A 114,052-nucleotide genomic window follows, 5' to 3' on the forward strand; every position below is an offset into this window, starting at 1 on the left:
CGCGCGGGCATCCGCGCCAGCGCCTGTTCGTAGGTCGGGTGCAGCCGGTCGGCGGCGTCCACGTCCATGCCCAGTTCGCGCACGCGGCCGTCGAACAGGCTGTAGACCCAGCCGTGCACGGTCAGCGGCTGGTTGCGCGCCCAGGCGTCCTGGACCACGGTGGTCTGGCAGACGTTGAACACCTGCTCGATCACGTTCAGTTCGCACAGGCGGGCGTGGCGCAGCGACTCTGTGTCCTCCTCGGCCAGGCGGACGGCATGCTTGGTGGCCACGTCGGCGACGTGGCGCAGCCAGTTGTCGGCCAGGCCGACCCGGGCGCCGGTCATCGCCGCGTGCACGCCGCCGCAGCCGTAGTGGCCGACCAGCAGGATGTGCTCGACCTTGAGGATGTCGACCGCGAACTGGATCACCGACAGGCAATTGAGGTCGCCATGCGACATGACGTTGGCGATGTTGCGATGGACGAACACCTCGCCCGGGTCCAGCCCCAGGATCTGGTTGGCGGGCACGCGCGAATCGGAGCAGCCGATCCACAGGTAGCGCGGCGACTGCTGCTGCGACAGGCGTTTGAAGAAGCCGGGATCCTCGTGCTTGATCCGTTCGGCCCATTCACGGTTGTTGCGCAGCAGGTTTTCGAGTTCGCTATCACTCACGGGCGGTTTCCGGTTCTGGCGGGGGAGGGTGGAGCGCTCGGCGGTCCACCGCGTAGTTTGCGCCCATCGCCGGCGATCGTCAGCAGCCGGCCGTGCGCCGGATGGCGGGGAAGCGGGGTTTCAGCCGGTGGCGATGCAGACATTCCGCGCCTCGGTGAAAAACCGCATCGCCTCCATGCCGCCTTCGCGGCCCAACCCGGACCGGCCCATGCCGCCGAACGGGGTGCGCAGATCACGCATCAGCCAGGTGTTGATCCAGACGATGCCGGCACGCAGCCGCGCGGCCATGCGGTGGGCGCGGTCGAGGTCGCGGGTCCAGATCATCGCGGCCAGCCCATAATCGCCCGCGTTGGCCAGCGCCAGCGCCTGCGCGTCGTCATCGAACGCCTGGAGGGTCGCCACCGGCCCGAAGATTTCCTCGCGGTTGCTGGCGCTGTCCGGTCCCAGCCCTTCTATCAGGACGGGTTCCACGAACCAGCCGCCGCGCGCTGACGCCTCGCCTCCCAGCAGGAAGCGGCCGCCTTCGATGCGGGCGCGGGCGATGCAGGCGGTGACCTTGTCGTGATGCGCCTGCGACACCAGCGGGCCGAGATCGGTGGCCTCGTCGGCGGGATCGCCAACCCGCAGCGCGGCGGCGCGGGCGCTGAAGGCCTCGCGGAACTCGTCGTAAATGGCACGCTCCACCAGCAGGCGCGAGCCGCACAGGCAGATCTGCCCGGAGTTCTGGAACGCCGAACGCACCAGCGTGTCCAACTGGTTGCGCCAATCGCTGTCGGCGAACACCAGGGTCGGGTTCTTTCCACCCAGTTCCAGCGAGATCTTCTTCAACTGCGGGCCGGCCAGGGCGGCGATGCGCTGGCCGACTCCGGTGCTGCCGGTGAAGGACACCGCCTTGATCCGTGGATGCAGCACCAGCGGCTCTCCGACCCGCGGACCGGTGCCGTGCACGATGTTCAGCACGCCGGCCGGAAAGCCGATCTCCGCGGCCAGTTCGCCCAGCATCGTCGCGGTCAGCGGCGTGACCTCCGAGGGCTTGGCGACCACGGTGTTGCCGGCGGCCAGCGCGGGCGCGATCTTCCAGGTGAACAGGTACAGCGGCAGGTTCCAGGGCGAGATCGTGGCGACCACTCCGAGGGGCTGGCGCAGGGTGTAGTTCAGGCCCGCCTCGCCGTGGTGCGCCTCGCTGCCGATCTGGGTGGCTGCGTGGGCGAAGAAACGCAGGTTGGCGATCGCGCGGGGAATCTCGATCTGGCGCGCCAGCCGGATCGGCTTGCCGCCGTCGCGGGACTCGGCCTGGGCGAACGCTTCCAGGCGGGACTCGAGTGCCGATGCCAGGCGTTCCAGCCAGGCCGCGCGTTCGGAACCGCGCAGCGACGACCACGCAGGCCAGGCGCGGGTCGCCGCCTGCACGGCCGCCTCCACGTCGGCCTCGTCGCCATCGGCGAGGCGTGCGTATTCGCGGGTGTCGGCGGGCGCATGCACCGCGCGCCAGCCGCCGTTGCGGGCCGCCTGCGGCTGGCCGTCGATCCAGTGGGTCAGCGATAGCATGGCGCAAGCTTAACCCGGCCCGTGTCGACGGCCTGCTGCATTGCGGTCGGCGCGGGAACCGCCGCCGGAGTCCTCAGATGGATTGCATGCGTCCGCCGTCCACCGCCAGGCTGACGCCGCTGATGTAACCGGCGGCGGGCGAGGCCAGGAAGGCGATGGCCGCGGCGACTTCGGCCGGATCGGCGAAGCGGCCGGCCGGCACCGTGGCCAGCATGCCGGCGGCCACGACGGCTTCGTCCTTGCCGCTGGCGGCGCTGCGATCATCCAGGATCTGCTGCAGCCGGCGGGTGCGGGTATAGCCCGGCAGCACGTTGTTGACGGTGATGCCGTCGGCGCCGAGTTCGCGCGACAGGGTCTTGGCCCAGGACGCCACCGCGCCGCGGATGGTGTTGGACACGCCCAGGTTGGGAATGGGCTCCTTCACCGAGGTGGATACCACGTTCACGATGCGGCCCCAGCCGGCATCCCGCATGCCCGGGACCACCAGGCCGGCCAGCAACTGGTTGGCCAGCAGATGGCGCTGGAACGCGCCGAGATAGGCACTCGCGTCGGCATCGATGGCGCGTCCGCCCGGCGGACCGCCGGTGTTGTTGACCAGGATGTGCACGGGGGATCGGGCCACCAGCGCCTCGGCGCCCGCGCGTAGCCCGGCAGGATCGGCCAGATCCGCGGCCAGCCAATCATGCGATTGGCCCGAGGCGACCGTCGGCAGGTCCGCTGCGACGTCCGCCAGCACCTCGGCCCGTCGCGCCAGCAGGGTGACGCTGGCACCGAGCAGCGCCAACTCATGTGCCGTCGCGCGGCCGATGCCTTCTGAGGCGCCGCAGACCAGCGCGTGACGACCGGACAGGTTCAGATCCATCAACGTTCCTCGATATGCCGAACCCGCAGTCTACCGATTGCCATCCTGTAGGAGCGACGTCAGTCGCGACCGCCGTGCAAGGACGAGCGGAGGCCGATCGGTTGGCGGTTCTTCCGGTCGCGACTGACGCCGCTCCTACAGGGAAGAGGGCGGCAGTGTGTTCAGTCGGCGCGGCGAGCCAGGCGGTCCAGCATCCGCGTGGCGATTTCGTGCGCGTTCGGGTCGTCCTGTTCGCGCAGGCCGGCGGCGGCACCGCGGACATTGGCTTCGGGATGGTTCTGGCTCAGTTTGAACTTCAGTTCGACCCGTTCGACCCGGAAGCGGAAACCGACGATGCCGCGCAACTGGCTGGCATGATCCTGGCGCTCGGGTTCGAACCGCCAGTCCTTGCCCACCCGCGCCTCGTTGGCCTGGCTCAGACGATCCACGATGCCGGCGAGCGCGGCAGTGTCCTCGGTGGGTTCCAGCGTGCCGTACAGGTGCGCGATCGCGTAGTTCCAGGTCGGCACGCGCGCGGCGGTTTCCTTGTCCGGATACCAGCCGGGCGAAAGATAGGCGTGCGGGCCGTGCACGATCAGCAGGGCAGGGCCGGCGTGCCGCGCCTGCGGGTTGGGCCGCGCCCAATGGCCCTCGATGAGGATGCGTTCGCCGTCGCGCGCGTACAGCACGGGCAGATGGCTGGCGAACGGCGCGCCATCGGCGTCGGTGGTGATCAGGGTGACGAAGGCGTCGCGCGCGATCAGCCGGTCCAGTTCACCCAGATCGGTCTCGGCGAAGGCGCGCGGGGTGTACATGCGCGCCCGATCAGGCCCGGCCGCCGAGCTGTTGCACCATCTGCGCGGGCAGCGCGTCGTCGCTGTCGGCACGCGGCGGGCTGACTTCATCCAGCGAGAAACCACGCTGCAGCGCGTCTTCCTCGTCCAGTCCGTCGTAGGCGACGAACTCGGCGTCGAACAGCGCCGCGCGGGCGCTGTCCTCGCTGTCGTAGGTCAGGGTGTTGCCATCGCTGTCCAGCACCTGCGCGGTGCCGGCCTCCAGCACCCGCAGGCGGGCCCAGATCAGGGTCCGGCCGAGCGAGGCGACGTACCAGGCGTCATGGATCGTATCGTTCATTTGAGCACCAGCGAGAACACCGTCAGCAACCCCGACGACACCAGGGCAACGAAGATCACCAGCAGCGAAATGCGCGCCGGCGCGGCCAGGCCGCTGAGCGAACGGTCGCGCAGCGGCAGGTAGCCGCGCGCCAGCAGCCAGCGCAGCGCGATCGGCTTGAGGAAAGCGCCTTCGCCCCACTGGCCGCCGAGCGCGGCATGCCGATCCCGGATATGCACCAGCGTGAGCGGCCAGAAGATCACGAACGCGCAGAAGCCGGCGATGGCGACGCCGACAAAACACAGGGCAAAGAACAGCAGCATCGTTGCAATCCGCTCCGGCTCAGAACTCGGCGCTGCCGGGCGCGCGCGGATAGGGAATGGCGTCGCGGATGTTGGTCAGGCCGCAGACGTAGACCACCAGCCGCTCGAAACCCAGGCCGAAGCCGGCGTGCGGCACCGTGCCATAGCGGCGGAAGTCGCGGTACCAGCCGTAATGGGCCGGATCCAGGCCGAACTGCGCCATGCGCGCGTCCAGCACGTCCAGGCGCTCCTCGCGCTGGCTGCCGCCGATGATCTCGCCGATGCCCGGGGCCAGCACGTCCATGGCCGCGACGGTCTTGCCGTCGTCGTTCAGGCGCATGTAGAAGGCCTTGATGTGTTCGGGGTAGTTCATCACCACCACCGGGCGGCCGACGTGCTGCTCGGTCAGCCAGCGCTCGTGCTCGGTCTGCAGGTCCAGGCCCCATTCGACCGGGAAGTCGAACTTCTTGCCGGATTTCTGCAGCAGGCCGATCGCATCGGTGTAGTCGATGCGCTCGAACGGCGCGTTGATGAAGGTTTCCAGGCGGGTGATGGCGTCCGGCTGCACGCGCTCGGCGATGAACGCCATGTCGTCGCCGCGTTCGTCCAGCACCGCGCGGAACAGGTACTTGAGGAAGTCCTCGGCCAGGTCGGCGTCGGCGGCCAGATCGGCGAAGGCGATCTCCGGCTCGATCATCCAGAACTCGGCCAGGTGGCGGGTGGTGTTGCTGTTCTCGGCGCGGAAGGTCGGCCCGAAGGTGTAGACCTTGCTCAGCGACAGGCAGTAGGCCTCGACATTGAGCTGGCCGGACACGGTCAGGAAGGTTTCCTTGCCGAAGAAGTCGCGCGAGAAATCCACCGCGCCCTTGCCGTCGCGCGGCAGGTTGGCCATGTCCAGGGTGGACACGCGGAACATCTGGCCGGCGCCCTCGGCGTCGGAGGTGGTGATGATCGGCGTGCTGATCCAGTAGAAGCCGCGCTCGTGGAAGAAGCGGTGCACGGCCTGGGCCAGGCAGTTGCGGATGCGGGTGACCGCGCCGAACAGGTTGGTCCGCGGACGCAGGTGGGCGACCTCGCGCAGGAACTCCAGCGAATGGGCCTTGGGCTGGATCGGATAGGTTTCCGGGTCCTCGACCCAGCCGACCACCTCGATCCGGCTGGCCTGGATCTCGAAGCTCTGGCCCTGGCCCTGCGAGGGCACCAGGGTGCCGGTGGCGACCACCGCGCAGCCGGCGGTCAGGCGCTTGATCTCGGATTCGTAGTTGTCCAGGTCGCTGGGCGCCACCACCTGGATGGCGGCGAAGCAGGAGCCGTCGCTGACATTCACGAAGGACAGGCCCGCCTTGGAATCGCGCCGCGTGCGCACCCAGCCGCGTACCGTGACCTCGCCGCCGGCCGGGATCTTGCCCGCCAGCGCATGTTCGACGCTCACCACCGTCATGACTTGAATCCTTCCGTAACAGGACTATTTATGGAACGGTGGAGTTTACCGGAGCGACGGGCCCAGCGGCTCGTCCACGGCCTATAATCGACGTCCCGCCTGGAGGAATGCATGGCCATCACCCTGACCCCCGTCGCCCTGGAGCGCGTGCAGCGTTTCGTCGAGCAGACGCCGGGCGCGCTGGGCCTGCGTTTCGGCGTTGCCCGCACCGGCTGCTCCGGTTGGGGCCATGTCGCCGATCTGGCCCGCGAGGAGCGCGAGGGCGACACCGTGTTCGAGTTCGAGGGCGTGCGCATCTACGTTGACGCGCAGAGCCTGGCGCTGGTGGACGGCACCGAGATCGACTTCGCCAAGCAGGGCTTGGGTGAAACCTTCCTGTTCCGCAATCCCAACGCCACCGCCGAGTGTGGCTGCGGCGAAAGCTTCACCACCCAGGCCGACGCCGCCTGACCGACGCCGCTTGATCCGGGTTCCCGCCGCGGCACTGCCGGTGGAGCGGGGCAAACGTTAAGCTTGCCGGCTTTCGCACAGGGAGCCGTCGATGTTCCGTTCACTGATGCTGGCCGCGCTGGCGGCCGTCACCGTGGCCGCGCCGCTGCGCGCGCAACCCGCGACCGACAAGCACGCGGCGCTGGAGGCGCTGTTCGCCGCCGAGTGGGAACGCGGCCTGCGCGAAAGCCCCGAGAACGCCAGCTACAACGGCGACAACCGCTACAACGACCGCTGGAGCGACCGCAGCCTGGACGCCATCGCCCGCATCGAGGCCAACGATCGGGCCGCGCTGGAAAAACTGCACGCCATCGGCCGCGAGGGCCTGTCGCCGGCTGACCAGCTCAACTACGACACTTTCGAATGGAACCTGCAGCAGGCGGTCTCCCGCCAGCGCTTCAAGGAATACCTGCAACCGATCGGCCACCAGGGCGGGGTGCAACTGGCCGACGGCATGGCCGAGGTGGTGCCGTTCGCCAGCACGCAGGACTATCGCAACTGGATCACGCGCCTGGCCGGCCTGGACACCCTGATCGACCAGACCCTGGCGCTGATGCAGCAGGGCGTGGCCGAAGGCTACATGCCGCCCAAGGTGCTGATGCAACGCGTGCCGGCGCAGATCGCCGCGCAGATCGTCGACGACCCGTCGAAGAGCCCGTTCTACCGCCCGTTCCTGAAGTTCGCCGACAGCGTGCCCGAGGCCGATCGCGCCGGCCTGCAGCGCGAAGCCCGGCAGGTCATCAGCGCCGAGGTGGTGCCGGCCTACCGCAAGCTGCAGGCGTATTTCAACCAGACCTACCTGCCGGCCAGCCGCGCCAGCATCGCCGCCACCGACCTGCCGGACGGGCAGGACTTCTATGCCGCCATGGCGGCGTATTACACGACCACGCCGCTGACGCCGCGGCAGATCCACGACGTGGGCCTGAAGGAGGTCGCGCGCATCCGTGCCGAGATGGAGAAAATCAAGGCGCAGGTCGGCTTCAAGGGGGATCTGCACGCCTTCTTCGACCACCTGCGCAGCGACCCGAAATACTTCTACAAGACTCCGGCCGAACTGCTGGAGGCCTACCAGGCGCTGTCCAAGCGGATCGACCCGGAACTGGTGAAGGCGTTCCATACCATTCCCCGGTTGCCCTACGGCGTGCGGCCCATCCCGGACAACGCCGCGCCCGACACGACCACCGCCTACTACCAGCCCGGCGCCGCCGACGGCAGCCGCGCCGGCTATTACTACGTCAACCTGTACAAGCCCGAGACCCGGCCGAAGTGGGAAATGATGGCGCTGTCGCTGCACGAGGCGGTGCCCGGCCACCATTTCCAGATGGCGCGCGGCATCGAACTGCCGGACCTGCCGATGTTCCGCAAGACCGCCTACTTCGTCGCCTACGGCGAGGGCTGGGGCCTGTACGCCGAGCGGCTGGGCTACGACATGGGCCTGTACGACGACCCTTACGACCGCTTCGGCCAGTTGACCTACGACATGTGGCGCGCGGTGCGGCTGGTGGTGGACACCGGCATGCACTCGATGGGCTGGAGCCGTGAGAAGGCCATCGCCTATTTCAAGGACAACGCCGCCAAGACCGACCAGGACATCGTCAACGAGATCGACCGCTACATCGCCTGGCCGGGCCAGGCGCTGGCCTACAAGATCGGCCAGTTGAAGATCTCCGAGCTGCGCGAGCGCTCGGCCAGGGCACTGGGCCCGAAGTTCGACCTGCGCGACTTCAACGACGAGGTCCTCAACACCGGCTCGGTACCGCTGGAGGCGCTGGAGAAGCGCATCGACGCGTGGATCCAGGAGCAGAAGGGCGCTGAAGCCGGCAATGGCCCGAGGGAGCGCACCGGGAATGCCGGCCGCTGAAGCCCCGTCGTCCCGGCGAATGCTGAAACCCATTTCCGCGGCCACGCAACGCCACGAAGAATAGGAAAAAATAAGCAAAATCAAATATTAACTGGATATTTTTAGAGTGATTTCACGGAAACCCGATATCCATCGCGGATGCCGCGTTCCTACGCCGAGGGCTTCCCGTTATCGCCGCCTGCCTCTCCATTTGCCTGCAAGTCATTGACCTGCCATAATTTCCAGCTCCCTGACGCCCATGCGGGCAACGGGGTCCTTGCTCCACCGCGCCCATCCGGGCGACGGGGGGCTGTCCCGCCCGGCGCCGCGAGGCCGCCGGGCCCACATCCGAAAGGTAAAAACGATGCGTCACTATGAAGTCGTATTCCTGGTCCACCCGGACCAGAGCGAGCAGGTGCCGGCGATGATCGAGCGCTACAAGGGCTTGATCGAGAACGGCAACGGCAAGATCCACCGTCTGGAAGACTGGGGCCGCCGCCAGCTGGCCTACCCGATCCAGAACCTGGTGAAGGCCCACTACGTCCTGCTCAACATCGAGGCCGACCAGGCCGTGCTGAACGAGCTGGTGGAAACCTTCCGCTTCAACGACGCGATCCTGCGTCACCTGGTGATCAAGCGCGATGGCGCCGACACCGAGCAGTCCCTGATCATGAAGAACAAGGACGAGAAGGGTGAGAAGTCGGAGCGTGGCGAGCGTCGCCGTCGCGATGACGACGAAGGCGAGAGCAACGAAGCCGCCGCCGAATCCTCCGACAACGCTGAAGCCGCTTAAGGAGCACTCCCATGTCCAAGTTCTTCCGTCGCCGCAAGTTCTGCAAGTTCACGGCCGAAGGCGTGAAAGAGATCGACTACAAGGATCTCAACACTCTGCGCCAGTACCTGACCGAGACCGGCAAGATCGTCCCGAGCCGCGTCACCGGCACCAAGTCCCGCTACCAGCGCCAGCTGGCCACGGCGGTCAAGCGCGCGCGTTTCCTGGCGCTGATCCCGTACACGGACAACCACGACGTGTAAGCGTCGATGGCCGGGCGCCCAGGCGCCCGGCGGTGGAGCCTCCCCGCAAGGGAGGTTCCTTTCTTCACTGTCATTCGGACAGCCCACGCTGCGGGCAAACCCCGCTAACGAATACGGAGCAATACGATGGAACTGATTCTTCTGCAGAAAGTCACCAACCTCGGCGTCCTCGGCGACAAGGTCAACGTGAAGCCCGGCTACGGCCGCAACTACCTGGTCCCGCAGGGCAAGGCCGTGCCGGCGACCGCCGCCAACCTGGCCGAGTTCGAAGCCAAGCGCGCCGAGTACGAAGCCAAGGCCAAGTCCGTGCACGATGAGGCCGAAGGCCGCCGCGCCAAGCTGGAAGGCGCCAGCGTGACCATCAAGGCCAACGCTTCGACCGAAGGCAAGCTGTTCGGTTCGGTCGGCCCGCGCGACATCGCCGACGCGTTCACCGCCGCCGGCCTGCCGCTGGAAAAGAGCGAAGTGGTGATGGGCGAAGGCCCGATCCGCAACATCGGCGAGTTCGAAGTCATCGCCAAGCTGCATGCCGACGTCGAAACCCCCATCAAGGTGGTCGTCGAAGCCGAAGCCTGATAACCCGGGCCATGCGGTACCGGAACGGGCGCCTCGCGGCGCCCGTTTCCATTTGTATTCCGACGTGTTGTCTCCACACACGTCTCGTCGAACGGGGCGCGCGGGCATCACGTTGCCGTCCGTCGGCGCACTGCTTCCTTCACCGGCCGGGTCTCAGCTGCTGAGATTCCCACCGGTTATCCACATGGTTATCTGCAACCACCCTGCGGTGGAGCGACTACCATGACCAGTCCCGTTCCGTTCGTCCCGCACCGGTCACAGGAGTCCGTCACCCCCATGTCCGCCCGCCAAGGTTTCCGCAACGACCCGCAGGATGCGCGTATCGAACAGTTGCGGGTGCCGCCGCACTCCATCGAGGCGGAACAGGCGGTGCTGGGCGGCCTGATGCTGGCGCCGGAAGCCTATGACCGGATCAACGACAAGCTCACCGACAACGATTTCTACCGGCGCGATCACCAGCTGATCTACCGCGCCATCAGCGAACTGGCCGAACGCAATCGTCCCTACGATGCGGTGACCCTGGGCGAATGGTTCGAATCGCAGGGACACCTGGAGCAGGTCGCCGGCGGCGCCTACCTGGTGGAACTGGCCAGCTCCACGCCATCCGCCGCCAACATCGTGGCCTATGCGGAAATCGTCCGCGACAAGGCGGTGATGCGCCAGCTCATCGACGTCGGCACCGGCATCGTCAACGACGCCTTCCTGCCCGAGGGCCGCGAGAGCGCCGAATTGCTGGCCGTGGCCGAGCAGAAGGTGTTCGCCATCGCCGAGGCCGGCGCGCGCGGACGCACCGATTTCGTCGGCATGAATTCGGCGTTGAAGGACGCCTTCGAGGTCCTGCAGCACCGCTTCGAGAACGGCGGCAACGTCACCGGCCTGCCGACCGGCTACACCGACTTCGATCAGATGACCGCCGGCCTGCAGCCGACCGACCTGATCATCCTGGCCGCGCGTCCGGCCATGGGCAAGACCACCTTCGCCCTGAACATCGCCGAGTTCGCCGCCATCAAGTCGAAGAAGGCGGTGGCGGTGTTCTCGATGGAAATGTCCGCGGCCCAGCTGGCGCTGCGCCTGATTTCCTCCAACGGCCGTATCAACGCGACCCGCCTGCGCACCGGCCAACTGGAAGACGAGGACTGGAGCCGCGTCACCAGCGCGATCCGGATGCTCAAGGAAACCAAGATCTTCATCGACGACACGCCCGGCCTGTCGCCGGAGGTGCTGCGCTCCAAATCGCGCCGGCTCAAGCGCGAGCACGACCTGGGCCTGGTGGTCATCGACTACCTGCAGCTGATGTCCGTGCCCGGCAACAGCGAGAACCGCGCGACCGAGATTTCCGAGATTTCGCGCTCGCTCAAGGGCCTGGCCAAGGAACTGAACGTGCCGGTGATCGCGCTGTCCCAGCTCAACCGCTCGCTGGAAACGCGTACCGACAAGCGCCCGGTGATGGCCGACCTGCGCGAATCCGGCGCCATCGAGCAGGACGCGGACATGATCGTGTTCATCTACCGCGACGACTACTACAACAAGGAAAACTCGCCGGACAAGGGCCTGGCCGAAATCATCATCGGCAAGCAGCGTAGCGGCCCGACCGGCTCGTGCAAGCTGAAGTTCTTCGGCGAGTACACCCGCTTCGACAACCTGTCCCACGATTCGATCGGCAGCTTCGAATAAGCGCCACGATGCCGCTCGCCCTGGTCTGGTTCCGCAACGATCTGCGCCTGGACGACAACCCGGCGCTGCGGATGGCGCTGGAGGAGGGCTACGCGCCGGTGCCGGTGTACATCCATGCACCGGACGAAGAGGGCGGTTGGCTCCCCGGCGCGGCGTCGGATGCGTGGCGGCATCGTTCGCTGCGCGCACTGGACACCGACCTGCGCACACGTGGCTCCGCGCTGCATCTGCGCACCGGTCCGTCCGACGCGGCGTTGCAGGCGCTGTTACGCGACAGCGGCGCGCGCGCGGTGTTCTGGAACCGCAAATACGAACCGGCGACCCAGCCGCGCGACGCCGCGCTGAAGAAGCGACTGCGCGGGCAGGGATTGCGGGTGGAAAGCGCCAACGGCAGCCTGCTGTTCGAGCCCTGGGATCTGGCGACCGGGCAGGGCACGCCGTACCGGGTGTTCACGCCGTTTTGGCGCAATGCGCGGGCGCGCTGGGAGGCGCTCGCTCCGCGCTGGCGGGATCGATGGCGCGCACCGGCGCGGTTGCCGGCGCACGACGTGGCGGCCGGTGTGCCGCTGGAAGCGCTGGGACTGGCCCCGGCCATCGGCTGGGATCGGGGATTCTGGGATCAGTGGCAGCCCGGCGAAGCCGGCGCGGCGGAAGCGCTGGAAGTGTTCATCGAGGGCGCCTTGCGCGGCTACCGCGAGGACCGCGATCGGCCGGACCGGGTGGGAACCTCGCGATTGTCGCCGCATCTGCACTTCGGCGAGATCGCGCCGTGGCGCATCGCCGCCGCGCTGGAGCAGGCGCGCACGGCGGCCAACGCCGCCGACGTCGAAGCCTATCTGCGCGAACTGGGCTGGCGAGAGTTCGCCTGGCACCTGCTGCATCACTTCCCGCACACCGCCGAACGCAATCTCAATCCGCGCTTCGATGGATTCGATTGGGCCACCCCCGGGGCCGGCGTTCTGGCGGCCTGGCAGCGCGGACGCACCGGCGTGCCCATCGTCGATGCCGGCATGCGCGAGTTGTGGGCCACCGGCTACCTGCACAACCGGGTACGGATGATCGTCGCCAGCTTCCTGACCAAGCACCTGCGCCTGCACTGGTTGCATGGCGCGCGCTGGTTCTGGGACACGCTGGTCGATGCCGACCTGGCCAACAACACCCTGGGCTGGCAATGGACCGCTGGCACCGGTGCCGACGCGGCGCCGTATTTCCGCGTGTTCAATCCGGTCGCCCAGGCGCGCCGGTTCGACCCGCACGGGGATTACATCGCCCGCTGGGTGCCGGAACTGCGCGGACTGCCGCCGCCGGCCCGCTTCGCACCGTGGGAATCGCCGGCGCTCGCCGCGCGGCTGGCACCGGACTATCCCGCCGCGCCGCTGGTGGATCTGGCCGAAGGCCGCGAAGCCGCGCTGGCCGCGTACCGGGCCAGCGGCGGCTAGCCGCGTTGACGCCTTTCGCCGCCGCGTGCTTCACTCGAACGCAGCGAAGGGAGGGCAGCATGGCGACCAAGAAAGGGCCGGGCAAGCCGCGCCGCGAGGCGATGTCGCGGGTGGATACCGCCTGGCTGCGGATGTGCCGGCCGACCAATCCGATGATGATCACCGGCGTGTTGATGTTCGACGAGCCGATGACGCTGGAGCGGCTCAAGCAGGTGATCCGCAAGCGCTTCCTCGCCTATCCGCGCTTCCTCCAGAAGGCGGTCGACACCGCCGCCGGCGCGGCCTGGGTGGAAGACGCGAATTTCGACATCGACTGGCACGTGCGCCTGTCCGCGCTGCCCGGTCGCAGCGATCCGCAGTCGGAAAAGCGCGCGCTGGAACGCTTCGTCAGCCAGATGGCGTCCACGCCCCTGGACAAGACCAAACCGCTCTGGCAGTTCCACCTGGTCGAGCGTTATCGCGGCGGCTCCGCGCTGGTGGCGCGCATCCACCACAGCTATGCCGACGGCATCGCGCTGGTGCAGGTGCTGCTGTCGCTGACCGACACCACCCGCAAACCGGATCGCGGCAGCGAACTGCGCGCCGCCTGGCTCAAGCAGGATGGCGTGGAAGTGGTGCGCCGGGTCGGCGCGATTGATCGCTACGTCAAGCTCGGCGGCAAGATGTTCGGCAAGGGCATGGAGATGTACCGGGATCCGACCCTGGCGACGATGCTGGCGAAGGAGGGCGGCGAAATCGGCCGCGAGCTGCTGGCGGCACTGGCGCTGTCCGACGATCCGCCCACGCTGCTGCGCGGGCCGTTGGGCGTGAGCAAGCGGGTGGCGTGGGCCGAGCCGCTGGATCTGGAGGAGGTCAAGGCGGTGGGGCGCGCCTGCGACTGCACCGTCAATGACGTGCTGATGGCCACCGCGGCCGGTGCGCTGCGCAGTTACCTGCTCGAACGCGGCGAGAACGTCGATGGCGTGACCCTGCGCGCGACCGTGCCGGTCAACCTGCGGCCGCTGGAACACGCGCGCAAGCTGGGCAACCATTTCGGCCTGGTGTTCCTGGATCTGCCGGTCGGCGAGGCCAATCCGATCCGCCGGGTGGAGCGGGTCGCCAATTGCATGAACAGCTTGAAAAACTCTCGCCAAGCCATTGTTGCATTTGGACTTCTTGCGGCACTCGGAATGGCGCCGGCGGCTTTGCAGGGCGTCGCGCTGGAGCTCTTCAGCCGCAAGGCCACCGCGGTGGCCACCAACGTGCCCGGGCCGCAGCAACCGCTCTACATGGGCGGCAGCCGGGTGCGCGACATGATGTTCTGGGTGCCGCAGACCGGTTCCATCGGCATCGGCGTATCCATCCTCAGCTACAACGGCCGCGTGCACTTCGGCCTGATCGCCGACGCGAAGCTGGTCCCGGATCCCGACGCGGTGATCCGCCGTTTCGGGCCGGAGTTCGAGAAGCTGCTGTACCTGGCGCTGATGGGGAACTGGGATTACACCCTCGACGCCGGCGCGGCCGAGTCGATGCTGGAGCAAACCGCGCCAGCAAGCTGAACAGGAAGGTGCATGCTTTTCCGGATCTTCACGGCGCTTTAGCTATCAGACAGAACGGACTCGGTATTTTTCGCCGACGCTGAATGATTTGGCGGGATGCGTTCCCACACGACGAGGAGATGTCCATGAACAAGTACACCGTCAAGACCACGCTGATCGCGCTTGGCGCCGCGGTGGTGTTGAGTTCCTGCGCCAGCTATACCGGCCAGACCAACGATCCCAATGATCCCAACCGCACCCGCACCGGTGCGCTGATCGGTGCCGGCATCGGCGCGGCGGTCGGCCTGCTGAGCGGCAAGGATGCGACCGATCGTCGCCAGCGCGCGCTGATTGGCGCGGGCGTCGGTGGCCTGGCCGGTGGTTCCATCGGTGCCTACCAGGATCGCCAGGAAGCCGAACTGCGCCGCCAGACCGCGGGCACCGGCATCGGCGTCAGCCGCGATGGCGACGTGATCAAGCTCAACCTGCCGGACGGCGTGACCTTCGATTTCGGCAAGGCGGACCTGAAGCCGCAGTTCTACCCGGCGCTCAACAACGTTGCCCGCACCCTGTCCGAGTACAACCAGACCATCGTGGAAGTGACCGGGCATACCGACAGCATCGGCAGCGATGCGGTCAACCAGCGGCTGTCCGAACAGCGCGCCGCGTCGGTCGGCAACTACCTGATCGGCCAGGGCGTGATGCGCGAGCGCTTCGAGATCGTCGGCATGGGCAAGCGCTATCCGATTGCCAGCAACGACACCGATTCCGGCCGCGCGCTCAACCGCCGCGTCGAAATCCGGGTGCTGCCAGTGCGTTCCTGAGCATCGCGGCATTCGCGGAATGAAAAAGGAAAGGGCCGCGCAAGCGGCCCTTTCTGTTTGCGTCTTCCGCCGCGATTGCACACGCTCGCGGGAAGATCAGAATCCGCGCCGCCGGCATTCGCCATCCAGTCGCCTGGCATCGACGTTGCGGCTGTAGTTCGCCGCCTCGCTGGCCGGCATGCCTTCGATCAGTGCCTGGTACATGCCGAGCCGCTTGATCCGCCGGCCAAGCGGGCCATTGACCTTGTTCTCCTCGGCGACCATGCCCGCGTAGAGGATGGTGAACAGCTGATCCACCAACAAGGCGTCCTCGCCATAGGCGGCGGACAGGCCGGTGATCCACGCCAGCACGGCGGGACTGGCCTGCGCGCTGGTGCGGTCGTATACGCGCACGAAATCCTCGTACAGGCGGTAGGCGCCGTGGCGCGCCGCCAACGCCTGCAATTCGCCGAAATACCAGGCATCGCGCGGGGCGAAGCGCGATGCGCCCGGTGGCGTCAGGTAGACGCACCAGTCGTCGAACTGGCCGCGATCGAATTCGATCAGCGCGCCATCGGAGAGGGTCTTGAAGTGCCGGCGCATGCCGCTCAGGCGAAGCGGTCGGCCAGCGCGTCGGTGGCCTGCACCAGCGCGTCGACGATGGCCGGATCCGCGGCGCTATGGCCCGCCAGCACCACCCGCAGATCGGCTTCCGGCCACGCCTGCGCCAGATCGTGGGCGCTCTTCATCGGGCAGATGATGTCGTAGCGGCCGTGCACGATGGTGGCGGGGATGTAGCGGATGCGGTCGACGCCGCGCAGCAACTGGTCCGGTTCCAGGAACACGTTGTGGCGGAAATAGTGGGCCTCGGCGCGGGCGACGCTGACCGCCACCTTCGGATCCTCGAAGTTGCCGGCTTCGGCGGGATCGTGGAGCAGGGTGGTGCTGCCGCCCTCCCAGTCGCTCCACGCGCGCGCGGCCTCCAGCCGGACCGCTGGATCCGGGCCGTCCAGGCGCCGCCAGTAGGCTTCGACCATCTCGTCGCGCTCGGGCTCGGGGATGTAGGCCAGGTAGCGTTCCCAGCGTTCCGGGAAGATCCAGCGTGCGCCGCCGTCGAGTTCGTTGAACCAGCGCAGTTCGCCCGGCCGGCCAAGGAAGATGCCGCGCAGCACCAGGCCGAGCACGCGATCCGGATGCGCCTGCGCATAGGCCAGCGACAGCGTGGAGCCCCACGAACCGCCGAACACGACCCAGCGATCGATGCCGAAGTGCTCGCGGATCCGCTCGATGTCGGCGACCAGGTGCCAGGTGGTGTTGTCGCGCAGTTCCGCCGGCGGCGTGGAACGGCCGGCGCCGCGCTGGTCGAACAGCACGATGCGATAGCGCGCCGGATCGAAGAAGCGCCGATGGTAGGCGGACAGGCCGGCGCCGGGACCGCCGTGCAGGAACAGCACCGGCAGGCCGTCCGGATTGCCGCATTCCTCGATGTACAGCGTATGCAGCTCGTCCACGGCCAGCCGCTGGGTGCGGTAGGGCTCGATCTCGGGGTACAGCTCGCGCACGTGCGGGATCCTTTTACGTTTGCGCGAAGGATAGCGCAGGCGCGTCTCCGGCCATGGGCATGAGCTGAATTTAATCGCCTGTCAACCCGTTTCGCGCACGGTCCGGGGTTGCCACAATCGGCATCCCACCCGGACGCCCGGGTCTTTTTCGACGGAAGCAATGCAAGACAAGAATCCGAAGCTGGCCCTGCAGATCGCCCGGACCATCGCCACCGAGATCGGCGCCCAGACCTCGCAGGCACAGGCCGCCATCGCGCTGCTCGACGAAGGCGCCACCGTCCCCTTCATCGCGCGCTACCGCAAGGAAGTCACCGGCGGGCTGGACGACACCCAACTGCGCAATCTGGAAACGCGCCTGACCTACCTGCGCGAGCTGGAGGATCGCCGCGCCGCGGTGCTGGCGAGCATCGAGGAGCAGGGCAAGCTGACCGACGAACTGCGCGCCGACATCGAAGCGGCCGACAGCAAGGCGCGGCTGGAGGATCTGTACCTGCCGCACAAGCCTAAGCGCCGCACCCGCGCCCAGATCGCGCGCGAGGCCGGGTTGGAGCCGCTGGCCGACGGCCTGTTGGCCGATCCCTCGCAGGTGCCGGAAGCCGTCGCCGCCGCCTACGTGGATGCGGAGAAGGGCGTGGCCGACGTCAAGGCGGCGCTGGAAGGCGCCCGCGCGATCCTGATGGAGCGCTGGGGCGAGAACGCCGCACTGGTCGGCGAACTGCGCGACTGGATGCACGAAGTCGGGGTGATCCGCGCGCGCGTGGCCGATGGCAAGGAAAACGAGGGCGCCAAGTACCGCGACTATTTCGACCACGCCGAATCGCTGGCGAAGATTCCCTCGCACCGGCTGCTGGCGCTGTTCCGCGCGCGCCGCGAGGAAATCCTGCTGCTGGATCTGGATCCCGGCAACGAAGCCGAAGCGGGTCACCTGCTGGCCGAGGGGCGGGTGGCCAAGCATGCCGGCGTCGCCGCGCAGGGCCGCCCGGCCGACAAGTGGCTGCTGGACGCGTGCCGGCTGACCTGGCGCGCCAAGCTGCACATGCACTTGCTGCTGGATCTGTTCAACCAGGCCCGCGAGAAGGCCGAGGCCGAAGCCATCGCGGTGTTCGGTGACAACCTGAAGGATCTGCTGCTGGCCGCGCCGGCCGGTCCCAAGGCCGTGCTGGGCCTGGACCCGGGCCTGCGCACCGGCGTGAAGGCGGCGGTGGTGGATCGCACCGGCAAGCTGGTCGATACCGCCACGATCTATCCGCATGAGCCCAAGCGCCAATGGGATCAGTCGCTGCACGTGCTGCGCGCGCTGTGCATCAAGCACCAGGTGGAACTGATCTCGATCGGTAACGGCACCGCCAGCCGCGAGACCGACAAGCTGGCCGGCGATCTGATCAAGCTGGCCCCGGAACTGAAGATGCAGAAGATCGTGGTCAGCGAGGCCGGCGCGTCGGTGTATTCGGCTTCCGAGTTCGCCGCCCGCGAATTCCCCGGACTGGACGTGAGCCTGCGCGGCGCGGTGTCGATCGCCCGTCGCCTGCAGGATCCGCTGGCCGAACTGGTGAAGATCGAGCCCAAGGCGATCGGCGTGGGCCAGTACCAGCACGACGTCGATCAGTTCCGGCTGGCACGCGCGCTGGACGCCAAGGTCGAGGACTGCGTGAACGCGGTCGGCGTGGACGTGAACACCGCCTCGGCGGCGCTGCTGACCCGCGTATCGGGCCTGTCCTCCAGCGTGGCCGACAACATCGTGGTCTATCGCGACGCCAATGGCGCGTTCAAGTCGCGCAAGGAACTGCTGAAGGTGCCACGCCTGGGCGAGAAGACCTTCGAGCAGTGCGCCGGCTTCCTGCGCATCGCCGACGGCGACCAGCCGCTCGACGCGTCCTCGGTGCATCCGGAAGCCTATCCGGTGGTCGAGCGCATCCTGGCCAAATGCGGCCGGGAGGTGAAGCAGATCATCGGAGACGCCGGCTTCCTGCGCGGCGTGCGCGCCGAGGAGTACACCGACGAGAAGTTCGGCGTGCCGACCGTGCGCGACATCCTCAAGGAACTGGAGAAGCCCGGTCGCGATCCGCGTCCCGAGTTCAAGGCCGCGCGCTTCGCCGACGGCGTGGAGGACATCAAGGACCTCAAGCCGGGCATGATCCTGGAAGGGGTGATCAGCAACGTGGCCGCGTTCGGCGCCTTCGTCGACATCGGCGTGCACCAGGACGGCCTGATCCATATCTCCGCGCTGGCCGATCGCTACGTCAAGGATCCGCGCGAAGTGGTCAAGGCCGGCGACATCGTCAAGGTGCGGGTGCTGGAAGTGGACATCCCGCGCAAGCGCATCGCGTTGACCCGGCGCCTGGACGACACGCCGCCGCCTGTGCGCGAGGAGCGTGGTGCGCAAGGTGCGCGTGGGAACAATGGAGGCGGAAACGGTCTGCGCAACGGCCGCGATGGTGGCGGGCGCGGGCAGGGCGGTGCGTCGCGTCCGTCGGCGCCTCCGGCCGACAACGCGCTGGCCGCGGCTTTTGCGCGGGCGCGCGGGAAGGATTGATGCCTCGTGCTTGATGGAAGTGCCGAAGGCGGGTGAGGGCGAACCGGCAGGGTGGCATCGCGCGAAGAGGGCCCCCCATCCGGCGCTTCGCGCCACCTTCCCCCGCAAGCGGGGGAAGGGCAGGTTGCGGATATAACTGATGCTATCCGCTTGCGTCCGCGGTCAAATGGTCTTGCGACCCAGCATTGGATGCTCCCTTCCCCCGCTTGCGAGGGAAGGGCATGTTGCGGATATGTAACTGACGCTATCCGCTTGCATCCGCGGTCAAATGGTCTTGCGACCCAGCATTGGATGCTCCCTTCCCCCGCTTGCGGGGGAAGGTGCCGAAGGCGGATGGGGGCAAACCGGCAGGGTGGCATCGTGCGAAGAGCGCCCCATCCGGCGCTTCGCGCCACCTTCCCCCGCAAGGGTGGGAAGGGCATGTTGCGGATGTAACTGACGCTATCCGCTTGCATCCGCGGTCAGATGGTCTTCCGACCCAGCATTGGATGCTCCCTTCCCCCGCTTGCGGGGGAAGGTGCCGAAGGCGGATGGGGGCAAACCGGCAGAGCGGCATCGTGCGAAAGGCGTCCTCATCCGACGCTTCGCGCCACCTGCTCCCGCAAGCGGGAGCAGGGCGGTGCCATTCAAGGCCAGCGCATCTCGCCCTTGCTGACCTTGGCGCTCAGTTCCAGCGAGGAAACGCCGCCCAGTTGCGGGTAGCGTGTCTTCATCGCCGCGATCAGCGCGGCGGAATCCTTCGCCTTGGCCGTTTCCTCGTCGTAGGCGCGGATGTAGTCGGCGGTGAAGCGCACCGCGTCCAGGCCCTGCGGCGCGTTTGGTTCGAAGTGGCCCGGGATCACCGTCTCCGGCTTCAGCGCGGCAATCCGATCCAGCATGGCCAGCCAGTCGGCATGCGATTGCGGCGTCTGGGTATCGGCCATCCACACATGTTCACCGGCGATCACCGGGATGCCGCCAACCACCGCGCGGATCGAGGGAATCCAGACGACGCTGCGATCCGGCGTGGGCCCGTCCAGACCGATGATTTGCAGTTCCCGCCCTTCCAGGTCCAGGCGGTCGCCGGCCAGCGGCTCGGGCACGACGATCTGTTTCGGCGCGCCGGCGCCGAGAATCGGACCCCAGTGCGCCAGCTTGCCCGCGCTGGTTTCGCGGATGTGGGCGATGGTCTGCGGCGTGGCCAGGATCTTCGCGTCCGGGAAAGCGGCTTTCAATGTCTCCAGACCGAAGTAGAAATCCGGATCGCCATGGCTGATGTAGATCGTGGTCAGCCGCTTGCCGGATGCCTTGATCCGTTCGACCAGTTTCGCCGCGTCGGCGGTGGAGAACTGCGCGTCGATGAGCACGGCGTCTTCGCGGCCGGTGACCAGCACGGAGGACACCGCGAAGATGCCATCCGGGCCGGGGTTGTAGACCTCCAGCTTCAGCGGTTCTGCGACCGGTTCGGTCGCTTTGGGCGCTTCGACCACGGGCGTGTCGGCGCTCGATGGTGCCTGGCCACCGCAGGCGGCCAGCGACACGGTGAGCGCCAACGCGCCCGCGGATTTCAGGACAAGGGGTTTCATGGACATCGTCTCCTGCTCGATGGACGCGTTCAATGGACGCGGGTGAGGGTGGATTCGCCGCTGAAGAAACTGCCGTCGGGACGGGTGATGTGGGTGTACACCCGTTCCCGCGCGAAGTCTTCCAGGTGCACGACCGTGGTCCGGTCCGCTTCCTGCCAGCGCACCAGGTACAGGCCTTCGCGGATCCGCCGGTGATCGAAACGGATGGTTTCCACCTGGCCCCGCGAGGGTGGCTGCAGCTTGGTGAAGGTCATGCTGTGGTCGGAGGTGAAGTCGATGTCGAAGGCGTTGCCGCTGCCGAAATCGACGCGATAGACATGGCCGGTCGCGGGAAAAACATCTGTATCGGCCACGCTGCTTCCGGCATGCGCCGGCAGGTTCTGGCAACCGCTCAGGGCGCCTGACAGCGCCAGCGCGAACAGGAAGATGCTTCGCATGGGAATGCTCCGGTTAGTCGGCGGAATCAGTAGGCCGCGGTGATGATCCGGCGCGGGTGGCGCGCCTGTTCGAGTTCGGCGACGAAAGCCTCGGCATAGTCGGCGTAGCTGATGGCGCTCTTGCCGTCGGCATCGGCCAGCAGCGCGCCGACCTGGGTGCGGAATTGCCCGCGCGCCTCGCCCGGGCCGATTTCCGCGGCCGGCGAGAAGAACGTCCAGGCCAGATCGTCGGCGGCCTGGTAACGCTTGAGCGCGTCCCGGTGGGCCAGTGCGACCGGCTTGTAGGCGGCGGGGAAATCCGGCACGTCGACCAACTGCACGCCGGGCGCCACTTCCAGGCTGCCGGCACCGCCGACCACCACCACGCGCGGGATGCCGGCCTCGCGGGCGGCGGCGATCAGGGCATCGCTGACGTCGGCGAGGCTGGATTCGGCGCCGGGTTGCGGACCGTAGGCGCTGGCCAGCACGTCATGGCCACGCACGGCGGCGACCAGGGCGTCGGCATCGTCCAGCGGGGCGATGACGATGCGGGCGCCGTCCAGTTCCGGCGGCAGATCGGTGTCGCGGCGGACGATGGCGGTGACGTCATGGCCGCGGGCGATGGCCTGGGCCGCGATCTGGCGGCCGATTTTGCCGGTGGCGGCGGCGAGGGCGATTTTCATGGTGGACTCCGATGAGGTGGGAAAGTGGAGTCACTGTAGTGGGCTGAAAGCGGACGAAAAACCGCGTATAAGGCACTTGTTTGTTGCATGAATCGAGCAAGTCATGGACCGGATGACCGCAATGGGGGTGTTCGTCGAGGTCGCCGAGCGCGGCAGCCTGACCGCCGCCGCCGAGGCGCTGGACATGTCACGGGCGATGGTCACCCGCTATCTGGCCGAACTGGAGGACTGGCTGGGCGTGCGCCTGTTCCATCGCACCACCCGCCGGATCAGCCTGACCACGCCGGGCGAGCAGGCGCTGGAGCGCTGCCGCAAGCTGCTGGAACTGGGGGCCGACCTGCAGGCGGCGGTCGCCAGCGACACCGACGCGCCGTTGCATGGGCAACTGCGGCTGACCTGCAGCACTTCGTTCGGACAGAGCCAATTGGCCGCGGCGGTGGTCGACTACGTCGGCCGGCATCCGGGCGTGCGCATCGACATGCTGCTGCTGGATCGCACGGTCAACCTGATCGAGGAGCGGGTGGATCTGGCCATCCGCATCAGCCACGAACTGGATCCGAACCTGATTGCCCGCCGGTTGACCACCTGCCGTTCGCTGCTGTGCGCCTCGCCGGATTACCTGGCCCGGCGTGGCGCGCCGGTGCGCGCGGAGGAATTGGCCGCGCACGACTGCCTGACCCATCACTTCGTCGGCAAGAGCCTCTGGCACCTGCGCCGCGATGGCCGCGAGGTGGCGGTCGCGGTCGGCGGCGGCATCAGCGCCAACGAGGCCAGCGTGCTGCTGCAGGCGGTGCGCAACGGCGGCGGCATCGCCATGCTGCCGACCTACCAGGCGGCCGGCTACCTGGCGCGCGGCGAACTGGTCGCGGTGCTGCCGGACTACGACATTCCGCCGATGGGCATCTTCGGTGTCTACGCCACCCGCCGGCTGATGCCGCCGCTGGTGCGCTCGTTCCTGGACTTCCTGGCCGGGCGCTTCGGCGAGGAACCGGAGTGGGATCGGGATCTGTTCCCGGCGGGGCCCGGCTGAGGGAAGGCGGCGGGTCCAATTCAGGTTTTCACCATTGGCTTTCACCTGATTAGGTGAAAAGATTCTCGTGTGAGCCTGACCCTGACCCATCGCCAAGCCGCCGTCCTGGAAGCCGTGCGCCAGCACCTGGCCGAGACCGGCAGCGCGCCGACCCTGCAGGAAATCGGCGCCGCGGTCGGCATCGGCCATGTCAGCGCGGTGTTCAAGCACCTCGATGCGCTGGAGAAGAAGGGCTACCTGAGCCGCGATCCCAGCCGGCCGCGCGGCATCCGCCTGATCGAACCGCGACCGGATCGCGACGACGTGATCAGCCTGCCGCTGGTGGGGCGGGTCGCGGCCGGACAACCGATCCTCAACGATGGCGAGACCGAGGCATTCCTGCACGTGGACGCGGCGCTGTTCCGCATGCGTCCGGATTACCTGTTGCGCGTGCAGGGCGACTCGATGCGCGACGACGGCATCCTCGATGGCGATCTGGTCGGCGTGCGCATCACGCCCGACGCGCATCACGGACAGACGGTGGTGGCCCGGCTCGGCGACGCCGGCATCACCATCAAGCGGCTGCACCACACCGCCACCGAACTGCGGCTGCTGCCGCGCAGCGCCGGCCATGCACCGATCGATCCGGATCCCGACGAGGATTTCGCCATCGAGGGGCTGTACTGCGGTTTGATCCGGCGCGACTGATGGGCAGCGTCGTCGCCCTGGAATCCCTGCTGGCCGCGCAGACCCTGTGGCACGCGGGACGCAGCGCCGTCGCTCCGGCCGACAGCGAGAGCACCGGCCATGCCGCGCTGGATCGCCTGCTGCCGCAGGGCGGCTGGCCGCGCGGCGCGCTCACCGAACTGCTGCTGCCAGCCGATGGCGTGGGCGAGATCGAACTGCTGATGCCCACGCTGGCGCGGCTGACCCGCGCGGGGAACGAGGTGGTGCTGATCGCGCCGCCGTATCTGGCCTACGCGCCGGCCTGGCAGGCGGGCGGCGTGGAACTGGCGCACCTGCATCTGGTCGAGGCCGCGCCGCGCGATGCCTTGTGGGCCTTCGAGCAGTGCCTGCGCAGCGGTGCCTGCGCCGCGGTGCTCGGCTGGCCGGCGACCGCCGATGGACGCGCCTTGCGGCGCTTGCAGGTGGCGGCCGACAGTGGCGATTGCCTGGGTTTCGCGCTGCGGGATCGCCGGCATGCGCTCAACGCCTCGCCGGCATCGCTGCGGCTGGAATACGCGCGCGAAAGAGGCGGCGCGGCCGGCGCCTGGCACGTGCGCAAATGCCGCGGCGGGCATCCACCCGCGCAGGCGTTCGCCTGGACCGGTTCGTGAGTCGCGCATGCTCTGGGCCTGCATCTTGCTGCCGCAGCTGGCGCTGGACGCCGTCCTTCGCCGTTGCCCCGATCCCGACGCGCCACTGGCGCTGGTGACCGGACCGGCGCAACTGCGCACGCTGCATGCCGTCAACGCCGCGGCCGCGCAGGCGGGCCTGCGGGCGGGCATGCGGCTGACCGCCGCGTACGCGCTGCTGCCGGATCTGGCGCTGGCCGAGTACGAGCCGCAGGCCGAAGCGCGCTGGCATCGCTTCCTGGCCGCATGGGCCTATCGCCACAGCTCGCTGGTGAGCGCGCAATGGCCTGGCTGCCTGGTGCTGGAAGTGCGCGCCAGTTTCCGCCTGCTGGGCCCGTGGCCACGGTTCGAGGCACGCCTGCGCGAGGAACTGCACGCGCTCGGCTTCAGCCATCGCATCGCGCTGGCGCCGACGCCACGCGCGGCGCGCGTGTTCGCCGGCCTGCGCGACGGCCTGGCGATGATGCAGGCGCCGGGCATGAACGAGGTGCTGGATCGCGTGCCGATCCGGCGCGCCGTGCTGCCCGACGATGCCGGCGAGCGCCTGCACCGCATGGGCATCCGCGATCTGCGCACCCTGCGCGGCCTGCCGCGCGACAGCCTGCGCCGGCGCTTCGGCCTGGAAGTGCTGGAACATCTGGATCGCCTGTATGGCGAGGCCGACGATCCGCTGGTCCATTACGCGCCGCCGGATTATTTCGACGCGCGGGTGGAACTGGGCTACGAAGTGGAAAGCCACACCGCGCTGCTGTTCCCGCTGCGTCGCCTGATCGGCGATCTGTGCACTTACCTGTCGATCCGCGACGGCGGCGTGCAGCGGTTCCTGCTGCGGCTGGAACACGAGGAAAGCCACACCGACGTGGAGGTGGGGCTGCTGTCGGCCGAGCGCGAGCCGGCGATGCTGTTCGAACTGACCCGCAACCGGCTCGAACGGGTGTCGATTCCCGCGCCGGTGGTGGCGGTGCGCCTGCTGGCGCGCGAGTTGCCGCCGTTCGTGCCGGCCGTCCGGGACCTGTTCGACCTGCGCGCGCAGCAGACGCTGCCCTGGCCGCAATTGCGTGAACGCCTGCGCGCGCGGCTGGGTGATGACGCGGTCCACCAGGTGACGCCCACCGGCGATCCGCGTCCGGAGCGGGCATGGCGGCGACTGCGTGGCGGCGATCATGTGGACATCGCGCCGGCGCCCGCGCGTCCGCCGCGCCCGGCCTGGCTGTTGCCGCAGCCGATACCGCTGCGGGATCCGCGTCCGCGCATCCTGTCCGGACCGGAGCGGCTGGAAAGTGGCTGGTGGGATGGTGAAGACGCCCGGCGCGACTACTACGTGCTGGAAACCTCGCAGGGTCAACGCGCCTGGGCGTTCGCGCCGCCGGGCGAGCGGGAACACTGGATGCTGCACGGGTGGTTCGCATGAGCCGCGAACAGGAACGCGATACCGACTCGCCCGGCGGCCGCCCGCCGCGCGCCTGGGAAGTCGCGCAGCGGCTGGGACTGGCGGCGGCCAACGACGACACCGTCGTCGCCGACGATCTGCCGGCCTATGCCGAACTGCACTGCCTGTCGGATTTCTCCTTCCTGCGCGGCGCGGCCAGCGCGGAGGAATTGTTCGCACGGGCCAAGCTCTGCGGCTACGAGGCGCTGGCGATCACCGACGAATGCTCGCTGGCCGGCATCGTGCGCGCGCTGGAAGCCTCGCGTGCGACGCAACTGGACCTGGTGGTGGGCAGCGAGTTCCAACTACTGGACGGCCTGCGGCTGGTGCTGCTGGTGGAAAACCATCGCGGCTACACGCAGCTGTGCCGGCTGATCACCGTAGGCCGGCGCGCCACCACCAAGGGACGCTACCGGCTTACCCGCCAGGACGTGGAAACGGTGCTGGCCGAAGGGGCGTGCGGCCTGTTCGCGCTGTGGCTGCCGGCGCGCGCGCCGGAACCGGAACAGGGAAAGTGGCTGCAACGGGTATTCGGCGAGCGCGCCTTCCTGGCGGTGGAACTGCACCGCGACGAGGACGACGATGCCCGCCTGCAACAGCTGCTGGCATTGGCGGTGGAGCAGGGCATGACGCCGGTGGCCGCCGGCGACGTGCACATGGACGTGCGCCGCCGGCGCGTCCTGCAGGACACCATGACCGCGATCCGCCAGGGCCTGCCGCTGGGCGAATGCGGCGAGCATCTGTTCCGCAACGGCGAACGCCATCTGCGCACGCGGCGCGCGCTGGGCAACATCTATCCGGCGGCCTTGCTAGAGGCGGCGGTTCAACTGGCGCGGCGCTGCACCTTCCATCTGGACCAACTGGAATACCGCTATCCCGTTGAACTGGTGCCGAAAGGCCACACGCCGACCACCTGGCTGCGTGAACTGACCGAACGCGGCATGCATGAGCGCTGGCCAGGCGGCGTGCCCGACAAGGTCAGGCGGCAGATCGAGGGCGAACTGGCGCTCATCGAAAAGAAGAAATACGAAGCGTTCTTCCTGACCGTCGAGGACATTGTCCGTTTCGCCAAATCGCAGGACATCCTCTGCCAGGGACGCGGCTCCTCGGCCAATTCGGCGGTCTGCTTCGCGCTGGGCATCACCGTGGTCAATCCCGACGAGACCCGCCTGCTGATGGCGCGATTCCTGTCGGATAACCGCGACGAGCCGCCGGACATCGACGTGGACTTCGAGCACGCGCGGCGCGAGGAGGTGCTCCAGTACGTCTACAACAAGTATGGTCGCGAGCGCGCGGCCATCGCCGCCACGGTGATCCGCTATCGCGGCAAAAGCGCGGTGCGCGATGTCGCCAAGGTGTTCGGCCTGCCGCCGGATCAGATTGCATTGCTGGCCGACTGCTACGGCTGGGGAAACGGCGAAACGCCGATGGAGCAGCGCCTGCGCGAGGCCGGTTTCGACCCGGACAATCCGCTGATCGCGCGGGTGCTGGCGGTGACCGCGATGCTGCGCGGGCATCCGCGCCATCTTTCCCAGCACGTCGGCGGATTCGTGATCAGCGACGCGCCGCTGTCCACGGTGGTGCCGGTGGAGAACGCGGCCATGGACGACCGCACCATCATCCAGTGGGACAAGGACGATCTGGAAACCATGAAGCTGCTCAAGGTCGACTGCCTGGCGCTGGGCATGCTGACCTGCATCCAGAAGGCGGTGAAGCTGATCGAGGAACATCGTGGTTGCGTCATTGACTTGGCCCGGATACCTGGCGATGACGCCGGAACCTACGACCTCATCCAGGCCGCAGACACGGTTGGCGTTTTCCAGATCGAATCGCGCGCGCAGATGAGCATGCTGCCGCGGTTGAAGCCGAAGTGGTTCTACGATCTGGTGATCGAAGTCGCCATCGTTCGCCCGGGTCCGATTCAGGGTGGCATGGTGCATCCCTACCTGCGGCGACGGCAGGGTAAAGACCCGGTGGTCTATCCCTCCGAAGGCATCAAGGAAATTCTCAAAGATACCTTGGGCATTCCGTTGTTCCAGGAACAGGTGATGGAACTGGTGATCCACGCCGGTTACACGGAAGCCGAAGCCGACGGGCTGCGCCGTTCGATGGCGGCGTGGGGACGCGGCGGCGACATGGAGCCGCATCGGGCACGCATCCGCGAGCTGATGGAGGGCAAGAACTACTCCTCCGAATTCATCGACCAGATCTTCGAACAGATCAAGGGCTTCGGTTCCTACGGCTTCCCGCAGAGCCACGCGGCCTCGTTCGCCAAGCTGGTCTACATCAGCAGCTGGCTGAAGCGGCACGAGCCGGCCGCCTTCACCTGCGCGCTGCTCAACGCGCAACCGATGGGCTTCTATTCGCCCAGCCAGATCGTGCAGGACGCGCGGCGCGGGCGGGGCGGGCGCCTGCCGGTCGAGGTGCGGCCGGTCGACGTGCTGCACAGCGACTGGGACTGCACGCTGGAAGGCGGGCGTTTCCGCATGGGCGACGAGGATGACGCCGGCCAGCCGGCGATCCGGCTGGGCATGCGCCAGATCAGCGGATTGTCGGAGGCGATGGCGAATGCGATCGTCGCCGCCCGCACGCGCCAGCCGTTCCGCGACGTGCGCGATCTGTGCCTGCGCGCGCGGCTGGATGAAAAGGCCCGGCATGCGCTGGCCGAAGCCGGCGCGCTGGAAGCGCTGGCCGGAAACCGCCACGCCGCGCGCTGGGCGGTGGCCGGCATCGAGCGCCAGCGGCCGCTGCTGCCCGGCAGCCCGGACGAGGACGCCATCGCGCTGCCGGCGCCGCGCACCGGCGAGGACGTGCTGTCGGATTACCGCGCGCTGGGACTGACCCTGCGCACGCATCCGCTGGCGCTGCTGCGTCCACGGTTGCAGGGCGAGCGGGTACTGGATTCGCGCCAGTTGCAGGACATGCCGCACGGGCGTGGCGTGCATGCCGCCGGCATCGTCACCCAGCGGCAGCGGCCGGGCACCGCCAGCGGGGTCATCTTCGTGACCCTGGAAGACGAGCACGGTGTGGTCAACGTGGTGGTCTGGCCGCACCTGGCTGCGCGCCAGCGCAAGGCCCTGCTGGGCGCGCGCCTGCTGTCGGTGCGCGGACGCTGGGAGCACGTGGACGGCGTGCAGCACCTCATCGCCGCCCAGTTGCGCGACATGAGCGACTGGCTGGGCGACCTGGTCACCCCCTCGCGGGACTTCCACTGAGATGGATCTGTTTGCCTGCCCCATGCAGCAATTGGTCGACGATGCCCAGGGCGGCATCCGCTACTGGCCGGATTTCATCGACGAGGCACGGGCGTGGCGGTGGTTCCAGGCCCTGCAGGCGGGTGCCAACTGGACCCACCTGCAACGGCCCATGTACGAGAAGGTGGTGGACGTACCACGCCTGCTCGCCAGCTATGATCTCAACGCCTTGCCCGAGGACCTGCCGCTGGCCGAGATGCTGGCGCGGGTGCAGGCCGTGGTGCCCGCGCCCTACAGCCGGGTGGGCATGAACCTCTACCGCGACGGTCACGACAGCGTCGCCATGCACAGCGACAAGCTGCACATCCTGCGCGAAGGCCATCCGATCACCCTGGTCTCGCTGGGCGCGCCGCGCCGCATGCTGATCAAGCGCAAGGGCGAGGGGCACAAGGCCATCGCCATCGATCTGTTGCCGGGTAGCCTGCTCAGCATGAGCCACGCCTCCCAGCTCACCCACGAACACGGCATTCCCAAGACCCGCCGCCCGCAGGCGCCGCGCATCAGCGCGGTGTTCCGGGTCCGGCCCTAGTCCCTGCGGCGCCTTTCACCAGGGCCGGCATTGCCGGACAATCCGCCGGCATGAGCCGCCGACACGCCCGGATGCCATCCCGAAACTGGAAGCGGACCGCCGTGTACGGCGTGGCGCTGGCGCTGGCGGCGATCGGCCTGCAATGGCTGGATTACCAGCGGCTGGCGCGCACCCATTGGGATGACTTCTACATTGGCCTGATCGCGCTGGCCTTCCTCGCGCTGGGGGTGTTCGTCGGCGCCCGCCTGTTCGCTGGCCGCCATCGCCCGCCGGCCTTCGACGGCAACCCGCGGGCGCAGGACAGCCTGGGCATCAGCGATCGCGAACGGGCGGTGCTGCTGGAACTTGCGGCGGGACGCTCCAACAAGGAAATCGCCCGCGAGCTGCACATCGCGCCCAGCACGGTGAAGACCCACGTGGCCCGGCTGTACGAAAAGCTGGGTGCGCGCCGGCGTACCGAGGCGGTGCGGCGCGCGCGCGAACTGGGGCTGGTTCCCTGAACAGGTGGATCGCATGCCATCCTTGGGCGGAAACGGGCCGAATCACCCGTTTGGCCGATTGCCGCACGCCGGGCCGGGCCGCCCAATGACGCCGCCATTCCCGACCCGAGAGGTGTCCCATGCTGCGCAGAATCCTGTCCTATGGCCTGCTCGCCGGCCTGATTGCCGGCGGCGTCCTGTCCCTCATCGTGCTGACCGTGCAGGACGCCATTCCGTCCGGCTACAGCATGGCGATCGGCTACCTGACCATGCTGGTGGCGCTGAGCCTGGTGTTCCTGGCCATCAAGCGCCACCGGGATCGCGAACTGGGCGGGGTGATCCGGTTCTGGCCGGCGTTCGGCCTGGGCCTGGGCGTGAGCTTCATCGCCAGCCTGATCTACATGCTGTCCTGGGAGGCGGCGCTGGCGATCAGCGGCCTGGACTTCGCCGACACCTATGCCAGGGCGATGATCGAGGCGCAGAAGGCCAAGGGCGCCAGTCCCGAAGCACTGGCCAGACTGGCCGCCGACATGGAGACGTTCAAGGCGCAGTACGCCAATCCGCTGTTCCGGCTGCCGATGACGTTCATTGAAATTTTCCCGGTCGGCGTGCTGGTCTCGCTGATTTCGGCCGCCATCCTGCGCAACCCGCGCGTCCTGCCGGCGCGGCGGGGATGAGGCTCAGGCCTTGCGCAGGTAGCGCACCAGCAGTGCGGTGACCTCGTCGATGTAGGCGTCCGCGCGATCGCCGGACACCATTTCCGGCCGCAGCACCACCGCCGCGTGGGTCAGTGCTTCCACCGTGGACACGGCGATGAAGGTCGCCGTGTCCAGATCCTGCACCCGCAGCTCCTCGCGGTGGCTTTCCAGGTACAGGCGGATGAGCGCGTAGACCTCACGATCGATGGCCTCGATGTTCTCCAGCAGTCCCACCCGCGGGGTCTGTTCGACCAGCACCCGGTGCAGGCGGGGATTGATGCGATGCGCGTCGATCATCACCCGCACCAGTTCGCGGGTGGCCAGATCCAATGGCTCCTGCGCCACCCGGGCCAATGCGTCGCGGATGCGCTGCATCATCTCCTGCATGTGCTGGCCGATCACGCCTGCGACCAGCGCTTCCTTGCTCGGGTAGTACTGGTACAGCGAACCGATGCTCACGCCGGCCGCCTGGGCGATGCGATTGGTGCTGGCGCGGTCGTAGCCTTCCTTGACCAGAATGCGAGCGGTGGCTTCCAGCAGCGCGTCCACGGTGGCGCGGGAACGTTCCTGGCTGGCGGTTTTGCGTGGTTTCGTGGCGGGTTTGCGGGCCATGGCGGTCGACGGAAAAGCGAGTAGACAAGGCGAGCGATGACTCACATTCTATGCATGCTTTCATCAGGCGCACAAACCATGCTGACGTTTGATCCACAGGAACGCGTGGTCGGTTTCGACGATACCCGCCGCGCGTCCGATATCCCGCTGGCCAGGCTGAGCGAGGCGACATCCGAATGGATGGTGGCGTTGATCGATATCGTTGATGAGCCGTCGGTGGACGCGCGGTTCTGGGAACGCCATCCCGGGGGCGACAAGATCCTCTACGTGCTGGAAGGCGGAATCGCGGTGACGCTGGCCCCGGAAGGCGGGGAAGAAACCACGGCCAGGGTGATCGCGCCCGACGCCTGCGTCATACCGAAAGACAACTGGCACCGCCTGCAGGTGCTGTCGCCGGGCCGGATGCTGTGCGTGACGCCGCGGGTGGGGACAGAGGATCGCAGGTACGAGTGAGGCGTCCTCCCGCGCTCAATCCGCTCCCGCCGCTTTCTCCAGGAATTCCGCCGAAGGCACGAAGAACAGCGCGCCGGTCACCGCGGTGCTGAAATCCAGCAGGCGATCGTAGTTGCCGGGCGGGTTGCCGATGAACATGTTCTCCAGCATCTTCTCGATGCGCGAGGGAGAGCAGGCGTAGCCGATGAAGTAAGTGCCAAATTCGCCCTTGGCGGCGTCGCCGAAGGACATGTTGTCGCGCAGGATTTCCAGTTCGCGGCCATCCTCGACCAGCGAGGTCAGCGCGTTGTGGGCGTAGCTGGGCTTGGTCGCGTCGTCCAGTTCGATGTTCGACTGCTTGCTGCGGCCGACGATTTTTTCCTGCTCGGCTTCGGGCACCGCGTTCCAGCTGCGCAGGTCATGCAGGTACTTCTGCACGATGACGTAGCTGCCGCCGGCGAAGACGGGATCCTCGGCGCCGACCAGGGTGGCATCCAGCGCCGCCTGGCCGACCGGATTCTCGGTGCCATCGACGAAGCCGATCAGATCCCGGTTGTCGAAATAGGTGAAGCCGTGGACCTCGTCCGCGCCGGTCACCGCGTCGCCCAGCCGCCGCATGATGTGGGTGGCCAGTTCGAAGCACAGATCCTGGCGGGCGGCGCGGATGTGGAACAGCAGGTCGCCGGGCGTGGCGACGGCGTGGTGCCGGCCGTTGATCTCGCGGAACGGATGCAGTTCGCGCGGACGCGGCGCGCCGAACAGTCCGTCCCAGGCGTCCGAGCCGATTCCCAGCACGCACGACAGCGCCGCGTCGGGCACGCGGGAGCCGATGGCGCGTACCAGCCCGCCAAGATCGGCGCACAGGGCGCGGCAGGCCTGCGCCGGCGCGTCTCCGCGCGCCAGGGTGACGACCAGGAAAATCGCGGCGCGCGTCAGCGGCGCGGTGACGGGCTGGGCCAGGATGGGTTGCACGACATCTCCTGCGGAAAGAGAAGGAACAGGCTCACGGCGAGGCCACGAGGCGTTCGGGAAAGGTGTAGAGATTGCAGCCGTCGCCGCGCGCGAAACCGATCAGGCACACGTTGGCCCCGCGTGCCAGTTCGATCGCCAGCGCCGTGGGCGCGGACACGGCGGCAATGAAGCCGATGCCGGCGCGGGCGGCCTTGGTCACCATCTCGTAGCTGGCGCGGCTGGAGATCACCAACATGCCGGTCGCCGGATCATCGCCGGCGCGCGTCATCGCGCCGATCAGCTTGTCCAGTGCATTGTGCCGGCCGACATCCTCGCGCACCCGCAGGATGTCGCCTCCGGCGCCGGCCCAGGCGGCGGCGTGGGTGGAGCCGGTGGCGGCGTTCATGGGCTGGTGCGCGTCGAGCGCCGCCAGTGCCCGCCGCAACGCCTCGACGGTGAAGCTGGGCGTGTGCGTGATCGGGGCGGCGGGACGCAGCACATCCTCCAACTGGCGCGTTCCGCACAGGCCGCAGCCGCCACGGCCGGGCAGCCAGCGTGAATCGCCTTCGTCCAGGGTCGCGGCGGGCGCGCCGTCGGCGACGGTCATTGCCAGCTCGATGCCTTCCAGCTGCCAGTGCGTGCGGACGCCCAGCAGTTGTCCGGGCGCGGTAATCAGGCCCTCGCTCAGCGAGAACCCCAGCGCGAAATCGTCCAGATCGCAGGGCGACGCCATCATCACCGCGAACGGCCGGCCGTTGTAGCGCATGGCCACCGGCATTTCCTCGGCAAGCCGATCCAGCACCGCCTCGGTGGCATCGCCCTGGCGACGCAGGACATGCCGATCCACCCACCCGGAGGTGGCGGAAGGCGGGGCGTCACCGCGTTCGGGCATGGCGTTTCATTTCCGCTGGCTGGCAATTTCCATTTCGTTCGCCGGCCACCGGAGGGAACAACCGGCCGCGGACGAACCGTCGCAGCGTAGCTCATCCGTTTCATCGCGGCGAGGTGGAGCGGGACGGCGTAAAGTGCTTAACTGGCCGCGACGGTTCGCATATGGAGGTATCGGGTCATGAGCGCGCAGAAACCTCCCCGCTACAAGCCCTACCACCAGCCGGCGGGCGGCTGGGGCGCGGCCGCCGCGACCGCCAAGGTGCTGCTGGAACAGAGCGTGGTCAGCAAGGGCTCGCGCGCGCTGCTGGCGATGAACCAGCCCGGCGGCTTCAAGTGCCCGAGTTGCGCGTTTCCGGACGCCGACTGCACCAAGAAGCTGGAGTTCTGCGAGAACGGCGTGAAGGCGCTGGCCTTCGAGGCGACCCAGGCGCGGGTGACCCGCGAGTTCTTCGCCCGGCACAGCGTGTCCGAATTGATGGAACAGTCGGACTACTGGCTGGAGATGCAGGGCCGGCTGACCGAGCCCATGCGCTACGACGCCGCCACGGATCACTACGTACCCTGCGACTGGGACACCGCCTTCGAGATCATCGGGCGCCATCTGCGGGGGCTGAAGAGCCCGCACGAAGCCGAGTTCTACACGTCAGGGCGCACGCCGAACGAGGCGGCGTTCCTGTACGCGATCTTCGTCCGCCAGTTCGGCACCAACAATTTTCCCGACTGTTCCAACATGTGCCACGAGCCGACCAGCCGCGGCTTGCCGCCGGCCATCGGGGTGGGCAAGGGCACGGTGGTGCTGGAGGATTTCGAGCACGCCGAGGCGATCTTCGTAATCGGCCAGAACACCGGCACCAACTCGCCGCGGATGATGACCCACCTGGTCGAGGCGCGGAAACGCGGCATTCCCATCGTCGCGGTCAACCCGATGCCCGAGCGCGCCCTGATCCGGTTCACCGAACCGCAGGACGTGGTGCAGATGGCGACGTTCGGATCGACGGAGATCTCCAGCGAGTTCGTGCATGTCCGCATCGGCGGCGACCTGGCGCTGCTCAAGGGCATGATGAAGGTGCTGTTCGAACGCGAGGCGGCGGGCGAGCCGGTGCTGGATCACGAGTTCCTGCGCGAGCACACGACGGGCCTGGAAGCGGTCCGCGAGGAAATCCTGTCCCTGGACTGGGCGGACATCGTGCGGGTGTCCGGCGTGGCGGAGGAACAGATTCGCCGTTGCGCGGAAATCTACATCCGCTCCAGCGCCACCATCATCTGCTACGGCATGGGACTCACCCAGCACCAGCAAGGCTCGCGGCTGGTCCAGCAGGTCGCCAACCTGCTGTTCCTGCGCGGCAATTTCGGCCGGCGCGGCGCGGGGATTTCGCCGATTCGCGGCCACTCCAACGTGCAGGGCGATCGCACCGTCGGCATCGACGAAAAGCCATCGGCGGCGTATCTGGACCGGGTGGGCGAGGTGTTCGGTTTCGAACCGCCGCGCGCGCACGGCCACCACACCGTCGAGTCCATCGCCGCGATGATGGATGGCACCGCCAAGGTGTTCATCGGCCTGGGCGGCAACTTCGTGCGTGCCGTGCCCGACACCGAACAGGCGTATGCGGCCATGCGCAAGCTCGACCTCACCGTGGGCATCACCACCAAGTTGAACCGCGGTCATCTGGTGCACGGCAGGGAGGCGCTGATCCTGCCGGTGGTCGCGCGCTCGGAACGCATCCAGACCGCCGCCGGCGAGCAGTTCGTCACCATCGAGGACTCGATGTCCAACGTCACCGCCTCGCGCGGGGTGCTGGAACCGGCCAGTCCGCAATTGTTGCCGGAGGTGGAGATCGTCTGCCGGATGGCGATGGCGACGCTGCCGGACAGCCGGATTCCCTGGGCCGACTATGCGGTGGATTACGATCTCGTCCGCGCGCGCATCGCCGATGTCTATCCGGCGTTGTATGCCGGCTTCGTCGAGCGCATCCGCGCCCCGAAGGGCTTCCATCTGGATGTCGCGCCACGCCGGCGGGTCTGGCTCACGCCCAATGGCAAGGCCAACTTCCTGCCGCTGCCGGGCCTGGAAGTGAATGACCCGGTCGCGGATCCGTCGATGCTGCGATTGGCCACCGTGCGTTCGCACGACCAGTTCAACACCACCATTTACAGCTACAACGATCGCTACCGCGGCGTGTACAACGATCGCATGGTCCTGTTCATGAACGATGAGGACCGCCGCGAGCGCGGGCTGCGGCCGGAACAGCAGGTCGCGCTGGAAACCTTCAGCACCGATGGCCGGCAGCGCCGCGTCGAGGGGCTGACGGTGCTCGACTATCCGATGCCGCGCGGCTCGGTGGCCGGCTACTACCCGGAACTGAATCCGTTGCTGCCGCTGGATTATCACGACCGCATCAGCGGCACGCCGGCGGCCAAGTCGATACCGGTGCGGGTGATCGCGATGGATGCGCCGGCGGCGGCGCAAGCGGAGGCCGGCGCGTGAGCAATCCCTACGAGATCCTGGGCGTCCCGGCGAGCGCTTCGGCCGACGAGATCAAGAAGGCCTACCGGCGGCTGGCGCGCAAGCTGCACCCGGACCTCAATCCCGGCGACAAGGCGGCCGAGGAGCGCTTCAAGGACGTCGCCGTCGCCTACCGCCTGCTCGGGGACGCGGAGCAGCGCAAGCGCTACGACGCCGGCGAGATCGACGAAACCGGCGCCGAGCGGCCGCAGCATCGCTACTATCGCGACTATGCAGGCGCCGATCACGGCCATGCCTACGGCAACGACACCGACCATGCCGCCTACGCGGATTTCACCGAAGGCGATGACCCGTTCGCCGAACTGCTCCGGCGCAGCGCGCAGGCGCGCGCGCACCGGCGCGGACAGGACATGCACTACCGCCTGCCGATCAGCCTGGCCGACGCCATCAACGGCACCCGGACCCGGCTGACGCTGCCCACCGGCGATACCCTGGACGTCACCGTGCCTGCCGGGATCGTACCGGGGCAGACTTTGCGGTTGCGCGGCAAGGGTGCGCCCGGCGGCGAGCAGGGCCGGCCGGGCGACGCGCTGATCGAACTGGACGTGATGCCGGATCCCCGCTTCAGCCAGGACGGCGAGGATCTTGGCCTGGAAGTGCCCATCTCGTTGCGCGAAGCGGTGCTGGGCGGACCGATCCGCGTGCCCACGCCGACCGGACACGTCGATCTGACCGTGCCGCCGGGTTCCGACGGCAGCAGCCGGCTGCGGGTGAAGGGCCACGGCATGCCGCGCCGGGGCGGCGGGCGTGGCGACGAGTACGTCCGCCTGCGCATCGTGCTGCCCAAGGGCGGCGATCCCGAACTGAAGGACTTCGTCTCCGGATGGCACGCAGGGCAGGGCCATCATCCCCGCGAGGAACCGTCGGCATGAACATCGATCTGGAAGAATTCCTGAGCCAATCCGGCATCCGCCGCGAAACGCTGACCGTGTGGATCGAGAAGGCCTGGATCACGCCCGCGCGAACCGCCAGCCGCGTCGAACTGACCGAAATCGACGTCGCCCGCGCCTATCTGGTACGCGACCTTTCCGACGATCTGGGCGTGAACGAGGAAGGCATCGACGTAGCCCTGCATCTCATCGACCAGATCCATGGACTGCGCCGATTGCTCGCGCAACTGCGCGGGGAGATCAAGGGCGAGTAGGGTGGATGTGAGTATCTGCGCGGATCGACCGTCATGCAGACATGGGTATCGCGGCTTCGCGCTCGCATCCCCCATCACTATTTCCGCTCATTCGACTTGCCTCGGCCCTGCCTCCCCCTTCGAAGAAGGGGGACCGAGGGGGATTGGCTCTTCGCGGCAGAACCAATACCGATGAACCGCATGCCCGATCCCCATGGCCCGGTGCGAACCCATCTACGAACCACAGGAACATCATGTCCACTCGCGAAGAACTCCTGGCACACCTCTGGGCCGAGGTAATCAACATCCAGCTCAGGCCGGATGGTTTGGCCCAGGTGATCGCCCATGCCAAACAGCGCCCGGATGAGCCGCTGGCCGACAGCGGACCGGCCCTCGAGCGCCTGCTTGCTCTCGGAGCCGATCCCCGGGACATCTGCCTGCTGATGCGGAACACGGCCTACGAGGCGGTGTTCTCGACGCTCTACGCCATCGGCGACCCCGGCGTCGACGGCAACGACGTCTTCATGCTGCACGAGGATCTGCTGTCGGCCGATCCCAGTGGCATGGAGGGAAGGCCTGGCTCCACGTCCTGGCCTGCCTGACCGGCAAGGGAAGGCGTGGTTCATCTATGAACAGGCCACTTATCGGCGCTCCCGCGCTCAGGTAGGCTCAGCCGCTCACCCGCGGATGGCGATGAAATGACGCAGCCGAACCTGGAACGAACTTCTTCCCGTGTGTGGCCGGCGCTTGCACGAAACACGGCATGGGCCCTGGCGTGGTTGATGGTCTCACTCGCGGCCTTCGAGTTCCTCTCCATCGCCTACCAGAAGTACACCCAACTGAATGCCGGCAGCTATGGCATGTTCTGGACCCGGCGCGAGTGGCTGTGGACGCATATCGGTGGTGGCGCGCTGACGGTACTGCTCGGTGCGCTGCAGTTCGTGCCGCGGATTCGTCGGACCTGGCCGCGGCTGCATCGCTGGATCGGCCGGACTTTCCTGCTGGGCATGTTGATCGCCTGCGTGGGCGCGGTGGGCCTGATCCTCACCAGCCCGGCGCCGGACGCAATCCGCACCGCATTCGGCGCCACCGCGCTGGCCTGGCTGGCCACCGCCTTCATGGGCTATCGCGCCATCCGTCGCGGACAGGTGGACGTGCACCGGCGATGGATGATCGGCTGCTACCTGGTCACGCTGGCGCCCATCACCTTCCGTGCATTGATCCGGATTCCCGGCATGATGGAACTCGCCTCGCCGATGGTGATGATTCCGACGTTGCTGTGGTTGAGCTGGGCCGCGCCGCTGTTGATATACGGGGTGGGATTACTGGCGGCCAGGGCGGTCCGCGGTACGGCAGTCCGGCGCATTCCCGGTCTGGAATCGGCGTAGAAGCCGCTTGCCGTCCGCCCTGGCAAGGGATGTTCCTGCCCCGGTTGCCAACGGCGAAACACGGATGTCGGAGCCATCCTGGCTCATCGTCACGACGCGGCATATGCCACGGCCCGCAGGTATCCTGGAAGTAAAATCAAAGGCGATACTCCAGCCATCGGCGTCTCGTCTTGCTCCCCGCTTGGCACCAATGGCCTTCGGTAGCAGTGTGCCGCGGCGCTGCTTCAGGAGCTCATTCCGGCTGTCTGCCCGTTCGATTGATTCGAAATCGAGATGTTGCTTGATGTGTTCCGGCGCAGCGTCCGTATATCCGTTCTCGCGCACGAATTTTTCCGCCAAGGCGACGGCGGCCTGCTTCGATATCGCCTGCGCCCAGGCAGACGGAAGCGGCATTGCCAGGAGCAGCAGGGAAAGGGCGAGCGGAATTCCATTCATGGCTGCAGTTCGATTGATGGACCCGGCAACTTTCGAGCGTCGTCGGTCATGAGCGATACCCGTCGAGCATGATTCCGGGGGAGCTTATACCTCCTGGGAGACCTTCCTGCACAAAATTGATCGCCGGACGCGACGCCGGCCGGGCTACGCGGAAGCAGGAACGGGCGGGAATCGCTTGTTCGCTCTCGTCACCAATGAAGTCGCCCTGACAACGCTTCGGCCACATCCGGCGTGATCTGGTGGCCTTCACCACGCGAACATGCACGGGCGTTCACAGTCCCGCTCCAATCGGGCAAACGGGATCTGGCCATGAACAATAAACCTTCCGCTTTCACCCGCCTGGCCAAGCAGGCGTCCACATTCACCGGTCGGCCGGCGTGTTTCGGGCTGGCATTGGCGGTAGTCATCGCCTGGGCAATCAGCGGCCCCTTGTTCGGCTTCAGCGATACCTGGCAACTGGTGATCAACACCGGCACCACCATCATCACCTTCCTGATGGTGTTCCTGATCCAGAACACCCAGAACCGCGACACCCAGGCGATGCAGATCAAGCTGGATGAACTCATCCACGTGACCTCGCGCGCGAACAACGAGCTACTGGATCTGGAAGAACTGGAAGAATCCGAACTGGAACGCCTGCGCGAGCACTACGAAGCGATGGCGCAGAAGGCGAAGGACGCGCGCCAGCGTCGGGGACACGGCCAGGCGCGGGCCGATCACTAGCCGCTCCTGGACGGAAAAGAAAAAGCCCGCCGAAGCGGGCCTTTTCCTGTGAATGGTGGAGGTGGGCGGAATTGAACCGCCGTCCGAAGGCACTCCATCCCCGGTACTACATGCTTATCCCGCCGTTAAGTCTCGTCCTGTGGCAGCACGGTGGGCAAAGCGCACCCCAGGACCAGCCTGTTAGAGGTTGACCGGGAGCTGACAGGCAGCGGCCCCCGGCGATTCCGTGATAATGACCCTACGCTGCGAGCACGGACACAAGCAGTTTCGGGGCTTACGCCTTAAGCGGCGAGAGCGTAGTTGTCGTCGTTGGCAACTAGAGTTTTGCCGCTGGATTAACGAGGAAAGCTGCCCCCTCGGCATGCACCAGGTAACTTCGCAACCCCCGTCGAAGCCAGTGCACCCCCGGGAGCCAGAATGTTTCCTGACCGCGACAGTGTAGGGGCGGGGACGGGGGCTTACAAGGTCGCGGGGCCGGAGCGGTCAACCGGCGGTTAGCGGGGTGAGGGGCGTCGTGCCACCTCTGTAGAAGCGACGTGAGTCGCGACCGGGATTCCGGGCCGACATGTCCTGACCGGGGCGCGATCCGTTCATGAGGTTTGTGGCTGGGGGTTCTGTTCGCACGGTCGCGACTTACGTCGCTCCTACGGCAGGAAAAGGGTAATCAGGCGTCGCGGTTGTGCTGGCGCATCACCCGCGATTTTTCGCGGGCCCAGTCGCGTTCCTTGCTGGCGGCGCGCTTGTCGTGGGTCTGCTTGCCCTTGGCCAGGGCGATTTCGGCCTTGACCTTGTTGCCCTTCCAGTAGAGCGAAGTGGGCACCAGGGTGTAGCCGTCGCGCTCGACCTTGCCGATCAGGCGGTCGATTTCACGCCGGTGCAGCAGCATCTTGCGGGTGCGGCGGTCGTCGGCGACCACGTGGGTGGACGCCTGGATCAGCGGGGTGATCTGCGAACCGAACAGGAAAATCTCGCCATGGCGGATCGTCGCGTAGGCCTCGGTGATGTTGGCCCGGCCGGCGCGGATGGCCTTGAGCTCCCAGCCCTGCAACGCCAGTCCCGCCTCGAGGCGTTCCTCCAGGTGGTACTCGTGGCGGGCGCGCTTGTTCAACGCGATGGTGCCAGTTGCTTTATTCTTGTCCGGTTTCTTGCCCATCCGTTTATTGTCGCCGAAGGCGGAACCACAAGCGAGTCAAATGCAAACCATCCGCCGCAGCGCCCTGGTCGAACACGCCGCCAGCCGCATGTTCGACCTGGTCAACGATATCCCCGCCTATCCCCGCCGCTTCGACTGGTGCCGCGGCGCCGAAATCATCGAGACCGGCGAGCAGCGGCTGGTGGCACGGCTGGACCTGGGGCTGGGTTCGCTGAGCACCTGGTTCACCACCGAGAACACACTGGACCGTCCGCACCGCATCGACATGAAGCTGGTCGACGGGCCGTTCCGCAAGCTGCACGGGCAGTGGGAATTCCACGCGCTGGACGAAAGCGCCTGCAAGGTCAGCCTGACCCTGGAATTCGAACCGTCCAGCCGCCTGCTGCTGCCGGCGTTGACCCTGGGTTTCCAGGGACTGGCCGACCGCATGGTGGACGACTTCGTGCGCGTGGCCGACCGCGGCGAGTGAGATGAAGGTCGAGGTCATTCGCGCCTGGCCGCGCCGTTTCGACACGGTGACGGTGGAATTGCCGGACGGCGCGCTGCTGGCCGACGCGGTGCGGCTGGCCGGATTCGCCGGCGACCCGGACATCACCGGCTATGCCATCCACGGCGTGGTGGCGCGGGCCGAGACGGCCCTGCACGAGGGGGATCGGGTGGAACTGCTGAGGCCCCTGACGGTGGACCCCAAGGAAGCGCGGCGACGCCGCGCCCGCAAGGACTAGCGCCGAAACGGCTCAGCGGCCGCCGCGGCCGCCCTTCTTCTTGTCCTTGGCCAGGTTGGGACCGAACTTGCGCACGTCCGAAGCCAGCTGCAGGTCGTTTTCGGGGAAATATTCGCCTTCCCAGCTGGCCAGCGTGTCGCCCTGGAAGTGCAGGGTCAGCGTCTTGACCTCGGTGGTGCCGCGGCGGTTGGTGCGCTCGCTGGCCGCGTAGTCCCAGCGCTGGGAGTGGAAGGGATCGGCGATGGACGGGCTGCCGATCAGCGCCTGCACCTGCTGCTTGCTCTGGCCCACCTGCAATTGATCCACCGCGGCCTTGTCCAGCAGGTTGCCCTGGTAGATCGGCTGCTTGTAGAGGATGCCGCAGCCGGCAGTCAGGGAGGCGAGGGCGGCGACCAGCAGGAGTTTGCGCATGGGACGGCTACAGGTGGAAAACATGCCGATGATACACTTCCGGCGACCGCCGCAACCCAGCTTCAGGCAGCCGGCGCTAAACCGGTTATGAACGGAGACGCCGATATGGAATCCCAAGAACTTCGCAAGGTTGGCCTCAAGGTCACCCACCCGCGGATGCGCATCCTGGAACTGCTGGAGCAGAAAACCTCGCAGCATCACCTGAGCGCCGAAGACATCTATCGCCAGTTGCTGGAACACGGCGACGAGATTGGCCTGGCCACGGTGTACCGCGTGCTGACCCAGTTCGAGGCCGCCGGCCTGGTGCTGAAGCACAACTTCGAGGGCGGCCAGGCCGTCTACGAACTGGACCGAGGTGGCCACCACGACCACATGGTGGACGTGGACACCGGCAAGATCATCGAATTCGAAAGCCCGGAAATCGAGAAGCTGCAGCGCGAAATCGCGGCCAAGCACGGCTACCTGCTGGAAGAACACTCGCTGGTCCTGTACGTGCGCAAGAAGCGCTGAACCCCGCAACGCCCTCAAGCCTCGGTAGGAGCGGCCTCCCGGCCGCGAGCCCTTCCCACCTTTCACGGGTTTCCCGACCGAAACCGGGAAACCCGAAAAAGGCGCGCGATCGGACGCCTCAGCCCGCGACGTCGGCCAGCAACCGCTTGGCCGCGGCGTGGGCTTCCTTGCTGACCTCGACGCCGCCCAGCATGCGCGCCAGCTCTTCCTCGCGCTGGCGGGCGGTCAGTACTTCGACCGCGCTCTGGGTCATGCCGTCGACCGGGGCCTTGCTGACCCGGTAGTGGGCGTGGCCCTGCGCGGCGACCTGCGGCAGGTGGGTCACGCACAGCACCTGCCGCTGGGCGCCGAGCGCGCGCAGTTTCTTGCCGACGATGTCGGCGACCGCGCCGCCGATACCGGAGTCCACTTCGTCGAACACCATGGTCGGCACCGCGTCCACGCCTAGCGCGGCGACCTCGATCGCCAGCGAGATGCGCGAGAGTTCGCCGCCGGAAGCGACCTTGCGCAGCGGGCGGGGCGGTTGACCGGCATTGGCGGCGACCAGGAACTCGACCCGCTCGGCACCGGCCGGGTCGGGACGGTCGCCTTCGTTGGGTTCCAACGCGATTTCGAAGCGGCCGCCGCCCATGCCGAGTTCGGCAATCAGCGCGGTGGTGGTCTTGCCGAGTTCGCGGGCGGCGCGCTGGCGGCTGCGGGTGAGCCGGGCGGCGGCCGATTTCCAGCTTTCGCGGGCGGCCTCGATGTCCTTGTTGAGGCTGAGCAGGCGTTCGCCGGCGCCGCGCAGGCTGTCCAGTTCGGTGGCGATGGCGTCGCGCACGCGCGCCAGTTCGTCCGGCGTGGTGCGGTGCTTGCGGGCCAGATCGTGGATGCGGCCGAGTCGGCGCTCCAGTTCCTCGAACTGTTCCGGATCCGCGTCGAGATCGTCGCGGACCTGGCCGAGCAGGCCGAGCGCCTCGTCAATCTGGATGTGCGCGCTTTCCAGCATGCCGTCGATTTCGGCCAGGCGCGGCTCGTGCTGCACCAGTCGCGCCAGTTCGCCGCGGGTCTGTTGCAATTGCCGGGACAGGGACGGCGATTCGTCGTCGCCCAGCCGCGCCAGCGCCGCCTCGCAGGCCTGGATGAGGCCGGCGGCGTGGGCCTGGCGGCGATGTCCGGCGAGCAGGTTTTCGATGCTGGCCGGGGCCAGGTCCTCGCGCGCCAGTTCGCCGAGTTGGTGCTCCAGGTAGTTGATGCGGTCGGACACGTCGCCCTGGCGGGACAGATGCTCGCGTTCCCGCAGCAGTTCGGACCAGCGGTCGGCGGCGGCCGCCACCGCCTGCCGTTCGGTCGCGTTGCGGGCATGGCCGTCCAGCAGGTCGCGCTGGCTGGCCTTGTCCATCAACGCCTGGTGTTCGTGCTGGCCGTGGATTTCCACCAGCCGCCCGGCCAGGTCGGACAACTGCCCGAGGGTCACGCTGCGGCCGTTGATCCAGGCGCGCGAACCGCCGTCGGCGCGGATCACCCGGCGCAACTGGCAGGCCAGTCCGTCGTCCAGTTCCTGTTCGCGCAGCCAGGCCAGCGCCGGCGCATTGGCCTCGATGGCGAATTCGGCCGACAGTTCGGCGCGTTCGGCGCCGTGGCGGACCACGCCGCTGTCGGCGCGCAGGCCGGACAGGAAACCCAGGGCATCCACCAGCAGCGACTTGCCGGCGCCGGTTTCTCCGGAAATGACGGTCATGCCGGGGCCGAATTCCAGTTCGGTGGCGCGGACGACGGCGAAATCCTTGATCGCGAGGTGTCTGAGCATGTTCGTATTGTAAGGGCCAGCCATGACACGCATGGCACGCGGCGCCAGCATCGGGGCGCGCCGTCGCAGGAGCCGCGACGGACTACGCGGGCAGCTTCAATACCATCGCCGCCAGCGCCAGCCAGGCCGGCAGCAGGCTGGCGAGGCCGATGCGGTTCCAGCGGCGCAGCAGCGGCTGGCAATCCTCCCAGCGGGCATTGGCGCGCGCGGCCAGCACCTGCAGGCGGTGCTGCAGCGGCGCCAGTGCGGCGAACACCAGTCCGGACAGCACGAACAGGCCGATGCCCAGGCCGAGCCAGCCGGTGCGCAGCAGTGGCCAACCGCCCAGCCAGGCGGCCAGGCCGCCGCTGGTGATGATCACCAGCACCGCCGGCACGGTGAACACCCGATCGCTGCGGATGACCCCGGCCATCGCCTCGGCTAGGTGCGGCGGGGAACGGTGACGGGCGGCGTGGCGCACCCAGAACACGCCGGTGGTGACGTTGCCCAGGAACAGCACCACGGCGACGATGTGCAGCAACTTGAACAGCAGATAGGCCATGGCGGCGGGATCGGTGCGTGCGGGAAGGCCATTGACGCGCACCGGCCGGCCGTCGCCAAGGGGCCGGAAGTCACTTCAATGCTTGCGGTCGCCGGGCGATGCGGCTATCTATTCGCCGATGATGTCCGCATCCGCCGACGCTCCGCTGGATCCCCGTGCCCGCCAATTGCTGCGGGCGCTGATCTCCCGTTACATCCGCGACGGCGAGCCGGTCGGTTCGCAGACCCTGGCGCGTTCGGCCGGGCTGGACGTGAGCCCGGCCACCATCCGCAACATCCTGGCCGAGCTGGAGGAAGTGGGCCTGCTGAGCTCGCCGCATACCTCGGCCGGACGGATTCCCACCGCCCAAGGCTACCGTGTGTTCGTGGACAGCCTGGTCCAGGTGAAGTCGCTGGGCGAGGGCGAGATCACCCGCCTGCGCGCCGAACTGCCCGCCGGGGCGGGCACCCAGGCGCTGCTGGGCAATGCCTCGGAACTGCTGTCGGCGATGACCCATTTCGTCGGGGTGGTGAGCGCGCCCCGACGCGAGCAGTTCGCCTTCCGCTACATCGACTTCGTGCCGTTGGACGGGCGCCGGGTGATGGCAATCCTGGTGTTTGCCGACAACGACGTGCAGAACCGGGTCATCGAGCCACGCCGGGTCTACGACCGTTCGGAGCTGGAGCGGATCGCCAACTACCTGAACACCCATTTCGCCGGCCGTCCGCTGGCCGACATCCGCGCGACCCTGTTGCGCGAGCTGCGCGACGCCCGTAGCGAGATGGAAGGGCTGCTGGCGCAGGCGGTGGATCTGGCCGAGCAGGCGCTGGCGCCGCCCGGCGACGACGTGGTGCTGGCCGGCCAGACCCGGCTGATGAGCGTGCAGGACCTGTCGGACCTGGAACGCCTGCGCGACCTGTTCGAGACCTTCGCCCGCAAGCGCGAGATCCTGCAGTTGCTGGAGCGCACCCTGCGCGCGCCGGGGGTGCGGATCTTCATCGGCGAGGACACCGGCCTGGCCCGCCACGACAGCGTTTCGGTGGTCACCGCCCCGTACATGGCCGGTGGGCAGGTGCTGGGGGTGCTGGGGGTGATCGGCCCGACCCGGATGGCCTACGACCGGGTGATCCCGGTGGTCCAGGCGGCGGCCGATGCGCTGGGGGCAGCCTTGAATCCCGACAGCCCGTCCCAATAAGTGGCCTGTCATGCGGCAGGAACCGCCGCGACGGGACCCGAGATGAGCCAAAACGAACACGATTCCGAACTGGGCCAGACGCCCGAACCCCAAGAAGCCGACAACCCCCTGATCGCCGAGTTGGAAACCCTCCGCAACGAAGTGGACCAACTGCGGGCCGCCTCGCTGCTGGAGCGGGCCGACCTGGAGAACCAGCGCAAGCGGGTGGCGCGCGACATCGAGATGGCGCGCAAGTTCGCCAACGAACGCCTGCTGGGCGACCTGCTGCCGGTCTTCGACAGCCTGGACGCCGGGCTGGCCGCGGCCGGCGGCGAGGCCAATCCGCTGCGCGAGGGGCTGGAGCTGACCTACCGGCAGTTGTTGAAGGTCGCCGGCGACAACGGCCTGACCGTGCTCGACCCGGTCGGCGCGCCGTTCAATCCCGAACACCACCAGGCCATCAGCCAGGCCGACGCTCCCGGTGCCGCACCCGGCAGCGTGGTGCAGGTGTTCCAGAAGGGCTACCTGCTCAACGACCGCCTGCTGCGCCCCGCGCTGGTGGTGGTGGCCAGGCAGGACTGAATGCCCGGGTCGCCGGCGCTTGAACCGCGCCGGCCGGACCCCACATCCAGACCATCCCCGGCGCAGCGCCGGACCAAGACAGACACTTTTTAGGGAGCGAACCCGACAATGGGCAAGATCATCGGCATCGACCTGGGCACGACCAATTCGTGCGTGGCGATCATGGAAGGCGGCAAGGCACGCGTCATCGAGAATTCCGAAGGCGACCGCACCACCCCCTCCATCGTCGCCTACACCAAGGACGGCGAAGTCCTGGTGGGCGCCTCGGCCAAGCGCCAGGCCGTCACCAACCCCAAGAACACCTTCTTCGCGGTGAAGCGCCTGATCGGCCGCAAGTTCACCGACGCCGAAGTGCAGAAGGACATCGGCCTGGTGCCGTACTCCATCGTCCAGCACGACAACGGCGACGCCTGGGTGGCGACCGCCGACGGCAAGAAGCTGTCCGCGCAGGAAATCTCCGCGCGCATCCTGGAGAAGATGAAGAAGACCGCCGAAGCCTTCCTGGGCGAGACGGTCACCGAGGCGGTCATCACCGTGCCGGCCTACTTCAACGACAGCCAGCGCCAGGCGACCAAGGACGCCGGCAAGATCGCCGGCCTGGACGTCAAGCGCATCATCAACGAGCCGACCGCGGCGGCGCTGGCCTATGGCCTGGACAAGGCCGACGGCACCGATCGCAAGATCGCCGTGTACGATCTGGGCGGCGGCACCTTCGACGTGTCGATCATCGAGATTGCCAACGTCGACGGCGAGAAGCAGTTCGAGGTGCTGGCCACCAACGGCGACACCTTCCTGGGCGGCGAAGACTTCGACAAGCGCGTCATCGACTACCTGGTGGAAGAGTTCCAGAAGGACCAGGGCATCGACCTGCGCAAGGATCCGCTGGCCCTGCAGCGCCTGAAGGACGCCGCAGAGCGCGCCAAGATCGAGCTGTCCAGCTCGCAGCAGACCGAAGTCAACCTGCCGTACATCACCGCCGACGCGTCCGGTCCCAAGCACCTGAACATCAAGCTGACCCGCGCCAAGCTGGAAGCGCTGGTGGAAGACCTGATCAAGAAGAGCATCGAGCCGTGCCGCATCGCGCTGAACGACGCCGGCCTGCGCGCCAGCGAGATCAGCGAGGTGATCCTGGTCGGCGGCCAGACCCGCATGCCGAAGGTGCAGCAGGCGGTGGCCGAGTTCTTCGGCAAGGAACCGCGCAAGGACGTCAATCCCGACGAGGCCGTGGCGCTGGGCGCCGCGATCCAGGGCGGCGTGCTGGCCGGCGACGTCAAGGACGTGCTGCTGCTGGACGTGACCCCGCTGAGCCTGGGCATCGAGACCCTGGGCGGCGTGTTCACCAAGATCATCGAAAAGAACACCACCATCCCGACCAAGGCCTCGCAGACCTTCTCCACGGCCGAGGACAACCAGTCCGCGGTGACCGTGCACGTGCTGCAGGGCGAGCGTGAACAGGCCCGCTTCAACAAGTCGCTGGCCCGCTTCGATCTGGCCGGCATCGATCCCTCGCCGCGCGGCTTGCCGCAGATCGAGGTGTCGTTCGACATCGACGCCAACGGCATCCTGCACGTCTCGGCCAAGGACAAGAAGACCAACAAGGAACAGAAGGTCGAGATCAAGGCCGGTTCGGGCCTGTCCGAGGAAGAGATCCAGCGCATGGTCGCCGATGCCGAAGCGCATCGCGACGAGGACAAGAAGTTCCACGAACTGGTGCAGGCGCGCAACCACGCCGACGGCCTGCTGCACGCCACCCGCACCGCCATCACCGAGCATGGCAGCAAGGTGCCGGGCGACGTGATCGGCCGGGTCGAGGGCGCCATCGCCGAGCTGGAAACGGCGATGAAGAGCGATGACAAGGCGCAGATCGAGGCCAAGTCCAAGGCGCTGGAGGAGGCCGGCCAGTCGCTGTACGCGGCCGCCGCTTCCGGCCAGCAGCCGGGCGCCGACGCCGGCGCCGCCCCGGGCGCGCAGCCCGCCGGCGACGACGTGGTCGACGCCGAGTTCACCGAAGTCAAGGACGACAAGAAGTAACGGGAATGGTGAATGGGGAATCGGGAATCGGAAAAGCGGCTCCAGCCGCGCTTCCGTGATACCCGGTTCCCCGTTCTCATATCCGATGGCGAGATCTCCTGCATGACGATTCCCGATTCCCCATTCCCGATTCACGCCCAATGAAACGCGATTACTACGAAGTCCTGGGCGTGGCCCGCACCGCCAGCGATGACGAGCTGAAGAAGGCTTATCGCCGCTGCGCGATGAAGTTCCATCCGGATCGCAATCCCGGCGACAAGGCCGCCGAGGCGTCGTTCAAGGAATGCAAGGAGGCTTACGAGGTGTTGTCGGACGGCGCCAAGCGCCGCGCCTACGATGCCCACGGCCATGCGGCCTTCGAGCACGGCATGGGCGGTGGTGGTGCCGGCGGGCCGGACATGGGCGACATCTTCGGCGACATCTTCGGCAACATCTTTGGCGGCGGTGGCGCGCGCGCCGCCCGTCGCGGCGCCGACATCGGCTACGTGATGGAGCTGGATCTCGAGGAGGCCGTGGCCGGCATCGAGAAGCGCATCGAGATTCCCACCCTGGTGGCCTGCGAACCCTGCCATGGCTCGGGTTCGGAGGATGGCCAGGTCGAAACCTGCGCCACCTGCGGCGGCCGCGGCAACGTGCGCATGCAGCGCGGCATCTTCGCCATGCAGCAGACCTGTCCGGCCTGCGGCGGCCGTGGCCAGACCATCAAGAATCCCTGCAAGACCTGCCATGGCGCCGGTCGCGTGGAGGAAGAGAAGGTCCTGTCGGTCAAGATTCCGGCCGGCGTGGACAACGGCGATCGCATCCGCCTGACCGGCGAGGGCGAGGCGGGACCGCCGGGCACCCCGCCGGGTGATCTGTACGTGGAAGTGCGCGTGCGCGAGCACGATATTTTCCAGCGCGACGGCGACGATCTGCATTGCGAGGTGCCGATCCGGATTTCGCAGGCGGCGCTGGGCGATACCGTGCGCGTGCCCACGCTCAACGGCGAGGCGGAGATCCGCATTCCCGCCGAAACCCAGACCGGCAAGCTGTTCCGCCTGCGCGGCAAGGGCGTCAAGTCGGTGCGCAGCCGCAGCGAAGGCGATCTGTATTGCCGCGTGGTGGTGGAAACCCCGGTCAACCTGACCAGCGAACAGCGCGAGTTGCTGGAAAAGTTCGAGGCGACCTTCGTCGGCGACGAGGCGCGCAAGCACTCGCCGAAGTCGGCGACCTTCCTGGATGGCGTGAAAGGTTTCTGGGATCGCATGACGTCCTGATCCACGCCGACGCTCTGACCTAGAATGAGGGCTCCCCCAAGGAGCCCTTTTTCGTGTCCCCACCCCTGATCGGCATCGTCGGCAGCGCCGGCGCCTACGGGCGCTGGCTGCGCCGCTTCTTCGAGACCCGGATGGGGCTGGCGGTGATCGGACACGACCCGGCGGATCCCGCTTCGCTGCCGGAAGCCGAACTGGCGCAGCGAGCCGATGTGCTGATTTTCTCCGCGCCGATCCGGCATACCGCCGCGATCATCGGGCGCTACGTGGAGCTGGCCGCCGGCACGGAAGCCGGCAAGCTGTGGCTGGATGTCACTTCGATCAAGGCCGCGCCAATCGCCGCGATGCTGCGATCGCGCGCCGAGGTGGCGGGCTTGCATCCGATGACCGCGCCGCCCAAGGCGCCAACCCTGAAGGGCAGGGTGACGGTGGTGTGCGAAGCGCGGCTGGAGGGCTGGCGTCCCTGGCTGGACGCGCTGCTGCGCGCGCTGGAAGGCGAGTACGTCCACGCCGAACCCGAACAGCATGATCGGATCATGGCGCTGGTGCAGGCGATGGTGCATGCCAGCCACCTGGCCCAGGCCGGCGTGCTGCGCGGACAGGCCCCGGCGGTTGGCGCGCTGGCCGAACTGCTGCCGTTCCGTTCGGCCTCCTTCGAGATGGACGCGGCGATCCTGTCGCGCATCCTGTCGCTGAATCCGGCGATCTACGAGGACATCCAGTTCGGCAATCCGCACGCGCATGAAATCCTCACCGCGCTGCACGCGCAGATTGGCCGGATGGCGGCGCTGGTGGGCGAGGGGAGCGACGCCGCGCGCGCGGCGTTCCGCGAGGAATTCCTGGACGGCAACCGGGAAGCGCTGGGCGCGCGGGCGCTGGCCGACGGCAACTACAGCTACGAGCGCTTGGGCTACCTGCTGGCCGACCTGGCCGGCGCGCAGTCGATGAGCGTGCATCTGCCGGAGGATCGTCCCGGTTCGCTGCGGGCGCTGCTGCACGTGTTCGAACGGCACGGCGTGAGCCTGTCGTCGATCCACTCCTCGCGCACCCCGGAGGGCGAGGTGCATTTCCGTATCGGCTTCGATGCGGACGTGGACGCGGACGGCCTGCGCCGCGCGGCGGCGGAAATCGACGCCAGCGGCATCGGCCGGGTGCTGGCCGCCGGCCGCTGACGCGGTACGGCGGCGTATTGGCGCAGTGCGAAACGGCACGCGCCGATATCCCCGTTACACTGCGCCGATGAACAGCCATTTCACCCTGTCCCGCCGCGCGCAGGCGCTGACCAGTTCGGCGATCCGCGAAATCCTCAAGGTCACCGAACGTCCGGAAGTCATTTCCTTCGCGGGCGGATTGCCATCGCCGGCCACGTTTCCGATCGCGCGCATGCGGGAGGCCACCGACAAGGTGTTCACCGAGGCGCCGCAGGCTGCGTTGCAGTACGGGCCTACCGAGGGCTTCACCCCGTTGCGCGAATGGATCGCCGCGCGCCACAGCCGCGACGGCGTGACCGTCCGGCCCGGCCAGGTGCTGGTCACCACCGGTTCGCAGCAGGGCCTGGATCTGCTGGGCAAGGTGCTGATCGACGAGGGCAGCAAGGTGCTGGTGGAAACCCCCAGCTACCTCGGCGCGCTGCAGGCGTTCTCGCTGTTCCAGCCGGCGTTCTCGCCGATGCGCAGCGACGACGAGGGCATCGTGGTGGATGCGCTGGACGAGGCGCAACTGCGCGGCGGCCGCTTCATGTACTGCCTGCCGAATTTCCAGAATCCGACCGGCCGGCGTCTGCCGCTGGAACGCCGCCGCGCGCTGATTGCCCGCGCCCGCGCCGCCGGCGTGCTGGTGGTCGAGGATGATCCTTATGGCGAACTGAGTTACCACGGCGAGCAGTTGCCCAGCCTGCTGTCGATGGATCCGGGCAACGTGGTCTACATGGGGTCGTTCTCCAAGGTGCTGGCGCCCGGCCTGCGGCTGGGTTACCTGATCGCGCCCGAGCCGCTGCACGCCAAGCTGGTGCAGGCCAAGCAGGCGGCGGATCTGCATACCCCGTCGTTCTCGCAGCGGATCGTGTTCGAGGCGGTGCAGGGCGGGTTCCTGGATCGCCACATTCCCGAGATCCGCAAGCTCTACGGCGATCAGTGCGAACTGATGCTGTCCGCGTTGCAGCGCCATTTCCCCGCCGAGGCGAAATGGAACCGCCCGGCCGGCGGCATGTTCATCTGGGTCACGCTGCCGGAAGGCGTCGATGCCGGCGCGCTGCTCGCACGGGCGATTGAACACAACGTCGCGTTCGTGCCGGGCGCGCCGTTCTTCGCGGTGGATCCGCAATCCCATACCCTGCGCCTGTCGTTCGTGACCGTGTCGGCCGAGAAGATCGAACAGGGCATGGCGCGGCTGGGTGCGCTGGTGCGAGAGGAGATCGCTGCCGCGGTGGCGTGAAGGCAAACCTCCGCCAATCTTGTAGGAGCGACGTGAGTCGCGACCGATATCGGTCCCGCGACGCTCGGTCGCGATAGCCGGGATTCCGATCGTCCGGTCGCGACTCACGTCGCTCCTACAGGGGAATGCAGGGAAGTGAACCCAGCATCTTCGCCGAAGAGGCCCGCTCGGCTACCATGCCGGGCATGGAAACCACGCCCACCCGCATTCTCATCCACGGCGCCTCCGGGCGCATGGGCCAGGCCCTGTTGCGCCTGGCCGCCGAACAGCCGCAGCGGTTGCAGGTGGTCGCGGCGGTGATGCGCAAATCGCCCGCGCAGCGGGTGGTGGAAGGCGTGCCGTATTTCGCCACCAGTGAGCTGGGCGGCGTGCCGGCGTTCGACGTGGCCATCGATTTCAGCCTGCCCGAGGGTTTCGCCCCGGTGCTGGCGCTGTGCGTGCAGCGCGGCGCGGCGCTGGTGTCCGGCACCACCGGTCTGGACGAGGCGCAGCGGCAAGCGCTGGCGCAGGCGGCCGGCCGGATCCCGCTGGTGTGGGCCTCCAACTTCAGCCTGGGCGTGGCGGTGCTGACCGAACTGGTCGAACGCGCCGCCGCCGCGCTGGGCGGTTGGGATTGCGACGTGGTCGAGTCCCACCACGTCCACAAGAAGGACGCGCCCTCGGGCACCGCGCTCACGCTGGGCGAGGCGGCCGGTTCGGCAGGCGCGCCGGTGCATTACGCCAGCCTGCGTGCCGGCGACATCGTCGGCGAGCATCTGGTGCAGTTCACCGGCCTGGGTGAACGCATCGAACTGGTCCACCGTGCCACCAACCGAGACATCTTCGCGCGCGGCGCCCTGCATGTGGCCGGGCGCCTGGCCGGCCGCGCAGCCGGTCAATATCGCGTCCGCGATCTGCTCGACTGAGCCTTTGCCCGCATGAGCGAGCCATCCGCCTGCGGGGACGGGCGTGGCGCGCGTGGAAACGAAACCGGGAAGCGGAGTCGCTTTCGCATCGCCGACCGTGCGCTCCGCCGCTCGCGGGTGCGATGAACCATGCGCGCTGCTTGCGTCCACGGACGCGGGCGGACGCTGCGATGCGAAGCCGGGACCACCTCGCTGCGGCGGCCGAGGGAATTGCGCCGGAAGGCATCGCTTCTATGCCGAAAGTCATTTGACGGACCATTCAGCCACCGGCAAGAATCCGGCACGCACCCGCCACATCGCAATTCCGCTTCGTCCCGCTTCATTCCGTTCCGTTCCAGCTCCGCGCTGCGGGGCTCATCGCTGGAGAGCAAGCCTTGCGCAGACGTGACTTCCTGGCCTACAGCGGCCTCAGCCTCGGCGGCCTGATGCTGCCGGCCTACTTCGGCAAGGCCATCGCCGCCGAGGAATTGCAGACCTCCCTCGATGTCGGCCTGAAGAAGCGCCTGGCCGACACCGCCATGACCGCGGCCAAGGAGGCGGGCGCCAGCTACTGCGACGTGCGCATCGGACGCTACCTGCGCCAGTTCGTGATCACCCGCGAGGACAAGGTGCAGAACGTGGTCAACACCGAGTCCACCGGTGTCGGCATCCGCGTGATCGCCAACGGCGCCTGGGGTTTCGCCGCCACCCACGAGCTGACCGCGCAGGGCGTGGCGAAGGCCGCGCAGCAGGCCGCCGCGATCGCCAAGGCCAACAGCAAGGTGCAGGGCAAGCCGGTGCAACTGGCGGCCACGCCGGGCGTGGGCGAGGTGGCGTGGAAGACGCCTATCCGCAAGAACGCGATGGCGGTGCCGATCAAGGACAAGGCGGATCTGCTGCTGGGCGTCAACGCCGCCGCGATCAACGCCGGCGCGGATTTCGTCAACTCGATGCTGTTCCTGGTCAACGAACAGAAGTACTTCGCCAGCACCGATGGTTCCTACATCGACCAGGACATCCACCGCATCTGGGTGCCGATGACCGTCACCGCCATCGACAAGGCCAGCGGCAAGTTCCGCACCCGCGACGGTCTGTCCGCGCCGATGGGCATGGGCTTCGAATACCTGGACGGCGACGCCTCCGGCAAGGTGACCTCGCCAAACGGCGTGGTCAACTACGGCCTGTCCTACGACATGAAGGAAGACGCCATCGCCGCGGCCAGGCAGGCGCGCGCCAAGCTCAAGGCGCCTTCGGTGAAGCCCGGCAAGTACGATCTGGTGCTGGATCCCTCGCATACCTGGCTGACCATCCACGAATCGGTCGGCCACCCGCTGGAGCTGGACCGCGTGCTGGGCTACGAGGCCAACTACGCCGGCACCAGCTTCGCCACCCTGGACAAGCGCGAGGCGGCGTTCCAGTACGGCAGCGACAAGGTCACCCTGTTCGCCGACAAGGTCCAGCCCGGCAGCCTGGGCGCGGTGGGCTACGACGACGAAGGCGTGAAGACCAAGCGCTGGAACCTGATCACCGACGGCAAGCTGGTCGACTACCAGACCATCCGCGATCAGGCGCACATCCTCGGCAAGACCGAATCGGACGGCTGCTGCTATGCCGACTCCTGGTCGAGCGTGCAGTTCCAGCGCATGGCCAACGTCTCGCTGCAGCCGGGCAAGCAGAAGCTGAGCGTGGCGGACATGATCAAGGATGTCGAGAACGGCATCTACATCATCGGCGACGGTTCGTTCTCCATCGACCAGCAGCGCTACAACGCGCAGTTCGGCGGCCAACTGTTCTACGAAATCAAGAACGGCAAGATCACCCAGCAGATCGAGGACGTGGCCTACCAGATCCGCACGCCTGAGTTCTGGAACGCCTGCGCGGCGGTGTGCGACGAAAGCGATTACCGCCTGGGCGGTTCGTTCTTCGACGGCAAGGGCCAGCCCGGGCAGGTGTCGGCGGTCTCGCACGGTTCCTCCACCGCGCGTTTCAACGGCATCAACGTGATCAATACCGCCCGCAGCCTGGGTTGAGGCGTGGAGCTGGGCTTGCCCGGCTCCGCCGAACCCCGAGGTCCCCGACAGCGAAAGGCAGCGGAGCGCGCTCCGCTCTACGAGAGAATCCCAGAACATGAGCATCCTTACCGAAGCGCAGGCCAAGGCCATCCTGGACAAGGTCATCGCGCTATCCAAGGCCGACGAGTGCACGGCAAGCCTGAGCGGGAGCATCAGCGGCAACATCCGCTTCGCGCTCAACGACGTGTCCACCAGCGGCATCGTCAGCAACGCCGATCTGGCGGTGCAGGTGGCGTTCGGCAAGCGCGTGGGCGTGGCGACCATCAACGAGTTCGACGATGCCGCGCTGGAACGCGTGGTCCGCCGCGCCGAGGACCTGGCCCGGCTGGCGCCGGAGAATCCCGAGTTCATGCCGGCCATCGACAAGCAGGCCTACCAGGCCAGTCCCACCTTCAGTGAATCCACCGCCGCCATCACCCCGGAGTTCCGTGCCGAGGTGGCCAAGGCATCCATCGATCCCTGCAAGGCGGAGAAACTGATTGCCGCCGGCTTCCTGGAGGACGGCCAGAGCTTCGTCGCCTTCGCCAACAGCAAGGGCAACTTCGGCTACCAGCGCGCCACCAGCTTCGACTACACCTGCACCGTGCGCACCGAGGACGGACGCGGGTCCGGCTGGGTCGGCCGCAACCTGAAGGACGCCAATGCGTTCAAGGCCGACAGCGACATCCGCACCGCCATGCGCAAGGCCAGCGAATCGGCCGATGCCAAGGCGCTGGAGCCGGGCAAGTACACCGTGATCCTGGAACCGGCCGCGGCCGCGGGCCTGATCTCCTTCATGATGAATTTCTTCGACGCGCGCCAGGCCGACGAGGGCCGCAGCTTCCTGTCCAAGAAGGGCGGCGGCAACAAGCTGGGCGAGCAGGTCTACGACCCGCGGGTGAACCTGACCGCCGATCCCTGGCATCCGGACGCGCCGGTGCTGCCGTGGGATGGCGAGAACCTGCCGCGCGAGAAGATGGCGATCGTCGAGAACGGCAAGATCGCCAACCTGGACTATTCGCGCTTCTGGGCGCAGAAGCAGGGCAAGCGCGCGGTCGGCTCGCCCGGCAACCTGCTGATGGCCGGCGGCGACAAGTCCACGGCCGAACTGGTGAAGAGCACCCAGAAGGGCATCCTGGTCACCCGCACCTGGTACATCCGCCTGGTCGACCCGCAGACCGTGCTGCTGACCGGACTGACCCGCGACGGCACCTTCTACATCGAGAACGGCGAGATCAAGTACCCGGTGAAGAATTTCCGCTTCAACGAGTCGCCGGTGATCATGCTCAACAACATCGAGGAACTCGGCAAACCGGTGCGCGTGGCCGGTGACGAATCCTCGTTCGTGATGATGATCCCGCCGATGAAGCTGCGCGACTTCACCTTCACCTCGCTGTCCGACGCGGTTTGAACCGTTCGCGTCCTCTCCCGGTGGCGGGAGGGGGCCGCGCGGGCGGGGAGGCGTCTTCCCGCGACAGGCCGGCGTCCGCAATTCCGTATCGTTCCGAGATGCCCGTGCCGTTGATGGATTCCGCCTTGTCCCCGCCGCGCCTTCCGCTTGTGCGTGAAGGCACGGCGGCATGGGCGACGGGGGCGCGGGCATGACCCGCGCCGAGTTCCTGCGCTTGATGGCCGGCGGCCTCGCCGGTGCACTGCTCGGCGCTTCGCCCCGCGCGGCACGGGCGGCACCCGTCTACGATTTCTGGTTCACCCGCCTGCGCTATGACTCCGGCGACTGGGACGTGGATCAGCGCATGCCGGCCAACCTGATCACGTCGCTGATCGACTACACCCAGTTGCGGGTGGATCCGAAGGAACACGTGCTGGCGCTGTCCGATCCGCGGGTGCTGTCGGCACCGTTCTGCTACCTGGCCGGGCACAAGCTGGTCGAATTCAATCCCGCCGAGCGGCGCAACTTCGAGCGCTACGTGCGCAACGGCGGCTTTGTATTCGTGGACGACTGCAACCATGACATCGATGGCCTGTTCGCCAAGTCGTTCGAGGCGCAGATGGCCTCGATCTTCGGGGCCAAGGCGATGAAGAAGCTGCCGAACCAACATCCCCTGTACCGCAGCTTCTTCACCTTCGATGGTCCCCCGGCCACCGGCTTCGAACTCAATGGCTGGGGCGATGATCTGGTCCACGAGTACCTGCAGGGCATCGAAATCAATGGCCGCCTGGGCGTGCTCTACAGCAACAAGGACTATGGTTGCGAATGGGACTACGACTGGCGCAACAAGCGGTTCCTGGCCGAGGACAACACCAGATTCGCGGTCAATATCGTCATGTACGCGCTGAACTCATGAACCGGACCTTCGCCACTGCGCGGTCGTGGTCCTGCCGCCTCTCTTCTCCACGGGATTTCCGATGAGCGAACTTTCCGAAACCGACATCCGGGCGCAACTGGATCGGCTGGCCTCTCTGCGCGACGCCATCGGCCGCGCCATCGTCGGCCAGGAAGCCGTGGTCGAGCAGCTGTTGATCGGCCTGCTGGCCGGCGGCCACTGCCTGCTGGAAGGCGTGCCGGGATTGGGCAAGACCTTGCTGGTGAGGACCCTGGGGCAGGCGCTGGAACTGCAGTTCCGGCGCGTGCAGTTCACTCCCGATCTGATGCCCAGCGACATCCTCGGCACCGAACTGCTGGAGGAGGAACACGGCACCGGCCATCGTCGCTTCCGTTTCCAGCCCGGTCCGGTGTTCACGAACCTGCTGCTGGCCGACGAACTCAACCGCACCCCGCCCAAGACCCAGGCCGCGCTGCTGGAAGCGATGCAGGAACGCACCGTCAGCTATGCCGGCGTCACCCACGCGCTGCCGACGCCGTTCTTCGTGCTCGCGACCCAGAATCCGCTGGAGCAGGCCGGCACCTATCCGCTGCCCGAAGCGCAGTTGGACCGCTTCCTGCTGCACATCCGGGTGGACTATCCCAGCGAGCAGGAGGAGCACGACATCCTGCTGCAGACCACCGGCAGCCAGTTGGGCGAAGTGCCGCGGGTGATGCAGGGCACGGACGTGCTGATGCTGCAGCGGTACGTGCGCCAGGTCCACCTGGGCGAGGACCTGCTGCGCTGGATCACCCGGCTGGTGCGCGCGAGCCGCCCCGCCGATGGCGCGCCGGAGGAAGTGCGCAAGTACGTCAAATGGGGCGCCGGTCCGCGCGCCGGGCAGTCGCTGGTGCTGGCTGCCAAGGCGCGGGCGCTGCTGCACGGGCGCCTGGCCGCGACCCGTGAGGACGTCGCCGCGCTGGCCGCGCCGGTGATGCGCCATCGCCTGCTGTTGTCGTTCGCCGCCGAAGCCGAGCAGAAGAGCGCCGACGACGTGATTGCCGCGCTGCTGCGTGACGTGCCGCTGGCACGGTCCTGACCGTCCACCTCCGATGTCGTACGACCCGATCCCGCCCGAGGTACGGAGCCGCCTGAAGGATCTGCGGCTGACCTCGCGTCGCGCGATCGGCGGGCAGGGCATCGGCCTGCATCGCAGCCGCAGCCGCGGGGCGGGGCTGGAGTTCGCCCAGTACCGCGCCTACGAGCCGGGCGACGAACCGCGCCAGATCGACTGGAAACTGTACGCGCGTTCGGATCGCTTCTTCGTGCGCGAGGCCGAACGCGAAAGCCCGCTGGCGCTGTGGATCCTCATCGACGCCAGTGCCTCGATGGCGCAGGCGGACGGCGCGAATCCCGGCTGGTCGCGGTTGCATGCGGCCAAGGCGCTGGCGGCCTGCCTGGGCGAACTGGCGCTGCGGCAGGGCGATCGGTTCGGGCTGGTGGCCTTGCGTGCGGACGGGCTGCGGCTGGTCGCGCCGGCCACCGGCATCCGCCAGCGCGATCGCCTGCTGCTGGAACTGCACGGCCTGGCCGCGCAGGGGGCGTTTCCCGAGCCGGAACAGCTCACCCCGCTGTGGGAGCGCGTCGGCGCCGGTGATTTGGTGGTGCTGCTGGGCGATTGCTTCGACGAGGCCAGCGTGGCCATCGCCGAGCGCCTGGCGGCGGCGCGGCGCGAGGTGCTGGTGATCACCCTGCTCACCGTGGAGGAGCGCGATTTTCCGTTCACCGACGGCTACCGTTTCCGGGATCCGGAAACCGGCGAGGAACTGCTGGGCGATGGCGCGGCGATGCGCGCCGACTATCTTTCACGTTTTACCGGAGCCCAGCGCGCGCTCAAGGCGCGCCTGGATGCCAGCGGCATCCGCCATGCCGAGCACTTCCTGGATCAGCCACTGGATCTGCCGCTGCGACGGCTGTTCGGCGCGCGTGACGCGGCGGAATACGCATGAGCCTGGCGTTGCTGCTGCCCGCCGCGCTGGCTGCCCTCGGCGCGCTGCTGCTGCCGCTGCTGGTTCATCTGGCGCGGCGCAGCGAACAGCGTCCGACCGATTTCGCCGCGCTGCGCTGGCTGCGCCAGAAGCCGCGCCCACGCCATCGCATCCGCTTCGACGAACGCGGGTTGCTGCTCCTGCGCCTGCTGCTGCTGGCCCTGCTCGCGCTGTGGCTGGCGCGGCCGGTCCTGCAAGGCATCCATGGCGGAACACCGTGGGTCGTGGTGTCGCCGGAGGTGGACGCGAGCGTCGCGCGCCAGTGGGGCGGAACGGATTCGGAATCGCGTTGGCTGGCGCCGGGATTTCCACCCCTGGATTCGCCCGCGCCGGCTTCGCCGGCACCCACCGCCAGCCTGCTGCGCGAACTGGATGCGGATCTGCCGCCGGAGGTCGCGCTGACGGTGGTGATGCCCGCCTGGTTCGATGGCGCGGACGGTGAGCGCCCGCGGCTGTCGCGCGCCGTCGACTGGCGCGAGCTGCCGCGTTTGCCGCCATCGGCGTTCCAGCGCGGCGCGACCGAGCCGCCCGTTCTGTCCGTGCGTCATGCGCCAGCTCGGCAGGACGCGCTGCGCTACCTGCGCGCGGCTGCCGAAAGCTGGAGTGGCGAAACCGCGATCGCGAAGCGACTCTCGGTGGCGGATACCAGGCAGCCATTGGCCGGCGATGCACGTGCATTGATCTGGCTGGCGCCGGGCGAGGTTCCCCCGGCGATTCGCCGATGGATCGCTGCGGGCGGCACGGCATTGCTGGATGCACAGGCACGGATCGGCGATGTCGGCGCGATGACGCCCTACTGGACCGACGAAACCGGCGCGACGATCGTCGAGGGTGGCGCGCTGGGGCAGGGACGCGTACTGCGCTTCACCCGTCCGTTGCAGCCTTCGGTCATGCCGCAACTGCTGGAACCGGTGTTTCCGGCGCGGCTGCGCGAACTGTTCGCCGAGCCGATGCCGGCGCCTGCGCGGGTGGCCGCGCGTGACTACGCACCGCTGTCCGGCGCGGCGGCCTATCCGCAAGCGCCCCGCGATCTGCAGCCCTGGCTGACGATGTTGATAGCGCTGTTGCTGGTACTGGAACGTGGCTGGGCGACCTCGCGCAGGCGGAGCGCCGCGCCATGAGTTCAGCCGTGCTGCCAGGTCTGCTGGCCACCGCGCGACGGCGCGCGGTCCTCGATACCGCACTGGCCGGGTTGCCGTGGCTGGCGGTGGCGATGCTGTCGGGCTGGCGATGCGGTGGCGCCAGCGTGGTGCTGATCGCCGGCGTGGCTGGCGCGGTGTTGCTGGCGACGATGGCCGCCTGGCGCGCGCGCCGGTTCGATGCGCATTGGCTGGTGGAAAGGCTGGACGCGCGCGGCGAGATGGAGGACAGCAGCGATCTGCTGTTCGCCGAACCGGCGCGGCTGAATCCGTTGCAGCGCTTGCAGCGCGCGCGCTTGCAACCGCGCCTGGCCTCGGTGCCCGCGTCCGCACTGCGGCCTGCCTGGTCGCGGCGCTGGCTGATCGCGGGCTGGGCCGGTGGCCTGCTGGCGGCCACGCTGCTGCTGGCGTGGCCGACGCCGAAGCCGACGCAGGCCAGGCTCGCGCCCAGTGACGAACAAGTGCCGGTGGTCGCCGGCGTCCCGCGCCTGGTCGGACAGCAGCTGCGCATCGTCCCGCCCGCCTATACACGGCAAACCGCACGCGACGAAGCCCGCCTGGACACCCGCGCGCCGGCCGGTTCCCGCCTGACCTGGACGCTGCGCTTCGCCCCGCAGCCGGCCGCGGCCGAACTGGTTTTCCATCAGGGCCGGCGCATCGCGCTGACCCGCGACGGCGATCTCTGGACCGCTAGCATGACCCTGGACCAGTCGGTGCTGTACCGGGTGTTGCCGCAGGGCGTGCCCGCGCAGCCCGCACCTCGCCTGCATCGCATCGACGCCATTGCCGATCGCCCGCCGCAGATCACGGTGCTGGCGCCGGATCGCGGCCTCAGCCTGCTGGCGCCGGGACAGCGTCGCTGGCCGCTGTCCTTCGAGGTGAAGGACGACCATGGCGTCGCCGCGCAGGCGCAGTTGCGGGTGACCCTGGCGCAGGGCAGCGGCGAGAACATCCAGTTCCGCGAACGCACGCGGGTCGTGGCCGGCAAGGGCGCCGCGACCGCGCGGCGCTTCGACATCGCGCTGGATCTGGCGGAGGCGGGTTTCGCGGTCGGTGACGATCTGATCGTCCAGCTGACGGTGGCGGACAACCGCCAGCCACGGCCGCAGTCCGCGCGCAGTCCCGGCCTGATCCTGCGCTGGCCCGCCGATGCGGGCAACGAGAGCGGCGCGCTGGAAGGGATGGTCAAGAAGGTGCTGCCGGCCTACTTCCGCAGCCAGCGCCAGATCATCCTCGACGCCGAGGCCCTGCAGAAGGACAAGCGCCGGCTCGCCGCGGATCGCTTCCTGCGGCGTTCGGACGAAATCGGCGTGGACCAGCGCATCCTGCGACTGCGTTACGGCCAGTTCCTGGGCGAGGAGGCCGAAGGCGAGCCCGAGCCGCCGCCGACCAACGACGCCGAAGAAACGCATCACGACGACGACGGCCACGATCATGGCGACACCGCATCCGCACCCGTTTCCGCGGAGGCACCGCAAGGCATGGGCCGGGAACAGGACGTGCTGGCCGAATACGGCCATACCCACGATCACGCCGAAGCGGCGACCCTGCTGGATCCCGAAACCCGCGCGACGCTGAAGCAGGCGCTGGACCAGATGTGGCAATCGGAGCTGCACCTGCGCCAGGGACGTCCGGATCAGGCGCTGCCGTTCGCCTACAAGGCGCTGGGCTACATCAAGGAAGTGCAGCAGGCCAGTCGCATCTACCTGGCGCGGGTGGGACCGGAACTGCCGCCCATCGACGAAAGCCGCCGGCTCACCGGCAAGCGCGACGGACTGGCGCGCCGCGAACTCGCCATCGCGCCGGCGGCGACGGGCGACGCGGTGCCCGCCGCTGCATGGAAGGCGCTGGAAGAGGCCGCGGAGGGAACAAAAGGCGCCGCGCCGGATCTCGACGCGCTGCAACGTTGGCTGCGCGACAACGAAACCCGCGTGGCCGATCCGCTGTCGCTGTTCGCCGCCATCGACGCGGTGCGCGGCGATCCGGCCTGCCTGGCCTGCCGCCAGCGCCTGCGCGAACGGTTGTGGCCGGTGCTGGCGCGTCCGCCGGCACAGGTGCAACGCCGTGCCACCGATGCCGCCGGCGAACGCTACCTGGATGGGTTGCGACGGGAGCGGGCGCCATGACCCCGGCCATGCTGCTGGCGGGTTTGCTCGCGCTCGCCGCCGTGCTCGCCATCGCGCGCCTGTTCTGGTGGCAGCGGCGTGCGTCCGAACCCGCGCGCCGCTGGCGTCTGCTGGTGCTGTTGCTGGCGCAGCCGGTTTACGCGCTGCTGCTGTACTTCGCGCTGATGCCGCCAACGGTTCCAGGCCAGCGCGGCACCCTGACCGTGCTCACCGCCGGTGCGCAGGCACCGCGCACCGCGCGCGTTCCGGGCGATGGGGTGATCGCACTCCCTGAAGCGCCCGCCACGCCGGATGCGGAAAGGGTACCGGATCTGGCCACCGCGCTGCGGCGGTATCCGGGCATGCGACAACTCCATGTCGTCGGCGCCGGCCTGGAACCGCGAGATCTCGAAGCCGCACGCGACTACAGCCTGCGCTTCGCCGCCACGCCGTTGCCGCGCGGGCTGGTCCGCCTGGACGCGCTGGCGCAGGTTGCGCCCGGCGCCGCATTCGTCGTCACCGGCCGCGTGCACGCGCTGGAGGGCGGGGTGGTGGAACTGCTGGATCCGGCCGGCCGCCGGGTGGATGCGGCGACGCCGTCGGCGACAGGTGACTTCAGCGTCGGCGGCACCGCGCGCGCGCCGGGACAAGTGGGGTTCCGCCTGCGGTTGTCCGATCGATCGCGCCGTGCGGTGGAGACCGTGGAGGTGCCGATCCGGGTGGCGGGCGAACCGCCGCCACGCGTGCTGGTGCTGGCCGCCGCGCCCAATCCCGAACTGAAATACCTGCGTCGCTGGATGGTCGATGCGGGGATGACGCCGCACGTCCAGATCCAGGTCGGCGCGGGCATGCAACTGGGCGATGCGCCGCTCGCGTTGAACGCCGCCACCTTCGAACGCTTCGACCTGCTGGTGCTCGACGATCGCAGCTGGGCCACGCTGGGTGATGGGTCGCGCACGGCGCTGGTGACCGCCGTGCGCGCAGGATTGGGCGTGCTGCTGCGGGTGGAAGGACCGTTGTCGGACGGCTCCCGCCGGCAACTGCGGGCACTGGGCCTGGCGGTGTCCGGAGGCGGTGACGGCAACGAAGTCCGGCTGGTGGTTCCCGAACGCGATGACGACGGCCTGCGCGCACGCCAGGGCGCCGGCAGCCGGGACACGCCGGTCGATACCGACGCCATCGGCGCGCCGGCATTGAGCCGGCGCAATCTGCGCGATGACAGCGCCGACGCGGTCTCCCTGGTGCGCGACGCCGCGGGAAAATCGCTGGCGAGCTGGCGGGCGGAGGGACGCGGCCGGATCGGCGTGTGGCCCCTGACCGACACCTACCGGTTGACGCTCGCCGGCCGCGACGATCTGCACGCGGAACTGTGGAGCGGAACCTTCGCCACCCTGGCGCGCGCGCGCGGTGGCGCCGCACCAGTGTTCGAACAGGATGCACGCGCCGGTCAGCGCGTGCGCGTATGCGGCATCACCGGCCAGGCGCGGGTGATCGCGCCCGATGGTGCCGTCGCGACCCTGTTGCCGGATCCCGCCGGTGGTGCGGCGGGCTGTGCCGGCTATTGGCCCACGCGCGGGGGATGGCATCGGCTCCGCATGGGCGAGGCGGAGTGGCCGTTCGCGGTCCGCGCGCCCGGCGAGGCGCCTGGTTTGCGGGCGATGGCATTGCGCGAGGCCACCCTGCGGCTGGTCGGTGACCGGCCCGCGCGTGTGGCGGCCACCGGCGGCGTGCCGGAGCGGCGCGGCAGCGCCTGGCCGTGGTGGCTGGGGTGGCTGTGTTTCGCCGGCGTGCTGTGGTGGTTCGAACGTTCGCGCCTGGGGCGTCCGGTGCCGGCCGGGACGTCGCGAGCGGACGGCGCGGAGGCGCCCTGACGCAGGAAACGCGGTCCCCGTGAAAGCGGCCTTTCCCGCGCGCCCGCAGACTGAACAGCGGGCGCGCCGCCGGCGGACGGCGTGTGGATCGGTCAAAAAACTGTAGCGCGGGCGGGGGCTCGCCCGTATAATTCCCGCTCGCCTGTTACCTACCGCCCCGGACCGGAAAAACGCCGAGTCCGCGGTTTCTTGCAGCCGCAAGTCGGAGGGGCAGGGTTCCTCCACCCCAAGGCGAACCCCGTGACTCAACCCGCAATCCTCGTACTCGAAGACGGCACCGTATTCGAGGGCGAATCCGTAGGCGCAGACGGCCTTTCCGTTGGCGAAGTGGTGTTCAACACCGCGATGACCGGTTACCAGGAAATCCTGACCGACCCGTCCTACGCCCGCCAGCTGGTCACCCTGACCTATCCCCACATCGGCAACACCGGCTGCACCGACCAGGACGACGAAGCGCGCCAGGTCTGGGGCGCCGGCCTGATCGTGCGCGACGTACCGCGCCGGCCCAGCAGCTGGCGCAGCCAGGTGGCGCTGCCGGAGTGGCTGATCGCCCGCGGCATCGTCGCCATCGCCGGCATCGACACCCGCAAGCTCACCCGCATCCTGCGCGATCGTGGCGCCCAGAACGGCGCGCTGATGGCCGGCGCGGACGTGGACGTGGACAAGGCGCTGGAAGCGGCGCGCAAGTTCCCCGGCCTGAAGGGCATGGATCTGGCCAAAGTGGTGTCCACCACCGAACGCTACGCCTGGAAGGACGGCCAGCTGGATCTGGATCGTGGCGAGTTCGTCCACGCCGAACCGAAGTTCAAGGTCGTGGCCTATGACTTCGGCGTCAAGCACAACATCCTGCGCATGCTGGCCGAACGCGGCTGCGAGGTGACGGTGGTGCCGGCGCAGACGTCGGCCACCGACGCGCTGGCGCTGAATCCGGATGGCATTTTCCTGTCCAACGGCCCTGGCGACCCGGAACCCTGCGATTACGCGATTGCCGCCATCCGCGAGTTCGTGGCGAAGAAAATCCCGACTTTCGGCATCTGCCTGGGCCATCAGCTGCTGGCGCTGGCCGCCGGCGCCAAGACCCTCAAGATGGGCCACGGCCACCACGGCGCCAACCATCCGGTGCAGGACCTGGATTCCGGCCGGGTGATGATCACCTCGCAGAACCACGGCTTCGCGGTCGACGAGTCCAGCCTGCCGGCCAACGTGCGGGTCATCCACCGCTCGCTGTTCGACGGCACCAACCAGGGCATCGAACTGACCGACGCGCCGGCGTTTTCCTTCCAGGGCCACCCGGAAGCCTCGCCCGGCCCGCATGACGTCTCGCCGCTGTTCGATCGCTTCGTCGCCAGCATGGAACGCGCGGCGTGAGCCGTGTGCGGCTGCGTCTCCTGCTGGCCGCGGGATTGCTGGCCAGCGCCGGCACCGCCGCGGCCGCGCCGGCCACGGTCGATGCCGTGGCCCGCGAGCGGATGACCGAGTATCTGGTCGACATGTTCCCGATCCATCGCATCTTTGCCCAGTTGATGGAAAAGGATCCGAAGGCGCTGGAGGCGGAACTGGATGGCAAGCAGCGCGCCTGCTTCAGCCAGCAGGTCGCCCGGCCGGCGTTCGTGGCCCGCAAGCGGCGCGCCGTCGATGCCTACGCCGACCAGGCGCCGGACGAGTTCCAGGCCGCGCTGAAGCTGCTGGACGAAGGCGCCGGCGACACGATGAAGGAACTGGGTGGATTTTCCATCGACAACGCCCTGGCCGGGGAAGGGCAGGGATTCGACCCGAGCAGCATGCCGCCGGATCGGCTCGTGTCCTTCATGACCTTCGCCTACGGCTCGCAGTACCGCCGCCTGCGCGAGTTGTCCGGCTACGGTGAATTCACCGATCAGGATGAGGACCAGCCCTCGGCCAGCGATGCCCAACTGGCGGCGATGGCCACCGAAATCTCCGATGCCTGCGGCATCCCCCCGAAATTCTTCGAGTAAGCCCATGCCCAAGCGCACCGACATAAAGACCATCCTCATCATCGGCGCCGGCCCGATCGTCATCGGCCAGGCGTGCGAGTTCGACTATTCCGGCGCCCAGGCCTGCAAGGCGCTGCGCGAGGAGGGTTACCGGGTGGTGCTGGTCAACAGCAACCCCGCCACCATCATGACCGACCCGGAAATGGCCGATGCGGTCTACATCGAGCCGATCAACTGGCAGACGGTCGAGAAGATCATCGCCAAGGAAAAGCCCGACGCGCTGCTGCCGACCATGGGCGGGCAGACCGCGCTGAACTGCGCGCTGGACCTGGCCGACCACGGCGTGCTGGAAAAGTACGGCGTCGAACTGATTGGCGCGTCGCGCGAAGCCATCCGCATGGCCGAGGACCGCGAGCTGTTCCGCGTGGCGATGGGTGAAATCGGCCTGGAGTGCCCGCGCGCCGCGGTTGCCCACACCCTGGAAGAAGCGATCGAGATCCAGGCCCGCGTCGGCTACCCGACCATCATTCGCCCCAGCTTCACCCTGGGCGGCAGCGGTGGCGGCATCGCCTACAACCGCGAGGAACTGATCGACATCGTCACCCGCGGCCTGGAACTGTCGCCGACCACCGAAGTGCTGGTCGAGGAATCGGTGCTGGGCTGGAAGGAGTTCGAGATGGAGGTGGTCCGCGACACCGCGGACAACTGCATCATCGTCTGTTCCATCGAGAACCTGGATCCGATGGGCGTGCACACGGGTGATTCGATCACCGTGGCGCCGGCGCAGACCCTGACCGACAAGGAATACCAGCGCCTGCGCGATGCCTCCGTCGCGGTGCTGCGCAAGATCGGCGTGGACACCGGCGGTTCCAACGTGCAGTTCGGCGTCAATGCGCAGACCGGCCGCGTGGTGGTCATCGAGATGAACCCGCGCGTGTCGCGTTCCTCGGCGCTGGCCTCCAAGGCCACCGGCTTCCCGATCGCCAAGGTCGCGGCCAAGCTGGCGGTCGGCTACACCCTGGACGAACTGAAGAACGAGATCACCGGCGGCAAGACCCCGGCCTCGTTCGAGCCGACGATCGACTACGTCGTCACCAAGATTCCGCGCTTCGCGTTCGAGAAATTCCCGCAGGCCGATGCCCGCCTGACCACCCAGATGAAGTCGGTGGGCGAGGTGATGGCGATGGGCCGCACCTTCCAGGAATCGCTGCAGAAGGCGCTGCGCGGACTGGAGACCGGCAAGGTCGGCCTCGACCCGACCGGCCTGGATCTGTCCAGCGAGGACGATCTGGCCCAACTGCGCCGCGAACTGAAGTCGCCGGGCCCGGAACGCCTGTTCCATGTGGCCGACGCGTTCCGCGCCAGCATGAGCGTCGAGCAGGTCCACGCGCTGTCGTTCATCGATCCGTGGTTCCTCGACCAGATCGAGGAAATCATCGCCGACGAGAAGCAGATCGCCGCCGATGGCCTGGGCTCGCTGGATGCGCGCCGCATGCGCCGGCTGAAGCGGATGGGCTTCTCCGACGCGCGCCTGGCCCAGCTGGCCGGCACCGACGAGGCCGCCGTGCGCGTGCTGCGCAAAGCGCTGGGCGTGAAGCCGGTGTACAAGCGGGTCGACTCGTGCGCGGCCGAATTCGCCACCGGTACCGCCTACCTGTACTCGACCTACGAGGACGAGTGCGAAGCCGAGCCGACCTCGCGCGACAAGATCATGATCCTCGGCGGCGGCCCCAACCGCATCGGCCAGGGCATCGAGTTCGACTATTGCTGCGTGCACGCGGCGCTGGCGCTGCGTGAGGACGGGTACGAGACCATCATGGTCAACTGCAACCCGGAAACCGTCTCGACCGACTACGACACCTCCGACCGCCTGTACTTCGAGCCGCTGACGCTGGAAGACGTGCTGGCCATCGTCGAGCTGGAACAGCCCAAGGGCGTGATCGTCCAGTACGGCGGCCAGACCCCGCTGAAGCTGGCGCGCGCGCTGGAAGCCAACGGCGTGCCGGTCATCGGCACCTCGCCCGATTCGATCGACCTGGCCGAGGATCGCGAGCGCTTCCAGCAACTGGTCGAAAAGCTCGGCCTGAAGCAGCCGCCGAACCGCACCGCCCGCACCGACGAGCAGGCGCTGGCGCTGGCCCGAGAGATCGGCTATCCGCTGGTGGTGCGTCCGTCCTACGTGTTGGGCGGACGGGCGATGGAAATCGTCTACGGCGAGTCCGACCTGGCGCGCTACGTGCGCGACGCGGTCAAGGTGTCCAATGACTCGCCGGTGCTGCTGGATCGCTTCCTCGACAACGCGGTCGAAGTGGACGTGGACATCATCGCCGACCGCACTGGCAAAGTGCTGATCGGTGGCGTGATGGAGCACATCGAGGAAGCCGGCGTGCACTCCGGCGACTCGTCCTGCTCGCTGCCGCCGTACTCGCTGTCCGCGAAGACCCAGGACGAGCTGCGCCGGCAGGTGGTGGAACTGGCCAAGGCGCTGAACGTGGTCGGCCTGATGAACACCCAGTTCGCCATCCAGTCCAACGACGACGGCGACGACACCGTCTATCTGCTGGAAGTGAACCCGCGCGCCTCGCGCACGGTGCCGTTCGTGTCCAAGGCCACCGGCATGGCGCTGGCCAAGATCGCCGCGCGCTGCATGGCCGGCCGCACCCTGGAAGAGCAGGGCGCCACCGTCGAGATCGTGCCCGACTACTACTCGGTGAAGGAGGCGATCTTCCCGTTCGCCAAGTTCCAGGGCGTGGATCCGATCCTTGGCCCGGAAATGCGCTCCACCGGCGAGGTGATGGGCGTGGGCCGCAGCTTCGGCGCGGCGATGGCGCGCGCGCAGGAAGCCGGCGGCATCAAGGCGCCGCAGCCGGGCAAGGCGTTCGTGTCGGTGCGTGATCCGGACAAGAAGCGCGTGCTGCCGGTCGCCCAGGCGCTGGTCGAGCGCGGTTTCAGCCTGGTCGCCACCCAGGGCACCGCGGCGTGGCTGCGCGAGCATGGCCTGGACTGCGAGCAGATCAACAAGGTGGTCGAGGGCCGTCCGCACATCGTCGACCTGATCAAGAACGGCGAGATCGTGTATATCGTCAACACCACCGAAGGGCGGCAGGCCATCGCCGACTCCTTCTCCATCCGGCGCGAGGCCCTCCAGCATCGCGTCACCTACTCGACCACGATCGCCGGCGCCCGCGCGCTGGTGCATTCGCTGGAATTCCGCGGTACGGGCCCGGTCTGGGCCCTGCAGGAACTGCACAAGGAGCTGCAAGGGTGAGAGCACCATTGACCATGAAGGGCGCGCAGCGGCTGCGCCAGGAACTGGATCTGCTGAAGACGGTGAAGCGGCCGGAAGTCATCACCGCGATCGCCGAGGCGCGTGCGCACGGCGATCTGAAGGAAAACGCCGAGTACCACGCCGCGCGCGAGCAGCAGGGATTCATCGAAGGCCGCATCAAGCAGCTGGAGAGCGAGCTTTCGCATTCGGAGATCATCGACGTCACCAAGCTCAACGCCGGTTCGCGCATCGTGTTCGGCGCCACGGTGACGCTGGCCGACGTGGAGACCGACGAGGAGAAGCGCTACCAGGTCGTGGGCGACCTGGAGGCGGACATCAAGCAGGGCCTGATCGCGATCTCCTCGCCGCTGGCCCGCGCGTTGATCGGCAAGCACGAAGGTGACGCGGTCACCATCGACGCGCCGGCCGGCCAGCGCGAGTACGAAATCGTCGGCGTCAGCTACATCGACTGACCCGGGCGATGGCGACCGCCACCCTGTTGCTGCCCACCCGCGCCCGCCTGGCAGGCCAACGCCTGCCCGACGAGGTGGCGAGGGCACTGGGGCGGGCGGATCGCCAGACGCTGGACGCGGGCGAGCGGGAACAACTGCGCCGGCACTTCCGGCTGGTGCCCGACCACTGGCCGGTGGCCGCGCTGACCCGGCAACTGGATGCCGGCGATGCCGAAGGCGCCACCTGGTTGCGCGCGGATCCCGCGCGCGTGTCGCCGGACATGAATGGCGCGCGCATGCTCGCCTACGGCGAGGCGCTGGCGCTGGACGCCGAGGACACCGCGCAGTTGCTGCCGGCATTGAAGCCGCTGTTCGGCGATGCCGGCGTGCTGCTGGATGCGCCACAACCTTCGCGCTGGTACCTGCGCCTGCCGCCGGATGCGCGGCTGCCGGCGTTCGCGCCGATCGGCGACGTGCTCGGCGATGACCTGTTCGCGCATCTGCCCGAGGGCGACGACGGCCGCCGCTGGCGCGCGTTGCTGACCGAAGCGCAGATCGTGCTGCACAACCATCCGTGGAACGCGCGCCGCGTGGCTGCGGGCAAGGCCCCGGTGAATTCCCTGTGGTTCTGGGGCGGCGGACGCCTGCCGCAGTCGGTGGGCACCCGGTTCCGCCAGGTCAAGGGACAGGACACGCTATTGCGCGCGCTCGCGCTCGCAGCCGGCGTGACCGCCGAAGGCGAGGGCGGCGCGGTCGACGCGCTCATCGATCTGCGCCATCTGCGCCAGCCGGAGGTGTTCGCGCGCGACGCCCTGCAACCCCTGCTGGCCGCGCTGGCGCGCGGCGAACTGCTTGCGCTGGAACTGGACTTCGAGGACGGCGAGCGCTTCACCCTGCGCCGCGATCAACGCTGGCGCTTCTGGCGTCGTCCGTTGGCGCGTCTGGACGGCGCGGCCGCCGGGCTGACGGCGTGACCCCTTCGCCCCGGATCCGCCGGCGGGAAGCGGTGGTCGCCGGCGAATGGCCGGCGCAGATCCTGCCCTTGCTGCGACGCGTGTACGCCGGCCGTGGTGTCAGTGCCGCCGCCGGGGCGCAGCCGCGCCTGGCGCAACTGCTGCCCCCCGATGCGCTCGGCGGCCTTGATGCCGCCGGCCGCCTGCTGCAGGCGGCCATCGACGAAGGCCGGCACATCGTGGTGGTCGGCGATTTCGATTGCGACGGCGCGACCGCGTGCGCCTTGATGGTGCGAGGCTTGCGCGCGTTGGGCGCGGCGCGGGTCACCGCGACGGTGCCCAACCGGATGGCGCATGGCTACGGCCTGTCGCCCTCGCTGGTGGACGAACTGGCGACGCTGCAACCCGAACTGCTGGTCACTGTCGACCACGGCATCGCCTGCCATGCGGGCATNCAGGGCTGGCAGGTGCTGGTGACGGATCACCATCTGCCCGGCGAGACGCTGCCGCCGGCCGATGCCATCGTCAATCCCAATCTGCGCGAGGACGGCTTCCCCAGCAAGGCGCTGGCCGGGGTGGGCGTGGCCTTCTACGTGCTGCTCGCGCTGCGTCGCCGTTTGCGCGAAAGCGGCCGATGGCCGCAGGGCGAACCGGACCTGACCCCGCTGCTGGATCTGGTCGCGGTCGGCACGGTGGCGGATCTGGTGCCGCTGGACAGCAACAACCGGGCCCTGGTCGGCGCCGGCCTGCGGCGCCTGCGCGGCGGGCAGGGCAGCGCGGGCCTGCACGCCCTGATCGAGGTCGCCGGCCGCGATGCCCGCCATCTGACCGCGTCCGACATCGGTTTCGCGATCGCGCCACGGCTCAATGCCGCCGGACGCCTGGAGGACATGTCGCTGGGCATCGAATGCCTGCTCTGCGACGACCTGGAGCAGGCGCGCGGGATGGCCGCCACCCTCAACGAAATTAACGCCGAGCGGCGCGGCGTCCAGCAGCAGATGGTCGACGAGGCGCAGATCGCGCTGGCGAAGCTCGCGGCAGTGGAAGCCGAACCGCCGCTGGCGCTGTGCCTGTTCGATCCCGAGTGGCATCCCGGCGTGGTCGGGCTGGTCGCTTCGCGGATCAAGGATGGCCTGCATCGCCCGGTCATCGCCTTCGCGCCCGCCGAGCCCGGCGCGACTTCGTTGCGCGGTTCGGCGCGTTCGATTCCCGGCTTCCATATGCGCGACGCGCTGGCGGCGGTCGATGCGACGCATCCGGGCCTGATCGAGAAATTCGGCGGCCACGCGATGGCCGCCGGCCTGAGCCTGGCGCAGGCGAACCTGGCGGCCTTCGAAGTCGCGTTCCGCGACGTCGCCACGCGCTGGCTGGACGACAGCCTGCTGCAGGCCGAATGGCTGAGCGACGGCGAACTGCTGCCGGAAGAGTTCGACCGCGCCCACGCCGAGGCGCTGCGCGACGGCGGGCCCTGGGGACAGGGCTTTCCCGAGCCGTTGTTCGACGGCGAGTTCGAGGTGATCGACTGGCGCGTGGTCGGCGCGAAACACCTGAAGTTCTCGCTGCGCCTGCCCGGGCGCGCGCAGCCGCTGGGCGCCATCCAGTTCGGCGGTTGGCGTGAACAGGCAAGACCGAGACGCGTCCACGCCGTCTTTCAGCTCGACACCGACGACTACCAGGATCGCCGGGGAATCCAGTTGCTGGTCCGCCACTGGGTGGCGCTGCCGTAGCGGGGCGCACGGGGGCGCACGCACCTACAATGCGCCAATGGCATCTTCCTCCGACACGCTCTACCGCCGTTTCCAGCCCTGGCGCCGCAGCCTTGAAGTCGGCTTCTGGGTAATCGGCATCCTGGTCAACGTGGTCGGCAACAGCATCACCACGGTGATGGATGTCCATCGGGCCGGCCTGCGGATCGCGGACTGGGAACCAGTGGTCTGGGAAAGTTCCAGCGGCATCGTGCTGCTGGCGCTGGTGCCGGCGGTGGTCGCGTTCACCCGCCGTTTCCCGCTGCACTGGGATACCCTGCGGCGGCAGTTGCCCTGGTACCTGCTGGCCAGCGTGGTCTACTCGCTGCTGCACGTGGCGGGCATGGTCGCGCTGCGGATGCTGGCCTATCGCTGGCAGGGCTCGGAGTACGACTTCGGTCCCTGGGCGCGCGAATTCTTCTACGAGTACCTCAAGGACATACGCACGTTCATCTGGGCGGTCGCGACCATCGAGGTCTACCGTTTCCTGCTGCGCCGCTGGCAGGGCGAGGCCAGCCTGCTCGACGTGCCCGACGAAGGCCCGCCGCTGGAGCCGGTGGAACGGCCGGAACGGTTCCTGGTCCGCAAGCTGGGCCGCGAGTTCCTGGTCGCGGCCAGCGACATCGAATGGGCGCAGGCGGCGGGCAACTACGTCAACCTGCGCGTGCGCGGTCACGACTATCCGCTGCGCAGCACCATCGCCGGCATCGAAGCCAAGCTGGACCCGGCGCGTTTCGTTCGTGTCCACCGCAGCTATCTGGTCAATCTCGATCAGGTGGTTTCGATCGAACCGCTGGATACCGGCGATGCGCGCATCCATCTCAAGGACGGCACCGTGTTGCCATGCAGTCGCCGCCATCGGACGGCGTTGCGTTCGCGCACCGGCGTGGAACAGGAGGGGAGCGCAGGTGCCTGACGCCATCACGCGTGCCGGCGCATCGGGCCGGCTGCGCGCGCGCTTCAGAACATCTTGATCGAAAGGACGCGGCCGCGCTTGCGCGCGTAGGGCTGATAGCCCTGGAGGATGTCATAGCGTATCGGCGAGCCGTTTCCTTCCGTCTCCACGTAATGGCAATCCGCGCTGAGCTCGCCGTCGAACTCCATCGCCTGGGTAACGCCGTGACCGGCGCTGCCGTCAATCCAGGTGAATTCCAGAGCCTGCGGCTTCGTATACAGCCTCAGATCGCATACCGCCGGGGCCATGTGCCGAAGCGCATAGGCGGCGTGGGTCAGTTCTCCGCGATAGTGGTACAGGTGGCGGCGCCGGGGTCGGGACAGGTCACCCGCGGGAATGAATTGACCATAGCCGCGGATGGTGATGACACGGCCGCTGACTTCGGTGAACTGGAACGGCGGGGTGCCCTCGTCGGGAACCTGCTGCCGCGCCAGGATGGCGCGGGCCCGCTCTGGCGACAGCAGGGTATTGTCCTCGCGGCCCCCGTGTCCGGTGACGTGGAAACCGTTGATGTCCGACAGCATCTGGCGGAGCAGGGCTTCGTCGGGGGCAGGGTGCCTCCAGCGCACGTTTCCGTCGCAGCCGGCGGCCAGCAGCGCCAACAACGCTGGCGCGAGGATGGGGCGGAACTTCGATTTCATGACGGATCGGGACTCGGAAAAGCGGAGATTCTGGGTCGGGCGGCGGCCCGGCCCCATAGGAATGCTCCCAGAAGCCGCCGCTCCACGCTTCGGGCGGGCGGGGTCGGCGGCGGCTTGTTACAATCCCCGGTTCCTCTGTGTGCCCCCACCTCCCGCCATGATCGAACTGAATCCCATCCGCCAGCGCATCGCCGACCTGCAGGGCCGGCTGGTTTCGCTACGGGGGTATCTTTGACTACGATTCCAAGCGCGAACGCCTGGAAGAAGTGAACCGGGAGCTGGAAAGCCCCGATATCTGGAACAACCCCGAATACGCCCAGCAACTGGGCCGCGAGCGCTCGCTGCTGGACAAGACCGTCAACGGCATCCGCGAGATCGACGAGGGGCTGATCGGCTCGAGCGAACTGCTGGAACTGGCCGAGAGCGAGAACGACGAGGAAACCGCGCAGGCGGTGGTCGAGGACGTGGAGCGCTTCGCCGGCCGGGTCGACAAGCTGGAATTCCAGCGCATGTTCTCCGGCGAGATGGACAGCGCCAACGCCTTCGTCGACATCCAGGCCGGCGCCGGTGGCACCGAGGCCCAGGACTGGGCCGAAATCCTGCTGCGCATGTACCTGCGCTGGGCCGAGTCGCGCGGCTGGAAGGTTGAACTGATGGAAGCCAGCGACGGTGAAGTGGCCGGTATCAAGTCGGCGACCTTCCGGGTCGAGGGCGACTATGCCTACGGCTGGCTGAAGACCGAAATCGGCGTGCACCGGCTGGTGCGCAAGTCGCCGTTCGACTCGGACAACCGCCGCCACACCAGCTTCACCTCGGTGTTCGTGGCGCCGGAAGTCGACGACAACATCGACATCGAGATCAATCCGGCGGACCTGAAGACCGACGTCTACCGCTCTTCCGGCGCCGGCGGCCAGCACGTCAACAAGACCGAATCGGCCGTGCGCATCACCCACGTGCCCAGCGGCGTGGTGGTGGCCTGCCAGACCGAGCGCAGCCAGCACGCCAACCGCGATCGCGCGATGAAGATGTTGAAGGCCAAGCTGTACGAGATCGAGATCCAGAAGCGCAACGCCGAGAAGAACGCGCTGGAAGCGACCAAGGCCGACATCGGTTGGGGCAGCCAGATCCGCAACTACGTGCTCGACCAGAGCCGGATCAAGGATCTGCGCACCGGCATCGAGCGCACCGATACCCAGAAGGTGCTGGACGGCGACCTGGACGAGTTCCTCGAAGCCAGCCTGAAGACCGGCCTGGAAGCCGGCGCCAAACGCATCGACGCATAATCACCGGGCGGGGCCGCGCGCTCCGCCCGAGCCCGCGGTCCCGGCCGCACCCACCCACGTTTCCCCATCCATATTCCCGCCATGACCGAACAGCCCCCCGTGCCGACGCCCCACGCCGACGAGAACAGCCTCATCGCCGAGCGCCGCGCGAAACTGACGGCGCTGCGCGGGCAGGGCATCGCCTATCCGAACGACTTCCGCCGCGCCGACTACGCCGGTGACCTGCAGGCCCAGTACGCCGATGGCGAGCTGTGGACCGCCGAGAGCCTGGAAGCGGCCAACCGCCGGGTCAGCGTCGCCGGGCGGCTGATGGCCAAGCGGGTGATGGGCAAGGCCAGCTTCGTGCAGATCCAGGACGAATCCGGCCGCCTGCAGCTGTTCCTGCAGGCCAACGCGCTGGGCGACACTTATGACGCCTTCAAGGGCTGGGACATCGGTGACATCGTCGCCGCCGAGGGCGCGCTGACCCGCACCAAGACCGGCGAACTGTCGGTCAAGGCCGACCGGCTGCGCCTGCTGACCAAGGCGCTGCGCCCGCTGCCGGACAAGTGGCACGGGCTTTCCGACGTCGAGCAGCGCTATCGCCAGCGCTACGTGGATCTGATCGTCACTCCGGAGGCGCGCGATGTCTTCATCAAGCGCTCGCGCATCATCCGCGCGATCCGCGAATGGCTGGACGCGCGCCGCTTCCTGGAAGTGGAAACGCCGATGATGCACTACATCCCCGGCGGCGCCGCGGCCAAGCCGTTCGTGACCCACCACAACGCGCTGGACATGGATCTCTATCTGCGGGTGGCGCCGGAGCTGTACCTCAAGCGGCTGGTGGTCGGCGGCCTGGAGCGTGTCTACGAGATCAACCGCAACTTCCGCAACGAAGGCGTCAGCACCCGCCACAATCCCGAATTCACCATGCTCGAGCTGTACGAGGCCTACGCCACGTACAACGAGATCATGGACCTGACCGAGTCGGTCATCCGCGACGTCGCCCACGAAGTGCTGGGCACCGGCGCGGTGAACTGGGAAGGCCAGGCCATCGACCTGGAGCCGGCGTTCCGCCGCTGGCGGATGGACGAGGCGGTGCGCCACCATAATCCCGAGATCAGCCTGGCCGACTGCACCGACCGCGAGGCCCTGGCGGGTCATTGCCAGCGCCTGAAGATCGCCATCAAGCCGTCCTACGGCTGGGGCAAGCTGCTGCTGGAGATCTTCGAGAAGACCGTCGAGCACACCCTGATCCAGCCGACCTTCATCACCGATCATCCGGTCGAGGTGTCGCCGCTGGCGCGCGCCAACGACAACGACCCGGGCTACACCGATCGTTTCGAGCTGTTCATCAACGGCAAGGAGCTGGCCAACGGTTTCTCCGAGCTCAACGATCCGGAAGACCAGGCCGCGCGCTTCCAGGCCCAGGTGGCGGCCAAGGAGGGCGGCGACGACGAGGCGATGCATTACGATGCCGACTACATCCGCGCCCTGGAAGTGGGCCTGCCGCCGACCGGCGGGCTGGGCATCGGCATCGACCGGCTGGTGATGCTGCTGACCGGTTCGGATTCGATCCGCGACGTGCTGCTGTTCCCGTACATGCGTCCGGAACACCACGGCTGACGCGAACGGTCGTGCCGCGACAGGCCAGGTGACGCGGTGGGTCGATTTGCAGGCCCGGAACCCGTCATCCACCGCGTCCGGACCTTGTGAGTGGCGCCCCTTCCGCGGCCGGAACCGTCCGTCCGTTTTCGCCAAAACGCCCGCCCTGCGGGCGTTTTGTGTGACTGCTATCCCGATTTCGTCTTCCCGGCGGCGACCTGAACCGCACTGGCACGCTTTCTGCGTCAAAAATCCCACGCTCCGTGGTTCGGCGTCGGGTTCCTGACCTGCCAACGACCGCGAATCCCCCGCAGCAGTGGTCAGCGACACACGCAGGAAACGGTTCCCATGCTAGATGCCAGCGCAGCCATCGCCGGAGTATCCTTGCCCGACAGTCACTTCATGTGGCCACAAGGGGCGGGAAGCGCTTTGAATATCGTCATCGTCGATGACCAGACTTCGGCGCGCACGATGCTGCGCCATGTAATCGAGGACATTGCCTCGGAACTGAGCGTGCACGACTTCGGGGATCCCCAGGTCGCGCTGGAATGGTGCGAGAAGAACCGCACCGATCTGCTGCTGCTGGACTACCGCATGCCGGGCATGGACGGGCTGGAATTCGCCCGCCGCTTCCGCCGGCTGCCGCTGCACCGCGACATTCCCATCATCCTGATCACCGTGGTCGGCGACGAGCCGATCCGGCAGGCGGCGCTGGAAGCCGGGGTCATCGATTTCCTGGTCAAGCCGGTCCGTCCGCGCGAACTGCGTGCCCGCTGCCGCAACCTGCTGCAACTGCGCCAGCAGTCCGAGAACGTCAAGCAGCGGGCCCTGTCGCTGGAACAGCGGCTGCTGTCGAGCATGCACGAGGTCGAGGAGCGCGAGCGCGAGACCTTGTCGCGGCTGGCCCGCGCCATCGAGTACCGCGACAGCGGCACCAGCGCCTACCTGGAGCGCATGGCCCACGTGGCCGCGCTGATCGCCGACGAACTGGGCCTGCCGGAGGACGAGGTCCGCGCCATCGAGCTGGCCGCCCCGCTGCACGACATGGGCAAGATCGCCATTCCCGATTCGGTGCTGATGAAGCCCGGTCCGTTGACCGATGACGAGACCGACGTGATGCGCCGGCACCCGAAGATCGGCCACCAGTTGCTGTCGGGCAGCCAGAACCGTTTCATCCAGACCGGTGCGATCATCGCGCTGCGCCACCACGAGCGCTACGACGGCAGCGGCTATCCCGATGGCCTGGTCGGCGACGAGATTCCGTTGGAAGCCAGGATAGTGGCGGTTGCGGACGTGTTCGACGCGCTGATTTCGCCCCGGCCCTACAAGAAGGCCTGGGAGAAGGACGCGGCGCTGGCGTACCTGTACGCCCAGCGTGGCCGCCTGTTCGACCCCTCCTGCGTGGATGCGCTCATCCGCGGGCGGGAACGTCTGGACGACATCTGCGAGCGCTACTCGACGGTGCAGAGCCGTCCAGGGATGGAATGAGTCATGGAACGCAATCTGGTCTCATGGATCAAGCATCGTCTGGCCAACCGGCCGGACAGTGAGCACGGCCAGACGGCGATCCGCGTGATCATCTTCACCGGCGTGATCGCCTACATGGGCATTGCCGCCCTGTACGGCACGCTGCCGCCGGACGTGTACCGCTGGTCCGCGACCATGAGCGGGGTCGGTGCCGCGGTCGGCCTCATGCTGTTCATCGCGATCCTGCTGGAGCCCGGCAAGTCGCACGTCCGCCGGGTCATCGGCATGCTCACCGACTACGGCCTGATGACCGTGGCGATGGTGCTCAAGGGCGAGCCGCTGGCCTGGCTGTACGTGATCCTGATGTGGGTGACGGTCGGCAACGGCCTGCGCTACGGCAACCGCTATCTGCTCGGCGCGGTCGCCTCGGCCTGCATCAGCTTCGGCATCGTGCTGACGGTCAGCCCGTACTGGCAGCAGAACCTCAATCTCGGCCTGGGCCTGTGGGTCGGCTTGATCGCGGTCCCGATGTACCTGTCCGGCCTGCTGCGCGACCTGACCCGCGCCACCGAGGAGGCGCGCCGGGCCAACGAGGCCAAGAGCCGCTTCCTGGCCAACATGAGCCACGAATTCCGCACGCCGCTCAATGGCCTGGCCGGCATGTCCGAACTGCTGGCGACCACCCGCCTGGACAGCGAACAGCGCGAATGCCTGTCGACCATCCAGGCTTCCACCCGCAGCCTGCTGGCGCTGGTGGAGGACGTGCTCGACATCTCGGCCATCGAGGCCGGAAAACTCAAGCTCAACGTGGTCGATTTCTCGCCGCGCGAGCTGGTCGAGAGCATCGGCCTGATCCTGCTGCCGCAGGCGCGCGGCAAGCAGCTCAACTACGAAGTGCACTTCGACGACGACGTGCCCGCGGTGCTGCGCGGCGATTCCGGACACCTGCGCCAGGTCCTGCTGAACCTGGCCGGCAACGCGGTCAAGTTCACCGACAAGGGCGAGGTGCGCCTGCAGGTCGCCCTGGCCGGCAGTCCGAACCGGCTGCGCTTCACCGTCACCGATACCGGCATCGGCATTCCCGCCTCGGTCCGCGAACGCCTGTTCGAGGCCTTCGAGCAGGCCGACGTCAGCCTGGCGCGCCGCTATGGCGGTACCGGCCTGGGCACGACCATCGCCAAGGGCCTGACCGAGGCGATGGGCGGCACCATCGGTTTCGAGAGCAGCGAACAGCGTGGCAGCTCGTTCTGGGTGGAATTGCCGTTCGAAGCCGTGCAGCCGCGCGAGGTCACCCCGGCCATCCAGGTGCCGGCGAACTGGCTCGACGACGCCAACGCCAAGCCCGGCGCCGAAAACATCATCGCGTTCTCCGATCCGTTCCTGCGTCATCGCGCGCGGGTGCGCAGCATGCAGATCCTGGTCGCCGACGATCACGAGGCGAACCGGATGGTCGTGCAGCGCCTGCTGCAGAAGGCCGGTCACCGGGTGACCTGCGTCAATGGCGGCGAGGACGTGCTCAACGCCCTGGATTCCTTCGACTACGATGCGGTCATCTGCGATCTGCACATGCCCGATGTCAGCGGCCTGGATCTGTTGAAGCAACTGCGGGTGATGGAAGCCGGCTCCGGCCAGCGCACGCCGGTGGTGATCCTGAGCGCCGACGTCACCCCGGACGCCATCCGCAACTGCGAACGCGCGGGTGCCCGCGCGTTCCTGGCCAAGCCGGTGGTGGCGACCCGCCTGCTGGATACGCTGGCGGAAATCGCCACCAATGGTTCGATCACTTCGCAGGCACAGGCGCAGGCGCCGGTGCCGACCACCGCGATGCGGGCGGGCGACGAGATCCTCGACATGACCGTGCTGGACGAACTCGGCGCGCTGGGCATGGGCGAAGCCTTCGAGCGCGAATTCATCGCGCAGTGCCTCAACGATGCCGACGGTTGCATCGGCGCGATGGCGCACGCGATGGAACATGGCCAGGGCGAACACCTGCGCGATCACGCGCATGCGCTGAAGGGCGTGGCCAGCAACCTGGGCCTGATCAAGCTGGCGGCGGCGGCGAGTGAACTGATGCGCCTGGCCGACTGGCAGATCGCGCGCGAGTGGCGGCAACGTCTGGCGGCGGTGAATTCCTATCTGGCCCAGGGCAGGGCGGCGCTGGAAGCACGCGAACGGTCACGCCATTCGCCCGATCACGGCAGCCACGAGCGCAACTGATCGGCGGTTGCGTGATGGCGGAAAGGGGATGGCTCAGGCGGGCGGCCACGGCCGTCCCGCCATCCGGGGAAGCGTCGCGCCGTCCCCGCCCCCTGTAGTTGGCTGCGATTCGATCGTCGATCAGGCGGCCTGCATGGCACGCTTTTCCTGCGCGCGCACGATGCGCTCCATCATCCGCAGTGACTTGTCGCCCAGCGCCAGCGCGGTATCGACCCACACTTCGGTGATGTTCATCAGTTCGTCGTAGCTGACCCGCTGGGCCAGGCCGCGCACCGTGTTCATCGCCAGGTGGGAGTAGGGCGCACGCTGCTGCTGGCGGATCAGATCCTGCACGGCGGCTTCGCCCTGGCCCTTCGGCACCAGGATGTCGACGATGCCCATCTTGTGGAACTCCTCGCTGGAATACATGTTGCCTTCCAGGATGATGCGTTCGGCCAGTTGCGGCGAGACGCGCTTGCACAGGAACGAATAGGCGCCCATGCCCGGGAACAGTCCGAACAGGACTTCCGGCAGGCCCATTTCGACGCCTTCCTCGGCGACGATGGTGTGGCAGGCCAGCGCCATCTCAAGGCCACCGCCCAGCGCGTCGCCCTGCAGCAGCGCGATCGTGCGCACGTCGCCGCCCAGTCCGGTGTGCAGGGTGTACACGCCATCGATGCAACGGCGGGCGTACGACAGCAGGTGTTCGCGGTCGTTGCTGCGGATCAGCTTGGCGAACAGATCCAGGTCGCCGCCGAGGTTGAACGCCGGCGCGGACGAGGCCAGCACGAAATGGCGCAGGCGACCGGACTGGCGCTCGCTCTCGCGCAGGGTGATCGAAGAGGTGAAGCTCCACATTTCATCCAGCAGCTCGCTGCGGAAGCACGGCCGGGAACCCTTGCCAGCGTCGTTGTGCATGTACATCCAATGGCTGTTGCCATCGGGCGCGGACTCCACGCGGATGGTGGAGAAATTGCGGGTGCGCTGCAGTTTTTCGACGTTGTTCATGACGACTCCTGGTGGCCTGTGGCCGATGGTGTGGGGATTGGTATTGGGGACGTGCTGGGCACGGCGCGATGCTACACCTGAACGGATAGTGAAAAGACGACGCACACTGACTGACCGGTCGGGGACAGCATTTATCCCTTCCCATCGTTCATAAATGTGATGAAAATCTCAAATTTAACCCTAAAGTTTTGACGGACAAAAAGAAAGGCCGGCTTGCGCCGGCCTTCCGATTTCAGTGGGTGGCCCCGGTCTGGGGCGGCTCCCGGAGCTCCTTGCGGAGGATTTTCCCGACGTTGGTCTTCGGGAGTTCGGTCCGGAATTCGATGTAGCGGGGCTGCTTGTACCCGGTCAAGTTGTCCCGGCAGTACGCCTTGATCTTCTCCTCGGTCAGGGCAGGGTCCTTCTTGACCACGAACACCTTGACCGCCTCGCCCGAGCGTTCGTCCGGCACGCCGATGGCGGCCACTTCCAGCACGCCTTCCAGGCCGGCGATGACGTCCTCCACCTCGTTGGGGTACACGTTGAAGCCGGACACCAGGATCATGTCCTTCTTGCGATCGACGATATAGAAGAAGCCCTCGGCATCCATCTTGGCCATGTCGCCGGTATGCAGCCAGCCCTCGGCGTCGATGACCTTGGCGGTCTCCTCCGGACGCTGCCAGTAGCCGCGCATCACCTGCGGCCCCTTGATGCACAGTTCGCCGACCTCGCCGAGCGCGACCAGGTTGCCGTCGTCGTCCTTGAGGCAGGCGTCGGTGGAGGGGATGGGCAGGCCGATGGCGCCGTTGTAGTCCTTCAGATCCATCGGGTTGATGCAGGCTGCCGGTGCGGTTTCGGTCAGGCCATAGGCTTCCACCAGGGTGATCCCGGTGACCTTCTTCCAGCGATCGGCCACGGCGCGCTGCACCGCCATGCCGCCGCCGAGGGTCAGGTGCAGGCGCGAGAAATCGACCTGGTCGAAGCCGGGCGTGTTCAACAGGCCGTTGAACAGCGTGTTGACGCCGGTGATCGCGGTGAACTGGATCTTGCTGATCTCCTTGACGAAGTTCGGCATGTCGCGCGGGTTGGTGATCAGGTGGTTGGCCGCGCCGAATTTCATGAACACCAGGCAGTTCGCGGTGAGCGCGAAGATGTGGTACAGCGGCAGCGCGGTGACGATCAGCTCGCCGTCGGCCTTGACGTCGCGGCCGATCCAGGCCGAAGCCTGCTGCATGTTGGCGACCATGTTGCGATGGGTCAGCATCGCGCCCTTGGCCACGCCGGTGGTGCCGCCGGTGTATTGCAGGAAGGCGATGTCTTCCGGTGCGATGTCGATATCGGGCAGGGCATGCAGGCGGCCCAGGGTCAGCGTGTCCTTGAAGCGGACCGTGCCGGCGATGTCGTAATCGGGCACCATCTTCTTGACGTACTTGAGCACGAAGTTGATCAGCGGTCCCTTCGGGAAGCCGAGCAGATCGCCCAGGCCGGTGGTGATTACCTGCTTGAGCGAGGCCAGTCCGGGAATGGCTTCCTGCACGGTCTTGCCGAAATTGTCCACGACCAGCAGCACGCTGGCGCCGGAATCGGACAACTGGTGGCGCAGTTCGCGCGGGGTGTACATCGGATTGACGTTGACCACCGTCAGACCGGCACGCAGCACGCCGAAAATGGCGACCGGGTACTGCAGGCAGTTGGGCATCATGATCGCGACCCGATCACCCTTCTTCAGTTTCAGCTCGCCGAGCAGGTACGCGGCGAACTGCTTGCTGAGGGTGTCGATCTCGCCATAGGTCAGGCTCTTGCCGAAGTTCGAGAACGCCGGACGGTTGCGGTAGCGGTCGATGGCCGTCTCCAGCACCGAGACGATGGAGCGGTATTCATCCAGATCAATCTCGTGCGGAACGCCTTCCGGATAGCTCTTGAACCACGGACGGTCTTGACTCATCTTCTACTCCCTCCCCAGGGCCATGCTTCGGGTATGTTTGCAGTGTCGGCGCCTGCGCGCCGCGTGGGGTCCACGACAGGGAGCATACCGTTCCGGATGGAAAAGGCGAAGGGTGCGAAGGGCGTAATCCCGATGCTGCGGCGGCACGCTGCGTTGCCCGGATGGATCGGCGCGATGCTGGCGGTGATGCTGGTACTGGCCGGATGCAGCCGGAGCTCGCCGGAACAGCAACTGCGTGATCAGTTCGCGGCCTTGCAGCAGGCGGTCGAAGAGCGCCAGCCGGCCGAGGCGATGGACGGGGTCGCCGAAGATTTCTCCGGCCCGGCGGGCATGGATCGTGCTGCGTTGCACAACCTGCTGCGCGCGCAATTGCTGGCCCGAGACAGTATCGGGGTGACCACGGGGCCGCTGGAGGTCAGCCTGCAGGGCGACACCGCGACGATTCGTTTCGACGCACTGCTGACCGGTTCCGGCCGTGGGCGTTGGCTCCCCGATAGCGCCCAATCGTATCGGGTCACCACCGGTTGGCGCCGGGATGGCGACGACTGGCGGCTTTACTACGCGGAGTGGCAGGCGGGCCCGTGAACCTGCCGGGTCAGCGGCAGCGCAGGTAGGGGGAACCGGCCACCAGCGCACGATTGCGCGGCGACAGCGGCGGGCCACCGGCGTATCCCTCGTCGTGCGGCGTCAAGCTCAGCACCCCCGGCTTTTCGTCCGCGTTGAAGGTCATGAGCACCGGATAGACGCCCTCGCGGCCGAACGGAAAGAACCACTGGCTGCTGCCTTCGTAGAAGTTGCCGCCGTAGCTGGCCGCGTACTCCAGTCGCGCCACCCGTTCGCTGCGTCCTTCGAGCTCGAAGACCATACCGCTGGCATCGACGGCGATCCGCGGTTGCCGTTGGCAATCGCCGCCCGGCGCGTAACGGCCATGCAGGTTCGGGAAATCCTTCATGCCGGTGATCTCGACAGCGTGCACGGCCGGGATGCAGGCGAGCGCCAGCGGCAGGAACCAGCCGGCCAACGATGGGGTACGCATGATGTTTCCCGGCGGACCGGCGAATCCGGTCCTGTCAACGGATGCCACGCCGAAGCCGCCCGGAACCGGCAACCGCCGGGCGGAACTTCCGTAAGTTGATCCTCACGCAGTATTGGCGGTCACCCGTCTTGCGGGAAAAGATCCTGTCGCTGCAGGAGCGACGTCAGTCGCGACCGGGATGCCCATCCACCCGTACCCGTCGCGACTCACGTCGCTCCTACAGGGAAGACAGCGGCGTCCGCCCCAGTCACGCTTGCTTGAAACCAGAAACCGCTGTGCGGATGTGTCGGGACACGATTAGAAACCCAGGCAGATCTGGCTGCATCCCACCTTGTAGGAGCGACGTAAGTCGCGATAGCCGGCACGCAAAGCATCGCGACTCACGTCGCTCCCACAGAGTAGAGACACCACCGCCGTAGGAGCGACGTAAGTCGCGACCGTAACCTGCCAACCTTTACCCGTCGCGACTCACGTCGCTCCTACAGGGAAGATGGGGCGCCCGACGCTGGCAGGAGCATCGGGCGCCGTTTCGTTCAAGCCGCCTTGCGCGCCGCCAGCTGGCGGAGCACGTAGTGCAGCAGGCCACCGTGGCGGGCGAAACCGGCGCGTTTGCGAGCCACGGCTCGCGCGCCGGGAGAGCGCCCCGCGTGCTTCGCGGGGCGGGGCTTCCGTTGTTTCAGCGTCTGATCACGCCGCTCACGCCGCCTTGCGCGCCGCCAGCTGGCGGAGCACGTAGTGCAGCAGGCCACCATGGCGGAAGTATTCGACTTCCTTCGGCGTCAGCAGCAGCACCTTGACCTGGAAACGGATCTCCTGTCCGTCGGCGCGGCGCGCGGTGACGGTGGCGACCTTCGACGCGCCGTCCTGCAAGCCGGCGATATCGAACACCTCCGAACCGTCCAGTCCCAGGGTCTGCGCGTTCTGCCCGTCGATGAACTGCAGCGGCAGCACGCCCATGCCGACCAGGTTGGAGCGGTGGATGCGCTCGAAACTCTCGGCGAACACCGCCTTCACGCCCAGCAGGTTGGTGCCCTTGGCCGCCCAATCGCGCGAGGAGCCGGTGCCGTACTCCTTGCCGGCCAGCACCACCAGCGGTACGCCATCGGCCTTGTACTTCATCGCCGCGTCGTAGATCGACAGCTTTTCCGGCGTCCCGCCACCCGGCGGGTGGTACAGGGTGTTGCCGCCTTCCTCGCCGCCGAACATCAGGTTCTTGATGCGGATGTTGGCGAAGGTGCCGCGCACCATCACGTCGTCGTTGCCGCGGCGGCTGCCGTAGCTGTTGAAATCCACCGGCTGCACGCCGCGCGAGATCAGGAAGCGGCCCGCCGGCGAATCCTTCTTGATGTTGCCGGCCGGCGAGATGTGGTCGGTGGTGATCGAGTCGCCGAACAGGCCGAGCACGCGCGCGCCATGCACGTCGTCGATGCCGCCGGTCGCCATCGTCATGCCTTCGAAGTACGGCGGATTCTTGATGTAGGTCGAATCCGAATCCCAGGCGTACAGATCGCCATCGGGCGAAGCGATGGTGTTCCAGCGGGTATCGCCCTTGAACACGTCGGCGTAGTTCTTGGCGAACATCTCCGGCCCAATGGTGCGGGCAATGAAATCGCCGATCTCGCCGTTGCTGGGCCAGATGTCCTTCAGGTAGACCGGCTGGCCATCGCTGCCGGTGCCCAGCGGCTGGGTGGTCAGGTCGATGTCGGTGGTGCCGGCGATGGCGTAGGCGACCACCAGCGGCGGCGAGGCCAGGTAGTTCATCTTCACTTCCGGATGCACGCGGCCTTCGAAGTTGCGGTTGCCCGACAGCACCGACGTCACCACCAGGTCGCCGGTGGCGATGCCCGCGCTGACTTCCACCGGCAACGGGCCGGAGTTGCCGATGCAGGTGGTGCAGCCGTAGCCGACCACGTAGAAGCCCAGCTTCTCCAGGTCATCCAGCACACCGGCCTTTTCCAGGTAGTCGGTGACCACGCGCGAGCCCGGTCCCAACGAGGTCTTGACCCACGGCTTGCGGTTCAGACCCTTGGCCGCGGCGTTGCGGGCCAGCAGGCCGGCGCCGATCATCACCGCCGGATTGGACGTGTTGGTGCAGGACGTGATCGCGGCGATCACGACGGCGCCGTCCTTCAGCCGGACCTTCTGGCCTTCGGTCTCGATGTCGGCGTAACCGCGGCTCAGCGCCTCGTTGCCCACCGCCGAGCCGCCGCCCTCGGCGACGAAATCGGAGATCGCCTCGCTGCGCTTGTCGCGCGCCTCGGCGAACGGCTGCAGGTTGTCGCGGAAGTTCTGCTTCACGTCTTCCAGCAGCACGCGATCCTGCGGACGCTTGGGACCGGCCAGCGACGGCTTCACGTCGCCCATGTCCAGGTGCAGGGTCGCGCTGTACTGCGCATGCGGGCTGTCGGCGTCGTGCCACAGGCCCTGCGCCTTCGCATAGGCCTCGACCAGCGCGATCTGCGCCTCGCTGCGGCCGGACAGGCGCAGGTAGTTCAGCGACTCGGCGTCGATCGGGAAGATGCCGCAGGTGGCGCCGTACTCGGGCGCCATGTTGCCGATGGTGGCGCGGTCGGCCAGCGGCAGGTGCTGCAGGCCGTCGCCGTAGAACTCGACGAACTTGCCGACCACGCCCAGCTTGCGCAGCATCTGGGTGACGGTCAGCACCAGGTCGGTGGCGGTGGCGCCTTCGGGCAGCTTGCCGGTCAGCTTGAAGCCGACCACCTGCGGGATCAGCATCGAGGAGGGCTGGCCGAGCATGGCCGCCTCGGCCTCGATGCCGCCGACGCCCCAGCCCAGCACGCCGATGCCGTTGATCATCGTGGTGTGCGAGTCGGTGCCGAACACGGTGTCCGGATAGGCGAGGGTCTCGCCGTCCTTCTGCGCGGTCATCACCACCCGGGCGAGGTTCTCCAGGTTCACCTGGTGGACGATGCCGGTGTTGGGTGGCACCACCTTGAAGTTGTCGAACGCCTTCTGGCCCCAGCGCAGGAAGCTGTAGCGTTCCTTGTTGCGATCGAATTCGATCTTGCCGTTCAGATCCAGCGCGTCGGGCTTGCCGAACACGTCCACCTGCACCGAGTGGTCGATGACCAGTTCGGAGGGGATCAGCGGGTTGATCTGGTCGGGATTGCCGCCCAGCTTCACCACCGCGTCACGCATCGCGGCCAGATCGACCACGCAGGGCACGCCGGTGAAGTCCTGCAGGACCACGCGCGCCGGCATGAACGCGATTTCGGTGTCCGGCTCGCGGGTGGCATCCCATTTCGCGACCGCCTCGATGTGCTCGGGAGTCACGCTGACCCCGTCCTCGCAGCGCAGCAGGTTCTCCAGCAGGATCTTCATGGAGTAGGGCAGGCGGGCGATGTCGAAGCGCCGGCCCAGCGTGGGAAGGCTGAAGTAGGTATAGGACTGGCCGTTGACGTCGAGACGGCTGCGGGTGGAGAAAGAGTCGCTCATGCGGGGTGCTCCTTTGCGAATGCTGGCGATGGCAACGGCCATGGACCGAATGCTTGCGGGACGCAGGCGCCGGCGTGGGGAACCGCGGGCGGCACATGGCATTGTCCCCCAAATGGTGTTGCAGATGGAATCAGGCAAGGGCCGGCGGTGGATCGCAGTGTTGCCGGAAAGGGCTTGCCACGAGATCCGGGGCCGGAACGGGGCCCCGGATGTTCATCCTCCCTTCCAGAGGCGCTTGAGGGTATGCAGGAACTCCTCGGCCACCGGTGACAGCTGCGCGCCGCGGCGACGCACCACGCCGATCGTCCGCGAAACCACCGGATTGGCGAGCGGGCGCGTCACCAGGGTGGCATGTTCGCCGCGCGGCGTGGCCATCTTCGGCAATACCGAGATGCCGACGCCGGCTTCGACCAGCCCGAGCGAGGTGGACAGGTGGGTGACCTCGTAGAACCAGTTCAGCCGCAGGTTCTCGCGCGCCAGCGCGCCATCGAGCAGGGTGCGGTTGCCGCTGGTGCGGTGCACGGTGATGAGCCGGTGCGGCGCCAGGTCGCTCCAGCTCACCTTGCGCTTGCGGGCGAGCGGATGATCGCGCCGGCAGGCCAGCACGAACGGATCCTCCACCAGTGTGTCGAAAATCAGATCCGGATCCGAAGCCCCCATGAAGTTGATGCCGAACTCGACTTCACCGCGTTCCACCGATTGCAGACCCTCGGTGGCGGGAAGATCCAGGATGCGGAAGCGCACCTGCGGATGGTCCTGCTGGAAGCGCGCGATCACGCTGGGCAGGAAGTAGAACGCCGCGGTCGGCAGGCAGGCGATGGTGACCTGCCCGCCACGATGCTGGTCGCTGCCACGCAATGAAAACAGCGAGCCGTCGAACTCTTCGATGAGTCGCCTCACCAGCGGCAGCAGGTCCTGCCCGAGCGCTGTCGGCACGACATGGCGGGTGGTCCGCTCCAGCAAGGGGGCGCCGACGTTCTGTTCGAGCTTCTGGATGCGCCGGCTGAGCGCGGGCTGGGAAAGATGCAGGGTTTCCGCGGCGCGATGGAAGCTGCGGGTTTCGCTCACCAACAGGAATGCACGCAGGTCGAGGATTTCGCAATTGATGCTCATGGCCTATCAATAATCGAAAAATTTGCAATTCTCAAATCGGCCATGCCCATGCCAGTATCGAATCATGTTCTTGAATTAATGTGATTTTTGCATGGATCCGGCCGTCGATTCGAATGACCTGCTCAGCCTGCCTTGCGTGCTCATGCGCGGCGGCACCTCGAAGGGGCCGTTCTTCCTCGCATCGGATCTGCCCACGGAACCGGCGCTGCGCGACCGCATCCTGCTGGCGGTGATGGGGGCCGGGCATCCACTGCAGATTGACGGCATCGGCGGCGGCAACGCGCTCTCCAGCAAGGTCGCCATCGTCGATCGCGCCAGTCGCCGGGATGCCGACGTCGATTACCTGTTCGCCCAGGTGGTGAATGACCGCCAGATCGTGGATACCAGTCCCAATTGCGGAAACATGCTCGCGGCGGTCGCGCCGTTCGCGATTGAAGCCGGTCTTGTGGCCGCCCGCCATCCCCAGACCCAGGTGTGCATCCACAACGTCAACACCGGCAAGCTGATCCGCGCCACCGTGCAGACCCCGCAGGGCAGGGTGTCCTATCGCGGCGACACCCGCATCGCCGGTGTGCCGGGGCAGGCCGCGCCGATCACGTTGTCGTTCCTGGACGCGGCGGGAACCCGCACCGGCGCGCTGTTGCCCACCGGCACGCCACGCGAACGGATCGACGGCGTGGATGTCAGTTGCGTGGACTGCGCGATTCCGATGGTGCTGATGCAGGCCTCGGACCTTGGCCTGTCGGGCGATGAATCGCCGGCGCGGTTGAATGCCGACGCAGCGCTGTTGCGCCGCCTGGAAGCCATCCGGATCGAGGCGGGTCGGCGGATGGGCATCGCCGACGCCGGCGAACGGGTGATTCCCAAGCCGGTGCTGCTGTCGCGTTCGGACTCCGGCGCCGCGCTGCGGGTGCGCTATTTCATGCCGCATCAATGCCACAGCGCATTGGCCATCACCGGTGGTGTCGGCATCGCGACCGCTACCGTGACCGACGGTACCGTCGCGCATGCGCTGGCGGGACGGAGGGAAACCGTCGGCCCGCTGCTGCTGGAACATCCGGGCGGATGCCTGGAAGTGACGCTGGAGCGCGACGCTCCGGACGCGCCCGTCGTGGCCAGCGTCGTGCGTACGGCGCGACGCCTGTTCGAGGGCCGCGTGTTCGCCAACGAGTCGCGCCGGGACGCGCGGCGCAGCCAGGCGGCCTGAGCCGGCCCGCGACGCGGCCACATTCCGATTCACCAACGCTCCGGGAGGGGAACATGTACAAGACAATGCTGGGTATCGGCGCGACGGCGCTGTTGCTGTTGGGTGGTTGCGGTGGCGCATCCGCGCCGGGAGGCGGGGCGGAAGGCGGCAGGCCGGCGCAGGGTGAGCAGGAAGTGCGCATCAGCGTCGGTTCCTACAACCTCAACAACCTGCCGTTCTTCATCGCCGACGCCCAGGGCTACTTCAAGGACGAGGGCCTGAAGGTGCGCACCGAGAACTTCGCCCAGGGCGGCTCCAAGGTGCTGCAGGCGCTAGTGGCCGGTTCCACCGACGTGGCGGTGGGTTTCTACGATCACACCATCCAGATGCAGGCCAAGGGCAAGTCGGTCACCGCCTTCGTGCTGCTGTCGCGCAATTCCGGACTGGTGCTGGCCGGTGGCAACGACAGCCGCTTCGATCCGGCCAGGCCGGACACCATCCGTGGCGCGCGCGTGGGCATCACCGCGCCGGGGTCGTCCTCGGATTTCTTCGTCCGCTATTACCTGGAACGGCACGGCATCCCGGTGTCGGAAGTGTCGCTGATCGGCGTGGGTTCCGGCGCGGCGGCGGTGGCCGCGCTGCAGCAGGGCAAGGTCGACCTGCTGGTCAATTACGACCCGGCGGCGACCCTGATCCAGGAGCGCGGCATCGGCCGGATCCTCATCGACGCGCGCAGCGATGCGGGCGCGCGCGAGGTCTACGGCGGCCTCTATCCGACTTCGGTGCTGTACGCGCAGCAATCCTTCATCGATGCGAATCCCGAGGCCATCGGGAAGATCGTCCGCGCCGAACAGCGGGCCCTGAAGTTCATCGCCGAAAGCAGCGCCGACGCCATCGTCGCCGCGCTTCCCGACAGCTACGTCTCCGGCGATCGCGCCACCTATGCCAAGGCGGTGGAAGCGGCCCGCAGCATCTTCTCCGTCGACGGCCGCTTCACGGAAGCCGACATGGCCACGCCACTGGCCGTACTCAGCGAATTCAATCCCGATGTCGCCGCGGCCAAGGTCGATCTGGCGCGTACGTATACCAACCGATTCGTCGAGCAGGACTCGGCGAAACACTGACGATCTTGTCTGGGAGGGCAATGTCATGACAGCAATTGCACCGGCGCGTCCGCACCAGGACGCGCCAGCGGCGGCCATCGCGGTCGCCGAACCACCCCGCACGATGGTCGCGATCGAACGGATGACGATGGCGTTCGGCGACTTCGTCGCCGTGCGCGATGTCGACATCCGGGTCGGCGACGGCGAATTCCTGGCCATCGTCGGCCCCACGGGCTGCGGCAAGAGCACCATCCTCAATGCGGTGGCGGGCTTGCTGGCGCCGGCATCCGGTGGCGTGGCCATCGACGGGCGCGCGGTGGCCGGCGTGCAGGACAGCGTGGGCTACCTGTTCCAGCAGGATGCGCTGCTGCCGTGGAAGACCGCGCTGGAAAACGTTGAACTGGGCCTGCGTTTCCGCGGCGTGCCCGCGGTCGAACGGGGCCGGCGCGCGCGCGATTGGCTGGCCAAGGTCGGACTGTCCGGTTTCGAAAACCGTTACCCGCACCAACTTTCGGGCGGACAGCGCAAGCGCGTGCAGATGGCGCAGGCGCTGATCGTGAAGCCCAAGGTGATCCTGATGGACGAGCCGTTCTCGGCGCTGGACATCCATACCCGCCACCTCATGCAGAACGAACTGCTGCGCCTGTGGCAGGAGGATCGGCGCTCGGTGATCCTGATTACCCATGATCTGGAAGAAGCCATTGCCCTGGGCGATCGGGTGGTGGTGCTGGCGTCGGGGCCCGGCAGCCGGGTGGTGGAGAGTTTCCATGTGCCGCTGGAACGGCCGCGCAACGTGGCCGAGATCAAGCTGGATCCGCGCTTCACCGATCTGTATCGCGACATCTGGGCCTGCCTGCGGGGCGAAGTGGAGAAAAGCTATGCGTACGGGGACTGAGCGGCTGATCCAGGCCGCCCTGGTGGTGGTGGTGTTCGGGGGCTGGCAGGCCGGCGTGGCCACACGGGTCATCGACCCGTTCTTCTTCCCGGCGCCCTGGGACATCGTTGGACAGATGTACGAATGGTTGAGCGACACCGGCTTCTACAAGCACGTGTCGGTGACCCTGACCGAGACCGCGCTGGGCTATGTCATCGGCACCGTGCTGGGCGTGGTCGGCGGCGTCTGGCTGGGATTGAACCGAACCGCGGCGCGGATCCTCGATCCCTTCATCAAGAGCTTCAACGCGATTCCGCGCGTGGTGCTGGCGCCGATCTTCGTGCTGTGGCTGGGCCTGGGCCTGTGGTCGAAGGTGGCGCTGGCGGTGACGCTGGTGTTCTTCATCACCTTCTTCAATGCGATGCAGGGCGTGCGCGAGGTCAATCCCACCGTGCTGGCGAACGCGCGCATCCTCGGGGCCAGCCGGCGTGATCTGTTGCACCATGTGTACTTTCCGGCCGCCGCGAGCTGGATCCTGTCCTCGCTGCGCACTTCCGTGGGTTTCGCGGTGGTGGGCGCGATCATCGGCGAGTATCTCGGTGCCTCGGCCGGACTGGGTTATCTGATCGCGCAGGCCGAGGGCAACTTCCACGCGGTCGGCGTGTTCGCCGGCATCGTGATCCTGGCGATGTTCGTCCTGGTGATCGATCGCATCCTCGATGTCGCCGAGAACCGGCTCATCACCTGGCGTCCCGACGCGCAGAGCGCGAACCGCTGACGTTTCCCGGCCCGTGCCGGTCCCGGCGCGGGTCTCTCATTCCCACCGTTGCCGGCGGCAGCCATGCCGAGGGTGGCGGCTTGCCTGGAGAAACCGACCATGACGAACCTTGTGGGCAATACCCGCCGGCTGGCGGCCGCGATCACGTTGACCCTGAGTGGAGCGCCATTGCTGGCGTGCGCGCAGGAAGCAGCCCGGCACCCGGGTTCCGCCGATGCATCGACCGCCGGACTGGTCCGCTTGATCGAGCAGCAATCGCAGCGCATCGCGACGCTGGAAGCGCGACTGGCCGCGCTTGAAGACGCGACGGGCGAGGGTACGCCAGCCGTACCCGCACAGGATGACGGTTCCGTGGAGACGCGGTTGGCCAAGCTCGAAACCGATCAGGCGAAGCTGCCGAAAGTGAGCTGGTCCAAGGGCGCTCCCGAATTCGCGAGCGCGGATGGCAAGGCGCGGTTTCGCCCGCGTGGCCGGTTCTTCGTCGATGCCTCCTCCACCGGCGGCTCCGATCACGCAGGGCAGAATCTGTCCGGTGCCGAAATCCGCTCCGCGCGTCTGGGCGTCGAAGGTCGCCATGGCTCGCTGGGCTACGTGGTGGAAGGGGAGTTCGCCGGCAACACGGTGGCGTGGAAGTCGGCGTATGCGGCCTTCGACCATCGCCTGTTCGGGCATGACGCCGAGTTTTCCGTCGGCCATCGCTTGAACGAGCGCGGCCTGGATGGCAGCAGCAGTACGGCCAACACCCCGTTCCAGAGCCGCAATCTGGTCGGTGCGGTGATCATGCCGCAGCGCGGTTCGTTCGGATTGGGAGTGATGCAGAAGATCCACGGCGCGAACTGGCATGCCGCGCTGCAAGTCAGCGGCAACAGCCTGGATAACCCGGGCGACGGCAACGACGGACTGACCTACGCGCTGCGGGCGCACTGGAACCCGGTGCGCACGGACGCCGCCACCCTCCACCTGGGCGGCTGGGCCTTCCACGAGGAGATCCGCGGCACCGCGCGGGTGTTGCGCAGCGCGGCGATCGCCGGCCCCTTCAACGATCAGGTGCGGATCGGCAGCGGGCGCGTGCAGGGGGCCGAGCGCGGCGACGGCCATGGACTGGAACTGGCTGGCTTTTCCGGGCCGTTCTGGGCCTATGCCGAATGGGGCCGGCGCAGCTTGAAGGGACGCGAGGCCAGTGGCGACTACCACCGGCATCACGACGCCCACGCGTTGTCGATGGGCTGGTTCCTGCGGGGCGCCGGTCCGGCGTACTCGGCCAAGGCGGGCACCTGGGGGCGGGTGAAGGTCGCCGATCCGGTTACCGCCGGAGGCGGGGGTGCCTGGGAGCTGAAGGCCCGCTACGAGGCGGCCGACTACCGGGATCTGCCCGGCGGCGGGCAGGGCAGTGGCTGGACCGTCGGCACCAACTGGTATCTGAACGACTGGAGCCGGGTGATGCTGGACGCGGTGCGCTGGCGCAGCGACAACCGTTCCGGTGTCTGGCCGGGCCTGGATCGGGGCTATACGGTCAATCTGAGGTTCCAACTGGCGTTCTGAGCTCGCGGCGAGGGCCTTGTGACGGACTTCACAGCCCGTTTCCGTTGCCTGGGTCAGCTTGGGTATGCATCCGGAAGTATGTATAATTCGTGCATACTTTCCCGGAGCCGCCCATGGAAGCGACCGTCGCCGAACGTGGCCAGATCACCCTGCCCAAGGCCGTGCGTGACGCCCTGGGCCTGACCAAGGGCAGCGTGCTCAAGGTAGAACTGGAGGGCAGCCGGATCATCCTGCGCAAGAGCGTGGACGATGCCATCTCGCGCGCCCGCGGCCGGTTCAAGCTGGACGGTTTCGACAGCACCGACGCGGCCATGCGCGCCCTGCGCGGCCACTCGCCCGGCGAGACGCCGGAACAGTGAGGCCGACGCGATGATCGCCCTGGATTCCTCCGTCCTCATCGACCTGCTGGCCGACGGTCCGCAGGCCGACGCCGCCGAGGCCTGCCTGCGGCAATGCCTGAGCGCCGGACCGGTGGTGATCTGCGAGGTCGCGCTGGCCGAAGTGTGCAGCGCGTTGCGCGATGGTTCCGAGGCGCTGGCGGTGCTGGAGGAGATGAGCATCCGTTTCAGCGCGCTGGAAGCCAAGTCGGCGCTGCGCGCTGGCGAGATGCAGCGCCGCCACCGCCAGCGCGACGGTGCCAGCCACCGTGCCGCGCCCGATTTCCTGATCGGCGCCCACGCGCTGCTCCAGTGCAATGGCCTGATCACCCGCGACGATCGGTTCTACCGCGAATACTTCAAGGGACTGAAGTTGATCGTTCCCGCCGCGGAATAAGTCCCACCCGTTGTTTCCCGTCACCTCACCGCATTCCGGAGTCACCATGTTGGAAGCCTATCGCCACCACGTAGCCGAGCGCGCCGCGCTGGGCATTCCGCCGCTGCCGCTGTCGGCCCAGCAGACCGCCGAGGTCATCGAACTGCTGAAGGCGCCGCCGGCCGGCGAGGGCGACTTCCTGCTGGACCTGATCACCCATCGCGTGCCCGCCGGCGTCGACGACGCCGCCAAGGTCAAGGCTTCCTACCTGGCCGCGGTCGCCTTCGGCAGCGAGCAGTGCCCGCTGATCAGCCGCGAGCGCGCCACCGAACTGCTGGGCACCATGCTCGGCGGCTACAACATCCATCCGCTGGTGGAACTGCTGGACGACGCCTTGGTCGGCACCATCGCCGCCAACGCGCTCAAGCACACCCTGCTGATGTTCGACGCGTTCCACGACGTTCAGGAGAAGGCGCAGAAGGGCAACGCCAATGCCCAGTCGGTGCTGCAGAGCTGGGCCGACGCCGAATGGTTCACCAGCCGTCCGGAAGTGCCGCACTCGCTGACCGTCACCGTGTTCAAGGTGCCGGGCGAGACCAACACCGACGACCTGTCGCCGGCGCCGGACGCGACCACCCGCCCGGACATCCCGATGCACGCGCTGGCGATGCTGAAGAACAAGCGCGACGGCGCGCCCTTCACCCCGGAAGAAGACGGCAAGCGCGGCCCGATCGCGTTCATCCAGTCGCTGACCGAAAAGGGCCATCCGGTCGCCTACGTCGGCGACGTGGTCGGCACCGGCTCCAGCCGCAAGTCGGCGACCAACTCGGTGCTGTGGTGGACCGGCGAGGACATTCCGTTCATTCCGAACAAGCGTTTCGGCGGCGTCTGCCTGGGCAGCAAGATCGCCCCGATCTTCTACAACACGATGGAAGATGCCGGCGCGCTGCCGATCGAACTGGACGTGTCGAAGATGGACATGGGCGACGTGGTCGAGCTGCGTCCGTATGAAGGCAAGGCTTTGAAGAACGGCGAGGTGATCGCCGAGTTCCAGGTCAAGAGCGACGTGCTGTTCGACGAGGTACGCGCCGGTGGCCGCATCCCGCTGATCATCGGCCGCGGCCTGACCGCCAAGGCGCGCGAGGCGCTGGGCCTGCCGGCGTCGACCCTGTTCCGTCTGCCGCAGAACCCCGCCGACACCGGCAAGGGCTACACCCTGGCGCAGAAGATGGTCGGCCGCGCCTGCGGCCTGCCCGAAGTCAACGGCGTGCAGCCGGGCATCCGCCCGGGCACCTATTGCGAGCCGAAGATGACCTCGGTGGGTTCGCAGGACACCACCGGCCCGATGACCCGCGACGAACTGAAGGATCTGGCCTGCCTGGGCTTCTCCGCGGATCTGGTGATGCAGTCGTTCTGCCACACCGCCGCCTATCCGAAGCCGGTCGACGTCAAGACCCACCACGAACTGCCGGCCTTCATCAGCAACCGCGGCGGCATCTCGCTGCGTCCGGGCGACGGCGTGATCCATAGCTGGCTCAACCGCATGCTGCTGCCCGACACCGTCGGCACCGGCGGCGACTCGCACACCCGCTTCCCGGTGGGCATCTCGTTCCCGGCTGGCTCCGGCCTGGTCGCCTTCGCCGCCGCCACCGGGGTGATGCCGCTGGACATGCCCGAGTCGGTGCTGGTTCGCTTCAAGGGCCAGATGCAGCCGGGCGTGACCCTGCGCGATCTGGTCAACGCGATTCCGCTGTACGCCATCAAGCAGGGCCTGCTGACGGTCGCCAAGCAGGGCAAGAAGAACATCTTCTCCGGCCGCATCCTGGAAATCGAAGGCCTGCCGGATCTGAAGGTCGAACAGGCGTTCGAACTGTCCGACGCCTCGGCCGAGCGCTCGGCCGCCGGCTGCACGGTGCACCTCAACAAGGAACCGATCATCGAGTACATCAACAGCAACATCACGTTGCTGAAGTGGATGATCGCCGAGGGTTACCAGGATCCGCGCAGCCTGCAGCGCCGCATCAAGGCGATGGAAGCCTGGCTGGCCGACCCGCAACTGCTCAAGGGCGATGCCGACGCCGAGTACGCGGCGGTCATCGAAATCGACCTGGCCGACGTGCACGAGCCGATCGTGGCCTGCCCGAACGATCCGGACGACGTGAAGACCCTGTCGGAAGTGTCCGGCGCGGTCATCGACGAAGTGTTCATCGGTTCGTGCATGACCAACATCGGCCACTTCCGCGCCGCGTCCAAGCTGCTGGAAGGCAAGCGCGACATCCCGACCAAGCTGTGGGTCGCGCCGCCGACCAAGATGGATGCCGCCGAGCTGACCAAGGAAGGCCACTACAGCACTTTCGGCACCGCCGGCGCGCGCATGGAAATGCCGGGCTGCTCGCTGTGCATGGGCAACCAGGCGCAGGTGAAGGAGGGCGCCACCGTGTTCTCCACCAGCACCCGCAACTTCCCCAACCGCCTGGGCAAGAACTCGAACGTCTACCTGGGTTCGGCGGAACTGGCGGCGATCTGCTCGCGCCTGGGCCGCATCCCGACCAAGGCCGAGTACATGGCCGACATCGGCGTCATCAACGCCAACGGCGATCAGATCTACCGCTACATGAACTTCGATCAGATCGCCGACTACAAGGACGTGGCGGACACCGTCGCCGCGTAAGCGGCCAGGTGGTGGTTGCCATACGAAAACCCCGGCGAAAGCCGGGGTTTTTCGTTGCCGGGAAGGCGTCTTCCGCCACTGCGCATCGACGCGCGATCACGAATGGTCGCGCAGCAGCCGCACGAACTCCTCGTCCGCCGCGGTCTGCTCGCCGGGGCGGCGCACCAGCACGTACTCGGCCTTCGGCAATGCCGGCAGGCCCAGTTCGTCGTTGACGATCTTCAGACCCGGCACCAGTTCGGTTTTCGTCATCACCGCCACGCCCAGCCCGGCCAGCGTCGCCGCGCGCAGGCCCTCGTTGCTGGCCGAGGTGAAGGTGAAATGCCAGGGCTGGGCGGCGCGCTCCAGCGCCGCCAGGCCGATCTGACGGCGCAGGCAGGGCGAGGGCGCGAACGCGAGCGGCAACGAATCGCTGGCGGGCGGCGCGAAGTTGTCCGCGGCGCTCCAGACGAACTGGGTGCTGCGCAACAGCAAATCCTCTTCCTGACCCGGTTCGGCCAGCACCACCGCCATGTCGAGTTCGCCGGCGGCGACCATCGCGCGGAAATCCGGGCTGGAGGAGACGTTCACTTCCAGCCGTACGCACGGATGGCTGCGCGCGAACTGGCCCAGCAGGGTCGGCAGGCGCGAACCCAGGTAGGTATCGGCCACGCCGAAGCGGATCACGCCGGACACCGGCGAGAGATGGAAGCGCCGGGTCAGCGCGTCGGACGCATCGAGGATGCGCTGGGCGTGGCTGAGGAATTCCTCGCCGTCCTCGGTCAGGGTCAAGCGACGGGTGGTGCGGTGGAGCAGGGGACGCCCGACCTGTTCCTCTAGCCGGCGGATCTGGTGGCTGATCGCCGACTGGGTCAGGTGCAGGCGCTCGGCGGCGCGGGTGAACCCGCCGGTCTCGGTGACCGCGATGAAGGCGCGCAGCAGGGAGGGGTCGAAGTCCATGACTAACCAATGACGAAAATTACTGGATTGGAATAAATTAAATCATTTCCCTCATTTAATGGGGTTTCCGACAATGGCTCCACGTCCCGAGTGGCCGCTCCGCCTCCCTTTGTGGAGGCTGCCCGCGGCCCTGTCCACTGGAGCCCCCATGTCCGCTTCCCTGTCTTCCCGGAACAGGACGGCGCTGTTCGCCGTCTGCCTCGCCTCGCTGATGTTCGGCCTGGAAATCTCCAGCGTGCCGGTCATCCTGCCGACCCTGGAGCGGGTGCTGGGAGGCGATTTCCGCCAGATGCAGTGGGTAATGAACGCCTACACCATCGCCAGCACCACGGTACTGATGGCGGCCGGCGCGCTGGCCGACCGGTTCGGTCGCCGGCGGGTGTTCCTGATCAGCGGCCTGTTGTTCGGTGCCAGCTCGGTGATGTGCGGACTGGCGGGCGACGTGACGACGTTGATCGTCGCGCGCGCCCTGCAGGGCATGAGCGGCGGCGTGCTGCTGATCTGCATGCTGGCGATCCTCTCGCACCAGTTCCGTGATGGCCGCGAACGCGGCAAGGCGTTCGCGGCATGGGGCGTGGTATTCGGTTTCGGGCTGGGCTTCGGACCGCTGATCGGCGGCGTGATCGTGGCCGTGTCCGACTGGACCTGGGTGTTCCTGGTGCACGGGCCGATCGCCGCGCTGACCCTGCTGCTTGTGCTGACGAGCGTGGAGGAATCGCGGGATCCGCAGGCACGCCGGCTCGACTGGGCCGGGATGGTTTCGCTGTCGCTGGCAGTGCTGGGCCTGGCGTTCTACCTGACCCAGGGCGGCGAGATGGGATTCGCGCGACCGGCATCGCTGGGCGTGCTGGCGGCGACCGTGTTCTTCCTGGCGATGTTCATCGTGGTGGAGCGGCGGGTGCCGCATCCGATGTTCGACTTCTCGGTGCTGCGCAACCGCGAGTTTTCGGGCGCTCTGCTGGGATCGATGGGCATGAACTTCAGTTTCTGGCCGCTGATGGTGTACCTGCCGCTGTACTTCCATGGCGTGCTTGGCCTGGGCGAATTGGCCTCGGGCGTGGCGCTGCTGGCGTATACCTTGCCCGCGCTGGTGTTCCCGCCGGTGGGCGAGCGCTTGTCGCTGCGTTACCGGCCCGGCCTGGTGATACCGGGCGGATTGTTCACCATCGGTGCCGGCTTCCTGCTGATGCACTGGGGCGTGGGCGCGAGCGAGCCGGGACTGTGGAGCGTGTTGCCGGGCGCACTGGTCGCCGGCATCGGCCTGGGCATCACCAACACGCCGGTCACCAACACCACCACCGGTTCGGTATCGCCGGATCGCGCCGGCATGGCATCGGGCCTGGACATGAGCGCGCGCCTGATCTCGCTGGCGGTCAACATCGCCCTGATGGGCCTGCTGCTGGTGCGCGGCGTGCAGTCGGGCCTGGGAGGGATGCCCACTGACGCGGGCGAGGCGGCGAACCTGCGCGTGCTGGCCGAGCGGATCGCCGCGGGTGACGTGGCCGGGATTGCGGCGGCGCCGGCCGCGCTGGCGCACGGATTCGGCTGGATCACCCTGTATGGCGGGCTGAGCGTGTGCCTGCTCGCGTTCGCCAGCCTGGTGCTGTTCGGCGTGCCGGCCGCGGGACGGAACCGGCGGGCCACCTGCGCCGGTTGAGCCGGCGGCCTGCCCCGTTCAACCAGCCCTCAGTTCAACCAGCCGTCGACGGCCGCGGCCATCGCGCGGCGCGAGAACAGGAAGTCCCAGTAGCTGCCGCCCAGTTGCCGCCACAGCACCGCCGCGCGCACCGCCGCCAGCAGGATCGCGCGGATTTCGGCGACCACGCCGGGCTGGCCGAGGTAATGCGGATTGCCCTGGACCATCACCCGCGGGCGCAACTGGCTGAGGGTTTCGGCGTAGAGGTTGCCGAGCGCGGCGATCACTTCCGGGTGGGTGCTGCCGAGCTGGCCGGATTGCGGGGACAGCTTCTCCACGCCCTGTCCGATCGCATCGATCAGATCGTTGCGGCGGATGAAGCGACGCTCCAGCTGCAGCACCGCCATGCCCAGGCGGGGCAGGGTGTCTTCCTTGTTCTCGCCGGTCAGGTAACCGCGCAGCAGGCGCAGGCCGGGATTCAGTTCGGAGGCGCGGCCAAACACGCCCGCCGTGTCGACGGCGTCCAGGCGGAACACGCTGTCCAGTGCGGTCTGCACCACGGCGGCTTCGGAATGGCCGGTCTCGGCGATGCGGCGGACCTGGTGCAGCGCCTGCGCCAGTCCGGCCAGGGCCAGGACACGTTCGGAAAACTGGTTGCTCAAGCCGCTTGCTCCGCGATTCTTCGTTCCAGGGGGGCGTCGGTGGCGGCGATGACCGCGCCGCCGAGGCAGACGTCGCCGTCATACAGCACCACCGACTGGCCGGGCGTGACCGCACGCTGCGGCCGCGCGAACGCGACCTCCAGCCGGCCATCGTCGGCGACCGTCACCGAGCAGGGCTCGTCGGCCTGGCGGTAGCGTGTCTGCGCGGTGCACTCGAAGCGCGTGGACGGCGCACTGCCGGTGGTCCAGTGGGCCGGCTCGGACCACAGCCGGTTCGATTGCAGGTAGGGACTCAGGGTGTCCTGGTCCACGTACAGGATGTTGTTGGCCACGTCCTTGCCGACCACGTACCAGGGCGCGGCGGGACGCCCGCGCACGCCGCCGATCTGCAGGCCCTCGCGCTGGCCGAGGGTGAAATAGAACACCCCCGGATGCTCGCCGATGCGCTGCCCCTGCGGATCCCGCATCTCGCCGCGGCGGGCGGGCAGGTAGCGGCCGAGGAACTCGCGGAAATCGCGCTCGCCGATGAAGCAGATGCCGGTGGAATCCTTCTTGTCGTGGGTCGGCAGGCCGGCCTCGCGTGCGACCGCGCGCAGATCCTGCTTCTGCATTTCCCCGATCGGGAACAGGGTCGCCGACAACTGTTCCTGGCCCAACTGGTGCAGGAAGTAGCTCTGATCCTTGCCGCGGTCGATGCCGCGCAGCAACTGCCAACGTCCGCCATGGAAACCGATGCGCGCGTAGTGGCCGGTGGCGATCTTCTCGGCGCCCAGTTCGCGCGCGGCATCGAGGAAATGCTTGAACTTGACCTCGCGGTTGCACAGCACATCCGGATTGGGCGTGCGGCCGGCGGCGTATTCGGCGAGGAAATGTTCGAACACGCCCTGCCAGTACTCGGCGGAGAAATCGCGGAAATGAAACGGAATCCCGAGCCGGCCGCACACGGCCACCGCGTCGCGGCGATCATCCTCGGCCCGGCATTCGCCGCTGCCGTCGTCGGCCCAGTTCTGCATGAACAGTCCGGCCACGGATTCACCGGTCTGGACCAGGCGCAGCGCCGCCACCGACGAGTCGACCCCGCCCGAGACCCCGACGATGACGCGCGGCGTGCTCATGCCAGGTGGTGGAGCATGTCCAGCGGGTAGCGGCGGCCGCCCAGGTAATCCTCGACCGCCTGCCACACCAGCGGACTGCGATGGCGCGCCTGCGCCTGTTGCAGCTCGGCCGGGGTCAGCCAGTGGGTCTGGACGATGCCTTCGTCCAGCGCGCGCTCCGGATCGTGGCGCACCGGCTCGGCGGCGAAGGCGAAGCGCAGGTAGTGGCGGTCGGTTTCGGTGGCCTTCCACTGATAGGCGCCGACGAACGCGGTCAGGTGCACGTCCCAGCCGGTTTCCTCGCGGGTCTCTCGCAGGGCGGCGTCGAGCAGGGTCTCGTCCGGTTCCAGGTGGCCGGCGGGCTGGTTGAACACCAGCCGGCCCTGGGCGCGTTCCTCGACCATGAGCAGGCGGCCGTCACGCACCACGATGGTGGCGACGGTCACGTCGGGTTGCCAGAATCGGCCTTCGCGATAGCTCATGGGCGCATCCTGGAATCAATAGTCGTCGGAAGCCGGATCTTCGGCCAGTTCGACTTCCATCGCGTCGGCCGAAACGGCGGCGGCGGAAATGGCGTCTTCCAGCAGTTCGGTGCTGGCGTCGGCCGGCAGCTTGACCACGTAGACGGCGCTGCGATCCTGCTTGACCCAGGAACCGAGGATCAGCGCGTTGGAAGCGTCCAGCAGGCGGTTGGCGACCACCGCCGGCAGCGATTCGCTCGGCGACTGGTAGGCATACGACCACAGCTCGCGGACCCGGTGCTTGCCGTAGGTCTCCACGGTCGAGCGGATATAGACGATCTGGCTGCGCTCGTCGTTGTCGCCGGTGGCCATCAGCAGCTTGTAGTCGCCATCCTCGTCCACCTCGTACTCGTAGCCGAGCCCCTTGAGTTGCTTGGCGATGGCCGGATCGGCATCGGCGGCGTGCGCGGCGGGCAGGCCCGCGACGGCGGCGAGGACGAGGGCAAGGGCGGCGTATTTCATCAGCGGGCAGTCCATTGGGGGAAAGGGGTTAATTGTGCGTGCAAGCTCGTTGGGCGTCCAATCCGTATAATTGCCACATGTCCCGCAAGCATGAAAACGAACGCGACCACGCCGTCCTGGTGGAAACCGGAAAACCGGAGGTGGCGCCGCCGCCGCTCTACCAGGTGGTGTTGCTCAATGATGATTACACCCCGATGGATTTCGTCGTGGTGGTCCTGCAACAGTTCTTCGGCATGGACCTGGAAAAGGCCACCCAGATCATGCTGCACGTCCACACCCGGGGCCGCGCCGTCTGCGGGGTCTACACCCGCGAGGTGGCAGAATCCAAGGTGGCCCAGGTCAACGAATTTTCGCGGGTGAACCAGCACCCGCTGCTGTGCACGATGGAGAAGTCCTGAGGTTTTGATGTTTGGGCGCCGCCGGCCCTTGCAAGGCAACGATTCCTGAACACTGAAATCCGGATGGGTGATGGAAATCCACCCCTCAGGCCGCATATTGTCGGCATCGGCCCCGGAGGCGACCATGTTCAGCAAAGATCTCGAGCAAACCATCGGCCAGTGCTACAAGCGCGCCCGCGAAGCACGGCACGAGTTCATGACGGTGGAGCACCTGCTGCTCTCGCTGTTGGAGAACCCGTCCGCGCAGGCGGTGCTGAAGGCGTGTGGCGCCGATTCCGGCCGCCTGCAGCAGGAACTGGAACAGGCCATCGAGGCCTCGGTGTCCCGCCTGGCCGAGGATGACGGCCGCGACACCCAGCCCACCCTAGGCTTCCAGCGGGTGCTCCAGCGCGCGGTCTACCACGTGCAGTCCTCGGGCAAGAAGGAGGTCACCGGCGCCAACGTGCTGGTGGCGATCTTCGGCGAGAAGGACTCGCACGCGGTCTATTTCCTCAACCAGCAGGACGTCACCCGCCTGGATGTGGTGAATTACCTGTCCCACGGCATCGCCAAGCAGGGCGAGGACGGCGAGGCCCAGGGCGCCCACGAGGGCGAGGGCGGCAAGACCGAGGCCGGCGAGGGCGACGGCAAGGGCGATGCCCTGACCGAGTTCGCCAGCAACCTCAACGACCTGGCCCGGCAGGGCAAGATCGATCCGCTGGTCGGGCGCGCCGACGAGATCGAGCGGACCATCCAGGTGCTGTGCCGCCGCCGCAAGAACAATCCGCTCTACGTGGGCGAGGCCGGCGTGGGCAAGACCGCCCTGGCCGAGGGCCTGGCCAAGCGCATCGTGGACGGCGAGGTGCCGGAGGTCCTGCTGGACGCCACCATCTACTCGCTGGACCTGGGCGCACTGGTCGCCGGGACCAAGTACCGCGGTGATTTCGAGAAGCGCCTGAAGGGTGTGTTGGCGGCGATCCGCAAGATTCCCGGCGCAATCCTGTTCATCGACGAGATCCACACGATCATCGGCGCCGGTTCGGCCAGCGGCGGCACCATGGATGCCAGCAACCTGATCAAGCCGGCGCTGGCGTCGGGCGAACTGCGCTGCATCGGTTCGACCACGTTCCAGGAATACCGCGGCATCTTCGAGAAGGATCGCGCATTGGCGCGGCGCTTCCAGAAGATCGACATCGTCGAGCCGACCGTGGGCGAGGCGTTCCAGATCCTGCAGGGCCTGAAGCCCCGCTACGAGGCCCATCATGGCGTCACCTACGCCGACGAGGCGCTGCAGGCCGCGGTGGATCTGTCGGTCAAGCACATCGGCGACCGCCTGCTGCCGGACAAGGCCATCGACGTGATCGACGAGGCCGGCGCCCGCCAGCGGCTGCTGCCGGAAGGCCAGCGCAAGGATCTGATCGACATCGAGGAAATCGAGACCATCGTGGCGAAGATGGCGCGCATCCCGGCCAAGCAGGTCACCTCGTCCGACAAGGACGTGCTGCAGCACCTGGAGCGCAACCTGAAGATGGTGATCTTCGGTCAGGATCCGGCCATCGAGACCCTGGCGTCGGCGATCAAGCTGGCCCGTTCGGGGCTGGGCAATCCGGACAAGCCGATCGGCAATTTCTTGTTCTCCGGTCCCACCGGCGTGGGCAAGACCGAGGTGACCAAGCAACTGGCGCTGCAACTGGGCATCGAGCTGGTCCGCTTCGACATGTCCGAGTACATGGAACCGCATTCGGTGAGCCGCCTGATCGGCGCGCCCCCGGGTTATGTCGGTTTCGACCAGGGCGGCCTGCTGACCGAGAAGATCGTCAAGACCCCGCACTGCGTGCTGCTGCTGGACGAGGTCGAGAAGGCGCATCCGGACATCTTCAACATCCTGTTGCAGGTGATGGATCGCGGCGTGCTCACCGACACCAACGGCCGCGAGGCCAACTTCAAGAACGTGATCCTGGTGATGACCACCAACGCCGGCGCGACCCAGGCCTCGCGGCGTTCGATCGGCTTCACCCAGCAGGATCATTCGACCGACGCGATGGAGGTCATCCGCCGCAGCTTCACCCCGGAATTCCGCAACCGCCTCGACGCGGTGGTGCAGTTCCAGGCGCTGGGCTTCGACCACATCCTGCGGGTGGTGGACAAGTTCCTGATCGAACTGGAGATGTTGCTGCAGGAGAAGCACGTCAGCCTGTCGGCGACGCCGGCGGCGCGCGACTGGCTGGCCCAGCACGGTTTCGATCCGCTGATGGGCGCGCGCCCGATGGCGCGCCTGATCCAGGACAAGGTCAAGCGCCCGCTGGCGGACGAACTGTTGTTCGGCAAGCTGATCAACGGCGGCCGGGTCAGCATCGACGTGCGCGACGGCGAACTGGTGGTGGAAACCCAGGCCGAACCGGAGAAGCTGTTGCCGGTGACGGTCTGAGGCCGGAGTCCGTCCCGGTGACGGGATGGCTCGTTCGAAGCCGGAGCGGCCACGCTCCGGCTTTTTTGTTGCCGGGTGCGGGGCGGGGGACCGGGCCGCCGCCGATGCGCCAGACGTCAAAAACAAAAAGGGCGCCAAAGGCGCCCTTTTTAATCAAAAGCTTATCGTAATTACTTCATGCGATACGTGATGCGACCCTTGGTCAGGTCATAGGGGGTCATTTCGACCTTGACCTTGTCGCCGGTCAGGATGCGGATGTAGTTCTTGCGCATGCGACCGGAAATGTGGGCGATGATTTCATGCCCGTTTTCCAGCTTGACCCGGAACATGGTGTTGGGCAGCGTTTCGGTAACGGTGCCTTCAAATTCGATGGAGTCGTCTTTCGACATGCAGACCTGTGCTGTGCGGCCGGAGACGGCCAGGGCGATAAAGTCCGCCATTGTACGCCGCTGAGGCGCCGCGCGCAAAAATACCGTTAATGCCCGGTGGCGTCCGCCATTCGGGCGGCGGGAAACTCGCCAAAGCGAGTGGTCCAGGCCGCCGTCGGCTCGGGCTGGTCCACCAGGCCGCGGATCTGGTGCAGGAACCCGGCGCGCGGGAGACGCTCGGCGCCCAGGCTCAACAGGTGGGGGTTCTCCACCTGTGCATCGATCAGCGGCCAGCCCCAACCGTGCAGGGTATGGGCAAGTGCGGCGATGGCGACCTTGGAGCCGCCGCTGTCCGCGCTGAACATGCTCTCGCCGAAGAACATCCGGCCGATGGCCACCCCGTACAGGCCACCGACCAGGCGGGCGCCGTCGAACACCTCGATGGAATGCGCATGGCCCGCCCGGTGCAGGGCCACGTAGGCGTCCTGCATGGATGGAGTGATCCAGGTGCCGTCCTGGCCCGGACGCGGACGGGTGGCGCACTCGGCGATCACCGACTCGAAGGCGGTATCGGCGCGGACCCGCCAGGTCGAGCGGCGCAGACCGCGCCGGAACCGCGAGGCGAGATGCAGCCGGTCGGTGCGGAAAACCATGCGCGGGTCCGGCGACCACCACAGCAGCGGCTGGCCCTCCGAGAACCAGGGAAAGATGCCGCCGCGGTAGGCGTTGAGCAGCCGCGGCAAAGTCAGGTCGCCGCCGACCGCCAGCAGGCCGTCGGGTTGGCGCAGGGCGAGCTCCGCGGGCGGAAACGGCGCATCGGGTTCGGGCGCGAGCAGGAAGGGACGCTGGCTCATCGCGACATTATCGGCATCGGGCGCGGCATGTCGCCACGTGGTCGGGTTCAGCGCGCGCTGGCCTTGAATGGCGAATGCGCGCCCAGGGTGGCGGCGTAACGGCGCACCGCCAGGGTTTCCTCCTCGCACCAGCGGCCCAGCGCCTCGGCGAACGCGGGATCGGCGATGCGGTGGCGGCTGCGCACGAACACCGGCAGGAAGCCGCGCGCGATCTTGTGCTCGCCCTGCGCGCCGGGTTCGAACACCCGCAGGCCCTCGCGCAGGCAGTATTCGATGCCCTGGTAGTAGCAGGTCTCGAAATGCAGGCCCGGCAGGTTCTGGCGGCAGCCCCAGTAGCGCCCGTACAGGGTGTCGCCGCCGCGCAGGCACAGCGCACCGGCGATGGCTTCGCCGTCGCGTTCGGCCAGGAACAGCACCAGTTGGCGTGGCAGGGCCCGGGCCAGATGGTGGAAGAACTCGCCGGTCAGCGCGGGCGAATTGCCGTAGTCGTGGAAGGTCTGCAGGTAGAAGCCGAACATGGCGTCCAGCTCGGCGTCATTGGCATCGCCGCCATGGACGGTCCGGAAGGTCACGCCGGCACGCGCGACCCGCGCGCGCTCCTGGCGGATGTTCTTGCGGTGCTTGTGGTCGAAGGCGGCCAGGAAGGCGTCGAAATCCGTCCAGCCGGCGTCGTTGCGCCAGTGGTACTGCACGTCGGTGCGGGACAGCCAGGTCGGGTCGAACGCGGCGTCTTCCGCCTGCGGATGGAAATTGACATGCACCGAGGACAGCCCGTCCTCGTCCGCGCGTTCGGCCAGTGCGTCGATCAATTGCCGGCGCGAGGCGGCGGTGGGCGCCAGCAGGCGCGGGCCGGTCACGGGCGAATAGGGCACCGCGCACAGCCACTTTGGGAAGTAATCGCGTCCATAGCGCGCGTACGCCTGTGCCCAGGCATGATCGAACACGAATTCGCCGTGCGAATTGTCCTTCAGGTACGCCGGTGCCGCCGCGACCAGCGTGTCGCCTTCCCACAGCGTCGCGTGGCGTGGCGTCCAGCCCCAGTCCGCGCGCACGCAGCCGTGCCGTTCCAGCCCGGCCAGAAATGCGTGCGAGACGAACGGATTGCGGCCATCGTGCAGCGCGTCCCACGCGGCGGCGGGAATCGCCGACAGATCCTCGAGCAGGCGGAGACGGGGAGGGGCGGACACGGTTTCAGCCGCCGCGGTAGACGTCCGGATCGTGCTTCTGCATGTGCCGCTCCGGCTGGCTCAGCGCCTCGAATCCGAATCCGGCGTACAGCGGCTGCATGTCGCGGGTGACCAGATGCAGCCGGCGCAGCCCTTGCAGGCGCGGATCATCCAGCAGCGCGCGCACGATGGCGCGGCCATGACCCTGGCCGCGATGGGCCTCGTCGACGAACACGTCGGCGAGGTACGCGAAGGTAGCCTGATCGGTCACCGCGCGCGCGAAGGCGATCTGCGAGCCGTCGAGGAAACCGCAATAGCAGATCGAGTGATCCAGCGCACGGCGCAGGGTGGCGGCGGGAATGCCCGCCGCCCAGTAGGAATCGCGCAGGAACGCGTGGACCCGTTCGAAATCCAGCTCCGCCGGGTCCGCGCTGATGCGCAGCATCAGGCGTCCTTGTCGAGGAACCGCTCGGCGTCCAGCGCGGCCATGCAGCCGAAGCCGGCCGAGGTGATCGCCTGGCGGTAGTGCTGGTCGGCCACGTCGCCGGCGGCGAACACGCCCGGCACGGTGGTGGCGGTGGCGCCGCCGTCCAGCCCCGACTTGATGGTCAGGTAGCCGTTGTTCATCCCCAACTGGCCCTCGAACAGGCTGGTGTTGGGGGTGTGGCCGATCGCCACGAAGAAGCCGTGCACGTCCAGGTCGCGGGTGCTGCCGTCCTGCACCGACTTGACCCGCAGGCCGGTCACGCCGGCCTCGTTGCCCAGCACCTCGTCCACGGTGTGGTGCCAGACCGGCTCAATCTTGCCGGCCTGGATTTTGGCGAACAGCTTGTCCTGCATGATTTTCTCCGCGCGCAGGGTGTCGCGGCGATGCACCAGGTAGACCTTGCGGGCGATGTTGGCCAGGTACAGGGCTTCCTCGACGGCGGTGTTGCCGCCGCCGACCACGGCCACGTCCTGGTCGCGGTAGAAGAAGCCGTCGCAGGTGGCGCAGGCGGACACGCCGCGGCCCTTGAAGGCCTCTTCCGAAGGCAGGCCCAGGTACTTGGCGGTGGCGCCGGTGGCCAGGATGAGCGCGTCGGCGGTGTATTCGCCGTTGTCGCCGATGAGCTTGAACGGACGCTGGCCCAGGTCGGCGGTGTGGATGTGGTCGAAGATGACTTCGGTGTCGAAGCGCTCGGCGTGGGCCTGCATGCGCGCCATCAGGTCCGGACCCATCAGGCCGTGGGCGTCGCCGGGCCAGTTGTCCACCTCGGTGGTGGTCATCAGCTGGCCGCCCTGCTGCAGACCGGTGATGACGACGGGCTTGAGGTTGGCGCGGGCCGCGTAGACGGCGGCGGTCCAGCCGGCCGGGCCGGAGCCCAGGATCAACAGGCGGCAGTGCTTCGAAGTGCTCATGTATACTCGCGGAGAAGGTGGATTGGCCTTGCGATTGCAACGGCTGGCACGCCGTCGCAGGCGACATAGAGTGCGGGTGTGATCAGGTTCGATCAAGGCGCGCGGATGGAATGCGGTGATGCGCAACAACACGCGAGCGGCACGCGGGCCACGGCCCGGCGACAGGCTGGCGATCAGCGACAGGGCGCCACGGTAGCGCCTTTTTTTCTGCGGGCTTTCCCGGGCCGGACGCCGAGACGGCGTGATTCCGAGGGCTGAAATCTGCCAATGTTTCGTTTATTATCAAAGACTAATGGCATATTCCTAAGGTCTCATCGAAAGGTGGCGAAACCAGCATCCGAAAACGGCAAGGGCAAGGGCGCCAACGCGGCCGCGCGCAAGCAGGCAACCGCGACGGCGAATCCGCGCCGGCAACGCCTGTGGCGCGATCTCGCGTTGATCGTGATCGCGCCGCTGCTGCTCTATCTCTTCGCCAGCCTGTTCTCGTATTCGCCGGACGATCCCAGCTGGTCGCAGGCGGGCAGCGTCACCGCGCCGATCCAGAACTGGGGCGGCAAGGTCGGCGCATGGCTGTCGGCGCTGCTACTGTCGTTGTGCGGTTATGTCGCGTTCCTGCTGCCGGTGATCCTCGGCGCGGTCGCCTGGATCGCGTTGTTCGGCATGGACACCGATGGTGACGGCGAAGCGGATCTGGGGCCGGCGCTGCGGCTGGTCGGCATGGTCGGCTTCCTGATTTCCTCCACCGGCCTGCTGTTCCTGCGCGGGGTGCCGGCCCAGCATTTCTCCGACGGGCCGGGCGGCATCCTCGGCACCCTGGTCGGCAAGTCGCTGCTCAGCGGCTTCGGTGGATTGGGCGGCAACCTGTTTCTGCTGGCGCTGTTCCTGGTCTCGGTGACCCTGGCCACCGGCCTGTCCTGGTTCGCGGTGATGGAGCGCATCGGCAAGGGCGTGCTGGCGCTGCCGGGCATGTTCCGCAAGGGCAGCCAGCAGGCCGCCGAATGGCAGCAGACCCGGGTGATGCGCGAAGAGCGCGAGGAAGTGCGCCGCGCCGACGCGGTGCTGCGCGCCAAGCGCGAGCCGGTGAAGATCGAACCGCCGCCGGCACCGGTGATCGAGAAGAGCGAGCGGGCCAAGCGCGAGCAGCAGATCCCGCTGTTCCATGGTACGGGCGGGGACGCCTCCGGCTTGCCGCCGTTGTCGCTGCTGGACGATCCCAAGCCGCAGACCAAGGGCTATTCCGAGGAAACCCTGGAAACCCTGTCGCGCCAGATCGAATTCAAGCTCAAGGACTTCCGCATCGACGCGCAGGTGGTCGGCGCCTATCCGGGCCCGGTGATCACCCGCTTCGAGATGGAACCGGCGCCGGGCGTGAAGGTCAGTCAGATCAGTTCGCTGGACAAGGACATCGCTCGCGGCCTGAGCGTGAAGTCGGTACGCGTGGTCGACGTGATTCCGGGCAAGTCGGTGATCGGCCTGGAAATCCCCAACACCAGCCGCGAGATGATCTTCCTCAGCGAGCTGCTGCGTTCGAAGGAATACGACAAGTCCGGCAGCGCGCTGACCCTGGCGCTGGGCAAGGACATCGCCGGCCGCCCGACCGTGGCCGACCTGGCGCGCATGCCGCACCTGCTGGTCGCCGGCACCACCGGCTCGGGCAAGTCGGTGGCGGTCAACGCGATGGTGCTGAGCCTGCTGTACAAGGCCTCGCCGAAAGAACTGCGGATGCTGATGATCGACCCGAAGATGCTGGAACTCAGCGTCTACCAGGGCATCCCGCACCTGCTGGCGCCGGTGGTCACCGACATGAAGGAGGCCGCCAACGGCCTGCGCTGGTGCGTGGCGGAGATGGAGCGCCGCTACAAGCTGATGAGCGCGGTGGGCGTGCGCAACCTGGCCGGCTTCAACAAGAAGGTCAAGGACGCGCAGGACGCCGGCCAGCCGTTGATGGATCCGCTGTTCAAGCCCAATCCGGATCTGGAGGAGGCGCCGCGCCCGCTGGAACCGCTGCCGTTCATCGTCATCTTCATCGACGAATTCGCCGACATGATGATGATCGTCGGCAAGAAGGTCGAGGAACTGATCGCCCGCCTGGCGCAGAAGGCGCGCGCCGCCGGCATCCACTTGATCCTGGCCACCCAGCGTCCGTCGGTGGACGTGATCACCGGCCTGATCAAGGCCAACATCCCGACCCGCATCGCGTTCCAGGTCAGCTCGAAAATCGACTCGCGCACCATCCTGGACCAGTCCGGCGCGGAGACCCTGCTGGGCCACGGCGACATGCTGTACCTGCCGCCGGGCACCGCGATGCCCGAGCGCATCCACGGCGCCTTCGTCAGCGACGACGAGGTGCACCGCGTCGTCGAGCACCTCAAGGCCACCGGCACCGCCGACTACATCGAGGGCGTGCTGGAGGAGATCCAGACGATGGGCGATGGCGTGGTGGTCGGACCGACCGGCCTGCCGGAAACCAGCAGCGGTGGCGGCGACGAGAGCGACCCGCTCTACGACGAGGCGGTGCGCATCGTCACCGAGAGCCGGCGCGCGTCCATCTCCGGCGTGCAGCGCCGGCTGAAGATCGGTTACAACCGCGCCGCCCGCCTGATCGAGGCGATGGAGGCGGCCGGGGTGGTGTCGCCACCGGAACACAACGGCGATCGCCAGGTGCTGGCGCCGCCGCCGCCCCGTTGATGCGCCGGGAAACCTTCGCGCGCCGGCAGCCTGAACGCCGGTTCATGGCGTGCGGAATCCGGGCCAACGCGATGCGCCTCATTCAGACTCGCCGGGGCACACTCGGCGCCGAATCCGAACCCCAGACCTTGCAGACGCCATGATTCGAATCGCCCGTCCCGCCGTCCTCATCGCCGCCGCGCTGTTCGCCGGCAACGCCTTCGCCGGCGCCCGCGACCAGCTCAAGGCCTTCACCACCGGACTCAAGGGCCTGGACGGCCAGTTCGTCCAGCAGGTCCATGACGGCGGCGGCAAGCTCAAGGAAACCTCCAATGGCCGCGTCGCGCTGTCCGCGCCGCGCCTGTTCCGCTGGGAATACAACAAGCCCTACGAGCAGTTGATCGTCGCCGACGGCAAGCAGGTGTGGGTCTACGATCCGGATCTGAAGCAGGCCACCGTGCGCGAGCAGGGCATCGAGGAGCAGAACAGCCCGCTGTCGGCGCTGATCGATCCCGGCAAGCTGGACCAGCAGTTCAACGTCAAGGAAACCGGCAACCAGGGCGGCCTGGAATGGCTGACCCTGACCCCCAAGCGCGAAGGCGACGCCAACTTCCAGTCCGCGCGGCTGGGTTTTGATGGGAAGGGCCTGGCGCAGATGGAAGTGATCGACGCGGTCGGCCAGCGCACCACCATCAAGTTCAGTGGCTGGAAGCGCAATCCGTCGTTCCCCGG

104 protein-coding genes and 1 other RNA gene (2 of these 105 only partly in view) are annotated in these 114,052 nt (G+C 67.6%); 68 read left to right on the forward strand and 37 right to left on the reverse strand.

Going from position 1 to position 114,052, the window contains the following annotated elements; all coding sequences use genetic code 11:
• From can to asnS, 7 genes are all read right to left on the reverse strand, one after another.
• Positions 1-653, reverse strand: partial view of a carbonate dehydratase gene (gene can / locus ACTJI2_RS06890; protein ID WP_192197748.1) — the 5' portion only. 22 nt of this gene lie to the left of the window's left edge; 653 of the gene's 675 nt are visible here — the first part of the coding sequence; the start codon lies at positions 651-653; its stop codon lies off the left edge, out of view.
• 120 nt (positions 654-773) lie between these two features.
• Positions 774-2,201, reverse strand: coding sequence for an aldehyde dehydrogenase (locus tag ACTJI2_RS06895; RefSeq protein ID WP_183641693.1), 1,428 nt, complete (start codon positions 2,199-2,201; stop codon positions 774-776).
• A 73-nt stretch (positions 2,202-2,274) separates the two neighbouring features.
• Positions 2,275-3,063: an SDR family oxidoreductase gene (locus ACTJI2_RS06900; RefSeq protein ID WP_440841542.1), complete on the reverse strand. Its 789-nt coding sequence runs from the start codon at positions 3,061-3,063 to the stop codon at positions 2,275-2,277.
• Positions 3,064-3,224: 161 nt separating this feature from the next.
• A complete protein-coding gene (locus tag ACTJI2_RS06905) occupies positions 3,225-3,857 on the reverse strand; it encodes an FMN-binding negative transcriptional regulator (RefSeq protein WP_440841543.1) in 633 nt (210 codons plus the stop codon).
• A 10-nt stretch (positions 3,858-3,867) separates the two neighbouring features.
• Positions 3,868-4,176 carry a hypothetical protein gene (locus tag ACTJI2_RS06910; RefSeq protein WP_440841544.1) on the reverse strand — a complete coding sequence of 103 codons (309 nt, stop codon included), beginning with the start codon at positions 4,174-4,176 and terminating at the stop codon, positions 3,868-3,870.
• On the reverse strand, positions 4,173-4,478 hold the full coding sequence (locus tag ACTJI2_RS06915; protein ID WP_440841545.1) for a hypothetical protein: 306 nt from the start codon (positions 4,476-4,478) through the stop codon (positions 4,173-4,175). The genes ACTJI2_RS06910 and ACTJI2_RS06915 overlap by 4 nt, the downstream gene beginning before the upstream one ends.
• 19 nt (positions 4,479-4,497) lie before the next feature.
• On the reverse strand, positions 4,498-5,898 hold the full coding sequence (gene asnS / locus ACTJI2_RS06920; RefSeq protein WP_192197753.1) for an asparagine--tRNA ligase: 1,401 nt from the start codon (positions 5,896-5,898) through the stop codon (positions 4,498-4,500).
• A gap of 111 nt (positions 5,899-6,009) precedes the next feature.
• On the opposite strand from asnS, the gene ACTJI2_RS06925 reads away from it, so the two are divergent.
• The 9 genes from ACTJI2_RS06925 to ACTJI2_RS06965 all read left to right on the forward strand — a co-directional run bounded on the left by ACTJI2_RS06925 (position 6,010) and on the right by ACTJI2_RS06965 (position 15,292).
• The gene (locus ACTJI2_RS06925) at positions 6,010-6,348 is read left to right on the forward strand and encodes a HesB/IscA family protein (RefSeq protein WP_183641675.1); all 339 of its coding nucleotides are present in this window, start codon (positions 6,010-6,012) and stop codon (positions 6,346-6,348) included.
• A gap of 91 nt (positions 6,349-6,439) precedes the next feature.
• Positions 6,440-8,248 (forward strand): DUF885 domain-containing protein, encoded by a 1,809-nt coding sequence (locus ACTJI2_RS06930; RefSeq protein WP_440841546.1) that lies wholly within the window; start codon positions 6,440-6,442, stop codon positions 8,246-8,248.
• Between the two features lie 343 nt (positions 8,249-8,591).
• Positions 8,592-9,020 (forward strand): 30S ribosomal protein S6, encoded by a 429-nt coding sequence (gene rpsF, locus ACTJI2_RS06935; protein ID WP_141453032.1) that lies wholly within the window; start codon positions 8,592-8,594, stop codon positions 9,018-9,020.
• A gap of 11 nt (positions 9,021-9,031) precedes the next feature.
• Positions 9,032-9,262 (forward strand): 30S ribosomal protein S18, encoded by a 231-nt coding sequence (gene rpsR / locus ACTJI2_RS06940; protein ID WP_079726029.1) that lies wholly within the window; start codon positions 9,032-9,034, stop codon positions 9,260-9,262.
• A 126-nt stretch (positions 9,263-9,388) separates the two neighbouring features.
• Positions 9,389-9,838 carry a 50S ribosomal protein L9 gene (rplI, locus tag ACTJI2_RS06945; protein ID WP_183641669.1) on the forward strand — a complete coding sequence of 150 codons (450 nt, stop codon included), beginning with the start codon at positions 9,389-9,391 and terminating at the stop codon, positions 9,836-9,838.
• Between the two features lie 276 nt (positions 9,839-10,114).
• A complete protein-coding gene (locus ACTJI2_RS06950; protein ID WP_183641666.1) occupies positions 10,115-11,512 on the forward strand; it encodes a replicative DNA helicase in 1,398 nt (465 codons plus the stop codon).
• 8 nt (positions 11,513-11,520) lie between these two features.
• Positions 11,521-12,951 carry a cryptochrome/photolyase family protein gene (locus tag ACTJI2_RS06955; protein WP_440841547.1) on the forward strand — a complete coding sequence of 477 codons (1,431 nt, stop codon included), beginning with the start codon at positions 11,521-11,523 and terminating at the stop codon, positions 12,949-12,951.
• A gap of 59 nt (positions 12,952-13,010) precedes the next feature.
• On the forward strand, positions 13,011-14,489 hold the full coding sequence (locus ACTJI2_RS06960; RefSeq protein ID WP_440841548.1) for a WS/DGAT/MGAT family O-acyltransferase: 1,479 nt from the start codon (positions 13,011-13,013) through the stop codon (positions 14,487-14,489).
• 125 nt (positions 14,490-14,614) lie between these two features.
• Positions 14,615-15,292 carry an OmpA family protein gene (locus tag ACTJI2_RS06965; protein ID WP_440841549.1) on the forward strand — a complete coding sequence of 226 codons (678 nt, stop codon included), beginning with the start codon at positions 14,615-14,617 and terminating at the stop codon, positions 15,290-15,292.
• 96 nt (positions 15,293-15,388) lie between these two features.
• Here ACTJI2_RS06965 and ACTJI2_RS06970 read toward each other — a convergent pair whose 3' ends face one another.
• Together ACTJI2_RS06970 and pip are read right to left on the reverse strand one after the other, a co-directional pair.
• Positions 15,389-15,874, reverse strand: coding sequence for a DUF7004 family protein (locus ACTJI2_RS06970; protein WP_203321751.1), 486 nt, complete (start codon positions 15,872-15,874; stop codon positions 15,389-15,391).
• Positions 15,875-15,879: 5 nt separating this feature from the next.
• Positions 15,880-16,833, reverse strand: coding sequence for a prolyl aminopeptidase (gene pip, locus ACTJI2_RS06975; protein ID WP_440841550.1), 954 nt, complete (start codon positions 16,831-16,833; stop codon positions 15,880-15,882).
• A gap of 160 nt (positions 16,834-16,993) precedes the next feature.
• On the opposite strand from pip, the gene ACTJI2_RS06980 reads away from it, so the two are divergent.
• Positions 16,994-19,366 (forward strand): Tex family protein, encoded by a 2,373-nt coding sequence (locus tag ACTJI2_RS06980; protein ID WP_440841551.1) that lies wholly within the window; start codon positions 16,994-16,996, stop codon positions 19,364-19,366.
• 626 nt (positions 19,367-19,992) lie between these two features.
• On the opposite strand, the gene ACTJI2_RS06985 is transcribed toward ACTJI2_RS06980, so the two are convergent.
• The 3 genes from ACTJI2_RS06985 to ACTJI2_RS06995 are packed head-to-tail and all read right to left on the reverse strand — an operon-like array spanning position 19,993 to position 22,030.
• Positions 19,993-20,931 carry an MBL fold metallo-hydrolase gene (locus ACTJI2_RS06985; protein WP_440841552.1) on the reverse strand — a complete coding sequence of 313 codons (939 nt, stop codon included), beginning with the start codon at positions 20,929-20,931 and terminating at the stop codon, positions 19,993-19,995.
• 29 nt (positions 20,932-20,960) lie between these two features.
• Entirely contained in the window at positions 20,961-21,368 is a 408-nt protein-coding gene (locus tag ACTJI2_RS06990; protein ID WP_192197761.1) for a MoaF-related domain-containing protein, read from the reverse strand.
• Positions 21,369-21,394: 26 nt separating this feature from the next.
• A complete protein-coding gene (locus ACTJI2_RS06995; RefSeq protein WP_440841553.1) occupies positions 21,395-22,030 on the reverse strand; it encodes an NAD(P)-dependent oxidoreductase in 636 nt (211 codons plus the stop codon).
• A 103-nt stretch (positions 22,031-22,133) separates the two neighbouring features.
• On the opposite strand from ACTJI2_RS06995, the gene ACTJI2_RS07000 reads away from it, so the two are divergent.
• From ACTJI2_RS07000 to ACTJI2_RS07035, 8 genes are all read left to right on the forward strand, one after another.
• Complete coding sequence (locus tag ACTJI2_RS07000; protein ID WP_440841554.1) at positions 22,134-23,060, forward strand: LysR family transcriptional regulator; 927 nt, start codon at positions 22,134-22,136, stop codon at positions 23,058-23,060.
• A gap of 69 nt (positions 23,061-23,129) precedes the next feature.
• The gene (gene lexA / locus ACTJI2_RS07005) at positions 23,130-23,747 is read left to right on the forward strand and encodes a transcriptional repressor LexA (protein ID WP_183641638.1); all 618 of its coding nucleotides are present in this window, start codon (positions 23,130-23,132) and stop codon (positions 23,745-23,747) included.
• Positions 23,723-24,376 carry a translesion DNA synthesis-associated protein ImuA gene (gene imuA, locus ACTJI2_RS07010; protein WP_183644668.1) on the forward strand — a complete coding sequence of 218 codons (654 nt, stop codon included), beginning with the start codon at positions 23,723-23,725 and terminating at the stop codon, positions 24,374-24,376. The genes lexA and imuA overlap by 25 nt, the downstream gene beginning before the upstream one ends.
• A gap of 7 nt (positions 24,377-24,383) precedes the next feature.
• A complete protein-coding gene (locus tag ACTJI2_RS07015) occupies positions 24,384-25,805 on the forward strand; it encodes a Y-family DNA polymerase (RefSeq protein ID WP_440841555.1) in 1,422 nt (473 codons plus the stop codon).
• A complete protein-coding gene (locus ACTJI2_RS07020) occupies positions 25,802-29,038 on the forward strand; it encodes an error-prone DNA polymerase (protein ID WP_440841556.1) in 3,237 nt (1,078 codons plus the stop codon). Before ACTJI2_RS07015 ends, ACTJI2_RS07020 begins: the two co-directional genes overlap by 4 nt.
• A 1-nt stretch (position 29,039) precedes the next feature.
• A complete protein-coding gene (locus ACTJI2_RS07025; protein WP_440841558.1) occupies positions 29,040-29,606 on the forward strand; it encodes an alpha-ketoglutarate-dependent dioxygenase AlkB in 567 nt (188 codons plus the stop codon).
• 71 nt (positions 29,607-29,677) lie between these two features.
• Positions 29,678-30,106, forward strand: a complete 429-nt coding sequence (locus tag ACTJI2_RS07030; RefSeq protein ID WP_440841559.1) for a response regulator transcription factor — start codon at positions 29,678-29,680, stop codon at positions 30,104-30,106.
• A 119-nt stretch (positions 30,107-30,225) separates the two neighbouring features.
• Entirely contained in the window at positions 30,226-30,762 is a 537-nt protein-coding gene (locus tag ACTJI2_RS07035; RefSeq protein ID WP_192197767.1) for a DUF4199 domain-containing protein, read from the forward strand.
• Between the two features lie 3 nt (positions 30,763-30,765).
• On the opposite strand, the gene ACTJI2_RS07040 is transcribed toward ACTJI2_RS07035, so the two are convergent.
• Positions 30,766-31,395, reverse strand: a complete 630-nt coding sequence (locus tag ACTJI2_RS07040; RefSeq protein WP_183641625.1) for a TetR/AcrR family transcriptional regulator — start codon at positions 31,393-31,395, stop codon at positions 30,766-30,768.
• A 78-nt stretch (positions 31,396-31,473) separates the two neighbouring features.
• Between ACTJI2_RS07040 and ACTJI2_RS07045 the strand changes: the two genes are divergently transcribed.
• Positions 31,474-31,848 (forward strand): cupin domain-containing protein, encoded by a 375-nt coding sequence (locus ACTJI2_RS07045; RefSeq protein WP_183641623.1) that lies wholly within the window; start codon positions 31,474-31,476, stop codon positions 31,846-31,848.
• A 15-nt stretch (positions 31,849-31,863) separates the two neighbouring features.
• Here ACTJI2_RS07045 and ACTJI2_RS07050 read toward each other — a convergent pair whose 3' ends face one another.
• Positions 31,864-32,799 (reverse strand): Dyp-type peroxidase, encoded by a 936-nt coding sequence (locus ACTJI2_RS07050; protein ID WP_440841561.1) that lies wholly within the window; start codon positions 32,797-32,799, stop codon positions 31,864-31,866.
• A 31-nt stretch (positions 32,800-32,830) separates the two neighbouring features.
• On the reverse strand, positions 32,831-33,670 hold the full coding sequence (gene fdhD / locus ACTJI2_RS07055) for a formate dehydrogenase accessory sulfurtransferase FdhD (RefSeq protein WP_440841562.1): 840 nt from the start codon (positions 33,668-33,670) through the stop codon (positions 32,831-32,833).
• A 177-nt stretch (positions 33,671-33,847) separates the two neighbouring features.
• Here fdhD and ACTJI2_RS07060 point away from each other — a divergent pair, with 177 nt between their 5' ends.
• From ACTJI2_RS07060 to ACTJI2_RS07080, 5 genes are all read left to right on the forward strand, one after another.
• On the forward strand, positions 33,848-36,154 hold the full coding sequence (locus ACTJI2_RS07060) for an FdhF/YdeP family oxidoreductase (RefSeq protein WP_440841563.1): 2,307 nt from the start codon (positions 33,848-33,850) through the stop codon (positions 36,152-36,154).
• A complete protein-coding gene (locus ACTJI2_RS07065; RefSeq protein ID WP_440841564.1) occupies positions 36,151-37,065 on the forward strand; it encodes a DnaJ C-terminal domain-containing protein in 915 nt (304 codons plus the stop codon). Before ACTJI2_RS07060 ends, ACTJI2_RS07065 begins: the two co-directional genes overlap by 4 nt.
• Positions 37,062-37,337, forward strand: a complete 276-nt coding sequence (locus ACTJI2_RS07070; RefSeq protein WP_440841565.1) for a chaperone modulator CbpM — start codon at positions 37,062-37,064, stop codon at positions 37,335-37,337. The genes ACTJI2_RS07065 and ACTJI2_RS07070 overlap by 4 nt, the downstream gene beginning before the upstream one ends.
• Before the next feature lie 233 nt (positions 37,338-37,570).
• Entirely contained in the window at positions 37,571-37,918 is a 348-nt protein-coding gene (locus ACTJI2_RS07075) for a hypothetical protein (RefSeq protein ID WP_440841566.1), read from the forward strand.
• Between the two features lie 180 nt (positions 37,919-38,098).
• Positions 38,099-38,704 carry a DUF2306 domain-containing protein gene (locus tag ACTJI2_RS07080; protein ID WP_440841567.1) on the forward strand — a complete coding sequence of 202 codons (606 nt, stop codon included), beginning with the start codon at positions 38,099-38,101 and terminating at the stop codon, positions 38,702-38,704.
• On the opposite strand, the gene ACTJI2_RS07085 is transcribed toward ACTJI2_RS07080, so the two are convergent.
• Positions 38,639-39,139 carry a hypothetical protein gene (locus ACTJI2_RS07085; protein WP_440841568.1) on the reverse strand — a complete coding sequence of 167 codons (501 nt, stop codon included), beginning with the start codon at positions 39,137-39,139 and terminating at the stop codon, positions 38,639-38,641. The two genes, ACTJI2_RS07080 and ACTJI2_RS07085, sit on opposite strands and share 66 nt — an antisense overlap.
• Before the next feature lie 309 nt (positions 39,140-39,448).
• Between ACTJI2_RS07085 and ACTJI2_RS07090 the strand changes: the two genes are divergently transcribed.
• Complete coding sequence (locus ACTJI2_RS07090) at positions 39,449-39,862, forward strand: low affinity iron permease family protein (RefSeq protein ID WP_440841569.1); 414 nt, start codon at positions 39,449-39,451, stop codon at positions 39,860-39,862.
• 53 nt (positions 39,863-39,915) lie between these two features.
• On the opposite strand, the gene ssrA is transcribed toward ACTJI2_RS07090, so the two are convergent.
• Positions 39,916-40,269, reverse strand: a transfer-messenger RNA (tmRNA) gene (gene ssrA / locus ACTJI2_RS07095).
• Between the two features lie 257 nt (positions 40,270-40,526).
• The gene (gene smpB / locus ACTJI2_RS07100) at positions 40,527-41,015 is read right to left on the reverse strand and encodes an SsrA-binding protein SmpB (RefSeq protein WP_141453002.1); all 489 of its coding nucleotides are present in this window, start codon (positions 41,013-41,015) and stop codon (positions 40,527-40,529) included.
• Between the two features lie 40 nt (positions 41,016-41,055).
• Here smpB and ACTJI2_RS07105 point away from each other — a divergent pair, with 40 nt between their 5' ends.
• Positions 41,056-41,484, forward strand: coding sequence for a type II toxin-antitoxin system RatA family toxin (locus ACTJI2_RS07105; RefSeq protein ID WP_141453001.1), 429 nt, complete (start codon positions 41,056-41,058; stop codon positions 41,482-41,484).
• Position 41,485: 1 nt separating this feature from the next.
• Entirely contained in the window at positions 41,486-41,740 is a 255-nt protein-coding gene (locus tag ACTJI2_RS07110; protein ID WP_440841571.1) for an RnfH family protein, read from the forward strand.
• Positions 41,741-41,752: 12 nt separating this feature from the next.
• Here the strand turns inward: ACTJI2_RS07110 and ACTJI2_RS07115 are convergent, their stop codons facing one another.
• Positions 41,753-42,151, reverse strand: a complete 399-nt coding sequence (locus ACTJI2_RS07115) for an outer membrane protein assembly factor BamE (protein WP_141452999.1) — start codon at positions 42,149-42,151, stop codon at positions 41,753-41,755.
• A gap of 105 nt (positions 42,152-42,256) precedes the next feature.
• On the opposite strand from ACTJI2_RS07115, the gene fur reads away from it, so the two are divergent.
• Positions 42,257-42,661 (forward strand): ferric iron uptake transcriptional regulator, encoded by a 405-nt coding sequence (gene fur, locus ACTJI2_RS07120; protein ID WP_181444074.1) that lies wholly within the window; start codon positions 42,257-42,259, stop codon positions 42,659-42,661.
• A 118-nt stretch (positions 42,662-42,779) separates the two neighbouring features.
• Here the strand turns inward: fur and recN are convergent, their stop codons facing one another.
• Positions 42,780-44,450: a DNA repair protein RecN gene (recN, locus tag ACTJI2_RS07125; protein WP_440841573.1), complete on the reverse strand. Its 1,671-nt coding sequence runs from the start codon at positions 44,448-44,450 to the stop codon at positions 42,780-42,782.
• Positions 44,451-44,532: 82 nt separating this feature from the next.
• On the reverse strand, positions 44,533-44,991 hold the full coding sequence (locus ACTJI2_RS07130) for a DUF2269 family protein (RefSeq protein WP_440841575.1): 459 nt from the start codon (positions 44,989-44,991) through the stop codon (positions 44,533-44,535).
• Between the two features lie 121 nt (positions 44,992-45,112).
• Between ACTJI2_RS07130 and hrcA the strand changes: the two genes are divergently transcribed.
• The 22 genes from hrcA (at position 45,113) to ACTJI2_RS07240 (ending at position 74,094) form a co-directional block, all read left to right on the forward strand.
• Complete coding sequence (gene hrcA, locus ACTJI2_RS07135) at positions 45,113-46,165, forward strand: heat-inducible transcriptional repressor HrcA (RefSeq protein ID WP_183641599.1); 1,053 nt, start codon at positions 45,113-45,115, stop codon at positions 46,163-46,165.
• A 42-nt stretch (positions 46,166-46,207) separates the two neighbouring features.
• Positions 46,208-46,726, forward strand: coding sequence for a nucleotide exchange factor GrpE (gene grpE, locus ACTJI2_RS07140; protein ID WP_183641597.1), 519 nt, complete (start codon positions 46,208-46,210; stop codon positions 46,724-46,726).
• A 108-nt stretch (positions 46,727-46,834) separates the two neighbouring features.
• Positions 46,835-48,757, forward strand: coding sequence for a molecular chaperone DnaK (dnaK, locus tag ACTJI2_RS07145; RefSeq protein ID WP_141452993.1), 1,923 nt, complete (start codon positions 46,835-46,837; stop codon positions 48,755-48,757).
• Between the two features lie 140 nt (positions 48,758-48,897).
• On the forward strand, positions 48,898-50,013 hold the full coding sequence (gene dnaJ / locus ACTJI2_RS07150; RefSeq protein WP_203321725.1) for a molecular chaperone DnaJ: 1,116 nt from the start codon (positions 48,898-48,900) through the stop codon (positions 50,011-50,013).
• Between the two features lie 53 nt (positions 50,014-50,066).
• Positions 50,067-51,182 (forward strand): prephenate dehydrogenase, encoded by a 1,116-nt coding sequence (locus tag ACTJI2_RS07155; protein WP_203321724.1) that lies wholly within the window; start codon positions 50,067-50,069, stop codon positions 51,180-51,182.
• Between the two features lie 67 nt (positions 51,183-51,249).
• The gene (locus ACTJI2_RS07160; RefSeq protein ID WP_440841576.1) at positions 51,250-52,443 is read left to right on the forward strand and encodes a PLP-dependent aminotransferase family protein; all 1,194 of its coding nucleotides are present in this window, start codon (positions 51,250-51,252) and stop codon (positions 52,441-52,443) included.
• A gap of 185 nt (positions 52,444-52,628) precedes the next feature.
• Positions 52,629-53,348, forward strand: a complete 720-nt coding sequence (gene dapB, locus ACTJI2_RS07165; protein WP_440841578.1) for a 4-hydroxy-tetrahydrodipicolinate reductase — start codon at positions 52,629-52,631, stop codon at positions 53,346-53,348.
• 374 nt (positions 53,349-53,722) lie between these two features.
• Positions 53,723-55,357, forward strand: coding sequence for a TldD/PmbA family protein (locus ACTJI2_RS07170; RefSeq protein WP_183641586.1), 1,635 nt, complete (start codon positions 53,723-53,725; stop codon positions 55,355-55,357).
• A gap of 97 nt (positions 55,358-55,454) precedes the next feature.
• The gene (locus ACTJI2_RS07175) at positions 55,455-56,789 is read left to right on the forward strand and encodes a TldD/PmbA family protein (protein WP_183641584.1); all 1,335 of its coding nucleotides are present in this window, start codon (positions 55,455-55,457) and stop codon (positions 56,787-56,789) included.
• Positions 56,790-56,979: 190 nt separating this feature from the next.
• A complete protein-coding gene (locus tag ACTJI2_RS07180) occupies positions 56,980-57,684 on the forward strand; it encodes a DUF4159 domain-containing protein (RefSeq protein WP_183641581.1) in 705 nt (234 codons plus the stop codon).
• 61 nt (positions 57,685-57,745) lie between these two features.
• Positions 57,746-58,741 (forward strand): AAA family ATPase, encoded by a 996-nt coding sequence (locus ACTJI2_RS07185; RefSeq protein ID WP_183641579.1) that lies wholly within the window; start codon positions 57,746-57,748, stop codon positions 58,739-58,741.
• Positions 58,742-58,754: 13 nt separating this feature from the next.
• Positions 58,755-59,651 carry a DUF58 domain-containing protein gene (locus ACTJI2_RS07190; protein WP_440841579.1) on the forward strand — a complete coding sequence of 299 codons (897 nt, stop codon included), beginning with the start codon at positions 58,755-58,757 and terminating at the stop codon, positions 59,649-59,651.
• Complete coding sequence (locus ACTJI2_RS07195) at positions 59,648-60,811, forward strand: BatA domain-containing protein (RefSeq protein WP_440841580.1); 1,164 nt, start codon at positions 59,648-59,650, stop codon at positions 60,809-60,811. Before ACTJI2_RS07190 ends, ACTJI2_RS07195 begins: the two co-directional genes overlap by 4 nt.
• Positions 60,808-62,955 (forward strand): DUF4175 domain-containing protein, encoded by a 2,148-nt coding sequence (locus ACTJI2_RS07200; RefSeq protein ID WP_183641573.1) that lies wholly within the window; start codon positions 60,808-60,810, stop codon positions 62,953-62,955. Before ACTJI2_RS07195 ends, ACTJI2_RS07200 begins: the two co-directional genes overlap by 4 nt.
• Positions 62,952-64,805, forward strand: a complete 1,854-nt coding sequence (locus ACTJI2_RS07205) for a carboxypeptidase regulatory-like domain-containing protein (RefSeq protein ID WP_440841581.1) — start codon at positions 62,952-62,954, stop codon at positions 64,803-64,805. The genes ACTJI2_RS07200 and ACTJI2_RS07205 overlap by 4 nt, the downstream gene beginning before the upstream one ends.
• Before the next feature lie 240 nt (positions 64,806-65,045).
• Complete coding sequence (gene carA / locus ACTJI2_RS07210) at positions 65,046-66,173, forward strand: glutamine-hydrolyzing carbamoyl-phosphate synthase small subunit (protein ID WP_183641569.1); 1,128 nt, start codon at positions 65,046-65,048, stop codon at positions 66,171-66,173.
• Positions 66,170-66,781, forward strand: a complete 612-nt coding sequence (locus ACTJI2_RS07215; protein WP_318288994.1) for a hypothetical protein — start codon at positions 66,170-66,172, stop codon at positions 66,779-66,781. Before carA ends, ACTJI2_RS07215 begins: the two co-directional genes overlap by 4 nt.
• Positions 66,782-66,785: 4 nt before the next feature.
• On the forward strand, positions 66,786-70,028 hold the full coding sequence (gene carB / locus ACTJI2_RS07220; protein WP_318288995.1) for a carbamoyl-phosphate synthase large subunit: 3,243 nt from the start codon (positions 66,786-66,788) through the stop codon (positions 70,026-70,028).
• Between the two features lie 8 nt (positions 70,029-70,036).
• Positions 70,037-70,501 (forward strand): transcription elongation factor GreA, encoded by a 465-nt coding sequence (greA, locus tag ACTJI2_RS07225; protein WP_318289346.1) that lies wholly within the window; start codon positions 70,037-70,039, stop codon positions 70,499-70,501.
• 8 nt (positions 70,502-70,509) lie between these two features.
• Positions 70,510-71,454, forward strand: coding sequence for a phosphoglycerate mutase (locus tag ACTJI2_RS07230; RefSeq protein ID WP_440841582.1), 945 nt, complete (start codon positions 70,510-70,512; stop codon positions 71,452-71,454).
• Positions 71,451-73,160, forward strand: coding sequence for a single-stranded-DNA-specific exonuclease RecJ (recJ, locus tag ACTJI2_RS07235; RefSeq protein WP_440841583.1), 1,710 nt, complete (start codon positions 71,451-71,453; stop codon positions 73,158-73,160). The genes ACTJI2_RS07230 and recJ overlap by 4 nt, the downstream gene beginning before the upstream one ends.
• A 37-nt stretch (positions 73,161-73,197) precedes the next feature.
• Positions 73,198-74,094: a LytTR family transcriptional regulator DNA-binding domain-containing protein gene (locus ACTJI2_RS07240; protein ID WP_440841584.1), complete on the forward strand. Its 897-nt coding sequence runs from the start codon at positions 73,198-73,200 to the stop codon at positions 74,092-74,094.
• Positions 74,095-74,138: 44 nt separating this feature from the next.
• Here ACTJI2_RS07240 and ACTJI2_RS07245 read toward each other — a convergent pair whose 3' ends face one another.
• On the reverse strand, positions 74,139-74,774 hold the full coding sequence (locus ACTJI2_RS07245) for a hypothetical protein (protein WP_440841585.1): 636 nt from the start codon (positions 74,772-74,774) through the stop codon (positions 74,139-74,141).
• 157 nt (positions 74,775-74,931) lie between these two features.
• Between ACTJI2_RS07245 and prfB the strand changes: the two genes are divergently transcribed.
• From prfB to ACTJI2_RS07265, 4 genes are all read left to right on the forward strand, one after another.
• A protein-coding gene (gene prfB, locus ACTJI2_RS07250) for a peptide chain release factor 2 (RefSeq protein WP_440841587.1) occupies positions 74,932-76,057 on the forward strand; the annotation gives its coding sequence in 2 pieces (ribosomal slippage) (positions 74,932-75,006 and positions 75,008-76,057; 1,125 coding nt in all).
• A gap of 81 nt (positions 76,058-76,138) precedes the next feature.
• Positions 76,139-77,662 carry a lysine--tRNA ligase gene (gene lysS / locus ACTJI2_RS07255; RefSeq protein ID WP_440841588.1) on the forward strand — a complete coding sequence of 508 codons (1,524 nt, stop codon included), beginning with the start codon at positions 76,139-76,141 and terminating at the stop codon, positions 77,660-77,662.
• 381 nt (positions 77,663-78,043) lie between these two features.
• Positions 78,044-79,129 carry a response regulator gene (locus ACTJI2_RS07260; RefSeq protein ID WP_255470022.1) on the forward strand — a complete coding sequence of 362 codons (1,086 nt, stop codon included), beginning with the start codon at positions 78,044-78,046 and terminating at the stop codon, positions 79,127-79,129.
• Positions 79,130-79,132: 3 nt separating this feature from the next.
• Positions 79,133-81,325, forward strand: coding sequence for an ATP-binding protein (locus ACTJI2_RS07265; protein WP_440841589.1), 2,193 nt, complete (start codon positions 79,133-79,135; stop codon positions 81,323-81,325).
• A gap of 120 nt (positions 81,326-81,445) precedes the next feature.
• On the opposite strand, the gene ACTJI2_RS07270 is transcribed toward ACTJI2_RS07265, so the two are convergent.
• Complete coding sequence (locus ACTJI2_RS07270) at positions 81,446-82,312, reverse strand: crotonase/enoyl-CoA hydratase family protein (RefSeq protein ID WP_183641527.1); 867 nt, start codon at positions 82,310-82,312, stop codon at positions 81,446-81,448.
• A gap of 232 nt (positions 82,313-82,544) precedes the next feature.
• A complete protein-coding gene (locus tag ACTJI2_RS07275; RefSeq protein WP_183641525.1) occupies positions 82,545-84,236 on the reverse strand; it encodes a long-chain fatty acid--CoA ligase in 1,692 nt (563 codons plus the stop codon).
• 132 nt (positions 84,237-84,368) lie between these two features.
• Between ACTJI2_RS07275 and ACTJI2_RS07280 the strand changes: the two genes are divergently transcribed.
• Positions 84,369-84,821, forward strand: a complete 453-nt coding sequence (locus ACTJI2_RS07280) for a nuclear transport factor 2 family protein (RefSeq protein WP_440841592.1) — start codon at positions 84,369-84,371, stop codon at positions 84,819-84,821.
• Between the two features lie 10 nt (positions 84,822-84,831).
• Here the strand turns inward: ACTJI2_RS07280 and ACTJI2_RS07285 are convergent, their stop codons facing one another.
• The 3 genes from ACTJI2_RS07285 to ACTJI2_RS07295 all read right to left on the reverse strand — a co-directional run bounded on the left by ACTJI2_RS07285 (position 84,832) and on the right by ACTJI2_RS07295 (position 89,841).
• The gene (locus tag ACTJI2_RS07285; RefSeq protein ID WP_440841593.1) at positions 84,832-85,272 is read right to left on the reverse strand and encodes a hypothetical protein; all 441 of its coding nucleotides are present in this window, start codon (positions 85,270-85,272) and stop codon (positions 84,832-84,834) included.
• A 696-nt stretch (positions 85,273-85,968) separates the two neighbouring features.
• Complete coding sequence (acnA, locus tag ACTJI2_RS07290) at positions 85,969-88,728, reverse strand: aconitate hydratase AcnA (RefSeq protein WP_192197799.1); 2,760 nt, start codon at positions 88,726-88,728, stop codon at positions 85,969-85,971.
• 213 nt (positions 88,729-88,941) lie between these two features.
• Positions 88,942-89,841 carry a LysR family transcriptional regulator gene (locus ACTJI2_RS07295; protein ID WP_183641518.1) on the reverse strand — a complete coding sequence of 300 codons (900 nt, stop codon included), beginning with the start codon at positions 89,839-89,841 and terminating at the stop codon, positions 88,942-88,944.
• 91 nt (positions 89,842-89,932) lie between these two features.
• On the opposite strand from ACTJI2_RS07295, the gene ACTJI2_RS07300 reads away from it, so the two are divergent.
• The 8 genes from ACTJI2_RS07300 (at position 89,933) to acnB (ending at position 98,748) form a co-directional block, all read left to right on the forward strand.
• Positions 89,933-91,048 (forward strand): 4-oxalomesaconate tautomerase, encoded by a 1,116-nt coding sequence (locus ACTJI2_RS07300; protein ID WP_183641515.1) that lies wholly within the window; start codon positions 89,933-89,935, stop codon positions 91,046-91,048.
• A 53-nt stretch (positions 91,049-91,101) separates the two neighbouring features.
• Positions 91,102-92,151: an ABC transporter substrate-binding protein gene (locus ACTJI2_RS07305; RefSeq protein WP_225562228.1), complete on the forward strand. Its 1,050-nt coding sequence runs from the start codon at positions 91,102-91,104 to the stop codon at positions 92,149-92,151.
• A 25-nt stretch (positions 92,152-92,176) separates the two neighbouring features.
• Positions 92,177-93,025, forward strand: coding sequence for an ABC transporter ATP-binding protein (locus ACTJI2_RS07310; protein WP_203321704.1), 849 nt, complete (start codon positions 92,177-92,179; stop codon positions 93,023-93,025).
• Positions 93,009-93,782, forward strand: coding sequence for an ABC transporter permease (locus tag ACTJI2_RS07315; RefSeq protein ID WP_440841594.1), 774 nt, complete (start codon positions 93,009-93,011; stop codon positions 93,780-93,782). Before ACTJI2_RS07310 ends, ACTJI2_RS07315 begins: the two co-directional genes overlap by 17 nt.
• A 99-nt stretch (positions 93,783-93,881) precedes the next feature.
• Positions 93,882-95,324: an OprO/OprP family phosphate-selective porin gene (locus ACTJI2_RS07320; protein ID WP_440841595.1), complete on the forward strand. Its 1,443-nt coding sequence runs from the start codon at positions 93,882-93,884 to the stop codon at positions 95,322-95,324.
• A gap of 113 nt (positions 95,325-95,437) precedes the next feature.
• Complete coding sequence (locus ACTJI2_RS07325) at positions 95,438-95,683, forward strand: AbrB/MazE/SpoVT family DNA-binding domain-containing protein (protein ID WP_183641508.1); 246 nt, start codon at positions 95,438-95,440, stop codon at positions 95,681-95,683.
• Between the two features lie 10 nt (positions 95,684-95,693).
• Positions 95,694-96,098, forward strand: a complete 405-nt coding sequence (locus ACTJI2_RS07330) for a type II toxin-antitoxin system VapC family toxin (protein WP_141452957.1) — start codon at positions 95,694-95,696, stop codon at positions 96,096-96,098.
• Between the two features lie 46 nt (positions 96,099-96,144).
• Complete coding sequence (gene acnB, locus ACTJI2_RS07335) at positions 96,145-98,748, forward strand: bifunctional aconitate hydratase 2/2-methylisocitrate dehydratase (RefSeq protein ID WP_440841596.1); 2,604 nt, start codon at positions 96,145-96,147, stop codon at positions 98,746-98,748.
• 96 nt (positions 98,749-98,844) lie between these two features.
• Here acnB and ACTJI2_RS07340 read toward each other — a convergent pair whose 3' ends face one another.
• Positions 98,845-99,687, reverse strand: coding sequence for a LysR family transcriptional regulator (locus tag ACTJI2_RS07340; RefSeq protein ID WP_440841597.1), 843 nt, complete (start codon positions 99,685-99,687; stop codon positions 98,845-98,847).
• Positions 99,688-99,835: 148 nt separating this feature from the next.
• On the opposite strand from ACTJI2_RS07340, the gene ACTJI2_RS07345 reads away from it, so the two are divergent.
• Positions 99,836-101,344, forward strand: a complete 1,509-nt coding sequence (locus tag ACTJI2_RS07345) for an MFS transporter (protein WP_440841598.1) — start codon at positions 99,836-99,838, stop codon at positions 101,342-101,344.
• A 29-nt stretch (positions 101,345-101,373) separates the two neighbouring features.
• Here ACTJI2_RS07345 and hflD read toward each other — a convergent pair whose 3' ends face one another.
• From hflD to ACTJI2_RS07365, 4 genes are read right to left on the reverse strand one after another with little or no spacing between them, the layout of a single operon-like run.
• Positions 101,374-101,985 (reverse strand): high frequency lysogenization protein HflD, encoded by a 612-nt coding sequence (gene hflD / locus ACTJI2_RS07350; RefSeq protein ID WP_183641499.1) that lies wholly within the window; start codon positions 101,983-101,985, stop codon positions 101,374-101,376.
• Positions 101,982-103,100 carry a tRNA 2-thiouridine(34) synthase MnmA gene (mnmA, locus tag ACTJI2_RS07355; protein WP_440841599.1) on the reverse strand — a complete coding sequence of 373 codons (1,119 nt, stop codon included), beginning with the start codon at positions 103,098-103,100 and terminating at the stop codon, positions 101,982-101,984. The genes hflD and mnmA overlap by 4 nt, the downstream gene beginning before the upstream one ends.
• A complete protein-coding gene (locus ACTJI2_RS07360; RefSeq protein WP_440841600.1) occupies positions 103,097-103,561 on the reverse strand; it encodes an NUDIX hydrolase in 465 nt (154 codons plus the stop codon). Before ACTJI2_RS07360 ends, mnmA begins: the two co-directional genes overlap by 4 nt.
• A 15-nt stretch (positions 103,562-103,576) precedes the next feature.
• Positions 103,577-104,062 (reverse strand): hypothetical protein, encoded by a 486-nt coding sequence (locus ACTJI2_RS07365; protein ID WP_183641493.1) that lies wholly within the window; start codon positions 104,060-104,062, stop codon positions 103,577-103,579.
• 77 nt (positions 104,063-104,139) lie between these two features.
• On the opposite strand from ACTJI2_RS07365, the gene clpS reads away from it, so the two are divergent.
• Both clpS and clpA read left to right on the forward strand, forming a co-directional pair.
• Complete coding sequence (clpS, locus tag ACTJI2_RS07370) at positions 104,140-104,460, forward strand: ATP-dependent Clp protease adapter ClpS (protein WP_141452949.1); 321 nt, start codon at positions 104,140-104,142, stop codon at positions 104,458-104,460.
• A gap of 124 nt (positions 104,461-104,584) precedes the next feature.
• Positions 104,585-106,867, forward strand: a complete 2,283-nt coding sequence (gene clpA / locus ACTJI2_RS07375; RefSeq protein WP_183641491.1) for an ATP-dependent Clp protease ATP-binding subunit ClpA — start codon at positions 104,585-104,587, stop codon at positions 106,865-106,867.
• 170 nt (positions 106,868-107,037) lie between these two features.
• Here clpA and infA read toward each other — a convergent pair whose 3' ends face one another.
• The 5 genes from infA to trxB all read right to left on the reverse strand — a co-directional run bounded on the left by infA (position 107,038) and on the right by trxB (position 110,653).
• The gene (gene infA / locus ACTJI2_RS07380; protein ID WP_079726088.1) at positions 107,038-107,256 is read right to left on the reverse strand and encodes a translation initiation factor IF-1; all 219 of its coding nucleotides are present in this window, start codon (positions 107,254-107,256) and stop codon (positions 107,038-107,040) included.
• Positions 107,257-107,342: 86 nt separating this feature from the next.
• Positions 107,343-108,089: a leucyl/phenylalanyl-tRNA--protein transferase gene (gene aat, locus ACTJI2_RS07385; RefSeq protein ID WP_440841602.1), complete on the reverse strand. Its 747-nt coding sequence runs from the start codon at positions 108,087-108,089 to the stop codon at positions 107,343-107,345.
• 47 nt (positions 108,090-108,136) lie between these two features.
• The gene (locus ACTJI2_RS07390) at positions 108,137-109,276 is read right to left on the reverse strand and encodes a GNAT family N-acetyltransferase (protein ID WP_440841603.1); all 1,140 of its coding nucleotides are present in this window, start codon (positions 109,274-109,276) and stop codon (positions 108,137-108,139) included.
• A gap of 4 nt (positions 109,277-109,280) precedes the next feature.
• Complete coding sequence (locus ACTJI2_RS07395; RefSeq protein ID WP_183641485.1) at positions 109,281-109,700, reverse strand: GNAT family N-acetyltransferase; 420 nt, start codon at positions 109,698-109,700, stop codon at positions 109,281-109,283.
• Positions 109,700-110,653, reverse strand: a complete 954-nt coding sequence (gene trxB, locus ACTJI2_RS07400; protein ID WP_141452944.1) for a thioredoxin-disulfide reductase — start codon at positions 110,651-110,653, stop codon at positions 109,700-109,702. Before trxB ends, ACTJI2_RS07395 begins: the two co-directional genes overlap by 1 nt.
• Before the next feature lie 321 nt (positions 110,654-110,974).
• Between trxB and ACTJI2_RS07405 the strand changes: the two genes are divergently transcribed.
• Complete coding sequence (locus ACTJI2_RS07405) at positions 110,975-113,341, forward strand: DNA translocase FtsK (protein WP_318289015.1); 2,367 nt, start codon at positions 110,975-110,977, stop codon at positions 113,339-113,341.
• Between the two features lie 139 nt (positions 113,342-113,480).
• Positions 113,481-114,052, forward strand: partial view of an outer membrane lipoprotein chaperone LolA gene (gene lolA, locus ACTJI2_RS07410; protein ID WP_183641475.1) — the 5' portion only. Its footprint extends 55 nt past the window's final position; 572 of the gene's 627 nt are visible here — the first part of the coding sequence; it begins with the start codon at positions 113,481-113,483; its stop codon lies off the right edge, out of view.

It is taken from the genome of Pseudoxanthomonas sp. 22568 (genome assembly GCF_052044485.1).
Classification (GTDB): domain Bacteria; phylum Pseudomonadota; class Gammaproteobacteria; order Xanthomonadales; family Xanthomonadaceae; genus Pseudoxanthomonas_A; species Pseudoxanthomonas_A beigongshangi.

Coding starts and splice junctions, on each gene's coding strand:
- ACTJI2_RS06895 (WP_183641693.1), bottom strand. CDS start 2,201: ATGCTATCGCTGACCCACTGGATCGACGGCCAGCCGCAGGCGGCCCGC.
- ACTJI2_RS06900 (WP_440841542.1), bottom strand. CDS start 3,063: ATGGATCTGAACCTGTCCGGTCGTCACGCGCTGGTCTGCGGCGCCTCA.
- ACTJI2_RS06905 (WP_440841543.1), bottom strand. CDS start 3,857: ATGTACACCCCGCGCGCCTTCGCCGAGACCGATCTGGGTGAACTGGAC.
- ACTJI2_RS06910 (WP_440841544.1), bottom strand. CDS start 4,176: ATGAACGATACGATCCATGACGCCTGGTACGTCGCCTCGCTCGGCCGG.
- ACTJI2_RS06915 (WP_440841545.1), bottom strand. CDS start 4,478: ATGCTGCTGTTCTTTGCCCTGTGTTTTGTCGGCGTCGCCATCGCCGGC.
- asnS (WP_192197753.1), bottom strand. CDS start 5,898: ATGACGGTGGTGAGCGTCGAACATGCGCTGGCGGGCAAGATCCCGGCC.
- ACTJI2_RS06925 (WP_183641675.1), top strand. CDS start 6,010: ATGGCCATCACCCTGACCCCCGTCGCCCTGGAGCGCGTGCAGCGTTTC.
- ACTJI2_RS06930 (WP_440841546.1), top strand. CDS start 6,440: ATGTTCCGTTCACTGATGCTGGCCGCGCTGGCGGCCGTCACCGTGGCC.
- rpsF (WP_141453032.1), top strand. CDS start 8,592: ATGCGTCACTATGAAGTCGTATTCCTGGTCCACCCGGACCAGAGCGAG.
- rpsR (WP_079726029.1), top strand. CDS start 9,032: ATGTCCAAGTTCTTCCGTCGCCGCAAGTTCTGCAAGTTCACGGCCGAA.
- rplI (WP_183641669.1), top strand. CDS start 9,389: ATGGAACTGATTCTTCTGCAGAAAGTCACCAACCTCGGCGTCCTCGGC.
- ACTJI2_RS06950 (WP_183641666.1), top strand. CDS start 10,115: ATGTCCGCCCGCCAAGGTTTCCGCAACGACCCGCAGGATGCGCGTATC.
- ACTJI2_RS06955 (WP_440841547.1), top strand. CDS start 11,521: ATGCCGCTCGCCCTGGTCTGGTTCCGCAACGATCTGCGCCTGGACGAC.
- ACTJI2_RS06960 (WP_440841548.1), top strand. CDS start 13,011: ATGGCGACCAAGAAAGGGCCGGGCAAGCCGCGCCGCGAGGCGATGTCG.
- ACTJI2_RS06965 (WP_440841549.1), top strand. CDS start 14,615: ATGAACAAGTACACCGTCAAGACCACGCTGATCGCGCTTGGCGCCGCG.
- ACTJI2_RS06970 (WP_203321751.1), bottom strand. CDS start 15,874: ATGCGCCGGCACTTCAAGACCCTCTCCGATGGCGCGCTGATCGAATTC.
- ACTJI2_RS06980 (WP_440841551.1), top strand. CDS start 16,994: ATGCAAGACAAGAATCCGAAGCTGGCCCTGCAGATCGCCCGGACCATC.
- ACTJI2_RS06985 (WP_440841552.1), bottom strand. CDS start 20,931: ATGAAACCCCTTGTCCTGAAATCCGCGGGCGCGTTGGCGCTCACCGTG.
- ACTJI2_RS06990 (WP_192197761.1), bottom strand. CDS start 21,368: ATGCGAAGCATCTTCCTGTTCGCGCTGGCGCTGTCAGGCGCCCTGAGC.
- ACTJI2_RS06995 (WP_440841553.1), bottom strand. CDS start 22,030: ATGAAAATCGCCCTCGCCGCCGCCACCGGCAAAATCGGCCGCCAGATC.
- ACTJI2_RS07000 (WP_440841554.1), top strand. CDS start 22,134: ATGGACCGGATGACCGCAATGGGGGTGTTCGTCGAGGTCGCCGAGCGC.
- ACTJI2_RS07015 (WP_440841555.1), top strand. CDS start 24,384: ATGCTCTGGGCCTGCATCTTGCTGCCGCAGCTGGCGCTGGACGCCGTC.
- ACTJI2_RS07020 (WP_440841556.1), top strand. CDS start 25,802: ATGAGCCGCGAACAGGAACGCGATACCGACTCGCCCGGCGGCCGCCCG.
- ACTJI2_RS07025 (WP_440841558.1), top strand. CDS start 29,040: ATGGATCTGTTTGCCTGCCCCATGCAGCAATTGGTCGACGATGCCCAG.
- ACTJI2_RS07030 (WP_440841559.1), top strand. CDS start 29,678: ATGCCATCCCGAAACTGGAAGCGGACCGCCGTGTACGGCGTGGCGCTG.
- ACTJI2_RS07035 (WP_192197767.1), top strand. CDS start 30,226: ATGCTGCGCAGAATCCTGTCCTATGGCCTGCTCGCCGGCCTGATTGCC.
- ACTJI2_RS07040 (WP_183641625.1), bottom strand. CDS start 31,395: ATGGCCCGCAAACCCGCCACGAAACCACGCAAAACCGCCAGCCAGGAA.
- ACTJI2_RS07045 (WP_183641623.1), top strand. CDS start 31,474: ATGCTGACGTTTGATCCACAGGAACGCGTGGTCGGTTTCGACGATACC.
- fdhD (WP_440841562.1), bottom strand. CDS start 33,670: ATGCCCGAACGCGGTGACGCCCCGCCTTCCGCCACCTCCGGGTGGGTG.
- ACTJI2_RS07060 (WP_440841563.1), top strand. CDS start 33,848: ATGAGCGCGCAGAAACCTCCCCGCTACAAGCCCTACCACCAGCCGGCG.
- ACTJI2_RS07070 (WP_440841565.1), top strand. CDS start 37,062: ATGAACATCGATCTGGAAGAATTCCTGAGCCAATCCGGCATCCGCCGC.
- ACTJI2_RS07075 (WP_440841566.1), top strand. CDS start 37,571: ATGTCCACTCGCGAAGAACTCCTGGCACACCTCTGGGCCGAGGTAATC.
- ACTJI2_RS07080 (WP_440841567.1), top strand. CDS start 38,099: ATGGTCTCACTCGCGGCCTTCGAGTTCCTCTCCATCGCCTACCAGAAG.
- ACTJI2_RS07085 (WP_440841568.1), bottom strand. CDS start 39,139: ATGAATGGAATTCCGCTCGCCCTTTCCCTGCTGCTCCTGGCAATGCCG.
- ACTJI2_RS07090 (WP_440841569.1), top strand. CDS start 39,449: ATGAACAATAAACCTTCCGCTTTCACCCGCCTGGCCAAGCAGGCGTCC.
- smpB (WP_141453002.1), bottom strand. CDS start 41,015: ATGGGCAAGAAACCGGACAAGAATAAAGCAACTGGCACCATCGCGTTG.
- ACTJI2_RS07105 (WP_141453001.1), top strand. CDS start 41,056: ATGCAAACCATCCGCCGCAGCGCCCTGGTCGAACACGCCGCCAGCCGC.
- ACTJI2_RS07110 (WP_440841571.1), top strand. CDS start 41,486: ATGAAGGTCGAGGTCATTCGCGCCTGGCCGCGCCGTTTCGACACGGTG.
- ACTJI2_RS07115 (WP_141452999.1), bottom strand. CDS start 42,151: ATGCGCAAACTCCTGCTGGTCGCCGCCCTCGCCTCCCTGACTGCCGGC.
- fur (WP_181444074.1), top strand. CDS start 42,257: ATGGAATCCCAAGAACTTCGCAAGGTTGGCCTCAAGGTCACCCACCCG.
- recN (WP_440841573.1), bottom strand. CDS start 44,450: ATGCTCAGACACCTCGCGATCAAGGATTTCGCCGTCGTCCGCGCCACC.
- ACTJI2_RS07130 (WP_440841575.1), bottom strand. CDS start 44,991: ATGGCCTATCTGCTGTTCAAGTTGCTGCACATCGTCGCCGTGGTGCTG.
- hrcA (WP_183641599.1), top strand. CDS start 45,113: ATGTCCGCATCCGCCGACGCTCCGCTGGATCCCCGTGCCCGCCAATTG.
- grpE (WP_183641597.1), top strand. CDS start 46,208: ATGAGCCAAAACGAACACGATTCCGAACTGGGCCAGACGCCCGAACCC.
- dnaK (WP_141452993.1), top strand. CDS start 46,835: ATGGGCAAGATCATCGGCATCGACCTGGGCACGACCAATTCGTGCGTG.
- dnaJ (WP_203321725.1), top strand. CDS start 48,898: ATGAAACGCGATTACTACGAAGTCCTGGGCGTGGCCCGCACCGCCAGC.
- ACTJI2_RS07160 (WP_440841576.1), top strand. CDS start 51,250: ATGAACAGCCATTTCACCCTGTCCCGCCGCGCGCAGGCGCTGACCAGT.
- dapB (WP_440841578.1), top strand. CDS start 52,629: ATGGAAACCACGCCCACCCGCATTCTCATCCACGGCGCCTCCGGGCGC.
- ACTJI2_RS07175 (WP_183641584.1), top strand. CDS start 55,455: ATGAGCATCCTTACCGAAGCGCAGGCCAAGGCCATCCTGGACAAGGTC.
- ACTJI2_RS07180 (WP_183641581.1), top strand. CDS start 56,980: ATGACCCGCGCCGAGTTCCTGCGCTTGATGGCCGGCGGCCTCGCCGGT.
- ACTJI2_RS07185 (WP_183641579.1), top strand. CDS start 57,746: ATGAGCGAACTTTCCGAAACCGACATCCGGGCGCAACTGGATCGGCTG.
- ACTJI2_RS07190 (WP_440841579.1), top strand. CDS start 58,755: ATGTCGTACGACCCGATCCCGCCCGAGGTACGGAGCCGCCTGAAGGAT.
- ACTJI2_RS07195 (WP_440841580.1), top strand. CDS start 59,648: ATGAGCCTGGCGTTGCTGCTGCCCGCCGCGCTGGCTGCCCTCGGCGCG.
- ACTJI2_RS07200 (WP_183641573.1), top strand. CDS start 60,808: ATGAGTTCAGCCGTGCTGCCAGGTCTGCTGGCCACCGCGCGACGGCGC.
- ACTJI2_RS07205 (WP_440841581.1), top strand. CDS start 62,952: ATGACCCCGGCCATGCTGCTGGCGGGTTTGCTCGCGCTCGCCGCCGTG.
- carB (WP_318288995.1), top strand. CDS start 66,786: ATGCCCAAGCGCACCGACATAAAGACCATCCTCATCATCGGCGCCGGC.
- ACTJI2_RS07230 (WP_440841582.1), top strand. CDS start 70,510: ATGGCGACCGCCACCCTGTTGCTGCCCACCCGCGCCCGCCTGGCAGGC.
- ACTJI2_RS07240 (WP_440841584.1), top strand. CDS start 73,198: ATGGCATCTTCCTCCGACACGCTCTACCGCCGTTTCCAGCCCTGGCGC.
- ACTJI2_RS07245 (WP_440841585.1), bottom strand. CDS start 74,774: ATGAAATCGAAGTTCCGCCCCATCCTCGCGCCAGCGTTGTTGGCGCTG.
- lysS (WP_440841588.1), top strand. CDS start 76,139: ATGACCGAACAGCCCCCCGTGCCGACGCCCCACGCCGACGAGAACAGC.
- ACTJI2_RS07260 (WP_255470022.1), top strand. CDS start 78,044: ATGTGGCCACAAGGGGCGGGAAGCGCTTTGAATATCGTCATCGTCGAT.
- ACTJI2_RS07265 (WP_440841589.1), top strand. CDS start 79,133: ATGGAACGCAATCTGGTCTCATGGATCAAGCATCGTCTGGCCAACCGG.
- ACTJI2_RS07270 (WP_183641527.1), bottom strand. CDS start 82,312: ATGAACAACGTCGAAAAACTGCAGCGCACCCGCAATTTCTCCACCATC.
- ACTJI2_RS07275 (WP_183641525.1), bottom strand. CDS start 84,236: ATGAGTCAAGACCGTCCGTGGTTCAAGAGCTATCCGGAAGGCGTTCCG.
- ACTJI2_RS07280 (WP_440841592.1), top strand. CDS start 84,369: ATGCTGCGGCGGCACGCTGCGTTGCCCGGATGGATCGGCGCGATGCTG.
- ACTJI2_RS07285 (WP_440841593.1), bottom strand. CDS start 85,272: ATGCGTACCCCATCGTTGGCCGGCTGGTTCCTGCCGCTGGCGCTCGCC.
- acnA (WP_192197799.1), bottom strand. CDS start 88,728: ATGAGCGACTCTTTCTCCACCCGCAGCCGTCTCGACGTCAACGGCCAG.
- ACTJI2_RS07295 (WP_183641518.1), bottom strand. CDS start 89,841: ATGAGCATCAATTGCGAAATCCTCGACCTGCGTGCATTCCTGTTGGTG.
- ACTJI2_RS07300 (WP_183641515.1), top strand. CDS start 89,933: ATGGATCCGGCCGTCGATTCGAATGACCTGCTCAGCCTGCCTTGCGTG.
- ACTJI2_RS07305 (WP_225562228.1), top strand. CDS start 91,102: ATGTACAAGACAATGCTGGGTATCGGCGCGACGGCGCTGTTGCTGTTG.
- ACTJI2_RS07310 (WP_203321704.1), top strand. CDS start 92,177: ATGACAGCAATTGCACCGGCGCGTCCGCACCAGGACGCGCCAGCGGCG.
- ACTJI2_RS07315 (WP_440841594.1), top strand. CDS start 93,009: ATGCGTACGGGGACTGAGCGGCTGATCCAGGCCGCCCTGGTGGTGGTG.
- ACTJI2_RS07320 (WP_440841595.1), top strand. CDS start 93,882: ATGACGAACCTTGTGGGCAATACCCGCCGGCTGGCGGCCGCGATCACG.
- ACTJI2_RS07325 (WP_183641508.1), top strand. CDS start 95,438: ATGGAAGCGACCGTCGCCGAACGTGGCCAGATCACCCTGCCCAAGGCC.
- ACTJI2_RS07330 (WP_141452957.1), top strand. CDS start 95,694: ATGATCGCCCTGGATTCCTCCGTCCTCATCGACCTGCTGGCCGACGGT.
- acnB (WP_440841596.1), top strand. CDS start 96,145: ATGTTGGAAGCCTATCGCCACCACGTAGCCGAGCGCGCCGCGCTGGGC.
- ACTJI2_RS07340 (WP_440841597.1), bottom strand. CDS start 99,687: ATGGACTTCGACCCCTCCCTGCTGCGCGCCTTCATCGCGGTCACCGAG.
- ACTJI2_RS07345 (WP_440841598.1), top strand. CDS start 99,836: ATGTCCGCTTCCCTGTCTTCCCGGAACAGGACGGCGCTGTTCGCCGTC.
- mnmA (WP_440841599.1), bottom strand. CDS start 103,100: ATGAGCACGCCGCGCGTCATCGTCGGGGTCTCGGGCGGGGTCGACTCG.
- ACTJI2_RS07360 (WP_440841600.1), bottom strand. CDS start 103,561: ATGAGCTATCGCGAAGGCCGATTCTGGCAACCCGACGTGACCGTCGCC.
- ACTJI2_RS07365 (WP_183641493.1), bottom strand. CDS start 104,062: ATGAAATACGCCGCCCTTGCCCTCGTCCTCGCCGCCGTCGCGGGCCTG.
- clpS (WP_141452949.1), top strand. CDS start 104,140: ATGTCCCGCAAGCATGAAAACGAACGCGACCACGCCGTCCTGGTGGAA.
- clpA (WP_183641491.1), top strand. CDS start 104,585: ATGTTCAGCAAAGATCTCGAGCAAACCATCGGCCAGTGCTACAAGCGC.
- infA (WP_079726088.1), bottom strand. CDS start 107,256: ATGTCGAAAGACGACTCCATCGAATTTGAAGGCACCGTTACCGAAACG.
- aat (WP_440841602.1), bottom strand. CDS start 108,089: ATGAGCCAGCGTCCCTTCCTGCTCGCGCCCGAACCCGATGCGCCGTTT.
- ACTJI2_RS07395 (WP_183641485.1), bottom strand. CDS start 109,700: ATGCTGCGCATCAGCGCGGACCCGGCGGAGCTGGATTTCGAACGGGTC.
- trxB (WP_141452944.1), bottom strand. CDS start 110,653: ATGAGCACTTCGAAGCACTGCCGCCTGTTGATCCTGGGCTCCGGCCCG.